The sequence below is a fragment of the Exiguobacterium sp. s39 genome (assembly GCF_018618925.1).
Classification (GTDB): Bacteria; Bacillota; Bacilli; order Exiguobacteriales; family Exiguobacteriaceae; genus Exiguobacterium_A; species Exiguobacterium_A abrahamii.
Window position 1 is genome coordinate 1,203,432 of record NZ_JACSNA010000001.1, and the last position, 115,343, is coordinate 1,318,774.

Sequence of the window (115,343 nt, forward strand, 5' to 3'; positions counted from 1 at the left end):
TGTCTGCAATCAGTTGTTCGGCTGCTTCTAATGATTTCCCTTGGACTTTGAATCCTTCAAGGACACCAACGGATTGTGGTGTTAATCCGAGATGCGCGACGCAAGGCATCCCAGCGTCCGTCAAACGACGAATCGTCTTTAAGATCTCCCCTGCCCCTTCCAGCTTCAAGGCATCTGCCTGCGATTCTTGGAAGATACGCGCCGCTGATTCAAGCGTGCGATCAAATGAACCATGATAACTTGCGAACGGCATATCGACGATCATGAACGTCTGTGGTGCGCCGCGGCGTACCGCGCGCGCATGATGAACCATGTCGTCGACCGTGACAGCAATCGTTGAATCATAGCCGAGGATGACGTTCCCGAGGGAATCGCCGACGAGCAACATATCGACTCCTGCTGCTTCCGATAGTTTTGCTGAAGGATAATCATACGCCGTCAACATGACGAGCTTCTCTCCAGCTTGTTGTTTTTTGAGTAATGGACCCATTGTGTGCATCGTGTTCTCTCCTTACGTGTGTATGGAGGACAAAAGGAAAACGCCTTCTTCTCCAAAATAAATGCATGCGGAAAAGAAGGCGGAATAATTGAATATCGTCCTTCTGTCCCTGTCCGTTAAGATCAAGGCAGTTGAAACAGCTAAAACTGGCACCTGTCAATTCGGTATGGTTCCGGCAAGCGGATACCATCCGTGGCTTTATTATACATGAGGGGAAAAGCTCTCTGCAAACCGTCTGATTCAAACCTTTATTCTTTTTCCCAGTAAATCAGCTCTGCCGAATGGAAACGGGTCTCCCCCGTTTCCGTCTCAATCCGAATCGTACCCGTCTCGTCAATACCGAGCAATGTTCCGGAAGCGGTCATCTGACGTGTCCGTAGCGTCACTCGTTCATGTAAGCGATCTGCGAGTGTTTCCCACTCCGAGACGAAAGATCCGAATCCTAGCTCGAGCCACTGCGTGTATAGTCGTTCAAATCGATTCAAGAAAGTCGCGACGACCTCCGCACGTCGGAAAGTTCTTCCTGATTCTCGGACGAGCGAGGTAGCACGGTCCTCGATCCCTTCCGGAAACTGCTCGTGATGCACATTGATGCCGATGCCAATGATGACTGAACTGATCCGATCCGCCTCGGTCTGCATTTCCGTCAAAATGCCTGCCACCTTACGACCGTTGATCAAGATGTCGTTCGGCCATTTAATCGTAACTGGAACATCGAATGTCCGGAGAGACTGTGCAAGTGCAATACCTGCTACGAGCGTTAATTGACCTGCTTGGTGCATCGGTACATCTGGTCGGACGAGTAGACTCATCGCGATGCCCTCATTTTTCGCCTCATGCCACGTTCTCCCTAGCTGTCCGCGTCCATTCGTCTGGTGATCGCATACGACGAGTGTTCCTTCCTGCGCTTGCTGTTGCGCTTGCTCATGTGCAATCCGCTGCGTCGTGTCCAGTTCTTCGAAATGAAGGATGTGGCGACCAAGACGTTCTGTCGTTAACCATTGTTCAATCGCAATCGGTGTCAGCAAATCGCCTTCATCGACTAATTGATAGCCTTGTTTTTTATTCGAGATGATCTGGTATCCTTCTTCCTTCAAAGTTTGCATATGTTTCCAAATAGCGGTACGTGAAATATTTAACGTCTCTGCTAATTCCTGTCCGGAGTACCACGTCCGCTGACGAAGTGCGATCAAGATTTGTTCTCGGACTGAGTGCGCCATCGCTCTACCTCCTTCAATAATGTTACGCGGTCGTTTGGGCAAGCGCGGGTGACGACACTGTATTCCAAATGCAAAAGTGCTTCTTTGATCTGTTGTTTTTGGAGACCGAGGCGGATCATGTCTTTTCCGTCTACAGCGAGCTCTTTACGACTGCGAATCGGTAAGTCTGATCGCTCTGGATAATCCGTTCCTGTCATTTCCCGAAGGATCATCAGTTCTTCGTCCGACAATTGATAACGATCCCAGTCTTGTAACGGTCGGTGTAACAGAGGTATTAAACGCGTTGCGAGCTGCACTTGATGTTTCGATCGTTTCCAGCGTGTCAATTGATCTTTCGCGAGACCGGCATCGAGTACGAGTGTCCAGACAGCATCCTTTGAAACACCCTGAAACGACTGCTGCGCGAGTCCTGTGACGATTTCTGAAGTCATGCCGGGGAGGTAGCGTTCGATTCCAGTCCGGAGCATCGCCTGTAACGCCCGCTGTTTTCCAGGACCAAGTAAGAGTTTCTCGAACTCGATCGCAATCCGCTCAATCGCAACGGCCGCTAGGTGCGGAGCGAGTTCGACAATCGCTTGTTCAGTTGCCTCGTCAAGCGAGAAATCCAGTTGGCTCATGAAGCGGAACGCCCGCATCATTCGAAGCGCATCTTCATTAAAACGTTCGGCTGGTTCGCCGACCGTCCGGATGATCCGCTCTTCGATGTCACGCGCTCCTCCGAACAGATCGACACGACCGGTTGGTCTGAGTGCCATCGCGTTGATCGTAAAGTCACGTCGGGTCAAGTCCTCTTCCAAACTAACGCCAAGCGTCACCGCATCCGGTCGTCGGCGATCGCTGTACGTTGCTTCCGAGCGAAACGTCGTGATCTCGTACGGCACGTGGTTGAGAACGACCGTCACGGTTCCATGCTCGAGTCCTGTCGGAATGACGACAGGGAATAAGTCGATGATTTGTTCCGGTAACATCGAGCTCGCTAAATCATAGTCTCCTGGTGTCCGGTCGAGTAACATGTCGCGAACGGCGCCACCGACGATATAGGCTTCACCACCCGCTTGTTCGATCGTCTGAATGATATGATGTGCGCCTTCAAGCAAGTTCATGACGCGCACACACCCGTTCATAGACTTGTTCATAACGACGGACGATCTCATTCGAATCAAAACGACGACGCGTATCACGAATGCCCTCTTCTGCCATCCGTTCCCGTAACATCGGGTCATCCGCGAGTTCACCGATTCGTGCCGCAGCCATTTTGACGTCGTAAGTCGGAACGATATATCCGGTTAATCCGTCCTGGATGACTTCCGGTAAGCCACCTGCTGTCGAGACGACACTCGGGACACCAATTGCCATCGCCTCAAGGACGACGAGTCCGAACGCTTCTTTTTCAGACAATAGGACATGAATATCACTAATGGCGAGCAATTGCGCGACATGTTCCTGTTTACCTGCAAAGATCACTTTGTCGTAAATGCCGAGTTCCTTTGCGCGACGTCTCGTTTGTCCCATCTCTGGACCATCTCCGACGAGTAATAGACGCATCTTCCGGTCTTTCGCTGCAATGGCGAACGCCGCAAGCGTATCATCGATTCGTTTGACCGGTCGGAAGTTCGAGATATGAATGACGACGACTTCGTCCGCTTCGATGCCGTAATGCCGCTTCAAGCGTTCATCCCGCATCGGATAATAGACACTCTCATCAATCGAGTTCGCAATGACATCGATGTCATAGTGTGCGTTAAGCGTCGCATTCGTCTCAAGCGCTAGACTCTCGGAGACGGCCGTGACCGCGTCTGATCGTTCGATGCCGTACCGAATGGCCGGTTGCATCTCTAAGTCTTGCCCGATGACCGTGATGTCCGTCCCGTGCAACGTCGTCACGACGGCGACGCCTTTTTTCTTTGCCATGTTTCGTCCGAGATCAGCACAGACCGCGTGCGGAACGGCGTAATGGGCATGGATGACATCAAGATCGAATAAATCAATGATTTCTGCGACTTTTGACGCCAACGTAATGTCGTATGGTGGATATTTAAAAACGGAATACTGGTTGACTTCAACCAAGTGTACCGTGATGTTTGGCCGATATTCCGTCAGGCGAAACGGCATGCTCGACGTAATGAAGTGGACGTCATGTCCACGGTCCGCTAATTTCATACCGAGTTCCGTCGCGACGACCCCACTCCCGCCGACGGATGGATAACAAAGAATCCCAATTGCTTTTTTCATGATAAAACCACACTCTCTTTATGACTTCTATTCGTCTCTATTCTAAGCAATATCAATCGGAATGACCATACTGATCACTTTTCGACTGATTTTCATAGGAAAAGCTAGTCTTTTTCCGACCGTGCCGTTACCCTAGAGAAAGAGTCTTGATTTGAAAGGAGCATACGGAAATGGCACCTCCATTCCAATTTCCGATTCGGATTCAGAACATTTTCTGGATTTTGGTCGGGTCATTCATCTTTGCTTTTGGTATTTATCATTTTAACGTTCAAAATGAGTTAGCAGAAGGCGGTTTTACTGGGATTACCTTGATCTTAAAAGGACTGTTCGGATGGTCTCCATCGATCACGAACTTAGTATTGAATGTCCCACTTTTTTTCGTCAGTTATAAAATTCTTGGTCGGACGACCTTCGTCTACACGTTGGTCGGTACATTCAGTTTTTCCTTCTGGTATGGATTAATTGCCAAATATTCACCACTCGTCATCGACCTGCGCGACGATATGGTGCTTGCTGCGCTTTTTGCCGGTGTCTTCATCGGCGTTGGTCTTGGTATCATCTTCAACAATGGTGGTACGACAGGTGGCGTCGATATCATCGCGCGTTTGACGAAACGCTACTTCGGTTGGTCGATCGGTCGAACTTTCTTGATTTTCGATTTCTTCGTCATCGTCGCATCCTTGACGTATCTCGACTACAAACAAGCGATGTATACGTTACTTGCCGTTTACGTCGGCGCCCGCGTCATCGATTGGATGCAGGAGGGCACTTATGCTGGTAAAGCAGCGATGATCATCAGTGATCACCGGACGGAAATCGCCGACGGTATTCATGCGACGATGAATCGTGGCACGACCCGTCTGATCGCAAAAGGCGGTTACTCCGGACGGGATCTCGAAGTACTGTACGTCGTCGTCGCTCGCAATGAGATCAATCGCTTGAAGACGCTCGTTAAAAGTGTCGACCAGCACGCCTTCATCACGTTGCATGACGTCTATGAAGTAACAGGAGAAGGCTTCACGTTCGACGAAAATCGGGTCCCAATCAAAGAAACGTAAAAAAACACGGATCGCTCAAACGAGCAATCCGTGTTTTTCGTTTTAGTCATCACTTGACGGGTTGAAGACGAGCAGTGCGAGACGAAGGAACTCGGCAACAGCAACGAGTGTTGCTGCCACGTACGTCCAAGCCGCTGCGTTCAAGACACGACGTGAACCACGTTCTTCTTCGGCATCAATGATGCCATGCTCCGTCAACTGCGCCATCGCTCGATTTGAGGCATCAAACTCGACCGGTAACGTGACGAGTTGGAAGATGACGGCACCAAGCATCAAGACGACACCAAGCATCGCAAGACCACTGAAACCAGCGAACAGACCGATCAACAACAGTGGAAACGATAAGTTCGATGTGATCGACGCGACAGGTGCGATCCGGTGACGGACACGCATCATGTTGTAATCCGTCGCATCTTGAATGACGTGACCGATTTCGTGCGCTGCAATCGAAACGGCTGAGACCGTCGAACCGTAATAGACGTCTTCCGACAAACGAACGACTTTGTTCGTCGGGTCATAATGATCGGACATCGTTCCACCGATCGGCTCGAGACGGACGTTCGTGATTCCGTTCTGCTTCATGATGAAGTCTGCGACCTGCGCTCCCGTCACCCCACTCTGAATCGGAACATCTTGATATTTTTTATAGGTGCTCCGCACCCGCATCTGAGCCCAGATCGGGACGATGATGATGATCGCGAGATAGATCAAATAGTTTGCCACGAGACATCGTTCCTTTCTTTTTTTGATTATAGGTCTATTTTATGTTCAAGTGATCTTATTGTCAATTGAATCGCGCGCGACAAGCAGATATCCCATCAAAAGACATAATCCGGTCAACCAGAAGGAGCCGTAGCCGATCCACTGGATATGCTCCGCAAGCGCTGGGTAACGCGGCCATTGTCCGAGGACGTAATCGACGACATCGTTGTGAATGACCCAGATGGCGACGAGGACAAGCTCCTTGACGCGAAACGTCATCAGCGGACTGTATAATAACGCCTGGAACGCCATCGCTCCGTGCGACACCATCAACATCAGTGCCATTGCTGTTAAGATTGGATCCTCCGTTCCGAGTTGATTCAACATCAACGCATTCATGACGACTGCCCAGACCCCATATTTGATCAATGTCACGAACGCGAGCGCTTCAAATAGGCGGGAACGTCGTCTGAAAATCCAGAAAAAGACGATGATCGTAAAGAACAGGGATGCTGTCGGGCTATCCGGAATAAATGGGTAGTAATACCACTTCGATGTCGCAAGTTGTGGTTCATACCAGTAGTAACCGTATAATGTGCCTGCTAAGTTGATCAACCCGACAATCCAGAGTACGGCTTTATGTCGGAGTAATGTCAAAATACCTTGCAATCGTTTCACCTCATCATCGACAAAAGCCGGAGGATTGCTCCCCCGGCTTTTGGCTTATTTATTGTTTTCGCCGCCTTCACCGTATGAAGCGATGAATTTCGCGAGTTCTTTACGATCCGCATCTGATCCTTTGTACTGACCAGCAGGCATCGAACCGATCCCTTTATCTGCGATTTCATAAATCTCTTCTTCTGTCTTCTTCGTACCGACGAGTGCCGGAGCTGCTGCTCCACCCTCGAGGTTTTTACCATGACAGTTGACACATGACTGGTTCGAATAAATTTCGTATCCTTTTGCCGCTGTATCAATTTCTGGTCCTTCGTTCATCGTCAACTCACCTTGTTTATGGATTGTATCCCAGTGAGTCGTTTGAACAGATTCCCAAGTCAAGAAGACGATCGAGACGACTGCGAGGAGCATCATGCTGACTGCGATCGGACGTTTCGCAGGACGACGTTCAAGACCTTGGTCGAGCCATGGCGCGACGAGAAGTGCTGTGAACGCAAGACCTGGGAGAATGACCGTTCCCATCAAGATATATGGACCTGCAGCGAATTGGTATTTCAAGAGCTGATAGAGGAATAGGAAGTACCAGTCCGGAAGTGGAATGTACGACGTATTCGTCGGATCGGCAATGTTTTGAAGTGGTGCTGCTTCTACGATTGTCAGTGTCATGAAGCCGATCAAGAAGACCGCTCCAACCATCCATTCGCGAAGTAAGAAGTTTGGCCAGAACGCTTCCGTTCGACCTGGATATTCCGAGTAGTCTTTCGACTTGTTCGGCATCCGGTTGTTGATCGACACCCGTGAATCGGTGACGAATTTCATTCCTTTACCACGATGCATCGTGTTCTCCCCCTTTTTTGTTGTCTAGATGATAGTCGGTTTAAAGTGGTCCAGAGATCCCTTGTTTACGGATCATCATGAAGTGGGCCCCGAGCAAGACGAACAATGCTGCAGGAAGGAAGAAGACGTGAATCGCAAAGAATCGAGCGATTGTACTTGCGCCGACGATTTCTCCACCCGCAAGGAGGGTCTTCGCGATACCACCGATGACCGGAATACTTTCAGCAATCTGAATCGTAACTTTTGTCGCGAACAACGCTTTCATGTCCCAAGGCAATAGGTATCCTGTCAGACCGAGAGCTAAGACGACGAAGAACAAGAGAACTCCGACGACCCAGTTCAATTCACGTGGTTTCTTGTATGAACCAGTGAAGAAGACACGTAATGTATGTAGGAACAACATTACGATAACGACCGACGCACCCCAGTGGTGCATACCACGAACGATTTGTCCGTGTGCGACTTCATTTTGAAGATAGTAGACGGACGCGTGTGCGTTGATGATGTCCGGTACATAATACATCGTCAAGAACATCCCCGAAAGAATCTGGATGACGATCGTAAAGAACGTCAATCCGCCAAAACAATAAACGAAAGCTGAAAAGTTATGTGCCGGGTTGACGTGCTCCGGTACTTCATGGTCGGCGATATCTCGCCAGAGCGGCGTAATGTCAACGCGCTCATCGATCCAATCATAGATTTTTTGCATCATCGCTTACGCACCTCTTTCGACTGGTTTACCAAGGTAGAGGAAACCATCTTTCTGCTGCATTTCATAACCATCGAGTGGTTTCGTCGGAGGCGTTCCTGGAACGTTGACGCCATCTTTCGTGTACCGACCGAAGTGACATGGGCAATAGAATTGCTCCGGGTGCGTCGGATCTGAACCGAAGCTGACTTGGCAACCTAAGTGTTTACAAATTGGTGAAAGGGCTAAAATTTCTCCCTTATCATCTTTGAACACCCAAGCTGACAACGTTTCTTCGAACTCATACCATGCATCTTGCGTTTGTTTCTTGAAGTCGACCCGTTTTGGTTCTGTCGTGATATCCGACAACTTCATTACTTTTACTTTATCGCCTGCTCCTGATTTCTTCAGGACTGGATCAACTGCGAAGTTGACCATCGGCATGACCATCGTCGCCGCCATGAAACCGCCGACGCCTGTCAATGTATACGTCAAGAACTGACGACGTGTTACGTTAGACCCGTTTTGAGCCATCTCGATCCCCCCTTGTGATGTACGCTGTGCCCCAAGACGACAGTACTTCACACAAATTTCTCACATGGTAATAGTATCTTAATAAAATCATTGCGTCAACCGCTTCATAGCGCGGTCCAACGGTTTCCTAACTGTTCGAGAACTTGTCCTACAAAATTCCCGACCATCTGACCTTGTTGGTCACGACTCATCGTCTCAAGAGCTAGACGTGGCACGTAGATAATCTCTTCGGCGGCAGTCTCCTTCCACCTTAAATCAGCAGTGATGAAGGTGATGAAACGGAATTGCCCGGAAGCAGCCGCTTGACGCCATCCTTCCAACTGTTCGATCGACGGTGCATCGATATAGGTCAGAGCAGGAACGAGCAACGCCCGTCCGGATAGCTGGCGTTCGACTTCGGACGCCACCGTCAATGTCATGTCTGCGCATTCCGCGTAAGCATGCATCGCCTCATCGAAACCGACCGGAAGCAAAGGCACGATCAGCGTATCGATGTACGCTTGCTCGCTTCGTGTCCGCTGTACGTCGGATGGTTTGAAACGCAAGTCATTTCCCCCTTTCTTCGTACTTACAATTCGTCACATTTAATGTATCATATCCGCATTTCCTCCTACTCTCTTAATGTGAACGTTTTATGAAATTCCACTCTATTTTTCTTCATATTTTGCACAAATCTTCACATACGAAAGGACCCTACTACCTCTGCTGGGCAATAGAGTCCTTCTGTTAAGGAAGTTGACTTCGAACGAGCCGTAACTGTTCGGAAAGAGAGTGGAATCGATGTTGATCGCGTGCATCCAGCGCTTCATCAATCAAGCGGACTAAACGTTCTTCTTCCTGCCGATTAACCGTGACCGCGATGAAATGTGTCGCTTCATCTGCTAAGCGCGGTTCAACAGCAACTTCTGGGCGAAACGGATTTTCTTCTAGTAAAGACAAATACTCGTCATCCATCATCATACCTTGGAAATTCAACTCGATATAGACATCTTCCGAGGTCAGGCGGATGTCATGATACGCTTTTTCTGGATCTAACGTTGTGACATCCCCTTTTTTGAAGAGAAACGGTTCCGCATCGAATCCGTATGTCGTCATGATAATTGCCTTCGGAGCGAAGGTCGCATTTTGGACGAAGTGTACTTGCTCGAGTTTTGCCTCATTACGCAGCCAATAATCGATAATCCATTTCGCTTCCCGTCGCTTTAACGTGTAATAGGTCAAGATGCGGCGTAAGAATCGCTGCTTTCTCTCTATCATCTCAATCCTACTCCCTTCTCCCGTGAAGTCATCCATCCATTCGTTCAACATAGTCGACGAGTTCGTTATCTTCTGGTGTCAACTTAGCAGCGCGGCGGAGAAGACGTTGTCCCTCTTCACGCCGTCCTTCCTCGACGAGTGCGAATCCATACTCTTTCAAGAAGAGCGCATCTTCCGTGAATGCACCTTCGACTATCGCATAATTCTCCATCGCTTGTGTGTATTCCTCTAAGGCATACAAAGCGCGTGCACGGTACCATGTTAGAATCGGAGCCGTGACGTGTTCTTCGATGGCAGAGATCGTCTCGATCATCGCTTCGTGGTCCTCGTCTTCAGCAAGTAACGACAGCAAACGTTCCGCTGCGACGATCGATTCCGGATTCAAGGCAAGCGCCTCACGTAGCGCTTGGACGCTTCCAGCGCGATCGCCGAGTTTTAGAAGGAACAAGGCTTCCATCGTCCGCAACTCATCATTGTAATCGTCGCGCTCCATTCCTTGTTTGATGACGTTCAGTGCTTCTTTTGTCAAACCAAGTTCGGCTTGGCTTTCCGCATATGGTACGTACGCCGACGTATAGTCAGGATCCTGTGCAATCAATTGCTGGAATGTCTCGACCGCTTTTTGATGTTGACCGACACGGTGAGCCGTCATCGCAAGACCAAACAGCGTATGCAGGTCGGAACGTTCTGCGACAGCACGTTCGTACAGTGGAATCGCATCTTCAAATTGTCCTGTCATCGCGAGTGATTCCGCGTAAAGGGCATCGAGCGGCAATTCAGCACGTAACTCTGGTCGCTCCGCGATTTCGGCGAATAACGGTACCGCCTGATCAAACGCACCAAGCGTCATGTAGAGCTCAGCCAAACCGTATGCTAGTAACGGTTCGTCCGGTGCAAGGTTACGCGCTTCCTTCAGCTTCGCTAACGCTACTTCGTCAAGACCTTGCGACTGATAGAGGTCAGCGAGTAATACGAGAGAACGTGGACCATATTCCGTGTCCATTGTGTCGACCTGTTCGAGGACGGAGATCGCTTCTTCTTCGCGATCCAAATCGATATAACATTCTGCTAGTAACAAGGCTACTCCCGCGTTACCCGCATATTCGACGTAAAGCGGCGCCAAGAGATCGACCGCTCGGTCAGACAAACCGAGTTCGATATAGAGATCGGCAACAGCGAGGCGGTCCTCATCCGTTCCTGTCTTTTCGAGTTTTTCTAATGCTGCTAACGCTTCTGAGGTGTGACCATGTTCTAATTCTTCGATGATGCCATTCAATAGTTGTTCATTCAAGGCAAACGCCCCACTTTCTGTCATCCGCCTATTGCTTACTCAGATTGGTCGGATTGAAGTTTCTTTAAATCATCATAGAACGTTGGGTAGCTGACTTCAACTACTTCGCGTCCATGAACCATAATTTCTGGATTGATCGTCGCCGCGATCGTCAACATCATCGCGAGCCGGTGATCACCTGCACTGTCGACTTCCGCTGCTTGCAGAGGTGTCGGTCCTTCGATGATCATGCCGTCATCCGTTGCCTCGATGTTCGCTCCAAGACGCTGTAATGCCGTCACGACGGTCTCGATCCGATCCGTTTCCTTGACACGAAGCTCTTGTGCATCACGAATGATTGTTCGTCCTTCAGCTTGCGTCGCAAGCAAAGCGAGTAACGGAATCTCATCAATCAAGGATGGAATCTGATCACCTTCGACCGTGATTGCTTGTAACGATGTCGTCTCGACGGTCACATCTGCCGTCTCCTCTCCACCGTCTTCTGAACGATGATTGATTTCGACACTTGCACCCATCTGGCGTAACGTCTGTAAAAAACCAATCCGTGTCGGATTCATCAAGACGTGGGTCGTCGTGATGCGACTATCCTGCCCGATTGCTGCTGCCGTCCACCAAAACGCTGCTGACGATGGATCGCCTGGAATGTCGAGTGACGTTGCTTGTAAGCGTACAGGACCTTGAACACGAATGTGCCGACCATCCTCACGTTCATCGATCGCTACGTCAACACCGAACTGCGGCAACATCCGTTCCGTATGGTCGCGTGACAGGATCGGCTCGATGACTGTCGTCTCACCCGTCGCATGCAGACCTGCGAGCAACACGGCACTTTTCACTTGTGCACTTGCGACTGGCAACGTATACGTCGTTCCGACAAGCGGCGTTCCTGTGATGTGAAGCGGCGCCGTCTCACCTGTGATGTTCGCTCCGAATAAGGCAAGCGGTTCCGTGATCCGTTTCATCGGACGTCTACGCAAGGAAGCGTCGCCATCGAGTGCATACGTCGCTTGACCGCCTGCTAGGATACCGCTCAAGAGACGAATCGTCGTTCCCGAGTTTCCGCAATCGATCGTTGCTTCTTGGAATGTATCCGTTCCGGTGATCCGAATTTCCTCTGGTGTTCGATCGATCTGTGCACCGAGCGCCTGCATCGCTTCTAGTGAAGCAAGACAATCGGCCCCTTCAAGTGCGTTTCTGACACGTGTCGTTCCCTCGGCGATTCCGCCGAACAGGAAAGCACGGTGCGTCATTGATTTATCGCCAGGTACTTGTACTGTTCCTCTTAAGCCCATTCTAGACACCTCACTGTTTGATTGAATGCTTGACGCAATCGTTCTTCGCTGATCGCTTCTAAAATGAAGCGCCCTTCTTTTTCAAGGACGAATCGAATCGTTGCTTGGTGGTTCTTCTTGTCGCGACGCATCAGTTCAAGGTAGGTCTTAAACGATTGTCGATCCGGTAATTCCGTTCCAAGACGATGGAGCAATTGCCCAAGCTGCTTCGCCTGTTCGTCATTTCCTTCCAAGAACTTGACGAAGACGAGTCCGATCCCTACTGCCTCGCCATGCGCAAGACCAGGACTCGCATATTCAACGGCATGACCGAATGTATGTCCATAGTTCAAAAAGGCACGCATCCCTTGCTCCGTCTCATCTTGTTCGACGATATCCCGTTTCACATTGATCCCCCGTGCGAGCCAGTCTTCCAAATCGAGTCCTTTGACAGCATCCAGCGAAATATCGAGTAACGAATCCGCAAATGATGGTCGCGCAAGGAACCCATGCTTGACTAACTCAAAGAAGCCACTTCGCCATTCCCGGTCTGGTAATGTCTGAAGGAGCATTAAATCATACACGACACCACTTGGCTGATAAAATGCACCGACTAAGTTTTTACCGAGGGAGAGGTTGAGACCAACCTTTCCACCAACACTTGAATCGTGCGCTAACAGTGTCGTTGGAATTTGAATGAACGGGATGCCGCGCAAAAAGGTTGCCGCGACGAATCCCGCTAAATCACCAATCATTCCACCGCCAAACGCAAGGATCAGGCTATGACGTGTCATCCCATACCGAACCCCTTCTTCGAGTAGAGCGCCATAAACGGCAAGCGACTTACTGTGCTCCCCAGGCGCAACAGTGCTGATATGAACGTCGATCGACGGCGATGCATCCGCTAACGCATCCTGCAATCGATCCATCTGCAAGTGATGTACCGTTTCATCCGTGATGACCCAGATGCGGTCCGCCTCGTTCAGCGCTGAAAGATGCGATAACCGGGCTAATGCCCCATTTCCGATAAGTACTGGATATGACGTGTTCAACCGGATATCAAATTCGATCAAAACGTCCGAACCTCCTCTTTATAAGCGGCGACGGCAGCCTGAAGACGATCGAGTGTCGATGTCCCGAACATTTCAAGGATAGCGACCGCAATCTCAAATGCGACGACGGCTTCTAGAACAACCGATGCGGCTGGAACGGCACAGGCATCACTTCGCTCGATTTGTGCCGTGAATGCTTCCTTCGTCTCGATATCGACTGATTGCAGTGGACGATAGAGCGTCGGAATCGGCTTCATCGCAATTTGGACGCGAATCGGCATGCCTGTCGACATCCCGCCTTCGATTCCGCCTAGATGGTTCGTCCGCCGATGATAGCCGGATGTATCATGAACGATTTCATCTTGGACGGTACTCCCCTTGCGACGACCAAGTTCATATCCGTCACCAAAACCGACTGATTTCATCGCATTGACGCTAATGACAGCTTGTGCAATCCGGCTGTCGAGCTTTAGATCGTTTTGGGTGAAGGACCCGACGCCTGGCATCATGCCTGTCACGACGACTTCGATTTCACCGCCGAGTGTATCCCCTTCTTTTTTGGCCGCATCAATTTCCTCCATCATCCGTTGTCCCGCTTGTTCGTCAGCACATCGAACGGGTGAAGCGTCAATCGTTTCCTTATGTTCGACGGGATCCTTCCACGGTGCATCGATGCCACCGATCGACCGTACGTGCGAGAACACTTCAATCCCGAGTTCATTCAGTAATTGTTTAGCGAAGGCGCCGACGGCAACACGTGCTGCCGTCTCACGAGCGGAAGAACGTTCTAGTACATCGCGTAAATCGCGATGACCGTACTTCAATCCACCAACGAGATCCGCATGTCCAGGACGTGGACGCGTCAACGTCCGCGGGCGCTCCAACTGTTCTTCGAGCGGTTCCGCTTGCATGACTTGTGTCCAGTGCGTATGATCCTTATTCTCGATGAACAAACTGATTGGTGATCCCGTCGTATATCCATGACGAATCCCACCACGTGCATCAATTTGATCCTGTTCGATTTGCATGCGTCGTCCGCGTCCGTATCCGCCTTGGCGACGTGTCATTTCACGCTGGATGGCTTCGAAATCAATCGTGAGTCCTGCTGGCATCCCATCGATGATGACGGTCAACCCTTTTCCGTGTGATTCTCCTGCTGTCATGTAACGCATTCGCTTCATCCCTTCCTGTTTAACCGATTTTTTCGTAAAAGAAGCTCTGTTTCATCTTTAATCCAAACCGTTCGGGCTGGAAAATTTGTTCCGTTCCACCAACGAATAGGATTCCGCCTGGCTTTAAGGCCTCGACGAACGAACGATAGACGTGTGCTTTTGCTTCTTCTGTAAAATAAATCAGCACGTTGCGGCAGATGATTAAATCAAACCCTGTATCGTACCGGTCTCCTAACAGATTATGTTTACTGAAACGAACGAGTCGTTTGATTTCTGGAACGACTTCGAACGTTTGCTCTTGCTCGATGAAATATTTCTTTTTACGCGCTTCGACGACTTCATTTAATGCAGAAGCTCCATATCGACCAAGCTTGGCTTTTTCAAGAACGAGTTCATCCAAATCCGTTGCTTGAATCGTAAAGGCGGATGGATCGAGCCGTTCACTTAAAATCATCGCGAGAGAGTATGGTTCTTCTCCGGTCGAACAAGCTGCGCTCCACGTCCGGATTCGTCCATGTGCTCGCGACTCTAGGATCGGTAAAATATCTTGTTCCAATTGTTGCCAACGAATCGGATTACGGAAAAATTCACTGACATTGATCGTCATCCGGTCTAAAAACTCGTCGTATAACGATGTGTCCTTATCCATTGCCTGCATATAAGAAGCAAATGTACTATATCCTTTTTTGTCACGTAACGCCGTCAATCGCCGCTTCATCTGTGCTTCTTTATACTGACCGAGATCAATCCCTGATTTGGTCTTGAATCGTTGAATAAAAAGTTCATAATCTTCCAATTGGCACACCTCGCTCACTCTCGATATCGAATGGTCATTTCCATGACCGGTTCAACTTATTTTCTATAGTAGCATAAAGCTATAGGCATTCCAAAAAGCAATTAGACAATTGGGTCATTCCGTTTTACAAGAACACGACAAAAGGGATTCGATCAAATCGAATCCCTTCCCCGTTGTCTTTCTATTCATGTATTACGCGTTGACTGGTTGTCCTTGAAACCAGAGGGCAAGCTCACGCTCCGCACTCTCGACACTATCCGAACCATGGATGACGTTCTCGCTCATCGTGTTCGCGAAATCACCACGGATCGTTCCAGGTGCTGCTTCAAGTGGTTTTGTTTTCCCAATCATCAAACGCGAGACGGCGACGACGTCTGTACCCTCGACACGAAGTGCAACGACAGGACCCGATGTGAGGAAAGTGACCAACTCTCCAAAGAACGGTTTCTCCGCATGCTCTTCGTAATGTGCTTTTGCTAGCTCTTCTGTGACGTTCATCATTTTCATTTCACGAATGATGAATCCTTTGCGTTCGATCCGTCCAATGATTTCCCCAATCAATCCACGTTCTACGCCATCCGGTTTGACCATCAAAAATGTCTGTTCCATCTCTAGTTCCCCCTATGAAATGCTTTTAGAAAAGCGCTTACATAGTCAGTTTACTGGCTTTTGAGAAGAACAGCAAGAAATTTTTGACAATCTTTATCCTTTTCGTTTTCCAACGTAGCGTGCGACTTCTTCAAGCGATCGTTTAGCAGAAGATTTAGGTAATGGTTCGAGACGTTTGATGGCACGATGGATATAATGATCGACTGTTTGTTGCGTTCGTTCAAGAGCTCCCGAAGTTTGAAGAAACGATAATAAGGGTGCGACTTCTTCATGTGTTGGCATACTCTCGATTTTTGAAAGACGTTCATAAAAGACAGCATCTTCTGCACCATAAAAGACAGGTAACGTTTTGTGTCCATGACGCAAATCCTCTGCTACTGGCTTACCAAGTTCTGTGCGATTCGCTGTGAAATCAAGCAAATCGTCAGCAATTTGAAAAGCAAGTCCGATATCTCGTCCAAACAACCGTAACGCTTTCGTATCGGCTGCAGAACAGTTCGCAACAATTGCACCCAGGTGACAACTCGCTTCGATGAGAATAGCTGTTTTTCGTTCAATCCGTTTGATGTAGCGTTTAATTGACTGTTCCCAATCATATTGGTCATAGATTTGTTCAATCTCACCTTCGCAAATTTCACGCATCGTATGGACCATCACCTGGACAAGTTCCGGCTTTCCAACTTCACCAATCAATCGAATCGCCTCACCGAACAGATAATTCCCGGAATACAGCGCTACTTCTTCATCAAAGTATTGCATGACAGTCGGTTTCCCTCGTCGTAGTTCCGCGTCATCAATGACATCGTCATGAACGAGTGATGCCATATGGACGAGCTCAAGACTGGCCGCCACACGAATCAGCTCATCCCGATCTGCTTCACCGAATTTAGACGCTAACAATACGAATGCCGGTCGAATCCGTTTTCCACCAGCCTTCAACAGTTGCTTTCCAGCCGCATCGATCGTTGGTTCCTCAGAAGCGATATGACTGATCAGAAAACGATCGACTAAATTAACTTCCTTCGTGACATCACGGTATATGGAATGCAGTGACATCTCACCACTTCTTCCCAAGGTGCATCGCAGCAGCCCCACCCGCGAATGCCTTGACTTCCACTTGCATGAAGCCTGCCTGTTCGAAGAGTTGTTTCAGTTCGACGCGGTCGAGGAACACTTCCGTCGATTCTTGTAGCCAGTTGTATTGATCGTATGATTTCGCAAGCAATCGCCCGACTTGTGGCATGATTTTTCCGAAATACAATGAATATGCTTCGCGGAAAATCGGTGCCGTCGGTTGACTCGTCTCGAGACAGACGACCGTTCCACCTGGTTTTAAGACACGATGCATCTCTTTGATGACCTGTAGATAATCCGGTACGTTTCGTAGACCAAAACCAATCGTCACATAATCGAACGAGTTATCACCGAACGGTAGATCCATCGCATTTCCGTGAATCAATTCGATGTTTTTCATATCGAGCGCTTCTACCTTCTCCACGCCGACTCTTAGCATGTTTTCTGAAAAATCAAGTCCTTTGATGACACCTGTCGGACCAGCTGCTTTCGCTAGTTGAATCGTCCAGTCCGCTGTCCCACAACAAAGATCGAGACATTTAGCGCCCGGGAAGACTTGCATCCGGCGCATCGTCTCGCGTCTCCATAGTTTATGCAGTCGGAAGCTAATGACTGAATTCATTTGATCATAGTTCGTTGATATCGATTGAAACACTTCATATACTTTTTTTTCTTTATCTTTTGCCTGCACACCGCTCACCCTTTCCAAGATCTCATGCTACCGCCATCTGCTCGAGATGCGATAACAGTAATTTCTGTGCGACCAGATCCAATTGTTCTGCCTGTTGTTGAATGATCTGCCGCCCCTGTCGTGTCAGCCATTCTCGTTTCGTGATTGCCGCGAGTCCTTGCATTAATCCGAACTCTGCTGTTAACCATAAGAGAACCCGTTCTTCCGTCGATGCATAATTCATTTCGTGAAGGGCACACTTTGCCTCGTTGACCCGTTGAATCGTCCGTCCGAGTGAAACGAGAATCTCTTTTGGTAACCCAGCTAGCTGTTCGAAAAAGTAGCTCGAGAATAAATCCCCTGCTAATACAAGCAACTGTCGCTCCTTCGAACCGCGTAGCGTTTCATTGACACGCTCATGCAGACGTAGCGCTACTTGTGCGAAATGAATCGCTTTGACGAGTGCTTCCGTATCCAGCGTGTCATGTTGAGCGACATCAATCAACCAACTGATCTGTTCACGATCGATGGAAGGGAAATCCACATGTCGAGCCAATCGTGTCGTTTGTTTAGTGGTGAGTGCAGTGATGATTTCATCCACGCGCAGCTCATGTTGTTCCATGCTTTTACCCCCCGATCTCCAGTGCCATCTCGTTGATGGACGTTCTTCTTTTTTAATATACCATAATCGGCGGGCTTTCACGCTTCTGAATGTCCACAAAAAAGCCGCCCGAGAAAATCTCGGGCGACTATGTAGCCGGATTACTTCACAGCATCTTTCAATGCTTTACCTGGTTTGAAGGCAGGTACTTTGCTTGCTGGAATCTCGATATCTTCTTTCGTACGTGGGTTGCGACCTTTACGGGCTGCACGCTCACGGACTTCGAAGTTACCAAATCCAATCAATTGGACTTTCTCTCCAGACTGAAGTGTCTCAGTGATCGATTCGAATGTTGATTCAACAACTTTCGTCACGTCTTTTTTTGTAAGACCTGATTTTTCGACGACTGCTTGAATGAGTTCAGTTTTGTTCATTACTTTCACCCCCTCCCAATCACTTCTTCGAGGGTAATCATACCCCATAAACGTTGCTATTACAACATTTTCGTGTAAATAACGTTCAATTTTCAGATTCTTCGCTCGATTCCTCTGAAAACACAGGTTCGCCTTTTTCGTTTATCGTGTAGCTTTGAGAATAGGCAGGAACAAAAGGTTGATCTTCATAGAGCAAATACCGAATATCCTGACCGACTTTCGGCTTTTTCTTCGCAGTTTGAACAGCTTTCTTCAACTCAGGTAAATAGTTGATGAAGAGGCGTCCTTGACCATCGACATAGATCGACAACTTTTCATCTGAATACGGACTTGGGACAGTCGGTTCTTTTTTGATGAATAGTTTTTTATAGTCAAGCGTAAACTGGTTTTTTCCGAACGATCCTTTAAACGGATACTTTTCGTTCTTCTTCCGATACGCATCAATCCGAACTTGGAGCTTCTGTAACTCTTCTGCAACAAGTAAATCCATCAACTTAACAGTCGGTTTCGTGTCGACATCGACTAACAGATAGATGAATGTTCCTCCACCTTCAAAACTGTTCGATGGTGGATCACTCATATAACGCGGAATGAGCCGCCCTAATTCGATTTGATAACGCTCCATGAGCGGAGTATCTGCTTCCATCGTCTTGATGGGCAAAACACCCGTGTCTTTTTGATACGCATCGACAGCATCCTGTACGGTACGCAACTGTTGCGGATACGGTACGCGGTTCGACGGTTTCTGACTGTCTGGAAACAGACAACCCGATAACAACGTCACCGGAATGAGCATGAGGATCACGAACCACTTCTTCATGCGCTTGGCCCCGCCATGACAATGAATACCATGATGATCGACGCAACGATGAAACATACGAATGCCAAAGTCGATACGAGAACCTGCCATATCCCCTTCAACTTCGTCCGACTGACCGTGACCAGCAAGACACTGATCGCAAAGAGTCCAATGCCAGCGAACGAGATCCACATTTTTATTAATCCTGGACTCAAGGTTTCCACCCCACTCCGTTAATCTTTCGTCGTGAAGAGATGCTCGATCTCATTTTTCTGTGGTCGTTGCATCAACTTTTTGACTTCTTCTTCCGGTGTATGACCGTCAAAGAGAACATGGTAGAGGGCGGAAGTGATTGGGAGTTCACACTGTTTCGTCTCCGCCAAATCATATGCCGCTTGAGTCGCGCGAACACCTTCGACGACCATTCCCATGTTTTCTAGAACCGTCTCTAATTTTTCACCGCGACCGATGGCATTCCCCGCACGCCAATTTCGACTATGAACCGATGTACAAGTAACGATCAAGTCACCCATTCCTGTCAATCCAGTGAACGTCATCGGGTTAGCTCCAAGCATCGTACCGAGACGTGCGATTTCGACCATTCCACGCGTAATCAATGCTGCTTTGGCATTGTCCCCGTAACCGAGACCATCCGTCATACCTGCGGCAAGCGCAATGATATTTTTGAGAGCCCCACCGAGCTCAGCTCCAATGATATCCGCATTCAGATAGACGCGGAAGTTTTCATTCGTAAACAGCTCCTGCACACGACCAGCCTCTTCTAAATCATCCGATGCGATGGTCACTGTCGTTGGTTTACGTAACGCGACCTCTTCGGCATGCGATGGACCCGTCAAGACACAAACCGCTTTGCGTTTCGCAGGATCGACCTCTGCTTCGATTAATTCTGACAACCGAAGATGGGTCTTTGGCTCGATTCCTTTTGACGCATGAATCAGAACGACTGGTTCCGTCAACAATTCATTCAATTGTCGGGAAACCGAACGAATCGCAGAGGACGGTGTGACGATCAAGATATGTGTTGCGCCTTCAACCGCCACTTTAAGATCCGTCGTCGCCTTCAATGATTGTGGTAACATGACACCCGGCAAAAATTGCGCGTTTTCATGATGTTCATTGATGCGGTCGACAGTTGTTTGTTCACGACCGTAAAGCATGACTTCCTGATCATTATCGGCTAGGACGAGCGAGAGCGCCGTTCCCCAGCTTCCCGCTCCGATGACAGCGATTTTGGTCATACTGACTCACCCCATTATTGTTTTTGACGAGCTAAAATCCGGATTGGTGTACCTGTAAAATCAAATGCTTCCCGAATCCGATTCTCAAGATATCGTTTATAAGAGAAGTGCAGCAATTCTGGATCATTGACGAACAAGACGAACGTTGGCGGACGTGAGGCGACTTGAGTCGCGTAGTTGATCCGAAGACGAACGCCTTTATCCGTCGGCGCTGGGTTCATCGCGACAGCGTCAACGATGACATCGTTCAAGACGCTTGTCTGAATCCGTTGTGCATGGCTGTGCGCTGCTTGTTGAATGACCGGTAGCAACGTCTGCAAACGACGTTTTGTTTTCGCTGAGACGAAGACGATGGGTGCATAGTCAAGGAAACGGAATTCTTCCCGAATCTCTTCTTGCATCTTTTTCATCGTCTTATCATCTTTTTCGACAGCATCCCATTTATTGACGACAATGATGACCGCGCGACCTGCTTCGTGAGCATATCCCGCCACTTTTTTATCTTGCTCGATAATGCCTTCTTCGCCATCAAGCACGACACAGACGACATCTGCCCGTTCGATTGCTTTTTGAGCACGCATGACGCTGAAACGTTCTGTTGATTCATAGACTTTCCCGCGTTTTCGCATCCCGGCCGTATCGATGATGACGTATTCTTGCTCATCTCGCGTAAACGGTGTATCGATCGCATCGCGTGTAGTACCAGCGATGTTTGAAACGATGACACGTTCTTCACCGAGAATCGAGTTCGTCATACTTGATTTCCCGACGTTCGGACGACCAATCAAGGCAAACTTGATCGTGCTTTCGTCATATTCTAATTCTTCTTTATCTGGTGCGAGTTCAAGGACACGGTCGAGTAAGTCACCTAGACCAAGACCATGTGTACCAGAAATCGGGAACAAGTCTCCGAATCCAAGGGAGTAAAATTCATACATTAAATCACGCATTTCAAAGTTATCGACTTTGTTGACAGCTACGACGACTGGTTTGTTCGAACGGAATAACATGTTCGCGACTTCCTCATCCGCTGCTGTGATTCCTTCGCGTCCGTTCACCATGAAAATGATGACATCCGCTTCATCAATGGCGAGCTCCGCCTGATGACGCATCATTTGAAGTAGGGGCTCATCCCCGACTTCGATTCCACCTGTATCAATCAAATGAAAATGACGATTCAGCCATTCTCCAGTTCCGTAAATACGGTCGCGGGTAACGCCTGGCTTGTCTTCTACGATTGAAACCCGATCTCCAATCACCCGGTTAAAAATCGTCGACTTTCCGATATTTGGGCGACCTACGATCGCCACGACTGGAATTGCCATCCCAACACCTTCTTTCTCTTCTCTCGCTTCATAGCCGTTCTATTGTATCAAATCAAACTGTCATATACCATAACAAACCGCATATAAAAAGCGGACACGCTTGTGTCCGCTTTGTGTCATTGCTTATTCTTTCTTATCAGAATCGTCCTCAGTCAAGTCAGCGACCGAGAATCCTTCTGATTGATTCGTATAATCCGAATAATCGTCAGCGGATGATTCTTCCTCTTCAAGGACACGTGTTGATAGCGAAATCTTATGCTCATCAAGACGTACTTCAAGTACCTTTGCCTCGATTTCCTGTCCTTCTTCGAGTACTTCCGAAGGTGAACCGATGTGACGGTTCGCGATTTGCGAAATGTGCAAAAGTCCTTCTACTTGCGGCGCAAGTTCGATGAAAGCACCGAATTGGACGAGACGGCGTACACGTCCTTTGACGATATCGCCAGCTTCGATCTTCCCTTCCATCTGTTGCCATGGACCAGGTTGTGTTTCCTTGATCGATAACTTGACCTTTTCCGTATCACGGTCGACACCAAGTACTTTGACTTCGACTTTTTGACCTTCCGTGACGATATCCGAAGGACGTTCGACACGGTGGTGTGCCATCTCCGAAATATGAACGAGACCGTCAACGCCACCGATATCAACGAAAGCACCAAAGTCCGTTAAACGTTGAACTGTACCTTCGAGGATTTGACCTACTTCTAAATTTTCGAGTGTCTCTTTTTTCTTCGCGTTCAATTCGCCTTCAACGACGGCTTTGTGCGAGAGAATGACACGGTTCTTCTCTTGATCGAGTTCAACGACCTTGACTTCGATCGAACGACCAATGTAATCCGAGAAATCCTCGACATAATGCCGTTCGACGAGTGACGCCGGAATGAATCCGCGGACACCGATATCAACGACGAGTCCACCTTTGACGATGTCTTTGACGACAACTTCAAAGATCTCACCTGATTTATACTTCTCTTCTACTTGCTCCCACGCTTTGAGCGCGTCGATTTCTCGTTTCGAGACGACGACCTCTTCATCCGTGATTTTCTTGACCTTCACTTGTAGTTCATCTCCGACGTTCAGCACGCCGCGAATATCATCGAGATGAAGACTCGATACTTCGCTGATCGGTAAGATGGCTTCTGTTTTATATCCGATATCAATGAGTGCTTGCTTGTCTTCAATTTTCACGACCATTCCGGTAACTACCTGGTCCCGATGAATTTCAAAATCAGGCATATCTTTCATTTCTTCGACCATTCCAAAACAACCTCCTCACGATGAGTACAAGAAACGCCTGACATATGTCAATGCGTTTATCCTGCTTCTAACTTCTTACAATTCTGACTATTTGTCAAGGTATTAAGCGTGATTGAAGTAGACGGATTTGATTTCGTCCATGATTCGGTCAGAAATCGATTTCGCTGCGCCGCGTTGGTCACGTAAATCCGAAATATCAACCGGTTTTCCGATCGCAACGTGCATCCGTTTGAACGGACGGTATGATCCGATGATGGCAATCGGTAAAATCTGCGCATTCGATCGTAAGGCAAAGAACCCGACCCCTGGTTGTGCTGCTGTAAATTCACCTGGCGCAGATCGCGTTCCTTCTGGGAAAATACCGACCGTCTCATCTGAATTCAATAGTTCAATCGTCCGTTTCAAGGCTTGACGATCTCCTTGACCGCGACCGACAGGGTATGTTCCTGCCGCAATCATTAATTGTTTTAAGGCAGGAACTTTGAACAGTTCTTCTTTTGCCATGTAACGTACCGCACGTTTTGGCGGAATCGCACTGACGAGGAAGACCGGGTCCCAGTTCGAACTGTGATTGGCACAGACGAGTAAGGAACCGTCTTTTGGAATGTTCTCCTGCCCCGTTACCTTCACTCGAAAGACTGTTTTGGCAATGACCCAAACGACGAACCGCGCAATCCGGTAAACGGTATCTTGACGTTTCATTTTAAAACACCTTCCGTTAGTTCCATCAAACGGACGACGACATCATCAATCGTCATCTCTGTCGTATCGAGATAAAGCGCATCGTCAGCTTGGCGCAATGGTGAGACTTCACGCTCACTGTCTCGTTTATCACGTAACGCGATCTCTTCTTGAAGAATCGTGATGTCACTGTCCATCCCACGCGCGATATTTTCGCGGTGTCTTCGAGCTGCACGCTCTTCCACAGTTGCCGTCAAAAAGACTTTTAATTCTGCATCCGGCAATACGACTGTGCCGATATCACGTCCATCCATGACGATCCCACCGCGTTCAGCTAATTTCCGCTGTGCCGTGACGAGCGCAGCCCGAACTTCTTTTTGGCGAGCGACGAACGAGACATTATTCGTGATTTCGATCGAGCGAATCGCATCCGTCACTTCGCGATCACCAATAAAGACACGTTGCCCGTTTTCACCTGGTGTTAAACGAATATCAAGCGATTTCATCAATTCGCCGAGCACTTCACCATTGTTGAGGTCAAGCGATTGTTCTAGTGCTGCCAGTGTAACGGCCCGGTACATCGCTCCTGTATCGATATATACATAGTCAAGGCGCGCTGCCAATTGTTTTGCGATCGTACTTTTTCCAGCACCCGCTGGTCCATCTAAAGCGATTTGAATCTTTTTCATCATCCATCCAATCCTTCCATCTTCCCTATGATTGATAGGGATTCATTCTTCCGAACGTTATCATAGCAAAAAAATGCGGTTAGGTGAATGGATTCATGCCCCTTCTTGAACTTTTCATTTGCATTTGATAACAGTGACGCAATACAAGTTCACGACTTCTGTCGGGAATCATCGTAAATTGAAATGCTAATTCATATCGTTCTTCGCGCCGATCAACTCGGACGAGTTCAGCGATGACATCTAACGTACTCGATATGCCCTCACTTGTAGGCAAAATGAATGTCATTTCCACCTCTTCCTCTTTTTGAACCGGTAATTGATCCGACAAGATCATCATCCCTCCAGCCGATAGATCGAGCGTCACCGTTGTAAACGGCTCGAACTGCGTTTTATGAGGGTGTACAGCAACATCGAGTATTTGCGGTACTCGGACGAACTGACGTCGTTGGATGCGTTCGATTTGATCATCCTTCGGTCGTTTCAAAGCATATCGTTGACCGCGAAGTGGATCATTTTGTCGTTCAACGACGACCGTATCAAATCCAAATAATTTGCCCTTCTCCTTAAAGAAATAAAATGAAACTTCTTCTTGCTCTGACAAGATGAATGTTTTGAGTGTCGCGACCTCACTCGGTGCTTCAATCCAAATCAATCGATTCGTCACAGCCGTCACCTTTGAGCGACCTTGTCGATCCTCACTATTCGAAAGCATTACCAAATCCCCGATTTCCATCATACTACTTCGCTCCTACTCTCTATTCGATGCCATCTGAATGTTGTTTTTTTCGTTTAAATCGCCGATTTAAACGATTGGCACCTCGTACTTGAAATAATCCAATCGTCCATAGGATGACCATGAAGACGATCGGCAAAAAAGATATACCACCATTTTCCAATATTAACAAATTAAATAAGATATGCGCAAATACCGGAAGCGCAATCGAGAGCGACAACCAGCGATAAGGATGAGGCGAGAATTTCGCCATCCCCATGAAGAATCCCATGATGACCGCAAACAAAGCATGACCAGATACGGGTAAGAGTGCCCGAAACAGCATATGTTCGACTGTTCCATTCACCATCAGATATAAGATATTCTCAAGCGTTGCGAACCCAAGTGAACAGGCTACCGCATAGATGATCCCGTCGTAATAATCATTAAACCGTTGATGGATATAGACCGTATAAAAGACGACAAACCATTTGGCGAATTCTTCCGTAACAGCTGTTCGAATCAACTGCACCTCTTCACGCCCACCAAATTCGGTCTGGACGATATAGTCGATGAACATCAAGGGAAAGACGAGTAAAATACCGAAAATGAAACTTCGAAGGATATAGCCGACTGGCTCCGATTCATGTTCGTGACGTAGATAAAAATAAGTTAGGAGTGCGATGCCTGGGGCAACTCCGGAGAAAACGATTTGAACCACGCTTCCTCTCCCCCTTTCTTCCTCATTTATAAGAATAAAGGTTTCTTGGAAAAAAGAAAACGTCCTCGTTGTTTCAAGAGGGAAAAAGGTTACAATATGGGAGAACGAATCGAATCCGTCATAGAAAGTAGGTGAAGGTCTTCTGTCTGTAGACAAGGACCCTTTAGCATGAAATCATTATTACTCATTCATACGGGTGGAACGATCGCCATGGCACAGGATCATTCTGGTCATGTCTTACCAAACGATATCAATCCACTCGACGCTTCACTCCCGCGTGCAACAGATATTGCCAACATTACGACGCGTCACTTCGCAAACTTACCTTCTCCGCATATGACACCTGACATCATGTTGCGTCTAGCCCATTTCATCGAGAGTGAGCTCAAGAAGGAACATTACGACGGCGTCGTCATCACTCACGGAACGGACACACTGGAAGAGACGGCTTATTTCTTACATTTGACGCTTGGTGCACCTGTTCCGATCGTTTTGACAGGAGCCATGCGTTCTTCTAATGAGGTCGGATCCGATGGTGAGTTTAATCTGATTACGGCACTTCGTGTCGCTGTCAGTGAAGCTGCGCACGGAAAAGGTGTCCTCGTCGTCTTCAACGGGGAAATCCATTCGGCATTCAACGTCACAAAAACGCACACGTCATCCGTCGATACATTCAAATCCGTTCATTTCGGAAATCTTGGGATGGTAACGAAGGATCATGTCTACTTATTCAATACACCGCTCTTGAAACAAACACATATGGTGACTTCGCTCTCAAAACGGGTCGCCGTTCTTAAAGTCTATGCCGGTATGGAACCCGACCTATTACTTGCTGTGAAACAACTCGGTTATGATGGACTCGTCCTTGAAGTCCTCGGTCAAGGAAATGTACCACCAAGTATCGTGGATGCCATCGCTGAATTGATTACCGTCATGCCGATCGTCATCGTCAGCCGTTGCTTCAACGGAATCGTTCAAGACGTCTACGGATATACGGGTGGTGGACAACAATTAAAAGAACTCGGCGTCATTTTCTCGAATGGACTGAATTCACAAAAAGCGCGGCTTAAACTGATGGTCGAACTCGAAATCGATGCTTCACAACTAGAACTCGAAGAATCATTCCGCGTTGAATAAATGAAAAAAACCTCTTGATCCGGAAATTCATCTTCCAAATCAAGAGGTTTTGTTTAGGCTTGTATCGATGCACCACGTAGCCGTTCAACGAGATGGTCGGCAATGTTTGCACCGTGAAAACGTCCATTTTCAATAAATATTTTATTGGCATCATATCCTGCTGCGACGACACCTGCGATGTAGATGCCCGGGACATTCGATTCCATCGTCTCTTCGTCGTGACTTGGAATACCTGTTTTACGATCAATCGTAATGCCTGTGTCAGCGAACAATCCGACATCGGGTGTGTAACCTGTCATCGCAAAAACAAAATCAGCACGGACGGTCTGTTTATCTCCATCTATTTGATAAACCACCTCTTGCTCCGTAATTTCTTCGATTGACGCTCCAAAAATCATCTTGACCTTTTCCGAACGAACGAGAGATTCGAAGTTCGGCAACACCCATGGTTTGATGGATGGACTATACTCCGGTCCACGGTAAAGGACGGTCACACGTGCTCCCGCTTTTTCAAGTTCAATCGCTGCATCAACGCTCGAATTTTTCCCACCGATAACGACGACATCTTGATCAAAAAACGGATGTCCTTCCGTAAAGTAGTGCGAGACATGAGGTAATTCCTCTCCAGGAACATCCATTCGGTTCGGTAAACCATAATAACCTGTCGCAAGCACGACGGAGCGAGCTTCTCGGCTTCTTTTTTCCCCGGAACGCTCCGAGTGGATGATAAAATGATCCGCTTGACGTTCAATCCGCTCGACCGTCTCAAACGGACGAATCGTCAATTGTTTTCGTTTGACGACTTCTCGATAATAGACGAGCGCGTCGAGACGTCGCGGTTTTAATTCTTTATTGATGAACGGTACACCACCAATTTCTAACTTCTCACTACTTGAAAAGAACGTTTGATGCGTCGGATAACGATAAATCGCTTCGACGATATTTCCCTTTTCGAGCACTTCGACGTCTAGTCCCCGATCTTGCATTTCGATCGCTGCCGATAACCCACACGGTCCTGCACCGATTACGATACAATCTAACATTCGAATATCTCCTCTTCCGGTTGCTTTTTTTATATCTTAGCAAATCTCTACCATAGACGAAAGAAATTGCAATGCAAAACGCCCGCTCTTCGCAAAGAAGAAGCGGACGTTCATTATCATATTAGACCCAACCACGGAAACGAGATGCTTCCGCCATCTTCCGGACACCTACCATATAAGCGGCAAGTCGCATGTCGACATTACGCGTCTGCGCTGTCTGATAGACTTGGTTGAACGAGTTCACGAGTACTTTTTCAAGTTTCTCGTGTACTTCCTCTTCCGTCCAGTAATACCCTTGGTTGTTTTGGACCCATTCGAAGTAAGAAACCGTTACGCCACCACTCGAAGCAAGAACATCCGGAACGATCAGGATGTCACGTTCAGCGAGAATTTTCGTCGCCTCGTTCGTCGTCGGACCGTTAGCCGCTTCAACGACGATCGCTGCTTTGATATCGTGCGCATTGTCTTCTGTGATTTGATTCTCGATTGCTGCCGGAACAAGAATATCACATTCAAGTTCAAGCAATTCTTTATTCGAGATCGTATTTTTGAACAATGTCGTCACGGTACCGAACGAGTCACGACGGTCGAGTAGGTATGGAATATCGAGACCGTTTGGATCATGGAGTGCCCCGTACGCATCGCTGATCGCGATAACTTTTGCACCTAAATCATACATGAATTTCGATAAGAAACTTCCGGCGTTGCCGAATCCTTGAACGACGACACGTGCGCCTTCGAGCGAGATACCCTTTTTAGCAGCCGCTTCCCGAATCATGATTGCGACACCTTTCGCCGTCGCTGTCTCACGACCGTGTGAGCCACCGAGGACGAGCGGTTTCCCTGTAATGAAACCAGGTGAGTTGAATTCATCGATTCGACTGTATTCGTCCATCATCCATGCCATGATTTGCGAGTTCGTGAAGACGTCAGGTGCTGGAATATCCTTCGTCGGTCCAACGATTTGACTGATAGCACGGACATATCCACGGCTGAGACGTTCGATTTCACGGAAACTCATCTCACGTGGATCACAGATGATTCCGCCTTTACCGCCGCCGTATGGTAAGTCAACGATACCTGCCTTCAGACTCATCCAAACGGATAATGCTTTGACTTCAACTTCCGTCACGTTCGGGTGGAAGCGAATTCCACCTTTCGTTGGTCCAACGGCATCGTTATGTTGCGCACGATATCCTGTGAAGATTTTCGTCGAACCATCATCCATCCGTACCGGAATCCGGACTGTCAACATCCGGAGTGGTTCTTTAAGTAATTCGTACATCTCGTCTGGATAACCAAGTTTCCCTAGTGCCTCCTTGACGATTTCTTGTGTCGCTTCCAGTACGTTCTTGCGGTGATTCGCATGTTGTTGGTCAGTGATCATTCCAACGTTCCTCCCCATAAGTGGCATCCCCTATGCCGTTTCCTTGTTCGGATAAAGTATACTCTTTTCTCGAACGTAATGAAAGGGGTTACGCCTATATTTGTAAGCGCTTTCTCACTTCTTTTCCTAGGATATCATTGATTTGGTTGTTTTGTTTGACGATGTCGTTCGATCGCCAGTTCCATGAAATATTCGACCAATTCCGGATATTCGATTCCCACTGCTCGTGCACCGTCCGGGAATAAACTGGTCGAAGTCATACCAGGAAGTGTATTCGTCTCCAAGATGACTGGATTTCCGGATTCCGGTACTAGGAAATCAGATCGCGAGTATCCTGCACAGCCAAGGACTTGGTGCGCTTTAACAGCCCATTCTTGAAGTTTTTCTGTCGTTGTCTCATCCAGCTCAGCAGGACAAATATGCTCCGAACCTCCGATGGCATATTTGGATTCATAGTCATAAAAGGCGTTCTTCGGAATGATCTCGATGACCGGCAATGCTTTTTCTGCACCTTTATGACCGACGACCGGCACTGTCACTTCACGCCCTTTAATGAACTGTTCGACAAGCACTGCATCGTCCGCTTCAAAGGCTTTAGCGATTCCTTCACGTAACATCGTCTCATCTTGAGCAATCGTCAATCCGTTTGATGAGCCTTCTTGTGCTGGTTTGACGACACAAGGAAATTGACCATTCCACTCTACGATTTTTGCTTCGATATCATCTCCACGCTCTAACAGCACATCACGGGCGATCGTAATGCCTGCTTTATCAAAGTGAACTTTCGAACGTGCCTTATCCATCGCTAGCGCTGACGCTAACACACCTGAACCTGTATATGGAATGTCTGCCAGTTCAAGCAATGCTTGTACGCGTCCATCTTCACCAATTTTCCCGTGAAGAGCGATGACAGCCACATCTACATCCAGCTGGAAGAGTTCATGCGCTTGATCAGGGTGGAAATCAACAGCCGTGACCTCATGCCCTTTACTGTTTAATGCTTCCATGATCGACTTTCCACTGTTTAATGAAACCTCCCGTTCTCCTGAAGTCCCACCGTATAATACTGCCACTTTCATCCTACTTCACTCCTTCTTCTTACGTTCAATGATTATCATACCATCCTTCTGACGATGAAAAAATACAAAATGGTGCCACTTCCAGCAGAACACAAAAAGGTGCGGCATCCCCCTATGAGGGAATGTCGCACTTGATGTTTTACATATTAAACTGTTCAGCTATCGTTGCGACGGCATGTTCCGCCTGAATCGTTTTCCCATACTCCGCCATGACAAGTGGACTTTTCGGGCTCGGTTCACCGTATTCAGACAAAATCGTCGTCACCGTCTGCTCGAGCGCCTCATTCATTCGTTCTTGGAAATAGAGATAATAGCTTCCCTCGAAGAAGTAGAGGCTACCACCTGTCTCTGTACGAGGCATATGTCGCAATAATCCATGACTCGCTTGAATGACGTCTTCTAGCGATTGTAGAGCATATAAGACGTGATGGACGATATCAACTGTCATACGGATTTCGACTTGATCGAACTCCTCGTTCATCTCTTCTGGCAAATCGCCTTCACGACGTACATCAACGAGCATCCCGTCATTCGGAAAGAATGTAACGAAAAATTCGAGTGTTCCCGCTGCTTGAAAACCAAAATTCGATTCGGCTTCTTCTAATAGATTACGCAATAAAGCTTGTCCCTTCCCGACAGCCAACGTTTCTGGTCGAACGTCGTGAAGCGATAACTCCTGCTTTGTGATGAAGACACGAAGGTGTCCTTGTTTCATTTGTTCAAACCTCATATAGACTCCTCCAGTCAAAACCGGAAACCTGATGTCTCCGTTCGCTATGAATCATACTATACACCAGTTGTCGGAGTGAGTCGACTTAACCAACTTTTCCAAGATTGATCGTCTGCACCAAGTAAATGTGGACCATACCGTTCCGGCAGCTGATCGACCGCATAACCTCCAAGACCAATCTCAAGATCCGGAAAATCAGCCATCAAACGTGCCAGCGCTTCATCGAGCAACGGTAAATGATCCGATAACGTGCAGGAAAGAATAACGGCTTTCGGTTGCAGCTGGTGTGTGACCGTCACCAAATCCTGAACCGGTATACCGGAACCGAGGAAAATGACATCAAATCCAGATTGTCGTAAATAAAGTGTAAAGAAAAGTAGTCCGAGTTCGTGTTCTTCTTCCGGCGCACAGACACAGACGATTCGTGGTAAGAACGGATTGATCGGCATCTGTAACGACAATGTCGAAAGGCGAGCTCTCAGAAATGCCGTCGCAAAATGCTCGTGCGCAATCGTGATCTCACCCGACTCCCACTTCACTCCGATCTCATGCAAAAGTGGACCGACGATGTCCTGAATCACTTTATCGAAGCTAAACATCGAGAATGCTTTATTCATGATGTCATGCGCATGTCGTTCTTCAAAGTTCGTCAATGCCTGAAATAACTGATCTCGCAGTTCGACTCCGTAATCGTGCGGTACTTCAGCCCGATTGACAGGCATCTCATACAACTGGATTGCTTTAGAGACAGATAACCCCTCTTTTTGTTTATCGACGATCCAGCGTAATTTCGCGACATCGTTATCACTATAGATGCGATGTCCGGATTCACTTCGATCCGGATCAAGCACCTGATATCTCCGCTCCCAAGCACGAATGGTCGTCGGGTTGAGTCCCACTAACGCAGCGACTGCTTTGATATTATATTTCCCACGATCCATGCATCGTGCCTCCTTCCCCTTCCTTTCTAGTATACGCTGAAAGGAAAAAAATCTCCGTTCACAATGTGCCCTTACATCATGAAACCGATGGAGACGAAGGCGATGATGATCGTGATCATGAGCACCGTCAACGTGATTGCTAACGGATTTTTTCGAAATGGTTGTTTTAATCGCTCGTTTCGAACATGTTCGATACGCGAAGAACGCGGTGGAAGTGACTGATCCTCTTCGTTCTGATGCAACCGTCTCTGATCTTGTTTACTCAATGTTCATCACCTTTTCTTGAAAAATATAAGGATATTGTCTAGTTTACACCGAATCTAGTGATGAAAAAAAGACTTGTTCTAAACGCAATTTCCAATCTACCGGTTGATGCGTCCTTCTCTGCACTGGACTTTCCCACTCAATCGTTCCACATATATCACAACAACGTGGTTGTACGATTGCCTGCTCATCAAAATGATGCAACAACATCGAACGGCGACATTCGTTCCGGTGAATGTAGTCCATCATCTGGTTGATCTCTTGTCGTTTCAATTGTTTACGTTCTGTTTGCCACTGGATGATGCGTTCCTTCGACCACCCATTCTCGAGTTGTGATTTAAGTAAGCGGTATGCCGGATCTTCCGGATTAAAACGAAAACCACTTTCCATCTTGGCATAGGATTCGCCTTGATTCATTCCTTGTTGCAATTGATCGATCCACAAGACGGGCGCATATTGCGTGTCGATCAAGTACGTTTGTAGTTGTTCATCTTGAGCAGCGTAAAGTAAGATCGCAGTCGCCTCTTTACCGTCACGTCCGGCACGTCCGACTTCCTGCATGTAAGCTTCGATCGTCGCAGGCATCGTATAGTGAATGACCGTACGGACGTTACCTTTATCGACACCCATTCCGAACGCACTCGTACACACGAGACAATCAATCTCATCATGAAGAAACTGTTGTTGAACAAGCTGGCGATCTTCTATCGTCAACCCAGCATGATAATAGGTCGCGCCGTCAATGATTTCAGCAATTCGTTCCGCTTCTTTACGGGTCGTCGTATAGATGACGCATGGGCGAACGATGCGTTCCATCCACCGATTGACTGCCGCATCCTTTTCTTCTCGATCCACGCGATCGACAACGTATTGGATTTCTGGTCGGTTGACAGAACGACGGATGATTTGTGGCTCATTCATACGCAGTTGTGTTCGAATATCTTGCTCAACAGCACGCGTCGCTGTTGCCGTTAAGGCAAGACATGGTGGAAGGCCAAGTTCTTGTCGAATGTGACCAAGTCTTGCATACTCCGGTCGAAATTCGTGTCCCCATTGGGAGATACAATGCGCCTCATCGACGACGAAGAGCGCGATATTGATCTGTTTTAGCCGAGCCCGAATCTGCGGCAGCGCCAGTTGCTCCGGTGATAAGTAAAGATATCGTAGATGTTCGAGTACAGATAAGATCTGCTCCTTCTCTTCTCGTGTCTCGACAGAAGTTAATTTAGCGACAGATCGCTCCCCTCTGCGCTTAATTTGCATAACCTGGTCTTCAATCAACGAGAGTAACGGAGACAAAATCAACGTCAGTCCTTCATTTTGTACATAAGACGGAAATTGATAACAGACAGACTTTCCTCCACCAGTCGGCAAAATTGCTAGTGTATCTGTTCCGTTTAGGATGGAATCGATGATTTGGCGTTGTCCAGGTCGAAATGCTTCGTATCCAAAATGACGATGCAATAACGCTTCCATTAAATCCCCTCCCATTTACTACGTGCTAAAACCAATCGAATCTGAAAATAAGATATCTCGGATTGCATCTCACTCTTGATCCGCTTCAGCGCGTAAGTTCCGAGTCGCTGTGCAATCTGTCGAACCTCTTCTTGCTGAGATAACGTAACAAAATGATCCAGCGGAAACGAAGGAGCATACATTGCAATCTCAACGAGATGATCTTCCATCGTACTATTTTTTAATCGTCTTCGGATCGCAACCGCTTCAACGGTTAATCCCTGTTGTAATAACTCCCATGTCGTTTGCGCAGACTGGGTCATTTTTGACGTGTGTAGATCAACACCTATTTGCTTTAGAAATGGTGTTTTTTCTAAGTCATCGATGCACTTTCGCCAAGCGATCGTAAATTCGTATTGAACACTCTCCACATCCGTTTTCATCATTTGAGCTAATTGCGGATAAGACCATCCTGCCTGCACGCCAGACAAGCGGTAACTGATTAATGTCGCTTCTCGCTCTGGTAAGCGCTCAAGGAGAAATATCAACTCTTGGTGCATATGATGTAACCATTCTGCTCGATTCGAGATGGTCGGAAGAACACTTTTTACCCATTCACGGATGATGGTTTCCTGTTGCACAGGAATAAACGGCTGTTTCGCTTCCAAACAAACCATCGTTTGAACCAAAAGGCTGAGTCGTTTCCACATCATCTCAGCATAACCACGAAGTTCACCACCTAGTTGATCAATGGTCGCACGATCCGTTTGCTCTACTAGTCGCGCGCCTTCGTACGTCAGTCGCAGTGTCTCTTGCCGCTCAATCCAATTCTTCTGCGCAAGTTCAGCCAAGATTGTTTCGAATCGCTGTTTACTGACTAATACAGTACCGAATACCGACTCTAAATCATAAAAATGAGCATCTTGCAGAGAAGTCGCTGATTTCTTTCCTTGAAAAACATGATAAAGACTGCGGTCAGATCGTTCATTTCGAAGGCGCTGGATCGATTCCAGAAAAATACGCTCGAGTAAAGAAACTTCCATATGTCACGCTCCCTCCTGTTGTATGTCGTTTCCAAATCAAAGATGATATGCTATTCCTGTTTCATCGTTACGTTTTAGAGAGGCCGTTTGCGGGCATGTGATGATATATACATTTTCTGCTGTCACTTGTGCTTCGTCATTGAAATGCAACGATGAGTCCGATACAATGACATATAGATGAGAACAGCGTGTTTCAATAATGTTTTCGTATAGAGAGGAGACCGTTCAATGGCTAAATTTACGATTGTCGACAAAGATACTTGCATCGCTTGTGGTGCTTGTGGAGCAGCGGCACCAGATATCTATGATTATGATGATGAGGGTTTGGCGTATGTCATTCTTGATGATAACAATGGTACTGCCGAAATTCCAGAAGCATTATTCGACGATATGATTGATGCATTCGAAGGTTGCCCGACGGATTCAATCAAAGTAGCAGATGAATCGTTCGAAGGCGATGCGTTAAAATTCGAATAAGTGAATAAAAAAAGATGTTTCCTCGCGAAGCATCTTTTTTTATTGGACTTTTTCTCATTCAATCTATCGATCATCTAAAAAAAACGGATGTCACCAATTGGCAACATCCGGTCTATGATTAGTAAAAATTTAGCGTTTACCTTTGATATACGGTACACCGACAGCTTTTGGTGCATCCGCACGACCAACGACACCAGCAAGTGCTAAGATCGTCAATAAATACGGCGCAATCAACAGATACACTTGTGGAATTTGATCGAGTAACGGCAATTGCTGACCGATGATCGAAATCGCTTGAGCGAACCCGAAGAAGAGGGCTGCCCCCATGGCACCGAGTGGGTTCCATTTTCCGAAGATCATCGCCGCAATCGCGAGGAAGCCTTGACCGAGAATCGTCGTCACACTGAAGTTCAATGAAATCGACGTCGCGTAGACAGCACCAGCAAGACCGCCGAAACCACCAGAGATCATAACGCCGATGAAACGCATCTTCGTGACGTTGATTCCCATCGTGTCCGCTGCCATCGGGTGTTCCCCGACAGAACGTAAACGAAGACCAAATGGTGTCTTGAAGATGATGTACCATGCGACGAACGCGAGAACGATCGCGATATACGATGTGTAGTAGACGTTTGCGAAGAACATCTTCAAGACTGGAATATCAGACAAGAATGGTACATTTTCTTTCGAAATCCGGTTTGGAATCGAATCTGTCTGTCCTTTACTGTAAAGTGCACGGACAAGGAAGATCGCAAGACCAACCGCAAGCAAGTTGATCGCTACTCCAAGAACCGTTTGGTCTGCTCGGAAGAGGATTGCTGGAATCGCAAGGAACAGTGAGAAGACCGCTCCGACGACGATCGCGATGAGCATCGCAAGCCAAGGACTCGCAGCACCTAAGCCCATTTTCGATAAAGTCAATGCCGTGACGACACCTGTGAAGGCACCCATGACCATTAATCCTTCTAACGCGATATTGACGACGCCAGAACGCTCACTGAAAATGCCGCCAAGTGCTGCAATGATTAACGGAGCCGAATAGGCGAGTGCGATTGGCACGATGATATAAAGTACTTCAAGAAAGCCCATTATTGACCGGCTCCTTTCGCTTTTTTAGATTCTTTCTTAACCGTGAACTTCTCGATGACGAGACGAATCGCGTAACCCGAAGCCACGAAGATGATGATGAATGCGATGATGATTTTGATCAGTTCCGGTGGAATACCAATCTGTTGCATCGACAGACCACCGATGTTGAGTCCTGCAAACAGTAACGCCGCGAGAACGACACCGATCGGGTTATTCGCACCTAACAAGGCAACCGCGATTCCGTCGAATCCAACACCTGTGAAGGACGCGTTCAATGTCATGTTTTGGAACGTCCCAAGACCTTCCATCGCTCCAGCGAGACCTGCGAACACACCTGAGATGACGAACGATAAGATGATGTTTCGGTTAACGCCCATCCCTGCATACTCTGCAGCATTTTTATTGAATCCAACTGCTCGGAGTTCATAACCAAGCGTTGTTTTCCACAAAATGAACCAGAAGACGAGGGCAGCGATGACTGCGATGAAAATCCCGTTATGCAATCGTGAAAAATCCGTCATCTCTTGTAAGAACGGTGAAGCAAGGGATGCTGATTCCTTGACTGACTCCGTCCGCTCGTTCGTAATACCGATGACATGACGTAAAATATCATTCGTCACATACAATGCGATATAGTTCATCATGATTGACGTGATGACTTCATGCACATGAAACTTCGCTTTTAAGATACCAGGAATCGATGCCCAAAGTGCACCTGCTAAACCTGCTCCAATTAAAGCAAGCGGTAAATGAATCGCCATCGGTAGATCAAACTCAATCCCGATCCAAACTGCGACCATCCACCCGACGAGAACCTGACCTTCAACCCCGATGTTAAAGAGTCCAGTCCGGAAAGCAAACGCGACAGCAAGACCGGCAAAGATCAACGGAGCTGCTGCTCGCAATGTTTCACCGATGCTGTATGGTTCGCCAAAAATACCATAGAATAACTGATCAAAACCGGCAATCGGATCATACCCGCCGATGACCATGACGATCGCCCCGACGACCATTCCAAGGATGATGGAAAGAATCGGAATGAGGATGCCGTAAAAACGCTCTAACTTCATGAATGACCTACCTCCTCTTTCTTACCGCCGGCCATCAAGAAGCCAAGCTCGATCTCATTCGTTTCTTTTGGATCCAAGAAGGCAACTGTTTTTCCTTCATAAAGAACGGCAATCCGATCTGATACTTGAAGAATTTCTTCGAGTTCGAATGAAATCAACAAGACAGCGCGACCTTTTTCGCGTTCAAGAACCAACTGTTCATGAATGAACTCGATTGCTCCGACATCAAGACCACGTGTCGGCTGTGCTGCAATCAATAGGTCTGGTGAACGATCGACTTCACGCGCAATGATCGCTTTTTGCTGGTTACCACCTGACAAGGCACGAGCAAACGTCTCTGGACTTGGAGTTCGGACGTCGAACTTCTCGATGAGCGTTTTTGCTTTTTCCATGACTTGTTTATAGTTCATGATGCCTGCTTTTGAATACGGTTGTTTGTAATACGTTTGTAAGACCATGTTATGTCCGATTGAATAATCGAGGACAAGTCCATGTTTATGACGGTCTTGCGGAATGTGACCGACACCTGATTCCGTCACTTTACGTGGCTTCAAGTTTTTGATCGATTTATTGTTGAGGAAGATTTCTCCACTATCCGCTTTACGGAGACCAGTGATGGCTTCAATCAATTCCGTTTGCCCGTTCCCGTCGATTCCGGCAATTCCGACGATCTCTCCGGCACGAATGTCGAGATTTAAGCCATCGACGGCTTTGATGCCGCGACTGTCCTTGACGACTAGATCCTTGATGTCGAGAACGAGTTCTTGTGGAGTTGCCTTGGAATACTCCGCATTAAAGTTGACTTCACGACCTACCATCATTTCAGCAAGACGCGACTGTGTCATCGTCTCATCGATATCGACCGTTCCGATATACTTACCACGGCGAATCGTCGTACAGCGATCAGCTACTTCCATGATTTCCTTCAGTTTGTGCGTGATGAGGATGATCGACTTTCCTTCTGCGATCAAGCGATTCATGATCTGAATCAATTCTTTGATCTCTTGTGGTGTCAAGACAGCAGATGGTTCATCGAAGATCAAGATGTCTGCACCACGGTACAACGTCTTTAAAATTTCAACACGCTGTTGCATTCCGACTGAGATATCCTCGATTTTTGCATCAGGATCAACAGCAAGACCATACTGTTCAGAAATCTGGCGTACCTTCTCACGTGCAGTTGCACGGTCGATCTTAATTCCGGCACGTGGCTCTGCACCTAAAATGATGTTTTCAGTAACAGTGAAATTTTGAACGAGCATGAAGTGTTGGTGCACCATACCGATTCCAAGATCGTTCGCGACGTTCGGACTCGTAATATTGGCTTTTTCACCACGTACACGAATTTCTCCAGCCTCAGGCTGATACAAACCAAATAAGACGTTCATCAGCGTCGATTTTCCGGCACCGTTTTCACCAAGTAAAGCGTGAATCTCACCTTTCCGAAGCTGGAGCGTGATATTATCATTTGCGACGAAACTGCCAAACTCTTTTCTAATGTTCAGCATCTCAATGACGTATTCCAAGAAAATCCACTCCCATGTTTAGTTTAAAAGGGGGAGCCGCAATGCTAGCGACCCCCGCTTTCATTATTATTTCAGTGACGCTTCGTATTCTTTGTACTCGTCGTCTGTCGCTGGGACTTTAACGTCGCCATCGATGATTTGTTTTTTATACTCTTCGACTTTGTCGAGCGCTTCTTTCGAAACGTTGTCTTTCGAAGGTGCGATATCAACACCGCCGTCTTTTAGACCGAACTCAACAACTTTACCTGCTGGGAAGTTGCCGTCTTTCGTATCTTTTGAGACTTGCTCAACAGCTGTATCGACACGTTTGACCATTGACGTCAATGTGACGTTCTCTGGCATACCTTCTTCGACTTGGTCACGGTCTACACCGATAACCCAAACATCCTCACCGTTTTTCTTACGGTTTTTCGCTTCTGTGAATACCCCTTGTCCTGTACCACCAGCTGCATGATAGATGACGTCGACTTTTTTACCGTACATACCTGAAGCGATCGCTTGTCCTTTTTCAGCAGCGTTGAAGTCTTCTGCATATTGAACTTCGATGTCAGCGTCTGGGTTGACTGCTTTAACACCTGCTTTGAATCCACTTTCGAACTTCTTGATCAAGTCAGAGTTAACGCCGCCGACGAATCCGACTTTATCTGATTTCGTCGTCAAACCAGCAACGACACCAACGAGGAACGATCCTTCGTTTTCTTTGAAGACGATTGACGCGACGTTTGGCTTGTCAACGACCATATCGACGAGTGCGAAGTTGCTCTTTTTGAACTGATCCGCTACTTTACCGATATCTTCTCCCATCAAGAACCCGATACCGAGGATCAAGTCGTATTTAGCACGAGCTAATTGCTGAAGGTTTGGTTGGTAATCCGATTGTTTTGCAGATTGAAGATATTTGTAGCCAGTACCTTCTTTTAGGTCGTTGTCTTTTCCGAACTTCTGGATACCTTCCCAAGCAGATTGGTTGAATGATTTATCATCAACACCGCCTGTATCTGTAACCATACCTACTTTAAAGCCGTCTGATTTGCTGCCGCTACCTGAATCTTTTGAATCGTCGTTGCCACCACATGCTGCAAGGACCGAACTCATTGCTAAACCTGTTGCTGCTAATGCGAGAAGTGACTTCTTTTTCATCTGGAAAATCCCCTTTCGAATATGGTCATACAAAGTTCAAGACTACGTCTAGCACCCGAGGCTGGCGATGAGGAGCGTTACGTAGGTTATGACGGAAAGCGCTTTCAGTATTCATCCTAAAACAATGGCTCACACACGTTTACGGATGACGTGGAAATCAAACTTATCTGCTCGGAAATAGTTCGCTGAAAAAAGAACGGAACGGTCGAGCTCATCATAATGCGTTTGACGCAACGCGAGCAAAGGTTGGTCCGTATGTAATTGTTCAGCGATTTTCGGATCAATACGTGGCTCGATGTGCGTCACGGCATGCGTGACACGTCGTCCAAGTTCTTTTTCTAAAGCATCAAATAATGATGTCGAAGAGGTGAACTGCTCTTCATTTTTAATATAATGGCTTGGAATCTTATCGATACAATAGACGACAGGAACATCCCCTGCGAGTCGGATTCGTTCGATTCGATAAACCAATTCATCCGGACCAAGTTGAAAACGCTCTCGGTCGCGCTCAGTCGGTTGGACCATCTCGGATGATAACACTTCTGATGTCGGAACCATACCTGCGCGCGCAATCATTTCTGTTACGCTGTACAATTCTTCGATTCCAGAAGTAAACGGTGGTCTTGCATTGATAAACGTACCGACACCGTGTTTACGGATGACGATGTTCTCATCTTCAAGAATTCGTAATGCCTCTCGAAGAGTAGCTCGACTGACGCCAAGTTGCTTTGAAAGTTCAAACTCTGAAGGGAGCTTCTCGCCTTCCTTGTAAACGCCGTCATCGATGTCAGACTTGATCTTTTCAATCACACGTAAATAAAGCAAACGATGATCTAATTTAATCGACATGACGCATCTCCATCCTCTATCTAGTTGTAACCAGTGCTCAGACTTCTGACGTATGAGAACTCCAGCCAAGATAAGTATATGACGCCCAACACAATCCTGCAATCATTTTGTAACAGGTTAGAAGTCTGACTTCTGGCGCTTTTGTAACCCTTTTCATAACGCAATCAATAATGGAAGAAAATAGGGCATTCTACCTAAGAATGCCCCTTCTTTTTTCAACGCTTATTGCTCAGGTACTTCGATTTTTCCAGAAACGACATCTGATTTTGCTTTCTCAAGCGCAGTCAACGTCTTCTTCGAAATCTTTTCAGATGGTACGATATCAACTCCATCTTCTTTCAGACCATAACGAATCGTTTTGCCGCCCTCGAGTTTACCATCCTTCGCTGCGTTTGCTGTATCTTCGACTGCACGGTCGACACGTTTGATGACAGAAGTTAATGTAACGTCTTCCGGCATACCCTCTTCTTTTTGGTCTCGGTCGACACCGATGACTGAGACGTTTTCACCGTTTTTCTTGCGGTTTTTCGCCTCTGTGAAGACACCGTTTCCTGTACCACCTGCTGCTGGGAAGATGATATCTGCGCCTTTACCATACATTCCAGCTGCGATCGCTTGACCTTTTTCTGGAGCTGCGAAGTCTTCCGCATATTGGACATCGATTTTAATCTTCGGATTGACGGACTTAGCACCTGCTTCGAAACCGGCACGGAAACGCTCGATGACGTCCATCTTCATCCCACCAACGAAACCGATATGATCTTTTTTCGTCTCCATTGCAGCAACGATCCCTGCAAGATATGCTCCTTCATTTTCCTTGAATGTGATCGACGTGACGTTCTTTCCTTCAACGACGTTATCGATGATTGCGAATTGTGTGTCTTTGAATTGATCAGCAACTGTTTTGATATCCTCATTGAACGTGTTCCCGATTCCGAAAACTAAATCTTCTCCCCCACGAGCAAGACGCGATAGATTCGGTTGATAATCTTGTTGCGATTTAGATTGTAGATAAGAGAACCCTTCATTCTTTTGAAGTTTGTTGTCTTTACCGTATGCTTGCAGACCTTCCCAAGCGGATTGGTTGAACGATTTATCATCGATACCACCCTTATCGGCTACCATCGCAACAGAGAATTGATCTTTTTGATCGGCTTTCTCACCTGAACCACCACAAGCAGCAAGACCAACCGTCGCTACTGACATCATCGATACGATTACCTGTTTCTTCTTCATTTCATCCATCTCCTCTGCAATTATGAGAGCGCTTTCATTATCTATTTGTGAAAAAGCTGCTCCCAGCCCTCGTGTTGAAGGTCGGTCACTCATATGACTGAGTATGCCAAAAACACTACTGAAAATCAACAGACGTCTGACAACTATTTTCATGAAAGCGATTTTATTTTTGATGCATTCATTAATTTTTCCAGTCATTTCTATTTATACAAAATCATCATGTCTTTTTTTCATGTATCTCTTCTTTTTTCGAGACATCTGTTCTTATCTATACATTTTCCTAGAAAAGAAAAGGAAGCCTTGGAATATTCCACGACTTCCTTTCTACTCGATTAACGTCCCATGACGCGGCGTGGTTTAGATCCTTCAGATGGACCAATCAGACCGTTTTCTTCTAACGCATCAATAAGACGGGCAGCTCGGTTGTAACCGATGCGGTACTTTCGTTGAATCATCGACGTTGATGCCGTCTCTTGTGTCAGAATGAACTGGACGACCTCATCGTAAAGTGGATCGTCGACCTCTGTTTCGCCCTCTGGTACATCTTTTGGAATCATCGCTTCAACATACTGTGCCTTTTGCTGACTGATGACATGATTGACGACCTTCTCGACTTCTTCGTCCGATAAAAAGGCTCCTTGTACGCGGACCGGTTTGTTCATGCCGTTACCAAGTAACAACATATCTCCTCGTCCGAGCAATTTATCAGCGCCTCCCGTATCAAGAATCGTCCGCGAGTCAGTCGCACTCGATACACTGAATGCGATCCGCGACGGGATATTCGCCTTGATGACACCGGTGATGATGTCAACACTCGGACGCTGCGTCGCAATGACCATATGAATTCCTGCTGCTCGCGCCATTTGTGCAAGTCGCATGATCGCATCTTCGACTTCGTTTGACGCGACCATCATCAAGTCAGCTAACTCATCGACGATGACAACGATGTACGGTAATCGTTGATGCACTTTCTCCTCTGCGTTCATCTTATCAATCAGTGCATTGTAGCCTTCGATGTTGCGCGCTCCGTTTTGACTGAAGATCTCATAACGGCGTTCCATTTCCGAGACGACCTGTTTTAATGCCTGTGCCGCTTTTTTAGGATCGGTGACGACGGGCGCTAAGAGGTGCGGAATGCCGTTGTAGACATTCAATTCGACCATTTTCGGGTCAATCATCATCAAGCGGACTTCATCCGGTCGTGCCCGCATCAATATCGAGACAATCATCCCATTGATACAGACCGATTTACCGGAACCCGTCGAACCGGCAACTAAGACGTGTGGCATCTTATTCAACTTCGCTGTCACCGTCTCACCAGAAATGCTTCGTCCGAGTGCAACGAGCAAACGATCGCTGTCGGATTGGACGCTCTCCGCTCCTAGTACTTCTCGAAGTGATACCATGGCGACTTCACGGTTCGGCACCTCGATTCCAACAGCCGCTTTACCCGGAATCGGTGCTTCGATCCGGATATCTTTTGCGGCTAACGCTAGCGCTAAGTCATCGGCGAGTCCCGTGATTCGACTAAGCTTGATTCCTTGTTTTGGTTCAATCTCGTACTTCGTGACACTTGGTCCGAGATGAATCTTTAAGACTTTTGCTCCGATCCCGAACGACTTTAAGGTTGCAATCAATTTCGTGGCATTGTCCTTCAGTCGTTTGTTCTCGCCGGACAAATCTTTTGATGTCGGTTCTGCTAACAAATCAAGCGACGGCAATTGATAACCGTCTGGTGTCTCTGTCATCGTCAACGGCCCTTGTGTCTCCGCTGCTTGGGGTTCAACGTGATCCGTGAAACCGATGATCGGAACGTCTTGAATGTTGACGGACGGATCTTCTGCTTCTTGTTCCGTTTCGATTGGTTCCTCGACAGTTGCTGGTCGCAACGTCTTCGGTTTTTTCTCACGAACCGGTTTCGATTTCAACTCTTTTTCGACACGAGGACGTGGTGTTCGTTCACGATTGCGAAACTCTTCTGCACGTTCCCGGAGCCCAAGCCACAGCTCACCATAAAACGATGGGCGTAGGATATGAACGGCCGTTCCGATGAAGAACAGACCAATCAAGAAGGCACCCGCGCTCGAAATATAATAAGCTGCGTTTTGATAGAGCCATCCATTGAGAATGCCACGCGGTGCTCCGAGCAATAGATCAATCCAGACGACTGAACCCATCAGTAACATCGACCATGCCCATTTCTGAGCACGCGACGCATTCGAGAGGAGTAAAAGTAGCACAGCACCGATTCCACCATATAATAAGGAACCGAACTGACCAATTAACCGCTCTCCTCCATCGGCTAGCGTCAGTCCGACTTTCCCGAACTCCCCGAAAGCGAGAACGAAAGCTAGTAATGAGACGATTGCGATGATGGTCGCATATGTACGATACGCAATCGGCTGACGTTGTTTCTTCGCTGCCGGTCGTTTCCGTGGCGGCGTTTTTTTTCGTACAGGTTTTCGTTTCGTCGTCGCCATACGTCATCCCTCCTGATAAAAAAACGGCTCAGTGGACCAGGTATTGGTCAATCTGAGCCGCTCGTTTGTTAAATCTCCATGATGATCGGAAGAATCATCGGGCGGCGTTTCGTCTGTTCATAGAGATAAGCACTCAGTTTATCTCGAATCAACGACTTCATCTCCGTCCAATCCAATTCTCCGTTTAATTTACCTTGTAGTTGTTTCGCAACGATTCGGTTCGCTTCGTTGATCATATCCTCTGATTCACGCATGTAGACGAATCCGCGAGAGATGATTTCCGGTCCCGAGACGATCGTTTTGTTTTTCCGGCTGATCGTAATGACACAAAGGACGACACCGTCTTGCGATAACAAGCGACGATCACGAAGAACGATGTTTCCGACATCACCCACACCGATTCCGTCAATCAAGACGTTTCCAGCGTTCACTTTGCGTGACATCCGTGCTTTGCGCTTCTCGAACTCAACGACATCCCCATTCTCGATGATGAAGATGTTGTTCGCATTGACGCCAACCGTCTGTGCGAGACGACTGTGTGCCTTTTGCATCCGGAATTCTCCGTGAATCGGTAGGAAGAATTTCGGTTTGATCAAGTTGAGCATCAGCTTCAGATCTTCCGCATGACCGTGACCGGACACGTGTACTTTCCGTTGGTTGTAAATGACATTCGCACCAGCACGGAATAAGAGATCGATCGTTTTCGAAACCGACTTTTCGTTACCTGGAATCGGCGAAGCCGCAACGACGACCGTATCGTTCAAGCGAATATTGACTTGCTTATGTGCGTTACGCGCCATTCGTGTCAAGGCTGCCATCGGCTCACCTTGCGATCCTGTCGTCAAGATGACGACTTGGTTATCGTCGAGGCGGTTGATGTCAGATAGATCAATCAATGTTTTCTGTTTGAAGCGTAAGTAATTCAGACGCTGTGCCACTTCGACGTTATTGACCATGCTACGACCAACGACCGCTACTTTTCGATTGTTCGCTTCTGCTGCCGCAAACACTTGTTGTAGACGATGAATGTTCGAAGCGAATGAAGCGACGATGACACGACCTGGTGCCTCATAGATGACGTCGTTCAGTTCAGAACCGACGATCGATTCTGATCCAGACATCCCTGGTCGCTCTGCATTCGTTGAGTCAGACAGTAAGCAAAGCACTCCCCGTTGACCAATTGCTGCAATCTTCCCGAAATCCGCCTGTTTTCCATCAACTGGTGTGTAATCGAATTTGAAATCCCCTGTATGGACGATCGCACCTTGAGATGTTTGAATACATACCCCGACTGCATCCGGAATCGAGTGGTTGACCCGGAAGAACGTAATAAAATGACCTGCAACGGTTAATTTCGTCTTGGCATCAATTGGACGAAGATCTGCCTTTTTCAATAAACCGGCTTCTTTTAATTTGTGTTCAATCAAACCGAGCGTCAAACGTGTTCCGTAAACCGGTACTTTTAAGTCACGCAAGACGTAACTGAGTGCCCCGATATGATCCTCGTGACCATGGGTAATGAAAATCCCCTGAATCCGCTCTTTGTTTTCTTTTAAATAACTGATGTCTGGAATGACTTTATCGATTCCAAGCATCTCGTCTCCTGGGAACATTAATCCGGCATCGATGACGAAGATGTCCTCGTCGAGTTCGACGACGTACATGTTCTTCCCGATCTCACCGGCGCCACCAAGAGCAAAGACGCTTACTTTTTCCGTCTTCTTCTTTGACACAACATGACCTCCTATAATTCATATTCACTTTTCGTGAGCCGTCCACTTATCACTATCACTATTCTAGCCGAATTTTCACAATCTGCCAACAATCGGACTAGGAAATCTAAAAAAAACGTCATTCCTGCCACATTACTCCAGGAATGACGTTGATCACGTATTCAACAAATCTTCGACCTCTTCCGTTCGTTTCGCTTTTTCCGAACGGCTTGGACGTTCACCAGCCTTCAGTTCGTCGAGCGAATATCCGAACGTCATCTCAAAATGAGGATAGTCGACGAATCGTTTCCAATCGCCTCCCCATTCGAAACCGAGCGCTTTTCCGATATCCGCGACTTCGCGCCAATCACTTTTCCCTGACTGATTCCCGTCATACTCAAGATCATATGAAATCTGGCCATTCACGAGCTGAACGAAATCGACAGCGAGTCCATAATTATGCATCGATTCACCACCACGTGCATTCGTGACGACTTCACCTGCCTTAGAACGTCCTTGTTCATAAAGCGCATTCTGTTGCTGAATCGAGCGGTATCCTTGCGTAATCTTGATATCGATATTGTAGCAAGAATGCGCCACACGGATCAGATCCTTTGCCCCCGCTTCGACAGCTGGGTGGAGACGCTTCAGGTTCGTCTCGCTTGCATTGATTAAGCGATCTTCTCCCGCTACGTCTCGTGGACAACTATCAATCCCGAGCTCCGGTTGATCCATTAAAATCGTCGGCATCCGATTCATGGATGCCGCAAGAAACAATCCAATCGCAAACATCGTCAATAAAAATACGATCCAACCGAAGATTGTTCCCCGTTTCATCAGCGGCGAAGCTTCTTCCGAAGTTTTTGTAGAATCGGTAACCCAGTCTCAAGCAACAGATAGAGCGGACGATTGAGTACATAATCGAACTCACCGATTTTTTCAATCATCCGGCTGCCCCAACCAGATTTAAAGGCGTAGAGTCCCGCGTAATGATCATCCGGGTCTGTCGAACCACTAACTCCACCGAAGTCATAGGAGAGCGCACCATGTTCTTTCGCATATTGCATCATCGTCCATTGCATCAAGTGGTTCGGCATGAACTCCCGGTACTCGTTCGATGAAGCGCCGTATAAGTAATACGAGCGACGACCAGCAAGCGTCAAAAGACCACCAGACAGGATGATACCGTTTGGATGTTTAGCAGCAATCGTCATCAGTTCTGTCTTCGACTTCTCTGCTTTTTCGATTTGTGCTGTCGTCTGCTCCAAGCGATTGTTTAAGCTTTTTAGCTTCTTCTCGGCCGTCTCTTTCTCGAGCTGACGATGAATTTTCGAGAGTTCCTTGTCAGCTTGAAGTAATAAGGCTTCTGTATTCTCAAGCGCACGAACGACATCGAGTTTCGTCAAAAACAAGACTGCATCACCTTTTGGGTGAAGATGATCGTACAGATTTTCGAAATAATCCAGACCGCGGATTGAAAAACCATCCCTTTCGCCCGTCTCGACCATCAGCTTTGCGAATGTCTTTAGCCCTTCACGATCCGCTTGTTCGCATACGATCCCTTTGCGTTCAGCAAGGCGGACGTTGTAGCGGAACTTCGAATGGAAACCGTCGAAGATCTCTTTTTCTGTCCCTACAAGACTCGTCTCCATCGTAAAGCGTGGTTGCGCATAGTCAAAACCGCCACCGAAGCCGTTATGTTTGAATCCGAGTCCTTGCATCTCCTGCAACAGACCAGGATATTCTTCCCGCTCGACGTTTGGATCAAATTTAATCGCAATTGCCTTCTGTTGTTTTGCGACACGAATCGCTTCGTCACGAAGGGCGCGAAGTGCGTCCGTATCTGTATAATCGACGACGAAACCGCGCGGTGCATAACAAAGCGTGAACGGTAGCTTCGGTACTTTCTTGAACAAAAGAAGACCAACTCCGGCAATCTCACCGGAAGCCGTTCCGACCGCGATACGTTCATGTGTCCATCCTGTCGCGCTTTTGACTTCTCCCCATGCCGGAAGCTGGAGTAAATCACCTTTGGGATGTGTTTTTACGAATGTTTCAAATTGATCTATGGTTACAACGATTGGTTGATAAGTCACTTCTGTTCCTCCATTTGCCGTATCATCTCTTTGACGATGATTTCCTCATCGAGCGGGAATTTCTCATCCCCAATGATTTGATATTTTTCATGGCCCTTACCGGCTAAGATGACGATATTATCTGGTCGTGCGAGTCGTGCTGCGTAACGCACAGCCTCTTCTCGATCACCGATTTCAACGAACTGATCGTGGGTCATCCCTTTGGCGATACCGGATGTAATCGAATCATATGCTTCATATCGTGGATCATCCGTTGTGATGACAACGGTTCCTGCGTACGTCGAAGCGAGTTCGCCCATTTTTGGTCGTTTCGTCACATCGCGATTTCCACCTGTCCCGATCAGGAAGACGATCTTTTCCTTCGGTACGTCAACGAGTGCTTTCAGACACTGTTCGATGCCATCAGGCGTGTGCGCATAGTCGACATACACGTTATATCCTTCAATCGGCAAGCGTTGCATCCGACCTTTTGCCGGACGGATTGCTGAAATCGCGCCTGCGATCGTCGCTAGATCATATCCGCAAGACAAGAGGATCCCTGTCGCAAGCAACAGATTATAGACGTTGAAGCGACCGATGAAATTCGCCGTGACATCGACTTGTTCTTCCTTGTACAGCATCGTGAACGTCGTTTGTTGAAGCGACTGTTCAATCGCTGTTGCTCGGAGGTCAGCTGCGTTGTCGATGCCGTATGTCATGACACGAGCACCTGTCATCATCTCATACAGCTCACTCGTCGGATCATCCGCATTCAAGACCGCAACTTTCTCTGTCGACAGCCGTTGACCGAGTTGTGCGAACAACAATCCTTTGGCACGCGCATAGTTTTCAAATGTTTTGTGGAAATCAAGGTGATCATGCGTCAGATTTGTGAATCCCGCAACGTCGTAATCGACACCCGTTACCCGACCAAGCTCTAATCCATGTGAAGAAACTTCCATGATGACATCTTGGACATCTTCTTCATGCATCTGATGCAGAAATGCTTGTAACTCGGAGCTTTGTGGTGTCGTATTGCGACTTGGCACGACGCGGTCACCAATCTTGACTTCAACCGTACCGATGATACCCGTCTTCCGACCAAGATGCGCTAATATATCACGGACGATCGTCGTCGTCGTCGTTTTCCCATTCGTTCCCGTAATACCAATCATCCGCATCTTTTCAGAAGGATAATCATAGAATTTGCCAGCCAACTCGGCAATGGCACGTGATGTACTACGAACAAGAATGACAGGAATCGACACGTCGACCGGTTGTTCCGCGACGATTGCGACCGCTCCTTGTGCTTCCGCCTGTTTAGCATAGTCGTGTCCATCAACAGTATATCCTTTGATGGCGACGAACAATGTTCCCGGTTTAACATCCCGTGAATCGGTCGTAATGGACGTAACGTCCACTTCTACCATTCGTTCGATTTTTTGCGTCTGTATGACTTGAATCAATTCAGCTAAATTCAACGGTATTCCTTCTTTCTCGACATCGTCATTTCATATGTTTCATCTATTCCGTTCTGCTATCATGCTTCCTCTTCTTCGTCTGCCGGAAGAATATAGGCCTTTGCCGGTTCCTCCGAAAAGATGTGCTCAATCAGCCCTTCGATATCCGATGGACGAATCCGTTCGACATCCGCTAACACTTCTTCAAGTGATGGATGGCGATGTAGATGCAACTCATTTCGGGCATTTCGATTCATGTGACTCGATGTGCCTTCGTTGCCTAGAATCAGAGAACCTTTCAGCTGTTCAATCCCATCTTCGAGTTCCTTCGTCGATAATCCATCCCGCTTCAAGCGATCAATTTCAGCAGCGAGGACCTGTTTGACCTCTTCGACCGATTCCGGAGACGTGCCGACATAGATCGTGAACGTTCCATGATCGTCAAACGTCGTGTAATAGGAAAAGACTGAATAGGCAAGACCGCGTTCCTCTCGGATTGATTGGAACAAGCGACTCGACATCGTCGCACCGAATGCATTATTGAGTAAGGCGAGGGCAGGCAAACGTGGGTCAGCAGAAGGAATCGCACGGAAATTATAACAAATATGAGCCTGTTCCGTATCCTTTTCCTTGCGAATCACACCATTTTGTAACCTTGGCTCTATCGTCTCGCGTGTCTTCGATCGTGATTCGAGGATCGACATCCTCTCTTGAATCTGCGCAATCAACGCGTCTGAGACGTTTCCGGCAACAGAAATGACGATTTGATCCGGAGCATACGCTTCTTCGAGATACCGCCCGATCATCGCTCGATCAATCCGAAGCACACTCTCTTCCGTTCCAAGAATCGGACGAGCCATGACATCCTCTCCGTAAGCCGCAACAGCTAATAACTCATGGACGAGATCATCTGGTGTGTCATCGTACATTTTAATCTCTTCAATGACGACCTTTTTCTCTTTTTCCAGTTCATCCGCGTCAAACGTCGATTCGAGGAACATATCCGCCAACACGTGAAAGGCTTCTCCTGCATGTTCATCTAATGTCTTGACGTAATAACACGTTTGATCCTTACTCGTGAACGCATTAATATTTCCACCAAGTCGATCAAAATAAACCGCAATCTCTTTTGCCGTATGGCGTTTTGTTCCTTTAAACATCATATGCTCGATGAGATGACTGATCCCATGCTCCTCGATCTGTTCCGTCCGGCTTCCTGCTTGAATGAAGATTCCGGTCGCGACGCTGCGTGCTTCCGGCATTCGTTCAACGATCAGTCGAACTCCGTTGTCTAATTGTATCCGTTCGATCATAGTAATTCCTCCAAATATAGGAAACAAGGTGGCTCTCGTTGCATTCTCTGCACCGTCGAGCCACCTTGGATTCATTAGTTACGACGTGGTGGACGTTGTCCGTCACGTGGTGGGCGTGAACCCTGATCCCGGCGTGGCGGGCGGTTCTCACGCTCTGTCTTTTTCTTTTCTTCATACGCTGCACGATCTTCTTCGCTTAAGCCTTCGACGAGCAGGACTTTGTGCGAGGCGTTGACGCGTCCCTTGTCATCGATTTCTGTGACACGGACTTTTAGCTTATCTCCAAGTTTGACGACATCTTCCGTTTGACCGACACGGTTAAGTGCGAGTTCCGAAATGTGGACGAGTGCGTCTTTTCCTTTGAACAATTCGACGAATGCACCGAATTTCTCAACACGACGAACTGTTCCATCGAACTCTTCTCCGACGACGACTTCACGGACGATATCTTCGACCAATTGACGGGCACGATCGATGCCAGCTTGATCCGTCGATGCGATGAAGACTGTTCCGTCTTGATCGATGTCGATCTTGACGCCTGTCTCATCGATGATACCGTTGATGACTTTACCACCAGGTCCGATGACATCACGGATTTTATCTGGATTGATTTTGAGTGTGACGATTTTTGGTGCGTATTGTGACAATTCGACACGTGGTTCAGCGATGACCGTTTGCATATGCTCAAGAATGTGCAAACGACCAAGACGTGCTTGTTCGAGTGCTTCTTCGAGGATTTGACGCGTGATCCCGCCAATTTTCATATCCATTTGCAGAGCTGTGACACCTTCGTGAGTTCCAGCGACTTTGAAGTCCATATCTCCGAGATGATCTTCCATCCCTTGGATATCTGTCAAGATCGAGTAATTGTCGCCTTCCATGATCAAGCCCATCGCAATACCAGCGACAGGTGCTTTGAGTGGAACACCAGCATCCATCATGGCAAGGATCGAACCACAGATTGAAGCCTGTGATGAAGAACCGTTCGACTCAAGGACTTCCGACACGAGACGAATCGTGTACGGGAAATCGACTTCATTCGGAAGAACTGGTAAGAGTGCGCGTTCTCCAAGTGCCCCGTGACCGATTTCACGACGACCTGGTGCACGCATCGGACGTGCTTCTCCGACTGAGAATGGCGGGAAGTTATAGTGGTGCATGAAACGTTTCTCTTCCTTCAGACCAAGACCATCGATGATTTGAGCGTCACCCGCAACACCGAGTGTCGCAACAGACAAGACTTGCGTCTGACCGCGAGTGAACAAACCTGAACCGTGTGCACGTGGTAAGAGACCGACTTCTGAATCGAGTGGACGGATTTCAGCAAGACCACGACCATCTGGACGGACTTTGTCTTCCGTGATGAGACGACGGACTTCGTCTTTGACGAACTTGTTGAGAACGCCTGATACTTCTGCCAGTTGCTCTGCTGTGACTGACTCGTCAGCTGCATACAACTCGATGTATTTTGCGATGACTTCGTTGATGGCAACGTCACGTGCTTGTTTTTCTTCGACTTGAACTGCTTGTGTGACTTCTGCCAATGCTTCTGCTTTCAGGCGATTGACGATTGTCTCATCGAAGCTTGATACCGTGTAGTCGAACTTCTCTTTACCGACTTGTGCAACGATTTCTTCTTGGAACGCGATCATTTCCTTGATGACATCGTGTCCGAGCAAGATCGCTTCAAGCATTGCTTGCTCCGATACTTCCTTCGCACCTGCTTCAACCATGTTGACGGCATGTTTTGTCCCGGCAACTTGAAGGTCGATGTCGCTGACTTCCATTTGCGCTGAAGTCGGGTTCACGACGAACTCTCCGTCGACGCGACCGATCGTCACGCCTGCGATTGGACCGTCGAATGGAATATCCGAGATCGAAAGCGCAATCGAAGCTCCGATCATCGCAGCGACTTCTGGTGAATTGTCAGCATCTGACGAAAGAACCGTCGTCGCGACTTGAACGTCGTGACGGAAACCGTCCGGGAATAGTGGACGGATCGGACGGTCGATCAGACGCGAAGTCAAGATCGCGCTCTCTCCAGGGCGTCCTTCACGTTTGAGGAATCCACCTGGGATTTTCCCTGCCGCATATAATTTTTCTTCATAGTTCACTGTTAATGGGAAGAAATCTAAGTCCTTCGGTTGTTTTGATGCAACGACCGTAGCAAGAACGGCTGTATCGCCGTAACGAATCAATGCTGCTCCGTTCGCTTGTTTTGCTAATTGACCGATTTCAATCGTTAATGGACGTCCACCGAGTTCGGTCGAAAACGTCTGTTTTGTTTGTGACATGCACAAATCTCCTCTCACTGCTATCCGTTTTTTCATTCAAATCTAATTATGTAGGTTCTTGCGCAAAAAGTCCATGAATCGGCAAAAAAAAGAAACAGGAGACGATGCTCCTGCTTCCCTACCTCGTTCTCGTCGGGATTAGCGACGGAGACCAAGACGCTCGATCAACGAACGGTAACGTGCAACATCCTTGTTACGAAGGTATGTGAGCAAGTTACGGCGACGACCGACCATTTTCAAGAGACCACGACGTGAGTGGTGATCCTTTTTGTGTGTACGTAAGTGATCGTTCAAAGTTGTAATCTGTTCAGTTAAAACAGCAACTTGTACTTCCGGCGAACCAGTATCGCCTTGTTTCGTAGCATATGCTTCGATGATTTCGTTTTTACGTTCTTTTGTGAGTGCCATTGTCACTCCACCTCCATCTTATGAATGACCGTATTCCCGAGCATCGGATGGTGAGACCAGATGCCAAGCGAATCGGCTGTACGTGATCGTACTGACCTATCATAACGAACCCTGTCCGTACTGTCAAACGCTTAATCGTGCATTTGCCTCTTCACGGTCCCGCGCCAATTGTTCTTTCAATTGATCGATACCATTGAAGGCTTTTTCATCGCGTAAGTAAGCGATCCATTCAAGCGTCAATTCTTGACCGTAAAGATCCTCATCAAAGTCAAGAAGATGCGTCTCGATACTGACCTCTCCTGTCTCATAGAACGTCGGGCGTCTGCCGACGTTCGTCATCGCTTTGAAACGACGACCGTCCGCTAAGCGAACGAATGTCGCATACACACCAAGTTTCGGAATGACGTAAGAAAATTCCGGACGCATGTTGGCTGTCGGGAAGCCAATTTGTCGACCGCGTGCGTCACCGTGAATGATCGTGCCTTTGATTTGGTAAGGTTCTCCAAGCAAACGTGCAGCCGGTTCGACTTCTCCTGCAGCAAGTAAACGACGAATCCGGGTTGAGCTGATTTTTTCTGCTTCTTCTTGGAACTCTGCTACAACGGTGTGCGTGAACGTGCTCCGACTATGAAAATCAAGCGTCGTCATTTTTCCGGCTCCGAAGCGACCGTAGGAATAATCAAATCCAGCGACGACGTGCTCTGCTCCAGACGCAATCAGATATTCATCGACGAAAGCTTGTGGTGACAATTCCGAGAAAGGAATCGTGAACTCAATGACGTAAACACGAGCGACACCAAGACGTTCGATTTTCTCTAATTTTCGTTCAAGCGGCGTGATGTAGCGGACCGGTTCATCCCCTTTACCAAGTACTTGTTTCGGATGTGGATCAAAGGTCATGACAGCCAAAGGAAGGCGACGAGCCTCCGCTTCTTTCCGTGCTGCTGCGATGACTTGCTGATGTCCGAGATGTACACCGTCAAAAAAGCCGAGCGCGATGACAGCAGGGTCTTTTTGAGGCTGTTCCGGATATGTCAAATGTATGATGTCCATGATGCTCTCTCCGATCTTAATCGATTTGTAGCATGACCTCGACGCGTGCTACCTGTTCTTCTGGAAGACGTCGATATAACGCTAAAGGTACGTCTTCTTCATTATAGACAGTAAACAGCTCGAATTCGACTGGAATGCTCGTCAGCTTGGCTCCATTTAAGACACGCTGCGCTGTTGCTGCGTCAACCGTCAATCGTGGCCATTTTTGGATGACGTGTTCGATCGGAAGGACGTGTTGCATCCGTTCTTCGACTGTCTCATACGATTCGAGTGTCTCGAGTGTGACGATGTCCGTCTCAGCAATCGCACCAGAACCTGTCCGGCGTAAGTCGCTCATGTGTGCGGCATAACCGAGTCGTTCTCCGATTTCGACTGCTAGTGTCCGGATATAGGTCCCTTTTCCACATGCGATATCGAGGCGGAAGCGACAAAGACCATCTTCGAACACGAGGTCTGATGTCCGTTCCAATCGATCGATACGGACGATCCGTGTCGGTCGCTCGACTTCAATCCCTTTTCGTGCATATTCGTATAGTTTCTTCCCGTTCACTTTGACTGCTGAATAATACGGTGGCGTCTGTTCGATCTCTCCTGTCAAGGCGCTCAGAATATCAGCGATTGCCGTTTCAGTAATACTTTCGGGTTCGACCGGTGTTTCACGAACGATCTCTCCGTGTGCATCTTCTGTAGTCGTTGCAAAACCGATCGTCACTTCCGCCGCGTAACGTTTTCCTTCATCCGTGATGAAACGGGCAAGTTTCGTCGCTCGACCGAGACAAATCGGTAAGACACCTGTTACTTCCGGGTCAAGCGTCCCTGTATGTCCGACTTTTTTCGTCTGAAACAAGCGACGTAGACGAAAGACACAATCATGACTCGTCATGCCGGCTGGTTTATCTAGTGGTAATACTCCGATGGGTTCCACGTGATGTCCTCCTTGAAAAAAGGCAACCACACGCGTGGTTGCCTTAGGTGTTAATCTTTGTTCAAATTCCGAAGCAACTCATCAATGCGTGATCCGTATTCGACAGAAGAATCGACCTCGAACAATAGTTCAGGTGTTTTCCGCAGACGAATCCGCGATCCGATTTCCTTACGCATGAAGCCTTTTGATTTTTCAAGACCGATGCGCGCATCCTCACGTGCTTTTTCGTCACCGAGGACTGAATAGAAGATCGTCGCTTGTTGCAAGTCTCCTGTCACTTCGACACCTGTGACGGTAATCGGCTTGACGCGTGGATCCTTGACATCCTTGATGAGCAGTTGCGTAATTTCCTTACGCACCTGTTCGGCGACACGATTCGAGCGTAAACTCATGTTTGTTCCCTCCAGTTCGGAAGAATGGATTCCGTTCTGTTACTTCCGTTTGACTTCTTCCATGATGAACGCTTCGATGACATCATCGACTTTTACGTCATCATAACGTTCGATCTTAATACCACACTCGTAACCAGCAGCGACTTCTTTGACATCATCTTTGAAGCGGCGAAGTGTATCGAGTTTTCCTTCGTAGATGACAATGCTGTCACGAACGACACGGACACCTGCATCACGCGTTAACTTACCTTCCGTGACATATCCACCCGCGATCGTACCGACTTTCGATACTTTGATGACATCGCGGACTTCAGCTTGACCGATGATTTTCTCGACGAATTCAGGATCAAGGAGACCTTTCATCGCTTGCTCGATTTCTTCAATCGCGTTATAGATGATCCGGTGAAGACGAATTTCAACCTTCTCCTGATCCGCCATTGATTTCGCGTTACCATCCGGACGAACGTTGAATCCGATGATGATCGCATTTGCTGCCGAGGCGAGGATGACGTCACCTTCCGTGATCGCACCAACACCTGAGTGTACGATGTTAATTTTAACACCTTCGACATCAATTTTCTTCAATGAACCGGCTAAGGCTTCAACTGAACCTTGGACATCACCTTTGATGATGATGTTGAGGTCCTTGACTTCTCCTTCTTTGATGCGGTCGAAGAGATCTTCTAAGCTAACTTTCGCTGAATCGCGACGTTGTGCTTCGATTTCACGTTGGTAACGTGCTTCACCGATTTGGCGTGCTTTTTTCTCATCTTCGAATGCGAAGAATTGATCGCCCGCTTTCGGGACATCGTTTAGACCTGTGATTTCGATTGGCGTCGATGGTCCGACTTCTTTGACACGACGACCGATATCGTTGACCATTGCCCGGATACGACCGAACGTGTGACCGACAACGATCGGGTCACCAACGCGAAGTGTTCCGTGTTGAACGAGAAGTGTAGCGACTGGACCGCGTCCTTTATCGAGTTTCGCCTCGATGACTGTTCCGCGACCGTTCATGTCTGGTGTTGATTTGTATTCTTGAACTTCTGAGACGAGAAGGATCATCTCGAGCAATTCGTCGATGCCGTCTCCTTTAAGAGCTGAAACCGGTACGAAGATCGTATCGCCGCCCCAGTCCTCTGCAACGAGTTCGAACTCTGTCAATTCTTGTTTGACACGGTCAGGGTTCGCACCCTCTTTATCCATCTTGTTGACAGCGACGATGATTGGAACGCCAGCTGCTTTCGCGTGGCTGATCGCTTCTTCCGTCTGCGGCATGACACCGTCATCGGCTGCAACGACGATGATCGCGATATCCGTAACATCTGCTCCACGTGCACGCATCGTCGTGAACGCCGCGTGACCTGGTGTATCAAGGAACGTGATCTTCTTGCCGTCGATCTCAACTTGGTAAGCACCGATGTGCTGCGTGATCCCGCCGGCTTCGCCTGCAGTGACCTTCGTGTTACGGATCGAATCGAGCAATGTCGTTTTACCGTGGTCGACGTGTCCCATGATCGTAACGACCGGTGGACGCTCAGACAATTCGTACTGGTCAAGGTTCAATTCGTATTGATCAAAGTCCGTCTCATCGACTTGGACAGTCTTTTCGACTTCAAAACCAAACTCTGTCGCGAGCAGTTCGACTGTCTCGTCATCAAGATCTTGGTTGATCGTCGCCATGACACCGAGACCCATCAATTTCATGATCAGTTCATTCGGTTTTTTCGCCATTTTTTCAGCGAGTTCACCGACTGTCAAGTTGTCAGAGTATTGAACGACGTTTGCCATCGCCTCTTCTTGCGCTCGGCGAGCTGCTTTCCGTTGACTCGACTTCGAGTTCGGATCCGCTACTTCAAGTTTGCGTGGTTCTGCTTTCTTTTGGTTCGGACGACGTTTGCCGCCACGGTTGTTACGGTTGCCGAATTCTGGGCGTCCGCCTTTGCTGTTACGTGATTGGTTACCTGCTGGTTTGTTTGTACTTCCTGGTCGGTTCGGTTTATTATCTGATTTCACTTGTTTTGGAGCCTCCGTCTTTTGAGCCCGATATTTTTCGGGATTAAATACTTGATCGAGTTGCTGTACTGTCTGTTCATCTAATACTGCCATATGATTCTTGACTGGTTTCTCCAGCTTTTCGAGCTGGGTGATGACCTGCTTACTTGTTACGTTTTGTTCCTTGGCGAATTCGTATACACGTTTACCCAAAGGATCCACCTCCAATTAGTCGTTCGAGAGGAGTTCAGTTAGCTTTTTCGCAAATCCGGCTTCATTGACTGACACGACAACACGCGCATCCTTTCCTAATGCTTGACCGAGAATCGTCCGGTCGGCGACTTCTAGGTAAGGAACCTGATAACTCGTACATTTATCTGTGACTTTCTTACGCGTGGCAGCCCCCGCATCTGCTGCTAAAAGAACAAGCTTCGCTTGTCCTCCTCGTACTTCTTTCAGTACGAGTTCTTCTCCCGTCGTCACTTTTCTAGCTCGATTCGCGAGACCGAGAAGGGATTCCCATTTACTCATTTGTACCTCCCGCGATTTCAAGCAATTCATCGTATAAGGCATCTGTCGTCTTGACCTTCAAATGATGATCAAGCGTCCGTTTTTTCTTCGCCGTCGCAATGACTGCCGCATCTTTCGATAAATAGGCACCTCGCCCATTCATCTTACCATTTAAATCGATGACGACCTCTTGTTCAGGTGTCCGGACGACACGAATTAATTCTTTTTTCGGTTTCATTTCTTGTGTGATGACACACTTACGTAATGGTACCTTTTTTTGCACGAATTATTCCTCGCCTTCGACTTGGACCGCTTCTACTACCGGCTCTTCCGTCGCGAAGACATCTTCGAGATCCATCGCTTCCGCTTCAGACTCGCTCTTGATGTCGATTTTCCATCCTGTCAATTTCGCTGCGAGACGCGCGTTTTGACCACGTTTCCCGATTGCAAGCGACAATTGGAAATCCGGAACGACGACGATTGTCGCTTTCGCTGGTTCGTTGACATAGACCGCAACGACTTGAGCTGGGCTAAGCGCGTTCGCGACATATTCTTTCGGATCATCCGAGTAACGGACGATATCGATTTTTTCCCCGTTTAAATCATTGACGATGCGTTGAACACGCGCCCCTTTTTGTCCGACACATGCACCGACTGGATCGATGTCATCCGCCGCGACTGCGATTTTCGAACGGTCGCCCGCTTCACGCGCCACAGACTTGACTTCGACTTCGCCACTTGAAATCTCTGGTACTTCGATTTCAAAGAGACGTTTTAAGAGACCTGGATGTGTCCGTGATACAAGAATCGATGCCCCTGATCCTTTGACCATTGGATCAACTTTCGTGACGTACACCTTGATGCGATCACGAATCCCGAAACGCTCGTTCGGCATTTGCTCGTGTGTCGTCAAGACAGCTTCGATACCTTCTAGGTTGACGTACAAGTTGCGTGCATCTTGACGCTCGACGATACCTGTCATGATCTCGTCTTCACGATCCGCGAAATGATTGTAGATGCGTTCGCGTTCTGCTTCACGCATTTTTTGTGTGACGATCTGTTTCGCCGTTTGTGCTGCAACACGACCGAAGTCGCCTGGCGTCACTTCGACTTTATGGAAATCGCCGAGTTCATATGTCGGATCGATCTCGTGCGCTTCTTCAAGCGAAAGTTGCTCTTCTGGTTGTGTCAATCGTTCGACGACTTCCTTAAGCGCGAAGACACGGATGTCTCCTGTCTGCTGGTCGAATTCGACCTTTACAGCCTCCGATTCTTTTCCGAAGTTGCGTCGGTACGCTGAAATCAATGCCTGTTCGAGCGCATCGATGATGATGTTCTTGTCAATTTCCTTCTCTTTCGCGATTTGATTGATCGCCTCGAGTAACTGTGGTCCCATCGTTCTCTTCCTTTCCGTCAGAACATTACCGCAAGTCGCGCAAGTGAAATCTTGTCGACCGGTATCTCAATTTTCAATTTTCTTGTTTTGACACGCACTTCGATTTCAAGCATCTCAGGTGTGTACGCGAGCAACGTTCCTTCGAATTCAACCGCATTCTTTACTGGATCGTGCGTTTTGATGTACACATGTTTCCCAATCGCCTTTTCGAAGTCCTCGTCTTTCTTCAGTGGACGTTCCGCTCCTGGACTAGCGACGTCGAGGTAATACGGCTCGTCGATCGGATCATTGTCATTCAATGCTTCCGATAACTGTTCATTGATTTTGACGCAGTCTTCAAGATCTACGCCACCCTCTTTGTCGATGGAGACACGTAGGAACCAATCCGCCCCTTCTTTGACGAATTCAACGTCGACTAGCTCCATCCCCTCTCGTTCGACGATTGGTTTTGCGAGCGCTTCGACCTTTTCCGTTACGTTCGTCATCTTCATCCTCCTTCAAAAAACAAACAAGAAAGGAGCAGGTCCCCCTACTCCTTCCAAGTCGTAGTATAAAAAACATTTCCTCACTCAATATAGCATAGGAAAGCGCTCAAAGCAAGTGTTCCTAAGGGCTTACAAGTCGAACAAGGAGAGCTGATTCTCGTCTGGTAACCCTTCGAGACAGCCTAGGTTATCGAGCGTCTCGATGATCGATTTCGACAATTTAGCGCGTTTTTGGAGGTCTTCCTTCGAGAGGAATTCGCCGCCTTTACGTGCTTCGACGATTTGCTTCGCAGCATTCGTCCCGAGACCTGTCACGGCATTAAACGGTGGTAACAACGTATCCCCGTCAATGAGGAATTCCGTTGCACTCGAGCGATAGAGATCGACCTTTTGGAACGTAAAGCCGCGTTCGATCATCTCAAGCGCGATTTCAAGAACCGTGTACAATCCCTTATCCTTCGCCGTCGCTTCGAAACCTTTGTCCTTGATGTCTTGCAAGACTTTCCGAACGGCAGCAGATCCCTTATTCATCGCGCCGATATCAAAGTCACCCGCACGTACCGTAAAGTACGAAGCGTAGTAATACATCGGATGATGGACTTTATAATAGGCAATCCGGACAGCCATCAAGACGTAGGCAGCAGCATGGGCTTTCGGGAACATGTACTTGATTTTCTTACAAGAATCGATATACCAGAGTGGCACATCGTTCTCGATCATCGCCTCTTCCATGTCAATCGAGAGTCCTTTCCCTTTACGGACCGACTCCATGATTTTAAAGGCAAGTGACGGTTCAAGACCGGCGTAGATCAAGTAGACCATGATGTCATCTCGACAACCGATGACATCTTTTAGTTCACACGTTCCGTTGTAGATCAATTCGCTGGCGTTTCCAAGCCAGACATCCGTTCCGTGCGAGAGTCCTGAAATCTGAACGAGCTCTGAGAACGTCGTCGGTTTCGTCTCCTCTAACATTTGGCGAACGAACTTTGTCCCGAACTCCGGAATGCCGAGCGTCCCTGTTTTTGAATCAATCTGTTCCGGCGTTACACCGATCGATTCCGTCGAACTGAAGATTTTCATGACTTCCGGGTCATCGACCGGAATCGTCTTCGGATCTCGTCCTGACAGATCTTGTAGCATCCGGATCATTGTCGGGTCATCGTGACCGAGGATATCGAGTTTGAGTAAGTTATCGTGAATCGAGTGAAAGTCAAAGTGTGTCGTCTTCCATTCAGAACCCATATCGTCTGCCGGATACTGAATCGGACTAATATCGTAAATATCCATATAGTCCGGTACGACGATGATCCCACCCGGGTGTTGTCCGGTCGTCCGTTTGACACCGGTGACACCACTGACGAGACGATCGACTTCCGCATTCCGATACGTCAACTCATTCTCCGACTGATACCCTTTGACGTAGCCATACGCTGTCTTCTCAGCGATCGTTCCGATCGTTCCGGCACGATAGACGTAATCGTCACCGAACAGGACTTTCGTATAGGCGTGTGCTTGTGGCTGGTATTCTCCACTGAAGTTCAAATCGATATCCGGTACTTTATCCCCTTTAAATCCGAGGAACGTCTCGAAAGGAATATCATGACCATCCTTGAACAATGGGACATCACATTTCGAACAGGACTTATCCGGTAAATCGAATCCCGAACCAACGGAACCGTCATCGAAGAACTCCGATTCCTTACAATTCGGACAGACGTAATGCGGGGGCAATGGATTGACTTCCGTGATCTCGGTCATCGTCGCAACGAGACTTGATCCGACCGATCCCCGTGAACCGACCAAATAGCCGTCGTCGAGTGATTTTTTAACGAGTTTATGGGAAATCAGATAGATAACGGCGAATCCATGACCGATGATCGACTTCAACTCTTTTTCGAGGCGGGCTTCGACGATCTCTGGTAACGTGTCGCCGTAAATCCGGTGCGCCATATCGTACGACAAGTTTCGGACTTCTTCATCTGCCCCTTCGATCTTCGGTGTATAGAGATCCTTTGGAATGATGTCGATGTTCTCGAATTGCTCCGCGACAGCTTGACTGTTCGTGATGACGAGACGTTCCGACACATCCGGTCCGAGGAACTTGAAGTCGTCCATCATTTCCTTCGTCGTCCGGAAGTGTGCCGGTGGCAATTGTTTTCGCATATTCAGCATGTTTGCTCCACCTTGCGTCCGAATCAAAATCTCCCGGTACGTCGCGTCATGTTGATCGAGGTAATGCACGTTTCCTGTCGCGACTGGTAAAATATCATGTTCTTCCGCAACGCGGATGATCTTTTTGATCAGTTCGCGCAGTTCGAGTTCATTCTGAACGATTTCCCGTTCGATCAAATGACCATACATCGCGGGTGGCTGAATCTCGATGAAATCATAGAACTGCATCACTTTTGCTAAATCTTCGTCCGACTTGTTCAAGGCGGCATCAAACACTTCGCCATTATCGCAAGCTGATCCGATGATCAATCCATCTCGGTGCGCGACGAGTTGCGAGCGTGGTGTACGGACGACACGGTGCACGTGTTTCGTATGAGCAATCGAAATCAATTGGTACAAATTCTTCAAGCCCGTCCGATTCTTCGCATAGACCGTCGCGTGGTATGGTCGTGCCCGCGAGATATCTTTCCCCATCTCACGGTTGAGTGAAGCGTGTGTCTTCATGTCGAACATCTCATCCGCCATTTGCAGCAACTTGACCATCAAGTAGCCTGTCGCTTCCGCGTCATAAATGGCACGGTGATGCTGCGTCAATTCGATGTCAAATCGTTTCGCGAGTGTGTTCAATCGGTGGTTTTTTAGCGTCGGCATCAAGACACGGGCTAGCTCAAGCGTATCAATGACTGGCAAGACCGATTCATCGTGTCCACCGGATCGTAGTGTTGCATTCAAGAATCCGATATCGAATGAGGCATTATGGGCAACGAGAATCGAATCGCCGACCCAGTCCATGAATTCCTTGACGACTTGTTCCGGGTCTGGTTTTCCCCGGACCATATCATCGGTGATTCCTGTCAAATCAATCGTCGTCGCCGACAATAGATGCTTCGGATCCGCGAACGCTTCGAACTTATCGATGATATCACCGTCGTGGATCTTGACGGCTGCAAGTTCGATGATCTTGTTGTACATCGCCGATAAACCCGTCGTCTCGACGTCAAAGACAACGAATGTCGCGTCATCTAAGTTACGGTCCACGGGATGATAGGCGACTTGCACCCCGTCATCGACGACATTCGCTTCGATTCCATACAATACCTTGATATCGTTTTTCTTTCCGGCATAGTAGGCATCCGGGAAACTTTGGGCACCCGCGTGATCCGTGATCGCAACAGCAGGATGACCCCATTTCGCCGCGCGTTCGACGTATTTCGTCACGTTCATGACCGCGTCCATCTGGCTCATTTGCGAGTGCGCGTGTAACTCGACACGCTTCTCGCCTGCCCAAGGGTCAGCAGGGGCTTCCATCTTCACTTCTGACAGTTGGGCAATCATCATACAAAGATCGCGCAGGAATGTATCGAACTCAACGCGGCCTGCCGCCTGGATCCACATCCCTTTTTTGATCGCAGAGAGAATCTTGACGTCTGTTTCGTCACGCGCAAACATCTTGACGACAAGGGAGTCCGTATAATCCGTCATCTTAAACGTAAAGATTGTCTTTCCGCTTCGTAATTCACGACTTTCAGCTGAGAAAACGAGACCTCGGATCGCGATCCGTCGTTCCTCGTCTTGGATCGTCTTGATTGGGACAATCTCATCTTGAATTGGTTTCCCGATCCGGATCTCAACCGGTCCTTCATCGTCATCCCGCGATTGTTCCCGTTTGAATTGCAACTCGAGCATCCGCTTTGCTTCTTCCATGTCTTCCTGTTTCACCTGATTGCGCAACGCTTCTTGTTTCGATTCGTTAATTTGAACAATCGGTTCACAGTTGAATTTCGGGAATCCGTAAGCACTATAAAGTAACTGCAATTCCCCACATAAGCTACTTTTTAAGAATCCTGCTTCCGGTTCACTCCGGACTGGAATGAATAATTTCTGTTCTTTGAACTCCGGTAAGACCCGTCCAAGTTGTGTCCGCATCGCCGATGAAACGTCGGCGAGATCTTGCACGACATATGGCCAGTAATCATGATATAGGCGTTCGTCTGGTCGACCATCCGCGTATAGGATGACTTTGACTTCGGCGAATTGCTGATACCGACTTATCAAACGACTCGTAAAGAGTTGATAGACGTTTTGGGGCAAAACGTGTGGCAAGCGGATCTCAAATGTCCAGGTTGCTTTTGCTTTATTGACGCGAAGCTTCTCAAGAACTGCTTCGTTAAAGTATTCTTCAATGATACCGTTCGGTAATTCCAAGTCACTCAGCAACAGTGACATGCGTTGTTGTGTATCCACTCGCAATTGTGCTGTCTGATCGCTTCACACCGTGACAGCAACTCCTCCTCCTCTTGCGGATTGCCCAAGGGGCGAATGGGTGTGAGACAAGAAAACAGTCACTTTATGAAAAGTGACCGTCTCCATTCTTTATTCTAAACCTTCATAGAGTGAACGAACAGCCTCAACGACTTGTTCTTGTCCAATTTCTTCTGCATCGCCACCGCGACGGGCTTTTAATTCGACGATTCCTTCTGCCGCTTTTTTGCCGACGTTCAAGCGAACCGGTAGACCGATCAAATCTGCATCGGCGAATTTGACGCCTGCTCGTTCTTTTCGGTCGTCAAGCAGGACGCTGAAACCTGCAGCTGTCAACTCTCGGTATAGTGTTTCTCCGAGTTCAAGCTGTTCTGCATTTTTACCATTGACGACAATCAAATGGACATCATATGGTGCGATCGCTTTTGGCCAAATGATCCCGCGCTCATCGTAATGCTGTTCGACGACTGCCGACAATGTCCGCGAGACACCGATGCCGTAACATCCCATGATGAGTGGTTGTGCTTTACCGCCTTCATCGAGGAACGTCGCTCCCATTCCTTCAGAGTAACGTGTTCCGAGTTTGAAGACTTGACCGACTTCGATGCCACGTGCGAATTTAACGTTTCCGTTGCCGTCTGGTGACGCGTCACCTTCTTCGACGAAGCGCAAGTCTGTATAGTCTGCTTCGAAATCACGACTTGGGTCGACATGGATATAATGCGTTTCCGCTTTGTTTGCACCACAGACAGCGTTCGTCAAGGCACGAATCGCGTAATCGGCGACGATCTTCATGTCTGCCCCAATCGGTCCGAGTGTTCCAGGCGTTGAGTGAAGCGCTGCTTCAATCTCTTCGTCGCTCGCCATCGTGATGTCGAGTGCTCCCAGATAGTTTTTCAACTTGATATCGTTGACTTCGTGATCGCCCCGGACGAGTGCCATGACAAGCCCTTGCTCCGTCTTGAAGATGACGGTCTTGATTGATTCGTTTGCTGGTAAATTCAGATGTGCGCTGACCGCTTCGATCGTCTTCGCATCTGCCGTATGCACTTCTTCAAGTGCTTCTGGTGCTTTGTCTTGCTTCGGATAGGCATCGATGGACTCTGCCATCTCTAAGTTCGCTGCATAATCCGATTGGTCCGAGTAGACGATCGTATCTTCACCGATTGCTGCTAACGCATGGAACTCATGTGTTCCACTACCACCGATTGCACCTGAGTCAGCGACGACTGGACGGAACTCTAGACCAACACGTGTGAAAATCCGCGAATACGTATCAAACATGTTTTGATACTCTTCGTCTAAGCTCTCTTGTGACGAATGGAACGAGTATGCATCTTTCATGATGAACTCACGACCACGTAATAAACCGAAACGTGGCCGACGTTCGTCACGGTATTTCATTTGAATCTGGAAGAGATTGACCGGTAACTTTTTGTACGAGTTCAATTCATCACGAACGATTGAAGTGATCAGTTCCTCGTGCGTCGCTCCGAGCGCGAACCGGCGATCATGACGATCCGTCAAGCGCATTAATTCAGGTCCATAGATATCCCAGCGTCCTGTTTCTTCCCATAGTTCAGCTGGTTGAATTGCTGGCATCAGTAATTCTTGCGCACCCGCTGCCTCTAATTCCTCGCGAATAATTGTCTCGATGTTTGCGAGAACCCGTTTTGCGAGTGGGAGATACGAATAGATTCCAGCGGCATTTTGACGCATGAATCCTGCACGAAGCAAGAGTTGGTGACTGATGGCTTCTGCATCAGATGGTACTTCACGCAACGTTGGCATGAATAGTTTTGATTGTTTCATAATGAGTCACGAACTCCTTTGACTGAGTGATTAATTAAAAGAATTTTTGAATGTCGTTCCAAGTAACGACGAGCATGAGTAACATCAAAAGCGCAAAACCGACGAAGTGAACCAATCCTTCTTTTTGAGGATCGACCGGTTTACCGCGTAAGGCTTCAAGGAAGAGGAACAGCAAGCGTCCTCCGTCAAGTGCTGGAAGTGGCAATAGGTTGAAGACTGCTAAGTTAACGGACAACAGTGCAGTCCATGTCAAGAGCATCGAGAACCCACTATCTGCGACCTGATCGGTCATTTTGACGATCCCGACTGGTCCTGATAATTGATCGACGCCAACGACACCAGTTACGAGATCTCCAACAGCTCCGACGATAAGCGTCGACATCCGCCATGTTTCTGAAACGCCCGTTTGTAGTGCTGTTCCGAATGATTTTTCTGTCTCATTCGTGACACCGATGATGCCAACCTTCTGTTCCCCTTGCTGTTGCACTTTTGGCGTGATCTCAGTTGTCGTCTCTTTTCCATCACGCTCATATTTTACTTCTGTCGCTTTCCCAGCACGATCTTGGAATCCAGCACGTAAATCTGTCCATTTTGCTGTATCCTGTCCGTTGACCGAGATAATCCGGTCACCTTCAACAAGTCCTGCTTGATCGGCAGGTGAACCTTTTTGTACTGTTCCGATGACGCTTTCCCCTGTCGGAGAGCCATTATATAAGGCAAGACCGAATAAAATGACGAACGCGAGGACAAAGTTCATGAACGGTCCTGCAGCAATCGCAAGGACGCGTTTCCAAACGGATTTCGAACCAAATGTGCGATCATACGGCGCAATTTGTGTCCGTGTCTGACCTTCGACAAGAAATGCTGTCGGTGAGACAGGATATCGAACCGATGTCTCGTCTTGTAACCCAACGAGTTCGAGTTGACGCAACAAGTCAATCCGCTCGACAGTAACGACTTGATCGACTTGTGGCTGATCTGCATCGAAATAAATCGTCTCGATGACACCGTCCTTTAACTGTAATCCGACGGTTTGACCTGATTTGATCTCTACGAGTTCAGGTTCTTCACCCGCCATCTTGACGTAACCGCCAATCGGCAACAGGCGCACCGTGTACAACGTCTCATTCTTAAACACTGAAAAGATCTTCGGTCCAAATCCAATCGCGAATTCCCGACAGAGAATACCTGCCCGCTTCGCCATTACGAGATGACCCCATTCATGGACGGCGACGAGTACACCGAACATCAGCACGATTGAAATAAAGGTCGTCATTACTTATCCCATCCTTAGTTAGCGAATGTAAGAGACGATACGAACTCACGCGCCCATCGATCAGCTTCAAGGATTTGATCCAAGGAAGGCTCCTCGATAAGCTCATGAGCTTGAAGCGCCGCCTCGACGCTCGCTTCGATTTCTAAAAAGCGAATGTCCCCTTTTAAGAAACGGTCCACCGCTTGTTCGTTCGCAGCATTGAGTACTGATGGCATCGATCCACCGGCTTGACCCGCTTCAAAAGCAAGTCGTAACAACGGATAACGATCAAATGATGCATCAGCAAAGTGTAAGCGTCCGATTTCCTTTAAGTTTAACCGTTCTCCCCCTTGGATTTCAAGGCGGGACGGATATGTAAGAGCGTACTGAATCGGTTCTCGCATGTCGGGCATACCAAGCTGAGCCATGATAGCTCCATCGTTAAATTCGACCATCGAGTGAATGATGGATTCACGGTGAATGACGACATCGATATCCGCATAGTCGACATCAAATAACCAGTGCGCTTCAATGACTTCGAACCCTTTGTTCATCATCGTCGCCGAATCAATCGTGATTTTTGCTCCCATCGACCAGTTCGGATGCGCGAGTGCTTGTTCGACCGTCACGTCTGCCAGTTCTTCACGTGATTGATCACGGAAGCTTCCGCCTGATGCTGTCAAGATGATTTGACGCACATCTTCTCGCCGCTCCCCGTTCAAGCATTGGAAAATCGCCGCATGTTCACTATCAACGGGTAAAATCGTCACGTTTTTTTCACGTGCAAGCTTCATGACAAGGTGCCCTGCCGTAACGAGTGTTTCTTTGTTCGCAAGACCAATCGTTTTACCCGCCTCAATCGCGGCAAGCGTTGGACGTAAACCAACAGCTCCTACGACCGCTGTAATGACCGTATCGACTTCAGGATGCGTTACGACATCAAGCAATCCTTCTTCACCGATGACGATCGTCGGCTGATAGTTTAACTGTTGCTCGAGTTCTTGACGTGTTGCCTCATCTTGGACTCCGACAAGCATCGGTTGCAAACGATTCAACCACGGTACAGCAACCGTCGTGTTGCGACCAAATGCAAAACTCGTCAATTCAAAAAGATCTGGATTAGCCGCAATGACATCAAGCGTCTGCGTACCAATCGATCCCGTTCCACCGATGATACTGATTTTCTTCATAATGAAGCGCCTCCTCAAGCAAAGATATCGAGTACGACGAGGACCGTAAAGACGATCATCATGCTGTCGAACCGATCAAGAATACCACCATGACCCGGTAGTAACGTTCCAGAATCCTTCACACCATAATGGCGTTTGTAAGCGGACTGGACCAAGTCACCAAGTTGCCCAACGACGGCAACGATGATGGCAAGGACAATGACTTTCCCAAAACCGACTGTCGGTTCGATACTTTCGAACACGACACCGAGTAAGATGGCAAGTAACACGCCACCGACTGCCCCTTCAATCGTCTTGTTCGGGCTGATTGACGGCCACAGTTTATTCTTACCAAATCGCTTCCCGACGAAGTACGCCCCTGAATCCGTAAACCAGATCAAGAGAATGATCAAGAGCGACCACGTTAATCCATGTTCGAGTAAACGGATGTAGGCGAACGATGCAAAACCGACACCAACATAAACCGCAGTCAGCAGTAAAAAGGCGACATCATCGAACGTAAAGACATTTTTCGAAAACACGTTCCAAAAGAGACCGATCAATAAAATGATCATTGCCCAAGCGATTGGTGAAAGTCCGATTGGGAGTGTCCGATCGACTGCCTCTTCATAGATACCGACGAATGGTAATAATGTGCCGATCCCGAATAAAATCCGTGGAATGCGCGAGCCGCTCCATTGTCGCATCCGGACAAGCTCGGTATAACCGAGAATCGTTAGTACTGCCATAAACGCTAAAAAGGGAAGTCCACCGATGTACAAAAGCGCCAAAAAGATGGCGCCTGCCCATATCCCTGTGATAATCCGAGTTTTCATAAGCTAGTTCCTCATTTAATCAGACGCCGCCAAATCGGCGTGTCCGTTGATTGTAATCTTCAATTGCTGCCAAGAAAGCATCCCGACGAAACTCTGGCCACAAGACATCTGTAAAATAAAACTCTGCGTACGCCGCTTGCCAAAGTAAGAAGTTCGATAACCGTTGTTCGCCACTCGTTCGAATCACGAAATCGACATCGGTTACGGATCCTGTCATTAGCTCGCGCTCGATCGTCTCCGGTGTAATCGTCTCCGGTGACAATGTTCCTGCCTGAACCTGTGCGCCCAGTTTTTGCATGACTTGTACGAGCTCATCGCGTCCTCCATAATTCAGAGCGAAAATCAGACGAAGTCCTGTATTGTGTTGCGTATCCAGTTTCGCTTGTTCCACTGCCTCACGTGTGAAATGAGGGAGGCGTGACACTTCTCCTGCTACCTCGACTTTGACATTTTGCGCGTCTAACTCTTTTAAATCCGACTCTAAAAATTGTGCCGGTAGCTTCATGAGAAAACTCACTTCTTCTTCCGGACGCGTCCAATTCTCCGTCGAGAAGGCGTATAATGTCAGACTCTTAACGCCGAGTTCATTTGCAACCCGAACGACTTCACGAATCGATTTCATGCCTTCGCGATGTCCCATGATACGCGGAAGTCCGCGTTTTTGTGCCCATCTACCGTTTCCATCCATGATGATAGCGACGTGCTCAGGCACCCGGTCATAGGTTTCGGTTTCTTTCGTCTGATTCAACCATTGAAACATCCGTACTTCCTCCTCTCTCAATTATGAAGAAAGGGACTCTTCGTGTGACAAAGAGTCCCCCCCATGACGATCCGTCGCGTCATACTTCCATGATTTCTTGTTCTTTTTCCGTTGCTGTCTGATCAAGTTGTTTAACGAACTTGTCTGTCAACGTTTGAACATCTTCTGTGTATCCACGCAAATCATCTTCTGTCAATGCACCATCTTTTTCTTGTTTCTTTAACTGCTCGTTCGTATCACGACGAATGTTACGGAGGGCAACCTTACCTTCTTCCGTATACTTCTTGACGAGTTTGACGAGTTCCTTCCGGCGCTCTTCCGTTAGTGGTGGAATCGCAAGACGGATGACCGTACCATCAGATGATGGCGCAAGACCAAGATCAGCACGTTGAATCGCTTTTTCAATCTCGCTGACCATTGATTTATCCCATGGAGTGATCAAGATCAGACGTGCTTCTGGTGTGTTGACGTTCGCTACTTGATTGAGCGGTGTCGGTGCACCGTAGTATTCGACTTGAACGGGATCTAAAATCGCAACGTTCGCACGACCAGCTCGGAGTGTCGCAAGTTCTTTCTTAAGTGAAAGATGTGCTTTTTCCATCCGTTCTTCGGCTTGTTTTAAAATTTCTTTTGACATATTATTTCCCCCTTACGATTGTCCCGATTTCGTCACCGATGACGACACGTTTGATGTTACCTTCTTCCATCAACGAGAAGACGATGAGCGGGATGTCATTGTCCATACAAAGTGAAGTTGCTGTAGAATCCATGACTTGAAGTCCATCCTTTAAGACATCCAAGTAAGAGAGCGTCTCGAATTTCTTCGCTTCTGGATCAACATTCGGGTCAGCTGAGTAGACACCATCGACGTTGTTTTTCGCCATCAAGATGACCTCTGCTTCAATTTCAGCTGCACGAAGAGCAGCTGTCGTATCTGTTGAGAAGTACGGGTTCCCTGTACCTGCTGCAAAGATGACGACGCGTCCTTTTTCGAGGTGACGCATCGCACGGCGTCGAATGTACGGTTCTGCTACTTGGCGCATCTCGATTGATGTTTGAACACGTGTTTCAACACCTACATCTTCTAAGCTGTCTTGAAGCGCAAGCGAGTTCATGACTGTCGCTAACATCCCCATATAATCGGCGTTGGCCCGGTCCATCCCAAGTTCTGCACCTGTTTTGCCACGCCAAATGTTTCCAGCTCCGACAACGACCGCTACTTCGACGTTCAATTCAACTAATTCGCGAATCTGTTCCGAGATAGATTTGACGATGACAGGATTGATCCCAAACCCTTGATCTCCTGCGAGCGCTTCTCCGCTCAATTTTAACACAATCCGGTTATATTTCGGTTGCATGACTATGTCCCCCTTGCTAAATTCCGTAAAAAAGGAACACGAACCACTTCCACACGAAAGTGGATTGAAGCATACGTGTTCCTTCTCTTGTCATCAGGATGATCCCGATTCTTATTTTTTAAGTTGGTTCATAACTTCTTCAGCGAAGTTCTCTTCGCGTTTTTCCATACCTTCTCCAACTTCGAAGCGTACGAATGACACGACTTTACCGCCTTTAGATTCTACATATTTACCAACTTTGAAGTCTGGATCCTTGACGAACGTTTGATCGACGAGGCAGATTTCCTCGAAGAACTTGTTCATACGACCAACGATCATTTTTTCAACGATGTTAGCTGGTTTTCCTTCGTTCAATGCTTGCTCAGTGAGGACTTTTTCTTCACGTGCTTTTTCTTCTTCTGTGACAGAAGTACGGTCAACGTAAAGTGGACGTGCTGCTGCAATGTGCATTGCAACGTCTTTTGCAACTGTTTCGTCTGTCGTACCTTCGATGACGACGACTGAACCGATGCGTCCACCCATGTGGAGGTAAGAACCGAAGACTGCATCATCTGCTTTTGTGAAGAGCGCTACGCGACGGAGTGAGATTTTCTCTCCGATTGTTGAAGCTTCTTCTGAGATGTATGTGTCGATTGTTTTACCTGCTTCGTATTCAGAAGCAAGAGCAGCTTCTGCTGTCTCAGAACCGTTACGGAGAACAGCGTCTGCGATGTTTTGAACGAGTGTTTGGAAACGTTCGTTTTTCGCAACGAAGTCTGTTTCTGAGTTGATTTCGACGAGTGCCGCTTTGTTGCCGTCAACTGCAACTGCAGTCAACCCTTCAGCTGCAATACGATCGCCTTTTGCTGCTGCTTTAGCGATCCCTTTTTCACGCAAGAAATCTACTGCTGCGTTCATGTCACCGTCAGTTTCAACGAGTGCTTTTTTGCAGTCGAGCATACCTGCACCTGTTTTTTCACGAAGTTCTTTAACCATTGCTGCTGTAATAGCCATTCGATATTCCTCCTTATAACATCCTTAGTTTCAAAAAAAAGGTGATAAAAGGTCGATTCCCTTTATCACCTGGCATCACGAATTACTCAGCGTCTGCTACTACTTCTTCAGTAGTTTCAGGTGCTACGTTATCTTCGCCTTGTTTAACTTCGAGGATTGCGTCAGCCATTTTACCAGTGAGCAATTTGACTGCACGGATCGCATCGTCGTTCGCTGGGATGACGTAGTCGATTTCGTCTGGATCACAGTTAGTATCAACAATCGCAACGATTGGGATGTTGAGTTTGTGTGCTTCTGCAATCGCGATACGCTCTTTGCGTGGGTCAACGATGAAGAGTGCATCCGGAACGCCTGGCATATCTTTGATACCGCCGAGGAATTTCTCAAGACGAGTCATTTCTTTTTTAAGAATGATGACTTCTTTTTTAGGAAGAACTTCGAATGTACCGTTCTCTTCCATTTTTTCGAGTTGTTTCAAACGGTTGATACGTTTTTTGATTGTAGAGAAGTTCGTGAGAGTTCCACCCAACCAACGTTCGTTGATGAAGTATTGACCTGCACGGATCGCTTCTTCTTTCACAGTGTCTTGAGCTTGTTTTTTCGTACCAACGAAAAGAACGTTTCCGCCTTCTGACGCTACTTCACGGATGAAGTTGTATGCTTCGTCTACTTTTTTGACCGTTTTTTGAAGGTCGATGATGTAGATTCCGTTCCGTTCTGTGAAGATGTATTTTGCCATTTTTGGGTTCCAACGGCGTGTTTGGTGACCGAAGTGTACACCAGCTTCTAACAATTGTTTCATCGAGATTACTGCCATGATGAATTCCTCCTTTTGGGTTTTGGATGTCCTCCGCGATGATCGTCTATCCAGCTAACCTATTAAAGGCACCGCAGCTGGCGATACATGCGTGCGTAATTAACACCGTAGACTAATATAGCATAAAGATTACCGAGGGGCAACCTTCGTTTGATGAGAAAGTTTAGCAATCAAAGCAACCTCGCCCGTCCCCCGATTCAAAGACCGTGCAAGCGTCTCAAGATCCGCTCCTTCTCGTAGCGCCTGCTTGACATCCGTTAACGGTGGTTCTTGTGAAATGGATTGTTCAATTTCGACGGTTTCCGATTTCTCGTAAGTAGCCGCCTCCACCATATGTGGAGACGCATCCGGTACTTGATCAACCTGTTCGTTCGCTACATTTACGGATGTCTCCGTCATGGCGTTGACGTTCTCCATGAAATGTAATAAAACTTGTTCCGTCTCATTCTTTTCACGTTCCAACCGTGTAATTCGGTCTTTGAGCGCTGCCTGCTGGCGAAATAACACCAGCAGCGCATAACAAACTAAAGCAGCTAATAAAATATAAACGACAGTCATAATTCTTCCTTTCACATGGCGACACGATCTGCTAAGTAGGCACTTCCGAGCGCATTCTTCAACTTACGAAGCGCTTTTGAATGGATTTGTGAAATACGGGAAGTCGAGAGCCCGAGGACTTCACCAATTTCCGTAAGCGTCAATTCTTCATAATAGAATAACGAGACGACAAGTTGTTCTTTTTCGGATAACCCTTCGACTTCCTCTGCCAGTTTAGCGATCAACTCCCGCATTAATAACATATCTTCCGGTGTAGCAGTATCTGGATCTAAATAGGAGACGGTCATCGCCTTCCCCTCATCCTGTAGCGTGACTGCTTCATCGATCGATAATACATTCGCAAAATAGCTTTCTGCTAAAGCACCCTTGACCTCGTCAGGTGTCATGTCGACGATGGAAGAGACTTCGTCTAACGTCGGCGTCCGTTGCAAAGATTGTTCAAGGATCTCGACGGCTGCCTCGACCCGTTTTGCTTTTTCCCGTAAGGAACGTGGTAACCAATCGATTTTACGAAGCCCATCTAAAATAGCTCCTCGAATCCGAAAGGCGGCATACGTGTCGAATTTATTATTATGATTTTGATCGAATTTTTGAAGCGCATCGTACAATCCCATCATACCTAAACTTTTCAACTCGTCTCGATCGACACTTTTAGGCAACGTCGCACTTAAACGCTGAACGTGGTATTGAACAAGTGGTTCATAATTGTGAAGTAACAGATCTGCCACCGCAATATCGCGTGTGGTCAGCCATCGATCCCAAAGTTGTTGTAATTCCTCACGCATGACCATTCCTCCTCTAGATTTCCAGCGTCCCGACATTCACCGTCCGGATGACGAGACGCCCTGATTGTGAGTGGAACTCGATCGTTCGTCCATTCGTGCCGCCAACATCTTCGGCAACGAGTGGAATTTTGACTTGTTGAAGCATTGCTTTGACCGCAGCGATGTTTCGCTCACCGATCCGCATTGATTCATGTTCATACTTAAATTGAAACATCTGAGCCCCTCCCGCAATCTTCGCACGTAATCGGATGGCTCCACTTGCTCGTAATTCGCGGGCTACCTCTAGAATTGCCGTATCCGCGAACTTTCCGACTTCAAGCTCCCGATTCCGACTGATCGCTGAATCAGGCAACATGACATGCGCCATACTCGATAACCCTCGTTCCTGGTCATAGATGACGACGCCTACACACGATCCAAGACCCGCCGTCCGTAAAATGACGGGGCGTTTACAGATGGCGTACTCCGCAATCCCAATCCGTACGATTTCATCCATTCAAGTCCACACCCAATCGTTCGAAGACCGTCTGAAAGGCGTTCGCTTCAGGCAACAAAAGTAAATGTCCGGTCAAATCGTTTCCTGCACTAGACAAGTGCGTGTCGATATAGACAGCCATATTGCCTGGAGTCGTAGATTCAAGTAAGGCTACTTCAAGTAACGCACCAACCATATCAAACGCTGATGCAGGAACACTGACATGTAACGATAAATCAAGCCAATCGGAGATAGCCCGAGCATATGCTCCTATTAAAATATTCCCAATTTCTTCCCAAGCAGAAACCCCCATTTCGTGAGAATCGGAAAAAAAGTGGAATTCCGTCTGCATCAATTGGCTCACGAGCTTCTCTGCATCACGAAGTGGCATCAAAAAAAGTAACGTTGCTTGAATATCGCCAGAAAAACGTAACAATGCACCAGCGGTATACGTTTCCGCTCCTCCACTTCGCTCGATGATCGTCGTGAAATCCTCAAGTTCAGCGGAAGGTACCTCGATCTCAATCGGTTGTCCAAGTAAGGTCGAAAGTGCTGTCGCTGCGTGACCAGCTCCAATGTTGCCGACTTCCCGTAAAATGTCCCGTTCGTTTGGATTAAGCATGAACGATGTCCTCAAATAAGCGATTCGGTTCAATCAACGAAAACAATTGCTGATCGCCTTTTGCGACTGCAGTCAAATACGAGGCATCCTCCTGCTTTTGTTCACTGAGCGGTTCAATCCGAACATCCGTTGATTCGACGACTTCGTTTGCCCGGTCGACGATGAATCCAGCGTCCCCATGCTCCAAAGTGGCGATGATGATGCGTGTTTCTTCCGTTTCTTCCATTAATTCGAATCCAAGGCGGGCACGCAGGTCAATCACGGGAGTGACGACACCTCGCAAATTGATGACTCCTTTGACATAGGATGCAGCGTTCGGAATCCGTGTGATTGGGATGAGCCGTTCGATTGAACGAACAGACTGTACATCAATACCGTATGCATTATCTTCTAATTGAAAAACAACCCATTTTTGTTCCATCTTCGTTCCCCTCACTTCCGTAATAGTGCATTGCTGTCAATGATCAATGCGACTTGTCCGTCTCCAAGAATCGTCGCGCCAGAAATGGCACGGATGCCTTCTAGATAACTACCGAGTGGCTTCATGACGATCTCCTGTTGACCAATCAATTCGGATACGATCAACCCTGCTAATTTTTCGCCACTCCGGACGACGACGACCGAATAGGCTTCTGCCTCATGTTGTGGCAATCCGTAAACTTCATTCAGCGAAATAAGTGGAACCAATTGTCCACGGAAATCAAATACTTTTTCCCGGTGCGCTTGCAGGATCGCCGATTTACGTAAAGATGTCGTCTCGATGATGGCAGTCAGTGGAATTGCATACGTTTCTTGTCCGAGCTCAACGAGCATGGCTGAGATGATCGAGAGCGTCAATGGTAAACTGATACGGAAAATCGTTCCTTCTCCGCGGCGTGTCTCAACGAACACTTCTCCACCCAATGATTCGATCTTCGATTTGACGACGTCGAGACCAACACCACGACCAGACAAGTCCGTGACTTCTTCTGCCGTCGAGAAACCAGGTGCGAATAACAGCATCGAAGCCTCCTCGATCGTTAATTGCATCGCTTCTTCTTCCGTGATCAATCCTTTTTCAATCGCAATCCGTGTGACACGTTCGTGATTGATACCTGCTCCATCATCTTCAATCTCGATGAAGACTCGGTTTCCTGAATGGTAGGCACGAAGCGAAAGATTTCCTTCGACCGGCTTATTCGCTAAAATCCGTTCCGCTTTGTTTTCAATTCCATGATCGATCGCATTACGGATCAAGTGGACGAGTGGATCACCAATCTCATCGATGACTGTGCGATCAAGCTCCGTCTCAGCACCCGTAATGTGTAGTTTGATATGTTTTCCGACATCCTTCGAAACGGAACGCACCATTCGTGGGAATCGGTTGAATACTTGTTCGATCGGCATCATTCGTAACGTTAAAACGAGTGATTGCAATTCGTTCGTACCTCGTTTGATCCGTTCGACCGTATCTGTCAATTCCGGTGAGCTGACTTCTGCTGCAATACGCTCCAATCGTCCGCGGTCGATGATGAACTCTTCGAACAGATTCATCAAACGATCAATCCGCTCGAGATTGACACGAATCGTTTTCGAAGCGACAGGCACAGATAGATCTGTCTGTTCTGGTGATTCCGGTGAAGCTGTTGGTGCAGGTACTGATGTCGCAACCGGCACTTCCTGTGGAAGGGTGGATGTCGCCACCTCTGCTTCTGGTGTTGCTTCAAACACGTCCATCTTTACTGTTGCGACTTCAGAAACCGATGCAACCGCCTCTTGAATGACCGATTGCTCTTGTTGCGTCACGAATAAAACAGAGAATGACGTCTCAAAATGTTCTTGCTCCAGTTCATCAGATGTCGGATTCGACAAAATGACATCTCCGAGCTGTTGTAAACGATCAAAGACCATGTAAACACGTGCCGCTTTTAAGATGACGTCTGCTGAAAGTTCGACTTGGACGATATAGGCTTGATAACCGGACGCAATCGATTGTTTGACGACCGCTTCCGAATAGACATCACATTCGAATGTTGATGGTGCAGTTGATGGTGCAGTTGATGGCGTAACCGAAATGATCTCTTCTTGTTCGGGACGAATGAACTGCTGTAATCGTCTCACTGTTTCCGTAACGTCAAGTTTCCCTTTTCCACCGCGACTGATGTCTTCTACCATCGTTTCCAGTTGCTCAGCAGCAACGAATAGGACATCGATCAATTCAGCTGTAGCGGGTTGTTTCTTTGATCTGACTAAATCAAGGGCGCTCTCCATCTCATGCGTCAAATCAGCGATCGCATCATATCCCATCGTTCCTGCCATCCCTTTTAGCGTATGGGCAGAACGGAAAATTTGATCGATGACCGCTTCATCGTCTAATCGTTCTTCAAAAACCAATAAGCTTGTGTTAATAGCTTGTAAATGCTCCATCGACTCATCGAGGAACAACCCCACATATTCATTTAAGTCCATGACTGATACCCTCCTTTAATCTTAACGGACATGATCTTTTCGTTTTTTCAGACGATGTAACAATCGATCTAAAAACTTCCGTTCTTTGACTTGTACACCTGTTAGAGACGTCGTGATATGATCGAGTCGCCAACTGACGTCACTCGTTCGATCCATCAAGTAAAATGGCATCTGTGCCTTGACTGCTTTGACGACTGTCGGATCTTCCGGCAAAAAACCGGTAAAGCGCAGTGGTTTTTGTAAAAATTGTTGGCTGACGAGCGCCAGTCGATCAAACGTTTCAAGTGCTTCTCCACCATTCGTCGCCCGATTGACGACTACGGAAATCGGAAGATCCGTCGCATGATGGTGTGCCAGTTTGACGAACGCATAACCGTCCATGATTGAAGTCGGCTCTGGCGTGACGATCAACCAGGCTTCGTCTGCACTACTGATAAAATCAAACGTCTGATGGTTGGCGCCGGCTCCTAAATCGAGCAACACAAAATCATACTCATAGAAAAATTGGAACTCCCGCAGTAGGAACACGACATCCTCCTTCGTCAGATTCGTCAGTTCTGCAAATCCACTCCCGCCATGAATGAAATGAAGGGATGGCGACTGTTCAACGATTGCGTGCTGGAGTGATTCTCGTCGTTTGACGCATTCCATCAAGGATGACTTCGATGATTTACCGAATAGAATACCAATGTTCGCCATCCCGATATCAAGATCAATCAAGAGTACTCGTTTTTCTTGTAACGATAATGCCACGCCAAGATTCACCGCGACATTCGTTTTTCCAACGCCACCTTTTCCACTCACGATGGCAATCGTCTTCGTTTCCTTGACAGTCACTTTTGATCGTAAGACACGTGCTTGATCTTCTCGCATCATCTCATCCCTCTCTCGACGATCATTCGGGATAACTCATCCGCCGTAGCGAACGTGATGTCTTCTGGCACTTCTTGCCCCGTTGTCACGCAATAGATTGGTAACTTCGTCTCTGTCATAAGCCCAAACATCGACCACAGTTCACTTGTTTCATCTGCTTTCGAAAAAACGATCCCTGATAAGGGAATCTTGCTGAAACGATCGTGGATCTGTAATAAATCTCGGTATTTCGATGTCAAACTAAGAACTAAAAACACATCCGTATCTTCAAAGTCATGACGACTTCGTAATTGCTCTACATATGCTTCATCAAGGAAATTTCGTCCCGCTGTATCGACAAGTACGATATCGCATGAAGCTAGCGCCTGCTTCGCTCGTTCAAAATCTTCCAGGTCGTATGCAACATGAATCGGAATGCCTAATATGTCGGCATATGTCTTCAGTTGCTCAATCGCTGAGATCCGGTATGTATCGGTTGTGATGAGACCAACTCGTTGATTTTTAATGAGCGTATGATGTGCAGCGAGTTTAGCGATGGTCGTCGTCTTACCGACACCAGTTGGTCCCGTTAACATGACATAACGTGCAGTCGATGTTGTTACACGTAATGCCGTTTTTACTTCTTCAGTTAAAAGATCGGTTAACTCCGTTTGCTGCGTTTGATAGTACGCAGTTAGTAATCGCTCATGCAATCGTTCAGACACTTGTTGTAACGCTGGTTCTGCCAACAGCGGCGCATAATGTCGCAATTCTTTTGGCAATGGTCGTTCGCCGACCGTAACGATCGTCGGACGCACGGGGATCGGTTGGATGGTTTCCACAATGTCCTTCCGACTCGTTGCTTGCTTCGAGACGATCGGTTCGTTCGACACATGTTCATCCACCGATGCAACCAGTTCCACTTTTTTCTTCGCAAATAAGCCAAAGAATCCGCCCACTTTGATATGCCGAGTATTTAATATGATGGCATCGTTACCGAGTTCGCGTTTGATGCGTTCCATGGCTTCGCTAACGGAATCCGCCGTGACTTTTTTGACTATCATCGCTTAAATCACCCCAATACTCTTAACTTCAATCGTCGGCATTAATTCGTTATAAGACAAAATCGGAATATCTGGAAAATACCGTTCTGTCAATTGACGGACGAACATCCGGATACTTGGAGAAGTCAGGATGATCGGATGCGCCCCGTACCGTTCGAATTCCGCTGCCCTCTCTTGCAATGTCTCGATGAAACGTGTCGCTTTTTCGGGATCAAGCGCTAAATAATTTCCGAACTCCGTCTTTTGGATGGCCGACTGGATATCCAGTTCCATCTCACTCGAGACCGTCACGACATGCAAGACATCTCCTTGCATGACTTGTTCCGTAATTTGCCGCGATAAGGATTGACGGACATATTCAGCAAGTAGTTCGCTGTCTTTCGTCACAGCTGCATAGTCCGCGAGCGTTTCGAAAATCAATGGTAGATTTCGAATCGAGACTTTTTCTTTTAATAATTGAACGAATACTTTTTGAAGTTCCCCGATTGATAACAGTTGTGGTGTTACTTCCTCGACCAAAATCGGATGCGATTCCTTCAAATGATCAACCAACTGTTTCGTCTCTTCCCGACCGAGTAATTCAGCGGCATGCTTCTTCAAGAGCTCCGTTAAATGTGTCGCAACGACGGATGGTGGATCAACAACCGTATACCCTGACATCTCTGCTCGACTGCGTGTCTGTTCATCAATCCAGAGTGCCGGCATACCGAATGCTGGTTCAACCGTATCGATCCCTCGAATTTCTGGATCATCGACACCCGGGCTCATCGCTAAATAATGATCGAGTAACAGTTCACCACTTGCCATCTCACTTCCGCGAATCTTGATTCGATAATGGTTCGGTGATAACTGCAGATGATCACGAATCCGAACGGTCGGTAGGACAAAACCAAGTTCGAGTGCTAGCTGCCGACGAATCATGACGACACGATCGAGTAAATCGCCACCTTGCGCTTCATCAGCGAGTGGAATCAAACCGTAACCGAATTCAAATTCAATCGTATCGACATTCAGTAAGGAAATGACCGATTCACTCGAACGCAAGTTTTCGCTCGGCGCTTCCTCAACAGCGACCTCTTCTTGCATCGTCTTCGTCGTCTGCTTCATTCGCCAAGCGAAGAAGCCAAATAACGCTGCAATCGGCATCGTGACGTAATCGGGAATCGCTGTGAATAGTCCGAGTAAGAAGATTGCTCCAGCCGCGATTCCGACAAGTAATGGCGTCCGTGTCAATTGACCGATGACATCCTCACCAAGGTTTCCGTCGGATGTCGAGCGCGTGACGATGATCCCGGTCGCAACCGAAATCAAAAGTGCTGGAATCTGACTGACGAGACCGTCCCCAACTGTTAACAACGTATACAATTTGACTGACTCCGCCATCGGTAAGCCTTGCTGAACGACACCGATGATCATTCCGAAGATCAAGTTAATGATGACGATGATGATACCAGCGATCGCATCTCCTTTAACGAACTTCGAGGCCCCGTCCATCGCCCCATAAAAGTCTGCTTCCGATTGAATTTTTTGGCGGCGGGTCCGGGCTTGCACTTCGTCAATCATGCCGGAGTTCAGGTCGGCGTCGATTGCCATCTGTTTTCCGGGCATCGCGTCAAGCGTAAAACGTGCCGACACTTCCGAGACTCGTTCCGAACCTTTCGTGATGACGAGAAACTGGATCAAGACGAGTATCAAGAAGACGACGAAACCGACGAGCGCATTTCCGCCGACGACAAAATCACCAAATGCTTCAATGACTTCGCCACCGTTTCCGTTTGATAGGATCGCCCGTGTCGTCGAGACGTTAAGCGCCAGACGAAATAGAGTGACGATCAGCAACAGCGTTGGAAATACAGAAAACTCAAGTGCCTCTTTGGCATTCATCGCAACGAGTAATACCATCAAAGCAATTAAGATATTGATGATGATTAAAAAATCGAGCATGATAGCGGGCAGTGGGATGACGAGCATGAAGACGATCATGATGACGCCTAGCAGAACCGTTAAATCTCGTGTTGATATACTCATGATGCTTCATCCTTTCATTTTGCTTGTTTCAGTTGATAGACAAAGGCGAGTGTTTCAGCGAGCGCCTGATAGAACGTTTCATCCACTGCCATACCAATCTCTGTTTGAGCGAACAACGCCCGTGCCAGCGGACGATTTTCAACAATCGGGACATCAGCTGCTGTCGCCTTCTCCCGAATCCGGAACGCGACAGCATCTACGCCTTTTGCAACGACGATCGGTGCCATATGTTTTCCGTCATCGTATTGAATCGCTACCGCATAATGGGTCGGGTTCGTGATGACGACGTCGGCATTCGGTATTTCTTGCATCATCCGCCGCATCGCCATCTCCCGTTGTTGTTGTTTAATCTTTCCTTTGATTTGAGGGTCGCCTTCCGTGTTCTTATGCTCATCCTTTAAATCCTGTTTACTCATTCGAATCGACTTTTCAAAATCAAATTTTTGATAAGCGAAGTCCAGAATGGCTAACGCGATCAAGGCGATACTGACCGACAAACCGAGCAAAAATGTTAAATGACCAATGATAGCTAACGCATCGCCGATTGGTTCCGAGGTCAGCCTCGAAATCTCGACCTTGTTATTCCACAGAACAGTGCCACTCGTGACACCGATGACTAACAGTTTAAAAACGGATTTCAAAAACTCGACGAGTGCTTTAACGCTAACGATCCGTTTGACGCCTTGAAGCGGATTGATCCGGTCCAGCTTCGGCTGAATCGCCTCACCACTTAAGAGCACACCAATCTGAACGAAGTTTCCAAGGATCCCGATGACGACCGCTGTTAAAAAGAAGGGGGCGACTAAAATCCCCATTTGTATCAGCATCTCGACTAAAATCTGTTCAATTCGTCCCTCTTCGACGGCTTGCAGAACTTGACTTGCACTGAGACCATCTTGTAGGACGAGTACGAATCGCCGTCCTAGAAATGGACCGAAAAAATAGAGAACAAGAAACATCGCGAATAACATAAAACTGCTCGTTAAATCTGCTGATTTTGCGACCTGTCCCTTTTTACGCGAGTCATCCCGCTTTCGAGGTGTCGCTTTTTCCGTCTTCTCACCAGCGAAGTACTGAAGATCAAGGCGTAATCGATATGAATGCATGTCCTTAACCTCCTAGTAATCGAATGGCGTCTGCAAGTACATCTTGCAACAATGGAACGAATCGACCGATTCCTGTGATCGTCGCTCCTGCTAATAAAAACAGAATCGCGTATCCCATTAACAGTTTGACGGAAAAACCAATCGCAAAAATGTTGAACTGGGGTGCCGTTTTCGCTAAGAAACCGAGTGCGAGATCCACTAAAAAGAGTGAAACAACAAGTGGCATCGCCATTTGTAAGGCAGTCAACATCGCAAGTCCGACGACACGGATGACCAAACTCATTCCTGCGTCGCCTGATACCGCAATCAGACTGCCCGGCGGAAAGATCTGAAAGCTCGTATAGATGCCGTCCAGTAAAATGAGATGCATATCAGAAGCGAGCAGGACGAGTAACGTCAGCATGTAATAAAATCGTCCGACGATTGGTGACTGTCCGCCAAACATCGGATCATAAGCGGAAGCCATCGCAAGACCCATCTGTAAATCAATGATCGAACCCGCAATTTGTGGGGCGTATAATAAAAAACTGGCAAGTAAGCCAAGAGCTAGCCCCACTAAGACTTCCGTTCCCATCCGAAAGAAAAAATCGAAGTCTTCTACACGAACGTCCGTCTTCACGGCGTAACTCGCAAAGTAAGCAAGACCCGCCGCAAGTGCTAATTTATGTTGCGCTGGTAATTGTCTTGATGAAAACAAAGGCGCCGCAACGAGAAAACCGACGATCCGTCCAAAGACGAGCAGAAAAACACTCAGGAAAGAAAGTAATGTCATTTTCGGGAAACCTCAGCGATTTGTTTGAATAGATCAATCGTAAAGGTCTGTAACTCCTGCATAATCCAAGGTCCAAAGAAGACGAGTGCTAAAAACACGGCAACAATCTTTGGAACAAACGATAACGTCTGTTCCTGAATCTGCGTCGTCGCCTGCAAAATACTGACGAGCAGACCAACGACGAGCGAGACGAGTAACAAGGGGGCCGATACTTTGAGTAATGTCCAGACAGCAGAACTCGCCAACTGAATAATCATTTCTTGAGTCATCTTTTCTCCCCCTAACGCATACTGACGAGCAGTGATTCAACAATCAGGTGCCAGCCATCGACTAAAATAAATAACAGCAATTTAAACGGTAACGCAATCATGACTGGCGGTAACATCATCATTCCCATCGACATCAAAACACTCGAGACGACCATGTCGATGACAAGGAAAGGAATGAAGATCATGAAGCCGATTTGGAAGGCTGTCTTCAATTCACTAATCGCATATGCTGGAACGAGTGCGACGAGTGGAATATCTTCAATCTTTTCCGGTTTTTCATAATTACCGTATTTTAAGAATAGTTCTAAATCATTCGTTCGCGTGTGCTTCGACATGAAGCGTTTCATCGTATCTCCTGCTTTATCAAACGCTTCATCTTGACTAATTTTATCAGCCATGTATGGTTTTAAAGCCGTCGTGTTTAATTCCGATATGACGGGCGACATGACGAAAAGCGTAATGAATAAGGCCAGTCCGACGAGTAGCTGGTTCGGCGGCGTCTGTTGTGTTCCGAGAGCCGAACGGACGAACGACAACACGACGACGACACGCGTGAAACAAGTCATTAAGATTAGTAACGAGGGCGCCAGTGATAACAACGTCAGTAATACGAGCAGTTTAATCGATGTTGCTGTTCCTGACGGAGTATCGAGTGAGATCAGGTTTTCAATCGTATTCATGAGCGCCCTCGATTCTTCTGCAGTTGCTCGAGTTGTTGTTTGAACGTCTCAAGAAATGGTGAAGGTGCTGATTTCGAAGATGACTCTTCAAGATCCGTCGGTTCGTATCCCTCTAAATCGTCCAGCGTGTCTAAGAGTTGTACGTTCTCCCCAACACCGACGACATAAATCTTATCCTGCACTTTCACTAACTGAACCGATCGATCCTTACCAAGTGGTACACCACCTAGATGGGTCAAACGTCCGGAATGTCTGACGCCTCGCGTCCGCTCGTGAATAAAACGTGTCACGAGGATGAATCCGCCGATCAAGACGACGAGAACGACGACTCCTTTAAAGATGGTCAATGCCATGGAAGGACTCTCATCGACTTGCTGAGTCGTCGGTGCATCGTTCTTGGTTGGATTTAATTTTTCTTCGACCGTTTCAGCCTGTACAGGAAATGTCAGCAGAAACAGAAGACAAATCAGCAAAGTCACTTTTTTCATGACGAGACAGTTTTCGAGACCGCTTCAAGCACACGATCGGCTTGGAACGGTTTGACGATGAAATCTTTTGCACCTGCTTGAATCGCGTCGATGACCATCGACTGTTGCCCCATCGCTGAACACATGATGACTTTAGCGGCAGGATTGAATGCTTTGATTTCTTTAAGCGCAGAGATTCCGTCCATCTCAGGCATCGTAATGTCTAGCGTGACGAGGTCTGGTGTCAATTCCTTATACTTCGTGACCGCTTCGCGTCCGTTTTCTGCTTCACCGACGACATCATAGCCGTTCTTCGATAGAATTTCCTTGATCATCATCCGCATGAAAGCGGCGTCGTCTACGATTAATACTTTTGCACTCATATTAGTTCCTCCTTAGAACATCCGAAGACGTTCTTTTGTATTTACGATTTCCGTAATGCGTACACCGAAGTTCTCTTCGATGACGACCACTTCACCCGTTGCGATCAATGTATTGTTGACAAGAACGTCAACTGGTTCCCCTGCCAGTTTATCCAGCTCGATGACAGAACCTTGTGTTAATTCCAATATGTCACGAACGGAGCGGCGTGTCCGTCCTAACTCAACCGTGACGTTCAACGGAACATCATATAACATTCCGATATTCCCTGGCGTGCCCTCTACTTCCATCTCACCTAACTGACTAAATTGAACTGGACTGACACCGACTGGCGTTGCTTTCGGTTCAGGTGGTGGGACGACCGTTCGTTGTTCCATCGCTGGTGCCGGTGTCGGTTGCGCTTGTGGTTGTGGTTGTTCTGGTTGCGCTTGTGCCGTTGCTTGTGGTGCAGGTTCTGCTTGTTGGGTCGTACTCGCGCTAAAGAGTTTTTGAATCAATTGTTTCGAGAAATCCAGTGGTGCTAATTGAACGATTTTTGAATCAATCATCGTGCCAATCTTCAAATCAAACTCGATGATGACCATGTTCTCCCAAAGAGAAAAGCTATCGACGATGCTCTTATCTTGTGAAAAATCAAAAATTTCAACAGCAGGTGGTGAGATATCGATTCGCATGGAGAACACTGTCGACATCGAAGTCGCAGCAGCTCCCATCATCTGATTCATCGCTTCCTGTACAGCAGATAGAGCAATCGGATCCATCTCAAGCGATTCATCAATGACACCATCGCCTCCCATCATCAGGTTCGCGATGACAGAAGCATCTCGCTGTGTCAGGATCAGGACATTTTCTCCTTTAAATCCTTCTGTATAGCCGACACGCAACGCGACGTGCGGAATCGGATAACGACTTCGTAATTCTTCCATCGAAATCATCCGAACATGTGGTGTCGTGATTTCTACTTTTTGATTCAACAATGCCGATAAGGCCGTTGCTGAATTCCCAAGTGAGATGTTTCCGACTTCCCCTAGCGCATCGATTTCCATATCATCTAATATTTCCTCTGCGTCCGAATCTTGCGGTTCATCGTTTGATGGCGTTCCGCGTAACAACGCATCGATTTCATCTTGCGAAAGCATATCGCTCATGTTATTCCTCCTCAATTCGTTGTAAGACTTGCAAAGCGAGGTGTTTCCCGTTTAGTCCCGGTCGGGCTTTGAACATCTTCCGGTCATCGACGAATACATCGACGGCATCCGAGGCTCGCGTCTTCAGGGATAAACAATCGCCTACTTCGAGGTGTAACAATTCACCAAACGATAGCTCTGTTTGGCCGAGCACTGCTTTTAAATCGACGACGGAACTCATCAACTGCGTTTGCATGTGTTCAGACTCTTGATTATCTGCTGTCGTTCGCTTTTCTTGTTGCATCCAATAATGACTTGATAATTTCGGAAGAACGGATTCAAGGGTCACGAACGGCAAACAGACATTCAACGTACCGCTCACTTCTCCAACCGTTACGTAAATCGATACGAGGATGACCGTCTCATTCGGAGAAACGAGCTGTAGAAACTGCGGATTGATTTCTAAATCGTCGTACTCCGCCTCGACTTCCGTCACCGACTCCCAAGCGGCGCCATATTGGACGAAGGCACGTTTGAACAATTGTGTCAGAATACGCGTCTCGATTTCCGTCAAATTTTCAATCTTGTTCATCCCTTCACCCGGTCCTCCAAGTAATCGATCGAGCATCGCATAAGCAATGTTCGGATTGACTTCGAACAAGACTTTTCCATCAAGCGGATGAAGGTTCACAAGATTGATCAATGTCATGTTCGGAATAGAATGAATGAATTCATCGTACGGGAGTTGCTCGACTGTATTGACCGTGAACTGGACGTACGTCCGAAGTTGTGCAGAAAAATGCGTCGTCAACACTCGGGCGAACTGTTCATGGATACGCGTCAAATTCCGTAATTGATCTTTTGAGAAGCGAAGCGCTCGTTTAAAGTCATAGACTTTGACACGGCGCTGCTCCTCTTGGCTTCGGATTTCCTCGACTTCCATATCTCCGCTTGAAATGGCTGATAGCAAGGCATCGATTTCATGTTGGGATAATACTTCGCTCATGCTGCCACCTCACTGGATGATTTTTTTCGTCGTATAGACACGCTGTACATCACCTTCTTGGATGAGCTTCTTGAACTGCATCCGTAACCGTTCTTCGAGCTTCTCCATATCCGCTTTTGAGTCTAAGTCCGACTTTTTCATCGCAGATAAATCACCTAAGATGATGTTATTAATTTGAAACTTTCGTAATTCTAAATCATCACGCGTTGCTTGATCGTCCGTAACGATCGTGAATTGGACATTCAAGAACCGTTCGTCTGCGATGTTCGTCGTCAAGTCGTCTGTCTGAAGACTTCGTGCATCAAGTTCTTCACCCGTCGGCTGTTCGACTTTTGCTTCTGTCGTATCATTAGCTAAAAAGTAATTCATGATCATATAACCTGCCCCAACCATCAGTGCTGCGACAATGATCATGATTAAAGGGATTTTTAGTTTACTCTTCTTCTTTTCCTCGGCCATCTTCGAGCCTCCTTACACTGTTCAAGCCCGCTAATCCGATTTGTTGATAAAAAGCGATTGCGATTGCCTTGACCTCTTCTATTGATTCCTTCACGACATAAATCTGTCCGCCAACAAGTTGAATCGTCGTATCCGGAGTGGAACGGACAGATTCAATCAGAATAGCGTTTAGTACGAGTGGTGCATTACGTAATGTCGTTAGCGTAATCATCGTTTCAGGTTGACCAATTCCTCAAGAACTTGGTCAGAAGTCGTAATGATTCGCGTATTCGCTTGGAAACCACGTTGGGCAATGATCATCTCCGTGAATTCTTCTGATAAATCGACGTTTGACATTTCGAGCGTTCCAGATGTCAATTGACCCATTCCGTTCAAGCTCGGTGTTCCAAGTACTGGCTCACCTGAGTTTTGCGACGCTGCGAACACGTTGACACCTGATTTTTCTAAACCACCTGGGTTAGCAAAGTTCGCGATCGTGATATAACCGACGTTTTGTAATGCTCCTGTCGTATCGACGTAAGTGACGAGACCGTCTTTACCGATTGATAAGTTACGTGCATCCGTTGGTACTTTTAGTTTTTGGAATCCTGCGCCACCTGCTTCCGGAAGGGGTACCGGTGGTGTCTCGCCATCTGCAATTGCTTGAGAGTCACTACCAATCAAATAGTTTCCGTCGCCGGTAACCAAGTTTCCTTCAAGATCGGTATAGAAGTTACCTGAACGGGTATAACGAATCCCTTCCGCCGTGACGACTTGGAAAAATCCTTCCCCAGAAATCCCGACATCGAGGACGCGACCCGTATTTTGAAGCGCACCTTGGTTATACACATTATCGACTGTTGACATCGATGCTCCGAGACCGACCTGTTTTGGGTTCGTTCCACCGACATTGCCACCAGCACCGGATGATGAACCAACCGATTGGCTGACGAGATCCTTAAACGTCACCCGTCCTTTTTTATAACCGAACGTGTTGACGTTCGCGATGTTATTCCCGACGACATCCAGTTTCGTCTGGAAGTTCTTAAGCCCACTGATTCCTGAATACATTGAACGTAACATTATTTTTCCTCCTTTGATTGAATCTGCGTCAACTCGTATACACTAATCTGTTTTCCGTTCGATAGTTCGGCCATGATATCCAGCCCATCCCGTTTTACACTAACGACACTGGCTGTCTCTTCGACGGTCGTCGTCTGTTCTGCTCCAGAAGCATCGGTCGTCTTTGACTCGGCTTCATAACTGACGTTCTTACCAATCAGATTGCTGTAGGATAATAACGCCGTCGCATGTTGGTTCAAGACCATCGTGTCCATCGTCTTCCCGATTGCTTGCATCTGTTCAAGTGAAGAAAACTGCGCCATCTGAGCAATGAAATCCTTATCTTCCATCGGTGCCGTCGGGTCCTGATTCGACAGTTGGGCAATCAGAATTTTCATGAACATATCTTTATCCATTGCTTTATTCGTCGGTACTTGTGACTTTTCAGGAAGCTGGTATGAAGTACCCTCTGTTTTGATTGCATCAGTCATCGTCTTCCTCCTCTTCTTCCTCTACTGGAGCGGGTGTTTCTTGATAAGGGGACTCATGCTCCTGCTGATCTCGTGTGAAGGACTGTTGAAACTCCCGTGCACTAGATGCGATCATCCCCGTCTCGATCTTCACGACCGGCGTCTGCTGGTGTAAAGCTGTCTGCAATTTTCCGAGTTGTTGCTCGATCGATTGTTTCGCTTGTTCAGTACTCGCAAACAGTTTGATGGTCAATGCCCCCTCCTTACGATCGAGTTGAACGACGACCTCTCCAAGCTGCTCTGGATAAAGACGAATCGACAATCGAGTTGACCCGTCAGCACCTTTTAAGAACGGTGCCTGTTGAAGTGCAGCTTCAATCCGTTGTTGAATCTGTTCTGGTACGGGTAGCGGCACTGGACGAATCGTTTGCAACGGGGTACCCTTGTAAATCGGCATGCTCATTGGAGTCAGCGCGGCTTTTCCTTCTGGATCAACGGGCATGGTCGCTTTTCGCATGAGTGAAGCGAATGCCAACGGAAGCGGTGTCTTTCCTTTTGCCTGCTCAGCTACAGCTACAGTGTCCGACTTGAGCGCTTCGACAATAGGACCAGTTTGCGGGAGCGTCTGTTTCACAGGCAACGCGGAAATGTCTCCTTCAATCGTAGTAAGTAATGGTTGTTTTAAGTTGTTCGTATGATGATCTTTCATTTTGATCGTATCGTTCGTTACTGTCTGCAAGACGACTTGCTGAAGCAATGGTGGCAATTGATCGAACTGATTTTTCGCCTGCTCGACATTTCCCTCAAGCAATTGTTTGACGAACGCTAGTAATTGTTCCATTTTCTTCGGTTCTTGTTTTAACGCCTCTACTTCCGGTTGTTTCAGTAAAGAGAGAAGATCGTCCGGTTGATCTACGAGTTCTTGTATCCAATCCGGTAATAGTGGTGTCTCCACTTTCGTCTCGAGTGCTGTCAAATCAGCTGAGACCGGTGACGATGACGTTGTTGGTAACTTTGTCAGATAATCCAGTAACGAAGCAAATTGACCACCAACCGTGGTCATCTCTCCTTTTTTCCCTGTTCCAGTATTCAAGTTCGGGGAGGATGATTGTATTACTTCCGTCATGTTCATCTGGCTTCCCTCCTTACTTCGTCGCGAGTAGCTGTGTTAAGGCCGCCGCTTTTTTAGCATCCATCTTGGCAATGATCGCCGCCTGTTGTTCCGCATCGATGTCCTCGATGATCGGTACGACTTCTGTCGGACTGAGTTCGTTTAAGATGAGCGCAGCATCCTTTGGTGCCATTTCAGCATAGACATCTGTCACAGATGCTGCTTTTTTCTTCGTCGCCTTCGTTTGATCCGTCGTCGCGGGCGTCGGTGTTTGTTTTAAACGATCCCGTTCTGCAATCAAACGTTCGACTTCCTGTTCTTTAGCTTTTAAACTATCCGATTGTTCTTTGCTTTGATTGCGTAGTTTCTTGATTTCTTGATTCGCTACTTTCAGACGACGTTCGAGTTCTGCTGACGGATTTGCTTGATTCGTAGTCGTTTTTTCCGTTGCGAACGGTAAGGATAGCAATGGACGTCCATTCGCATAATTTAATACGAAATAAGCTGTCAGCAAGATTAAAATCAAAGGGATGATCAATAAAGGTAAGATCCATCCTTTTGACGTTTTATTTTCACTCATATCATCCGTCCTCTTCCAAACTGTAACAATGCCAGTTCATCTAATTGATTTTGTTCCGTCAATGCCTCGATTCGTTTCGTTTCAACCGTATGATTCTCTTGCAGACGACTAAACTTCTTCTCCTCGATCAACGCTCGTTCGAGTGCTTCCTGCGCGCGTTCATAGCGATTTTTCGATTGTGTCACGTACAGTTGTTGCCGTTCGATTTCTTGCTTCACGACATCTCGAGCCCGCTCTCGATATTGCGAAGACGTTAATTCGACGATGCCAATCTCATCTTGCGCTTTCAGAAAGGATTCATAACGGACGAGCAGATGGTATAGTTTTTCGACTTCGATCTCATATTGTTTTTTATGAAGGCTCAATTCTTTTGCGACGCGATCTTTCTCTGCTTCAGCCAAAGGAATGATTCGTTCATAAATCGTCTTCATCTTCCGCCCTCCTTACTGAATCGTTGCCATGAGTTGCTGACAAGCTTTCTCGAAGTCACTGTCTTCATGGATTTGTTGTTTTAAGAAACGGATCAGCTCCGGATATTTATCGACGGCACGATCAATTTCCGGATTCGTCCCTTTTTTGTAGGCGCCGATATTGATTAAGTCTTCCGAATCAAGATACGTCGATAACAGCTGTCGAAATGCGACGGCAGCTGTCTTTTGTTCAGCAGTCGTGATTTGATTCATGACACGACTGATGGATCGTAAGACATGAATCGCTGGAAACTGTCCTTTGTTCGCAAGATTACGATCAAGAACGAAATGACCGTCTAAGATCCCTCGTACAGCGTCAGCAATCGGTTCATTCATATCGTCTCCATCGACGAGTACGGTATAAAAAGCCGTGATCGAGCCGTCTTGTGTCTTCCCGCTACGTTCAAGCAATTGAGGAAGAAGAGCAAATACACTTGGCGTATATCCTTTTGATGCAGGCGGTTCACCTGTCGCAAGACCGATTTCTCGCTGCGCCATCGCAAAACGTGTGACGGAATCCATCATCAAGACCACATTCTTACCCTGATCCCGAAAGTATTCAGCGATGGCTGTTGCCGTATAGGCGCCTTTTAAACGAACAAGTGGCGGTTGATCACTCGTCGCTACGACCAAGATGGAGCGTTTCATCCCCTCTTCGCCAAGTTCTGCCTCCACGAATTCCTTGACTTCACGTCCTCGTTCACCAATCAAGGCAATGACGTTGATGTCTGCTGTCGATCGTTTTGCAATCATCCCGAGTAGTGTCGACTTCCCAACTCCTGATCCTGCAAACAAACCAACGCGTTGTCCTTGACCGACCGTTAGTAGCCCATCGATGGCACGGATGCCCGTCGAGAGAACATCACTGATACGAGGTCGCTCCAATGGACTCGGTGGTTTACGAACGATTGATGTCGTACGGAAATTTTCTAATGCCTCTCCGTCCAGTGGTCTCCCTAGACCATCAAGCACTTTACCAATCAGTTCATCGCCTACAGGGACGTGGAGTGGTTTTCCTGTCGCAAGAACGATCGAGCCTGGAGCAATCGATGTCGTTTCACCATACGGCATGAGTAGGACGTGACCTTCTCTAAAACCGACGACTTCCGCTTCAATCGTCTGCCGTTGTTGAATTTGGATCAAACAACGCTCGCCGATTGCGACAGCCGTTGGTCCACGTGATTCAATCATCAATCCAATCACTTGTACGACCTTTCCGGAATGCTGAACGAGTTCTTCCGGACGAATTTCTCGAACTGCGGCTTGAATCGCATTTACGTTAAACATGATGTAAAACCTCTTTGATTTTGGTTTGTAGGGCTTCAAAGCCACTTGTCAAACCACCTGTGATTGCTCCATTCTCCGAGTCGATCCGATAATCGCGTGCTTTAAGCGCTGGATCAAATCGTAATTGAATCGTCGCATTGGCACCTAGAACATCTTGGAGCTGCTCTTCAAGCAAAACGACCCGTTCAAAATCCGCTGGTGAAGCGTAGATAATGATCTTTTCACGATCTCGGAACTGAATGATCAACTGATGTAATAATTGGTATAATGCCTCTTCTTCTTCATCATGTAACTGCTCTAGAAACTGATGCGTCACCTGGAGTCCAAGCACACACAATTCATGTTCCAATCGCATCAATCGCTCTTGATTTTGCTCTTCGATTCGTGCAGTAAACGTATTTGTCGTTGCGATTTGCTCTTCGAACGTTGCTTGTCCTTCCGCACGTCCTGTTTCAAATCCAGCCTGGTGTCCTTCTTCATATCCTCGTTGACGTGCTTCCTCTAATGCCTGAAGACGTTCTTGTTCAAACTCACGCTGACGCTGTTCAAACTCTAGAACCATCACCTGGCGAAGACGTTCTAGTTCAGCGTGACCTTCTGCCATCTGCTCTTCATAGAACGTATCTGGAACGATTGCCGATTCTTCCTGAGCATTTCGGACTTGAACGAGTGTTCGTTCCTGTCGTTCAATCACAGCTTGTCTTTTGATGACGTTAGACAACAATATCATCTCCTCCACCACGAGCCACGACGATCTCACCCATGTCTTCTAAGCGGCGGATGATTCCGACGATTCGACTTTGTGCTTCTTCGACGTCTCGGAGACGAACAGGACCCATGAATTCCATATCCTCTTTGAACGATTCGACCATCCGTTGTGACATGTTGCGGTAGACCATATCCTTGACGTCGTCTGACGATACTTTGAGTGCCAACAGTAGATCTTCGTTCGATACTTCGCGGATGATGCGCTGAATCGCCCGTGCATCGAGCGTGACGATATCTTCGAAGACAAACATCCGTTTTTTGATTTCTTCTGCGAGTTCCGGATCCTGAATCTCGAGCGTATCGAGAATCGTTCGTTCCGTTGTCCGGTCGACACCGTTCAATACTTGAACGACTGCCTCGATACCGCCAGACTGCGCAAAATCTTGCATGCCTGCTTGTGACAGATTCCGTTCGAGAATTTGCTCTACTTCGCTAATGATCTCCGGGTTCATTCTGTCCATCGTCGCAATCCGCCGTGCTACATCGGATTGTGCTTCTGCCGGTAGCTCCGAGAGAATCTGTCCTGATTTGGCAGGATCAAGATGGGCAAGAACAAGCGCGATTGTTTGCGGATGTTCATTTTGAATGAAGTTCAATAGCTGTTTCGGGTCTGCCTTTCGTGCAAACTCAAACGGTCGGACTTGTAACGTCGATGTCAGGCGATAGATGAGTTCCATCGCCTTTTCTTCACCAAGCGCCTTCTCAAGAACCGATTTAGCAAACCCAATTCCACCTTGAGTGATGTAGTTTTGCGCCGTCGCTAGTTCATGAAACTCATCGAGAACGACTAACTTATCTTCTGGATCGACTCGTTTCATACTTGAGATTTGAAGGGTCAACCATTCCATCTCTTCTTCCGATAAATGTTTATATACACTGGCAGCGACTTCAGGACCTAACGAAATCATGAGAATCGCAGCCTTTTCCCGACTGTTCATTTCTAGCTTCTTCATCTCATCAATCCTCCGCTAACCAAGTACGTAATAATTTCGCAAACTCATCCGGATTGGATTCAGCGAGTTTTTCAAGCTGTTTGCGTTTGACTGCACCATCGCTCGTATCTTCTGTTGATAATTCCGGAATTTCCGTCTCAATCGGTGTCCATTCCTCAAGTTCTTCAATTTCATTCGCTCTCCGTCGACGCATGAGGAGGATGACTGCTCCAATGACGAGGATTGCCGCTCCACCAAGGGCGAACCAAACCCACATCGGTGTTGCCGTCGTCGTTTTCGTCGCTGCCGTCGTTTCCGCGAATGGTCGAGACATGACAACGACCTTATTGGCAAGTTCTGCATCCGTCAGCGTTGCTTTCGCATCTGTCTTCGTTAATGATGTCCGGATGATCGAGTACATCATCGTCTGTAAGTCAGTTTGTAGTTGTGGATCGATCTGATTCTGACCTTTTGGTGGCTCGACGATGATTTGAATTCCTAAATCACGAATCTCGTAAGGAGCTCCTGTGATTTGTTTTGTGATTCGATTGACTTCATAGTTGATGATATCGTGTGTTTTCTCACTCGTATCACCCGTCGTTCCAGTACCCGCCGGGAAATTCGTCGTCTCATTTTGCCCCGTACCTGCTGTACCAGCATTTGCAGAGCCTGTGTACGCTTCTGCTACTTTTTCAGCAGACGTGACGATCCCTTCGATTTTATCGGGATCTACTGGCTCAACAAGCTTTTGTTCTTCCTGACGTTTCGTGACATCGACATCTGCCGTGACTGAAACGAGTGCTTTTTGTGGACCGAGAACGACAGATAGCATCTGCTGAATCTGCTTGCGTAAATCGTTTTCCGTCGTTTTCTTCAGCGCCATCGGATCGGTTCCGCCCGCTGTTTGCGTAGCAGATCCTGGCTCGTAATACGTAAAATACTGATCCATGATCGTAATGTTTTCTTCTTTAAGGTTCGGAATACTCTTTGCAATCAAATGATACAACCCTTGAACCGTTTGATTGTTAAGATTACTACCCGCGCTAGAAGTCAAGACGACAGAAACCGTTGAAGATTCCTTTTCATCAGATAGAAAAACACTCTTCTCCGGGAGAGTGATCATGACTTTTGCTGACTCGATCCCGTTAACTTGTGTGATCAAGTTTTCAAGTTCCGTCTGCATCGTATCGCGTTCGAGAATGTTCATCTCCTTATCCGTCGTTCCGAATCCAGCATTTTCACTAAAGAAGGAATAATCGATTTGACCGGATTTTGGTATACCAGCCGTCGCTAATTCGACTTTTAAGTTTTCGACATTTGCTTCTGGAACAAGAATCGTCACACCATTCGCTTCAGTAACGACTTCCGATGCGATTCCATCTTCATTTAGCTTTTCCGTCACTTGCCCTGCTTCTTGAGGGGATAGCTTCGAATAAAGAGGTGTCATCGTTGGTTTAGATAACCAGACGATGGCGACAATCAACGCTGCTAAAACGACAACGATGATTCCTAAAATCGTCGCCTTCTTCGCAAGTGACCATTCTTTCCATGTCGTATTCATAGCTCCCAATCGAGCTTTTAAACGTTCGTTCATTCAACATCTCCCACGCTTTCCTTAACAGTCACAGTTGCATACGCATCATTTCTTGGTATGCTTCGATGCCTTTGTTACGGACTTCAAGGGCGAGTTGCATAGAAAGCGATGCCTCTTCTGTTTTAATCATGATGTTATGTAGATCCGTCGTCTTTCCTGTCGCGAGATCGACGCGCGCTTGAGATGAGGCATGTTGCGTTGCATTCAGTCCGTTCATGGCTTCACTGAGCACCTCACTAAAATCACTTGGTGTCGTCTTAGCGACTGTCTGCGTGGGTAGTACCATCTGCATGTTTTGAATTGGTTGAATTGCCATCTCTTCATCTCCTCTACTTATTTACCAATCTCCATCGCTTTGACGAGCATCGCTTTTGTCGCGTTCAAAGCCGTTACGTTCGCTTCGTAAGAGCGTGTCGCGCCCATCATGTCGACCATTTCTTTTAAGATATCGACATTAGGCATCTTGACGTACCCGAGTTCATCCGCATCTGGATGCGTCGGATTATATTCTAATTTGAATGGTTCAGGATCCTTCTTCAATTCACTGACCGTGACACCATTGGCGGTCTCTTTTAACACAGCGAGTTTTCTCGCATACGGTTGCCACTGTCCATTGACGAGCTCACCTCGTGTCGTTTGAGCATTCGCGATGTTTGCCGAGACTGTATCGAGACGCAAACGTTGGGCAGTTAAACCGGACGCAGACGTATGAAATCCGTTGAACATACTCATGGATTATTTTCCTCCTCGGATAACAGACTGAATGCCAGAGAATTTGCGATTCAACTGTTCTACCAACGCCTCGTACTCAATTTGATTGCGTGATAATTCAGACATCTCAAGATCGATATCGACACCATTTCCATCGTTACGCATTGTATTTGGTCGATCGACGATGCTACCAGAAGTTCCGATTGTTGCATGTCGCTTTAAACTCATTTTCATTTCTGAATCGAGCACATCTCCAAACGTGACACGCTTTGCCTTATACCCAGGCGTATCGACATTCGCGATGTTCTTAGCGATGACCTCCTGTGCCATGACCGTTCGATTGACGGCTTGTGTCATTACGTTATAGTCAGACCCTAACCAATTCATCTTCTTTCCTCCACTCATGGGAACTATATTCAAATTCACGACAAAAAGTAAGTCGTTAGTAACATATCTGAAATAATTGAAACAAATAGGTCAATGTTTGAAAAGAAGTTTTTTGAAAAATAGGGTAATGAGATGTTAATATTCTGTTTTTTATTCCCTTTTCTTATAAAAATGATAAATAATACCTAGTCAAACAAAAAAGACCTAGTACTTAACTAGGTCTTCTCTCTATTAGAAGCGACTCCCTATTTTAGTTCGATTTAATTCGTTCTAATTCATATAGGAAATTATCGTTTAAGATTTTAATGTATGTTCCCTTCATTCCAAGCGAACGTGACTCGATGACTCCTGCACTTTCGAGCTTACGAAGCGCATTGACGATAACGGAACGCGTGATACCGACGCGATCGGCAATCTTTGAAGCAACGAGTAGTCCTTCATTTCCTTCAAGCTCTTCGAAGATATGCTCAATCGCTTCAAGTTCTGAATAAGACAACGAATTGATCGCCATCTGAACGACTGCTTTCTTGCGTGCTTTATCTTCCGCCTCATGTGCCTTCTCACGAAGGATCTCCATCCCGACGACTGTCGCACCATACTCCGCAAGCACGAGGTCTTCTTCGTTGAAGTCTTCTACCATACGACCGAGAACAAGTGTACCAAGGCGTTCTCCACCACCGATGATTGGTACGATCGTCGTTTTCGACGTTTCGAACGTATCACGGTTGTCGACTGGGAATGCCGTGTGTTCACTATCGATGGCAATGTTTGCTGTCGTTTCCGTGACGTTAAATAATTTTTTCGTGTAATCTTCCGGGAATTGACGTTCTTCTAAGAAACCACGGACCCGGTCATTTTCGATTTGTTGCTTGATTGCGATACCTAGTAACTTACCGCGCCGACTTACGATGAATGTGTTCGATTCCATGACTTCGCTGAGTCGATCAGCCATGACCTTGAAATCAACATGTGTGCTCGCTTCTTGTTGTAACATCGTATTCAGCTTCCGCGTTTTCGCCAATAAATTCATTTTTTCTTCCTCCACTTTATAAGATGAACTGACTTAAGTCTCGATCATCTGCTACTTTTCCAACTCGATCCGTCACGTATTGTGGCGTGATCGTTACATCCGTCTCCGGCATGTCTGCTGCTTCGAAGGATAATTCTTCAAGGACGCGCTCCATGATCGTATACAAGCGTCGTGCTCCAATATTATCCGTCTCATCGTTTACCTGTGCAGCAATCCGTGCGATTTCACGAATGGCTTCTTCTGTAAAGGTGACATGAACGTGCTCTGCCCCTAATAATGCTTTATATTGTTTGAGTAATGCTTGGTTCGGTTCAGTTAAAATTTTAACAAAGTCATCTTCCGTCAAACTGTCGAGTTCGACACGGATCGGAAAACGACCTTGGAGCTCAGGAATCAGATCAGATGGTTTCGCCATATGGAATGCACCCGCAGCGATGAACAAGATGTGATCCGTCTTGACTGGACCATATTTCGTAACGATCGTCGATCCTTCAACGATCGGTAAGATGTCTCGTTGAACACCCTCTCGTGAAACACCAGCTGAATCATGTCCTTTTGTCGCGATCTTATCGATCTCATCGACGAAGATGATACCCATCTGTTCTGCGCGACGAACCGCTTCGTCATGGACTTCGTTCAAGTCGAGCAACCGTTCCGCTTCTTCCGCTGTCAAAATCGGACGCGCTTCCTTGACTGTGAGCTGACGCTTCTTCGTTTTCTTCGGCATGACTTGTCCGAGCATATCCTGAAGATTCGCAAGCCCCTCCATACCTTGTTGCCCAGAGAATAAATCCACTTGACGTTCTTCAACATCGACCTCAATCATTCGATCCTCGAGTTGCCCTGTCAGTAATTGCTGACGAAGTAACGAACGGTCGGCTGTCGCTTCCGATGTATCCGGCTCTTGTTGCTTTTGGTTACCACCGAACAACATCTCAAACGGATTCGTTCCACCACTGAGACCAGATGATGCTTTTTTACCAGATAACGCATCGACGATTCGTTCGTTTGCCACTGCTTCCGCTCGATCCTTGAGCGCTTCCTTTTTCTCATCTTTGACAAGACGTAGAGACGCTTCGACGAGATCCCGCACCATTGACTCCACATCACGACCGACGTACCCTACTTCCGTGAACTTCGTCGCTTCGATTTTGACGAACGGCGCACGGACGAGTTTCGCGAGGCGTCGCGCAATTTCAGTCTTTCCGACTCCGGTCGGTCCGATCATCAGGATATTCTTCGGTGTGACTTCATCCCGCATCGATGCATCGAGTAATTGTCGACGGTACCGATTACGTAAAGCAATCGCCACCGCACGTTTAGCATCCGCTTGTCCGATGACATGTTCATTTAACTTCTCGACGATTTGTCTTGGTGTCAATTCATGCATGGTCATTGCCTCCGATCGTTTCTAGGATGATTTGATCGTTCGTAAAGACACAGAGTTCACCAGCCGTCTCAAGCGCTGCGCGGGCGATCTCCTCTGCTGTGAGATGACTTGCGTGTCGAGCTAACGCGCGACCTGCTGCAAGCGCATAATTACCACCTGAACCGATTGCGAGAATGCCATCATCCGGTTCAATGACTTCCCCGTTTCCGGATACAAGTAAGAGATGTGTTCCATCCATGACGAGTAAGAGTGCTTCTAGTTGACGCAGCATCTTATCGCCTCGCCATTCCTTCGCTAGCTCAACTGCTGCCCGTTGTAAGTTCCCGTTATACATTTCAAGCTTCGCTTCGAATTTTTCAAAGAGTGTAAACGCGTCCGCGACACTTCCAGCAAATCCGGCAATGACTTTGCCACCATAGAGGCGCCGTACTTTTTTCGCACTTTTCTTCATGATGACTTGGTTTCCAAAAGTCACCTGTCCGTCTCCGCTCATCGCGGATTGTCCGTTATGTTGAATCGCAAAAATCGTCGTTGCATGAAACATCAATGTTTCCTCCCTTAGGCACGAGGATGTGCTTGTTGATAAACATGTCGTAATCGTTCCGTCGTTACGTGTGTATACTGACCAGTCGTCGACAGCGATGCGTGTCCAAGTAACTCCTGGACCGCTCGCAAATCGGCGCCTCTTTCCAGTAAATCTGTCGCGAAACTATGACGAAGCGCATGTGGTGTCACATGTTTCCCAACGAGTTGTTCCCCTTTTTTCATGATTTTCCGAATCGCATCCGTCGTCAATCGACGCCCTGAATGAGACAAGAACAACGCTTGCTCATGACCTGCGACTGGATCTCGTGATGGTAAGTACAGTTCTAATGCATCTTTAGCAAAGGTTCCAATCGGTGCGATGCGTTCCTTCCCACCTTTTCCATACACATGGACGTAGGAGTGATCAGTCGCGAGATCACGAAGATCTAGTTGAACGACCTCGCTGACCCGCATACCCGTCGCATATAAAAGTTCTACTAACGCCACATTCCGGTTACCAAGCGTATCACTCGATCGAAAGGCATCGAGGAAACGTTCATATTCCGTTGGGACGAGGAATGTCGGAAGTCCTTGTTGTCGTTTTGGTGCTTTTAATCCATCGAATGGATTAGGCTCATCGGTGTCACGTGTCAAAAAACGACCAAATTGTTTGAGGCAGGAAACTTTTTGTGCAATCGTCGCCCGCGCCAGCTCCTGATCGTAAAGAGCATACAAATAACGCCGTGCACTTGCCAATTCAATCGATCGTAACTGATGATCGCGGCAAAAAGCGGCGTATTGTCGAAGTGTTTGATCATAAGAGCGACCTGTATTCGGAGATAATTGACGTTCAATATGAACATACCGCATGAAATCTTCTAGCAGTCGCTCAAAAGCAGTGTCTATCCCCATGAATGCGCCCCCTTCTGACCATTTCATTCTCGAATCGCCCTTAGCATAGCACAGACCAAGTAGTCTGACAATAGACCAAAAACCGAAAAATTAACGAAATTATCACGCTTTTATGACAAATTAAGAAATGGGGAGAAAGAGCGCTGAATCACGCCTTTCTCCCCATCAACAATCACATATCCGTGAAATCTTTGATTGCTTCAAGTGCTCGCTCTGCGTAGAGCGCATACTTCTCAGGTTTTTTCATCCGAACCGGATGACCGACGAGTGCTGGTACCAATCCGAAGTTGGCATTCATTGGCTGGAAGTTCTTCCCTTCCGTCGTCGTGATATAGTGCGACATCGCACCCATCATCGTTTCCTGCGGGAACGTAACCGGTTCCGCCTCATTGACGAGACGTGCCGCGTTGATTCCTGCCGTTAAGCCGGACGCTGCTGACTCGACGTACCCTTCGACACCTGTCATTTGACCAGCAAAGAACAAGTCGTCACGTGTACGTGTCTGATACGTTGGCTTTAACAAATTCGGTGAGTTGACGAACGTGTTACGGTGCATGACACCATAACGGACGATTTCTGCATTCTCAAGACCAGGAATCAAGCGAATGATCCGCTTTTGTTCGCCCCATTTCAAATGTGTCTGGAAGCCGACAAGGTTGAACAATGTTCCAGCTGAGTTATCCTGACGCAATTGAACGACAGCATATGGTCGTTTGCCTGTCTTCGGATCTTCAAGTCCGACTGGCTTCATTGGTCCGAACAAGAGTGTTTTCGGTCCGCGAGAAGCGAGAACTTCAAATGGCATACAGCCCTCGAAGTAAATCTCTTTTTCAAATTCCTTCAGTGGAACGACTTCCGCATTGATCAGCTCATCATAGAAGAGCTGGAATTCTTCTTCCGTCATTGGACAATTCAAGTAGGCAGCTTCACCTTTATCATATCGTGATTTCAGGTAAACCTTCTCACGATCGATCGTGTCTCCATCGAGAATCGGTGCCGCTGCATCGAAGAAGTATAGGTAATCTTCACCTGTGAATTGTTTAAGTGATTCCGATAATGCCGCACTCGTCAACGGACCCGTCGCGACGATCGTCGGACCATCTGGAATCGCTTCGATTTCTTCATGATGGACTGTAACGTTCGGGTGGTTTTTCAACGTTTCCGTCACATATCCTGCGAAGTCATGCCGATCGACAGCAAGTGCTCCACCTGCTGGAACGCTCGCTAAGTCTGCTGCTTTCATGATCAAGGAATCGAGCTGACGCATCTCTTCCTTTAAGACACCAACTGCGTTCGTTAACTGGTTCGCTCGAAGTGAGTTCGAACAGACGAGTTCAGCGAATTGGTCTGTATGGTGCGCGGGTGTCTGTTTGACAGGCCGCATTTCATATAAATCTACTTGTACGCCGCGTTTTGCAAGTTGCCATGCTGCTTCAGAACCTGCAAGTCCCGCGCCGATTACCGTTACACGTTTCAACGGTCATTCCTCCTCTTGCTCCTGATCGATGCGTGTTTCATGATGTCCACAAGATGTACATTCTACTTTCACACCGTTCTTGATTTTCTTTTGTACCATCATACTACTACATACCGGACATGGTTCTTCGACCGGTTTATCCCATGAGACGAACTCACACTCCGGATAGTTCGAACAACCGTAGAACAAACGTCCTTTTTTACTACGACGTTCGACGATGTCGCCCGTTCCACATGTCGGACACTTCACACCGATCTCGACTTGGATCGGTTTCGTGTTACGACACTCTGGGAAGTTCGAGCACGCCATGAACTTGCCATAACGCCCCATCTTGATGACCATCGGATGACCACAGACTTCACAATCTTCTCCAGCCGGTTCATCTTTGATTTCAATCTTCTCGATTTCTGCTTCTGCTCGTGTCAGACGTTTTGCAAAGGACTTATAGATTGGATCGACGACTTCCGTCCACTGCATGTCACCTTTTTCGATCGCATCGAGTAAAGCTTCCATGTCTGCCGTGAACTGGACAGTGATGAACTCTTGGAAATAGTCGCTGATCATATCGATGACGAGTTCACCGAGTTCCGTTGGTAAGAATTTCTTCTCTTCAAGCGTCACGTAACCCCGTTTTTGAATCGTATCGAGCGTCGGCGCATACGTCGACGGACGACCGATACCGAGCTCTTCCATCGCCCGGACAAGACGTGCTTCCGTATAACGTGGCGGTGGTTGTGTGAAGTGTTGTTTCGGTTCGATTGCTGATTGTTTCAACTCTTCCCCTTCATCGAGTGGAGGAAGTAGTCCTTCCTTGACGTCTGAAACCGCCTCATCGTCCGTATCTTCGATGTAGACCTTCATGAAGCCCGGGAATTTAACGGTCGACCCGTTCGCACGGAACGTGACGTCGTTCGAGACGAGATCGATTTTGACAGTATCGAGAATCGCTGGCGCCATCTGGCTTGCGACGAACCGTTCCCAAATTAGTTTATATAAGCGGAACTGATCACGCGATAAATACGATTTGACGAGTTGTGGCTCGCGCATCGTCGAAGTCGGACGAACCGCTTCGTGTGCATCTTGTGAGTTCGCTGATTTCTTTTCTTTACGTTTCTCGCTTGCGATGTATTCTTTTCCGTACGCCTGCTCAATGAACCCGTGTGCTTCGAGATTCGCCGAATCTGACGTCCGTGTCGAATCGGTACGCATATACGTAATCAAACCGACTGTACCTTCTTTTCCAATTTCGATTCCTTCGTATAGCTGTTGTGCGATCATCATCGTCTTCTTCGCTCGGAAGTTCAGCTTACGTGCTGCCTCCTGTTGCAAAGAACTCGTCGTAAACGGTAACGCCGGATTCCGTTTCCGCTCTTTTTTCGTGACGGAATCAACTGTAAAGTCTTCTGAGAGTTGATTCAAGATTTGATCGACTTCTTCTTGCGAATGAAGTTCACGCTTCTTGCCATCGACTCCGTAGAAGTTCGCTTCGAGCTTTTCACCGTTTGCATCGAGTTCGAGTTTGATCGTCCAGTATTCTTCAGGCATGAACGCATTGATTTCTTGTTCACGATCGATGATCATCTTGACGGCAACGGATTGAACGCGTCCCGCAGATAACCCTTTTTTAATCTTCTTCCATAATAACGGACTCATGCTGTAACCAACAAGGCGGTCCAAGATACGACGGGCTTGCTGCGCATCGACAAGATCATAGTTGAGCTTGCGTGGTCGCTTGAACGAATCCTTGATGGCATCTTTCGTGATTTCATTGAAGACGACGCGGCACTCCGTTGATTCATCAACACCTAATGCTTTAGCTAAATGCCATGCGATCGCTTCCCCTTCACGGTCGGGGTCGGCTGCGAGATAGATTTTTTGTGCTTTTTTCGCAGCTGTCTTGAGTTCTTTTAAGACCGGACCTTTACCACGGATCGTGATATATTTCGGTTCATAGTCATGTTCGACGTCGACTCCCATTTGGCTTTTCGGCAAGTCAATGACGTGCCCCATCGACGCTTTCACGGTATAGTTGGATCCGAGATAACGTTTAATGGTTTTTGCCTTAGCGGGTGACTCGACGATTACTAGATATTTTGCCATTGCAATCGCTCCCTATTAGAGGCGTACTCGTATTTTAATCTCACTTATCATAGTAGTCTCGATTCCCATTTGTCAACGTTCAGCCGAATACTTTTTGAAACTTCTTCCGGATCAAGGAGTGGAATCGCTCCTTCTGCGATCAATTGATTCGTTCCGGTAAAGAACGATTCCGTGGGACAACCCGGCAAACAATAGACATCTTTTCCTTGGTCAAGCGCATGACTGGCAGTATTCATCGTACCGCTTCGTTTCGCCGCTTCGACGATGATCAATGATGAAGATAATCCAGCAATGATCCGGTTCCGTTCTAGAAATTGAAATTTTTGAATAGGAGTTCCAGGTGGATATTCAGAGAGAAGAAGACCGTTCGAGAGGATGCGTTCAAAAAGAGAAGCATGGGAATTAGGATATAGACGATCAAGTCCTCCTGCGAGAACCGCAATCGTTGTCTGCTGATGTTTTAAGGACAAGCGATGGACGAGGGCATCGATACCATAGGCACCTCCGGAAACGGTGGCGAGATCTGGATGAAAGAAGGGTTGCAAGAAACGCATGCGGGAAAGATGGTGCGGTGAGGGGGTTCGACTACCGATGATACTGACGCGTGGAAGTGTTAGGCGGGACGGATCACCGCGGTAAAAGAGGGCATAGACCGGTTGAGGGATCGTCAGTAACACAGTCGGAAACAGTGGATCTCCTTTGACTAGAATCGACTCTTCGATCCAATCAAGCTGTAATGCTTGTTCATACCGTTTTCGAAGACGCGTCGAAACGGGTAATTCATGACTTGGAACGATTCCAAATTGCTCAATCAATCGGACGATCGTGTAGGGTACCTGACACATGGCGAAGCGGATATACAGTTCTCGTTTCATGAGATCAGCGCTCCTTATTTAAGCTTCTTATTTATATAGAAGAAAGCCGTCCTGATTTGATCAGGACAGCTCCTTTTTTTGATTTATTTGACTGTGCTGTTCGTCACGCACTCGTCATAGATCCCTGCTTCTTTGATGACACGGATTAACGTCTCACCAATGACAGCTGGTGTTTCTGCCACTTCGATTCCGTTTGCACGGAGTGTCTTGATTTTTTCAGCAGCTGTTCCTTTACCGCCAGAGATGATCGCACCTGCGTGACCCATCCGTTTGCCGGCAGGAGCTGTTTGACCACCGATGAAACCAATGACTGGTTTCGTCATGTTCGCTTTGACCCACTCAGCCGCTTCTTCTTCAGCTGTTCCACCGATTTCCCCTAACATGATAACGGCTTTTGTTTCTGGATCTTCGTTGAATGCTTTGAGCGTATCGATGAAGTCCGTTCCGTTGACCGGGTCGCCCCCGATACCAACAGCTGTCGATTGACCGATACCAGCAGTCGTCAATTGATGGACAGCTTCATATGTCAAAGTCCCAGAACGTGAGACGATACCGACATGACCTGGTGTATGGATATATCCTGGCATGATACCAAGTTTCGCGACACCTGGAGTGATGACGCCCGGGCAGTTCGGTCCGATGAGACGAACTGGTTTGCCTTCGAGGTAACGTTTTACTTTGACCATATCAAGAACTGGAATACCTTCCGTGATACAGATGATCAGCGCGATGTTCGCATCTGCTGCTTCCATGATTGCATCCGCTGCGAATGCTGGTGGTACGTAGATGATCGATGCGTTCGCACCCGTTTTTTCGACCGCTTGTGCGACCGTATCAAAGACAGGAACACCACCGAGTACTTCCGTACCGCCTTTTCCTGGTGTGACACCGCCTACGAGGTTTGTGCCGTAGTCGATCATCTGTTCACCGTGGAACATCCCTTGGTTACCAGTAATCCCTTGAATAATGACTTTCGTCGATTCGTTCACCCAAATACTCATCTTTAGCTCCCCCTTACTTCACGAGCGCAGCGATTTTTTCTGCGCCGTCTGCCATTGATGTAGCTGCTGTAATCGCTAGACCTGAATCTTTGAGAATTTGTTTCCCTGCATCAACGTTCGTCCCTTCAAGACGAACGACGAGTGGCAATTCGAGACCGACTTCTTTTGTCGCCGCAACGATACCTTCTGCGATGACGTCACATTTCATGATTCCACCGAAGATGTTGACGAAAATCCCTTTGACGTTCTCATCCGACAAGATCAGTTTAAAGGCTTCTGTTACTTTTTCCTTCGTCGCACCACCACCGACATCGAGGAAGTTCGCAGGATCACCACTGAAGTGTTTGATGATATCCATCGTTGCCATGGCAAGACCAGCACCATTGACGAGGCAACCGATGTTTCCATCGAGCGCGATATAGTTCAAATCACTCTTTGATGCTTCGACTTCGCGTGGATCTTCTTCTGTTTCATCACGTAACGCCACGATGTCCGCATGACGATACAATGCATTTGAGTCGAAGTTCAACTTCGCATCCAGTGCGAGGACTTCGCCATCCTTCGTCGTAACGAGTGGGTTGATTTCTGCGATCGAACAATCCTTGTCGACGAAGAAGTTATAGAGTTTCGTGACCATACCGACGAACTTGTTGACGAGCTTCACAGGAACACCCATTGCAAACGCAAGTTTACGCGCTTGGAATCCTTGAAGACCAACTGCAGGATCGACGACTTCTTTGATGATTTTTTCTGGTGTCGCTTCCGCCACCTCTTCGATGTCCATACCACCTTCACTTGATCCCATGATGACGACACGTCCTGTCACACGATCAAGTACGATTCCAAGATAGTATTCTTTGTCAATCGCACACCCTTCTTCGACGAGAAGACGTTGAACGACTTTTCCTTCTGGACCTGTTTGGTGCGTGACGAGCGTTTTGCCGAGTAACTCCGTCGCATATTCCTTCACTTCTTCTTGCGATTTCGCAAGCTTGACGCCACCTGCTTTACCGCGTCCCCCCGCGTGAATTTGAGCTTTGACGACTTTGATCGGGCCTGACAATTGTTCTGATGCATCGACCGCCTCTTCGACGGTGAAGGCTGCGATTCCGTTTGGTACGGGTACACCGTACGAACGAAGTAATTCTTTTGCCTGATACTCATGTACATTCATGAAAAAATCCCCCTTAACCCCTTTAGTTTCGGCTCTTTCATTGTAGTTAAAATTGGAAGCGCTGTCTATCGTTATCGACCGAAAGCTTTATTTTTTCAGAAGTTCATCTTGATCGAGACGATATAAAAAGGCGAATAACTCAGCGATGACACCGTATAATTCTTCCGGAATCTGTTCTGATACTTGAACAGCATCTAGTAACGTCATCAATGTTTCGTCCTGCCGGATCGGAATATCATGTTTTAATGCCTCTTCTAAAATCCGTTCTGCGATGTGTTCCGATCCCTTAGCAACGACTTTTGGGGCATGCATCTGTTCTTCGTATGATAGAGCTATTGCTTTTTTCATATATGAAGATCCACCCTTCCGTTACGCGTTGAGATATCATGCGGTACGCGCTCTTTCGTCTGTTCGACCCAATCGAATCGCGTCAATGCATAGCCTTGTTCCTCAAGACGAGTCTGAATTTGCGGTGTGTAGGCTTGCATGAACGTATTGACGTGCGCATTTGGATGAAAGACGGAAATCGAAACATTCCGGTCTACGATCAAGACGTCGACAGCGACCTCACCGAGCGTCGGTAATTGAAGATATAGGACGACGCGGGCATGATTTGGATCAAACGTCCGTTCGAACGGTGCTTCCATCATGAGATCAACATCTTCGAATGGTCCAAATTGAGGTAATTGAAATAAATAGACTCCTTTCCCTGCTTCGTTCGTTGCTTGGACGAGTTGTTGCGCTAAAATCTGATCACTCGTCTTTCGATCAAGCGTTCGACCTGTCTCGTCACCCTTTGCCAGTTGAACGAGTTCGGTAAGGGCGTGTTTTAACTGCTTCGCTTCTCCTTCCGTCACCGGTTGACCAATTTGCCTTAGGAGTTCCCGTGTTTCCGCAGTCGGTACCGTCTGGCGTTGTAAAAAGGAGTCGAGTAACTGGGGGAGAGCCGACTTTTGCGGAACAGACTCGGTCGAGATGATTTTTAAAACCGGTTGTCCCTCTGCTGAAACGACTTGAAAGCGATACATGTTCCCTTCTTTTAATTCAGCCGTCGTCCCTGCCGTCAAGACGCGTTGACCGACTTGGAGTTCCATTAATCCGTCCGGCAACAGCTTCAATACTTTACCGACGATGTTTGCTCCTTCCCGTAACGGTAGGTTCGCATGATCGATGATTTTAAATGGAAGTAAGGCACGATGTTCGATTTGCATGCTCGATTCCTCCTAAAGACGTTCTTTGACAGGACGGAATGTTTTCCGGTGAATCGGTGTGACGCCCAGTGTATCGAGCGCTTGTAAATGTATCGGTGTTCCGTAACCTGCGTGTGTTTCAAATCCATATCCCGGATACTCGATTGCGTATTGTTCCATCATCGCATCTCGTGTCTCTTTCGCAACGACACTTGCAGCAGCAATGGAGACACTTCGCGCATCTCCTTTGATAAGAGAGAGTTGTGGTGTATCGTCGTCGAGTGTCATCGCATCGACAAGTAAGGCATCCGGTCGTAATTGGTGTACTGCGTCTTGCATCGCCCGTTTCGACGCCTGATAGATATTGATTTCGTCGATTTCAACCGGTTCGATGATGCCGATCGCAATCTCAGCAACTTCTTGCAGATGCTTAAGTGCCGCTTGCCGCTGTACTTTACTCATCTGTTTTGAATCCGTTAGTCCTGGATGATAGAATCCGTCTGGTAAGATGACCGCTGCTGCGACGACCGGACCAGCTAGTGGACCTCGCCCGACTTCGTCCACTCCTGCAATTCGAACGTATCCTTGCTGACGATACTCGTCTTCAAATGCGAGTCGTTCCTTGAAATCGATCCGTTGCTGCTCTTCGTGCGCAAATCGTCGTTCTATCTGACGAAACAGTGTATGCACCCCTTTTCGCGTATCTGACGCCAGTTCCTGCTTTAACTGAATAAATTCTTCTAATGTTGCTTTTTGCAATCGTTCTTTTAATTCTGCTATCTTCATACATCCTGCTCCTTTGAAAAAAACTTGGACATCAAAAGATGTCCAAGTCCGTTATGCATGCGTTTCCCACTCTTCAACCGTTTCAAGCGTCACTCGACCTAGCTTTTCCGTTCGTAGTTCATGCAGGAGCATTTCGCTCGTCCGCTCGAAATCGACATAGCCACCTGAGACGAAACCACGTTTTTTACCGATTGCTTCGAGTACATCAACCGCTTCTCCCGATACTTCGTCGAGACGATAGCGCTCACGCAATTGCTCCGGATACCTTGTCTTTAGCTCACGAAGGGCAAATAGCGCGATATCGTCGATGTTTAAGATATCATCCTTGATCGCTCCTGTCGCTGCTAACCGATACCCGACGACTTGATCGTCGAACTTCGGCCAGAGGATACCTGGTGTATCGAGTAATTCCATCTCACCTGTCTTCATTTTGATCCATTGCTGGCGTTTCGTCACACCCGGACGGTCACCGGTGATTGCGATGTTCCGACCAGCGAGACGATTGATGAGCGTCGATTTCCCAACGTTTGGAATACCGATGATCAAGGCACGGATTGCACTCGGATTCCGACCTTTTTCTCGCATCCGTGCATGCTTTTCTTTCATTAAACGTAACGCACCTTCATGGATTTGATTCAATCCTTTGTTATGCTTCGCGTCAACCGCGACGACATCGACACCATCTGCTCGTAATGCGTTCATCCATTGTTCTGTCAATCGTTTATCCGCCATGTCTGCCTTATTGAGGACGATCAGTCGCGGCTTACCTGCCGTAATCTGTTCGACCATCGGGTTACGGCTCGACATCGGAAGACGTGCATCGACGAGTTCGATCACCACATCGATCAACTTTAATTTTTCTGTGACTTCCCGACGTGCTTTGGCCATGTGACCGGGGAACCATTGAATCGTCATATCCTTCACCTCGTTCATATATTCCTGGACTTCTTGCTGATCATACGATACATGAAAAAACATCCACTCCCTAGTATACGCAACTTAAGACAAGAAAAGAAGATGAGCTGCTTACTTTTAACGGCAAGCGTCTCATCTTCTTTCGTTTTAATCGACAGAGCGTACATCATTGAATGGATAGAAGACGAAGTTCGTCGTTCCGACGATTTGTTCTTCATCCACGAAACCGATATCACGACTATCTTTTGAATTTTGACGATTGTCTCCCATGACGAATACTTTCCCTTTTGGAACAGTCGTCTCTCCTGTTCGCTCTTCAAGCGTGAAGTCTTCCGTCAATGGCACACCACTCATCTGGGCTTTGTATTCTTTCAGATACGGTTCGGCGACCTTCTTATCGTTGACATACAACGTATCGTCTTTGTAATACATCGTATCTCCCGGAACAGCGATGACCCGTTTGATGTAGTCTCGCGTTTCCGTTGCATGGAAGACGACGATATCGCCTCTTTCTGGTTCATTAAAATAGTACGGGACCTTATTGACGATCATTCGATCCGCATTGTGTAAGGTCGGCATCATCGATTCCCCATCAACGATGACGGGTACGAACAGGAACGTTCGAATGATGAACGCGATGACGAGCGCTACGACGAGCGCCTTTACCCAACTGAATAACTCCTTCACGAATTCCACTCCCTTGATTAACGCAATTTCTTCCTAAGGACTAGTATACGCATAAACTGCAAAAAAAAGAAGCTTGTCCGGAGACAAGCCACTTTTTCACATGATTAACGACGAATTTCTTTAATACGCGCCGCTTTACCGCGAAGGTTACGGAGGTAGTAAAGTTTCGCACGACGGACTTTACCGTAGCGAACGACTTCGATTTGTGCAACACGTGGTGAGTGGAGCGGGAAAGCACGCTCAACGCCAACTCCGTAAGAAATTTTACGGACTGTGAATGTTTCACTGATGCCGCCACCGTGACGTTTGATGACTACGCCTTCGAAGAGCTGAATACGCTCACGCGTACCCTCGACGACTTTAACGTGTACACGGACTGTATCCCCAGGACGGAACGCAGGGACGTCTGACTTGATTTGTTCTTGTGTAAGTTCACGGAACAATTGTTGTGTGTTCATGAATGATTTCTCCTTTTTTCACCAATGTTCTTATCTTCATTTGCTTCAAGCATCCGACAGCGGAACATCGTTAATGGGTGGCTTTTGCCACATGTTTTAACTTATCATAGATTCAGTCGTTTGACAATCCTGAAATCGAGTCTAAATAACGTTGATCTTCATCCGTTAACGATGCATCCACGAGAAGATCAGGGCGCCGCTCATATGTCCGCTTCAGCGACTGTTCCCGTCGCCATTTTTCAATTCGGGCATGGTTGCCTGATAACAAGACATCGGGTACTCGATACCCTTTATATTCTGCCGGACGCGTATAGTGCGGGTATTCGAGAAGTCCCGTCGAGAAGGAATCATCTTCGTGACTCGCAGAAGCACCGAGGACGTCCGGTAAGAGGCGAACGACGGCGTCGATCATCGTCATCGCAGCGAGTTCTCCTCCCGTCAAGACGAAGTCTCCGAGCGAGACCTCATCCGTCACCAACTGATCATGGATTCGCTGATCAAACCCCTCATAGTGGCCACATAAGAAGACAAGTTCTTCTTCGTTTGCCCATTCTTCCGCCATTCGTTGCGAAAACCGTTTACCGGTCGGTGTCATGACGATGATTCGTCGTTTTCGTTCCGGTAGACTTGCCATCGCATCGAAGACGGGTTGAGGTGTCAACAGCATGCCGGCTCCTCCGCCATACGGATAATCATCGACCTTACCATGTCGATTCGTTGAAAAGTCTCGAAAATTGATTGTTTCGAGTATTACGTGTTGATCGTCTTGCGCTCGCTTGACGATCGAATGATCAAGCGCTGAAAACATCTCTGGAAACAGCGTCAATACACGGATGTTCATTCCTCGATCAGTCCCGGAAGCGGCGTGATCTGAATGCGTTTCTGTTCGACGTCGACGGAAGCGACGACCTGCTCGATATACGGGATCAGGACATCTTTTTTTCCGTCGCGTTTGATCGTCCAGACGTCATTTGCGCCCGTTTCGAGAATGTCGGATACGACTCCGATTTTCGTCTCACCGTCATAAACCGTACAACCGATGATCTCATGATAGTAAAATTCATGCTCGTCTAAGTCCTGTAAGTCTTCTGCATGGACATAGAGTTTCAATCCTTTGTACTTCTCGACGTCATTGATATGATGCATCCCTTTGAACGTCACCATGATGAATTGTTTATGCTTTCGGTAGCCACTGATCGTTACCGGTGTATACGTGCCTTCAGAGCCGAGAAAGACTTCTTTTCCGACCTTAAAGCGTTCTTCCGGAAAATCCGTGCTTGCGAGTAACTTCAATTCCCCTTTTAGACCGTGCGTGTTGGCGATTTTCGCAATTTCCAACCATTCCATTCGTTTCACTTCCTTTCTTGAATTAAAAAAAGGAGGTAAGCTTTCGCTCACCTCCTAACGTCTTACTTCGCGAGTTTCGCGTTGTGGAATTTCTCCATGATACCAGCTTGTGAGAAGAGGTTACGAACTGTGTCCGAAGGTTTAGCACCTTCAGAGAGCCATTTAAGAGCTAGCTCTTCGTTGATTTTAACTTCTGCTTCTGGTTTAGCAACTGGATTGTAGTATCCGATTTGCTCGATGAAACGACCATCACGTGGTGCACGTGAGTCTGCTACTACCACACGGTAGAAAGGTGATTTTTTTGCGCCCATGCGCTTAAGACGAATTTTAACTGCCATTCGTAAGTCCCTCCAAATAATAAATGATTTTTTCGTTTAGTCAAATTGACAACTTCATTAGTATACAACGTTACAGCAAAAGAGAAAAGACTTTTAAAAGAATGGAAGGCCAAAGCCTTTCTTTTTCCCTTTGCCCATCTGTCCGGAAAATTGTTTCATCATTTTC

Annotated in this window: 123 protein-coding genes (2 of these 123 cut by a window edge); 3 read left to right on the top strand and 120 right to left on the bottom strand. The window is 47.4% G+C overall.

Features of this window, described 5'->3' with window-relative positions; genetic code table 11:
• The 4 genes from panB to bshA all read right to left on the bottom strand — a co-directional run.
• A protein-coding gene (gene panB, locus KNQ11_RS06435; RefSeq protein WP_050677432.1) for a 3-methyl-2-oxobutanoate hydroxymethyltransferase crosses the window boundary here: on the bottom strand, positions 1-499 show its 5' portion. It extends 341 nt beyond the left edge of the window; 499 of the gene's 840 nt are visible here — the first part of the coding sequence; the start codon lies at positions 497-499; its stop codon lies off the left edge, out of view.
• A gap of 248 nt (positions 500-747) precedes the next feature.
• Positions 748-1,719, bottom strand: a complete 972-nt coding sequence (locus KNQ11_RS06440; RefSeq protein ID WP_149427577.1) for a biotin--[acetyl-CoA-carboxylase] ligase — start codon at positions 1,717-1,719, stop codon at positions 748-750.
• Positions 1,689-2,822, bottom strand: a complete 1,134-nt coding sequence (locus KNQ11_RS06445) for a CCA tRNA nucleotidyltransferase (protein ID WP_251139638.1) — start codon at positions 2,820-2,822, stop codon at positions 1,689-1,691. Before KNQ11_RS06445 ends, KNQ11_RS06440 begins: the two co-directional genes overlap by 31 nt.
• Entirely contained in the window at positions 2,809-3,951 is a 1,143-nt protein-coding gene (gene bshA, locus KNQ11_RS06450; RefSeq protein ID WP_050677434.1) for an N-acetyl-alpha-D-glucosaminyl L-malate synthase BshA, read from the bottom strand. Before bshA ends, KNQ11_RS06445 begins: the two co-directional genes overlap by 14 nt.
• A gap of 170 nt (positions 3,952-4,121) precedes the next feature.
• On the opposite strand from bshA, the gene KNQ11_RS06455 reads away from it, so the two are divergent.
• Positions 4,122-5,009 (top strand): YitT family protein, encoded by an 888-nt coding sequence (locus KNQ11_RS06455; protein WP_214770643.1) that lies wholly within the window; start codon positions 4,122-4,124, stop codon positions 5,007-5,009.
• Between the two features lie 42 nt (positions 5,010-5,051).
• Here the strand turns inward: KNQ11_RS06455 and KNQ11_RS06460 are convergent, their stop codons facing one another.
• The 26 genes from KNQ11_RS06460 to prsW form a co-directional block, all read right to left on the bottom strand.
• The gene (locus KNQ11_RS06460) at positions 5,052-5,732 is read right to left on the bottom strand and encodes a zinc metallopeptidase (RefSeq protein ID WP_023468628.1); all 681 of its coding nucleotides are present in this window, start codon (positions 5,730-5,732) and stop codon (positions 5,052-5,054) included.
• Between the two features lie 45 nt (positions 5,733-5,777).
• Entirely contained in the window at positions 5,778-6,389 is a 612-nt protein-coding gene (locus KNQ11_RS06465; protein ID WP_353049815.1) for a DUF1405 domain-containing protein, read from the bottom strand.
• Positions 6,390-6,434: 45 nt separating this feature from the next.
• Entirely contained in the window at positions 6,435-7,226 is a 792-nt protein-coding gene (locus tag KNQ11_RS06470) for a menaquinol-cytochrome c reductase cytochrome b/c subunit (protein WP_058704896.1), read from the bottom strand.
• A gap of 40 nt (positions 7,227-7,266) precedes the next feature.
• Positions 7,267-7,938, bottom strand: coding sequence for a menaquinol-cytochrome c reductase cytochrome b subunit (qcrB, locus tag KNQ11_RS06475; RefSeq protein WP_012370658.1), 672 nt, complete (start codon positions 7,936-7,938; stop codon positions 7,267-7,269).
• 3 nt (positions 7,939-7,941) lie between these two features.
• Complete coding sequence (locus tag KNQ11_RS06480) at positions 7,942-8,448, bottom strand: ubiquinol-cytochrome c reductase iron-sulfur subunit (protein ID WP_023468631.1); 507 nt, start codon at positions 8,446-8,448, stop codon at positions 7,942-7,944.
• Positions 8,449-8,552: 104 nt separating this feature from the next.
• Complete coding sequence (locus KNQ11_RS06485) at positions 8,553-8,993, bottom strand: DUF2487 family protein (RefSeq protein ID WP_023468632.1); 441 nt, start codon at positions 8,991-8,993, stop codon at positions 8,553-8,555.
• Between the two features lie 181 nt (positions 8,994-9,174).
• On the bottom strand, positions 9,175-9,705 hold the full coding sequence (locus tag KNQ11_RS06490) for a ReoY family proteolytic degradation factor (protein ID WP_214723550.1): 531 nt from the start codon (positions 9,703-9,705) through the stop codon (positions 9,175-9,177).
• Positions 9,706-9,733: 28 nt separating this feature from the next.
• Positions 9,734-11,020 carry a tetratricopeptide repeat protein gene (locus KNQ11_RS06495; RefSeq protein ID WP_251138270.1) on the bottom strand — a complete coding sequence of 429 codons (1,287 nt, stop codon included), beginning with the start codon at positions 11,018-11,020 and terminating at the stop codon, positions 9,734-9,736.
• An 11-nt stretch (positions 11,021-11,031) separates the two neighbouring features.
• Positions 11,032-12,288: a 3-phosphoshikimate 1-carboxyvinyltransferase gene (gene aroA, locus KNQ11_RS06500; protein ID WP_214723554.1), complete on the bottom strand. Its 1,257-nt coding sequence runs from the start codon at positions 12,286-12,288 to the stop codon at positions 11,032-11,034.
• Entirely contained in the window at positions 12,279-13,340 is a 1,062-nt protein-coding gene (aroB, locus tag KNQ11_RS06505; RefSeq protein ID WP_214770646.1) for a 3-dehydroquinate synthase, read from the bottom strand. Before aroB ends, aroA begins: the two co-directional genes overlap by 10 nt.
• Positions 13,337-14,491 (bottom strand): chorismate synthase, encoded by a 1,155-nt coding sequence (gene aroC / locus KNQ11_RS06510; protein ID WP_214723558.1) that lies wholly within the window; start codon positions 14,489-14,491, stop codon positions 13,337-13,339. Before aroC ends, aroB begins: the two co-directional genes overlap by 4 nt.
• Before the next feature lie 19 nt (positions 14,492-14,510).
• Positions 14,511-15,287, bottom strand: coding sequence for a CheR family methyltransferase (locus tag KNQ11_RS06515; RefSeq protein ID WP_023468638.1), 777 nt, complete (start codon positions 15,285-15,287; stop codon positions 14,511-14,513).
• Positions 15,288-15,479: 192 nt separating this feature from the next.
• The gene (gene ndk, locus KNQ11_RS06520; RefSeq protein WP_058704890.1) at positions 15,480-15,896 is read right to left on the bottom strand and encodes a nucleoside-diphosphate kinase; all 417 of its coding nucleotides are present in this window, start codon (positions 15,894-15,896) and stop codon (positions 15,480-15,482) included.
• A 93-nt stretch (positions 15,897-15,989) separates the two neighbouring features.
• The gene (locus tag KNQ11_RS06525; RefSeq protein ID WP_023468640.1) at positions 15,990-16,952 is read right to left on the bottom strand and encodes a polyprenyl synthetase family protein; all 963 of its coding nucleotides are present in this window, start codon (positions 16,950-16,952) and stop codon (positions 15,990-15,992) included.
• 1 nt (position 16,953) lies between these two features.
• Complete coding sequence (locus KNQ11_RS06530) at positions 16,954-17,661, bottom strand: demethylmenaquinone methyltransferase (RefSeq protein WP_023468641.1); 708 nt, start codon at positions 17,659-17,661, stop codon at positions 16,954-16,956.
• A 22-nt stretch (positions 17,662-17,683) separates the two neighbouring features.
• On the bottom strand, positions 17,684-18,262 hold the full coding sequence (locus KNQ11_RS06535) for a heptaprenyl diphosphate synthase component 1 (RefSeq protein WP_023468642.1): 579 nt from the start codon (positions 18,260-18,262) through the stop codon (positions 17,684-17,686).
• A 140-nt stretch (positions 18,263-18,402) separates the two neighbouring features.
• A complete protein-coding gene (locus KNQ11_RS06540) occupies positions 18,403-18,675 on the bottom strand; it encodes an HU family DNA-binding protein (protein WP_012370671.1) in 273 nt (90 codons plus the stop codon).
• Between the two features lie 85 nt (positions 18,676-18,760).
• On the bottom strand, positions 18,761-19,495 hold the full coding sequence (locus KNQ11_RS06545) for a hypothetical protein (protein WP_029342012.1): 735 nt from the start codon (positions 19,493-19,495) through the stop codon (positions 18,761-18,763).
• A complete protein-coding gene (locus KNQ11_RS06550; protein WP_034786022.1) occupies positions 19,492-19,668 on the bottom strand; it encodes a DUF2768 domain-containing protein in 177 nt (58 codons plus the stop codon). Before KNQ11_RS06550 ends, KNQ11_RS06545 begins: the two co-directional genes overlap by 4 nt.
• A gap of 39 nt (positions 19,669-19,707) precedes the next feature.
• On the bottom strand, positions 19,708-20,733 hold the full coding sequence (locus KNQ11_RS06555) for an NAD(P)H-dependent glycerol-3-phosphate dehydrogenase (protein ID WP_058704888.1): 1,026 nt from the start codon (positions 20,731-20,733) through the stop codon (positions 19,708-19,710).
• 14 nt (positions 20,734-20,747) lie between these two features.
• Complete coding sequence (der, locus tag KNQ11_RS06560; protein ID WP_029342014.1) at positions 20,748-22,058, bottom strand: ribosome biogenesis GTPase Der; 1,311 nt, start codon at positions 22,056-22,058, stop codon at positions 20,748-20,750.
• A 123-nt stretch (positions 22,059-22,181) separates the two neighbouring features.
• A complete protein-coding gene (rpsA, locus tag KNQ11_RS06565; protein ID WP_050677442.1) occupies positions 22,182-23,315 on the bottom strand; it encodes a 30S ribosomal protein S1 in 1,134 nt (377 codons plus the stop codon).
• Positions 23,316-23,417: 102 nt separating this feature from the next.
• Positions 23,418-24,017 carry a lysophospholipid acyltransferase family protein gene (locus tag KNQ11_RS06570; RefSeq protein WP_214723560.1) on the bottom strand — a complete coding sequence of 200 codons (600 nt, stop codon included), beginning with the start codon at positions 24,015-24,017 and terminating at the stop codon, positions 23,418-23,420.
• On the bottom strand, positions 24,014-24,688 hold the full coding sequence (gene cmk / locus KNQ11_RS06575; protein WP_214723562.1) for a (d)CMP kinase: 675 nt from the start codon (positions 24,686-24,688) through the stop codon (positions 24,014-24,016). Before cmk ends, KNQ11_RS06570 begins: the two co-directional genes overlap by 4 nt.
• Positions 24,689-24,764: 76 nt before the next feature.
• Complete coding sequence (locus KNQ11_RS06580) at positions 24,765-25,421, bottom strand: flagellar brake protein (RefSeq protein WP_214723564.1); 657 nt, start codon at positions 25,419-25,421, stop codon at positions 24,765-24,767.
• Positions 25,422-25,440: 19 nt separating this feature from the next.
• Positions 25,441-26,118: a glutamic-type intramembrane protease PrsW gene (gene prsW / locus KNQ11_RS06585; protein ID WP_023468651.1), complete on the bottom strand. Its 678-nt coding sequence runs from the start codon at positions 26,116-26,118 to the stop codon at positions 25,441-25,443.
• Between the two features lie 168 nt (positions 26,119-26,286).
• Between prsW and KNQ11_RS06590 the strand changes: the two genes are divergently transcribed.
• Positions 26,287-27,255, top strand: coding sequence for an asparaginase (locus KNQ11_RS06590; RefSeq protein ID WP_214723566.1), 969 nt, complete (start codon positions 26,287-26,289; stop codon positions 27,253-27,255).
• 53 nt (positions 27,256-27,308) lie between these two features.
• Here KNQ11_RS06590 and KNQ11_RS06595 read toward each other — a convergent pair whose 3' ends face one another.
• The 8 genes from KNQ11_RS06595 to KNQ11_RS06630 form a co-directional block, all read right to left on the bottom strand.
• A complete protein-coding gene (locus KNQ11_RS06595) occupies positions 27,309-28,298 on the bottom strand; it encodes a YpdA family putative bacillithiol disulfide reductase (RefSeq protein WP_214770659.1) in 990 nt (329 codons plus the stop codon).
• A gap of 121 nt (positions 28,299-28,419) precedes the next feature.
• Positions 28,420-29,685, bottom strand: a complete 1,266-nt coding sequence (locus KNQ11_RS06600; protein ID WP_023468654.1) for a Glu/Leu/Phe/Val family dehydrogenase — start codon at positions 29,683-29,685, stop codon at positions 28,420-28,422.
• Positions 29,686-29,819: 134 nt separating this feature from the next.
• On the bottom strand, positions 29,820-30,764 hold the full coding sequence (locus KNQ11_RS06605) for a D-alanine--D-alanine ligase (protein WP_214723570.1): 945 nt from the start codon (positions 30,762-30,764) through the stop codon (positions 29,820-29,822).
• Between the two features lie 139 nt (positions 30,765-30,903).
• Complete coding sequence (locus tag KNQ11_RS06610) at positions 30,904-31,494, bottom strand: adaptor protein MecA (RefSeq protein ID WP_195864803.1); 591 nt, start codon at positions 31,492-31,494, stop codon at positions 30,904-30,906.
• A 56-nt stretch (positions 31,495-31,550) separates the two neighbouring features.
• Positions 31,551-32,435 (bottom strand): MerR family transcriptional regulator, encoded by an 885-nt coding sequence (locus KNQ11_RS06615; RefSeq protein ID WP_195864802.1) that lies wholly within the window; start codon positions 32,433-32,435, stop codon positions 31,551-31,553.
• A gap of 71 nt (positions 32,436-32,506) precedes the next feature.
• Complete coding sequence (locus tag KNQ11_RS06620; RefSeq protein WP_023468658.1) at positions 32,507-32,701, bottom strand: hypothetical protein; 195 nt, start codon at positions 32,699-32,701, stop codon at positions 32,507-32,509.
• Between the two features lie 43 nt (positions 32,702-32,744).
• Positions 32,745-34,175 (bottom strand): RecQ family ATP-dependent DNA helicase, encoded by a 1,431-nt coding sequence (locus KNQ11_RS06625; protein ID WP_251139639.1) that lies wholly within the window; start codon positions 34,173-34,175, stop codon positions 32,745-32,747.
• Positions 34,175-35,197, bottom strand: a complete 1,023-nt coding sequence (locus tag KNQ11_RS06630) for a YpbB family protein (protein ID WP_214770667.1) — start codon at positions 35,195-35,197, stop codon at positions 34,175-34,177. Before KNQ11_RS06630 ends, KNQ11_RS06625 begins: the two co-directional genes overlap by 1 nt.
• A gap of 228 nt (positions 35,198-35,425) precedes the next feature.
• Here KNQ11_RS06630 and KNQ11_RS06635 point away from each other — a divergent pair, with 228 nt between their 5' ends.
• Complete coding sequence (locus KNQ11_RS06635; protein ID WP_029342027.1) at positions 35,426-35,674, top strand: ferredoxin; 249 nt, start codon at positions 35,426-35,428, stop codon at positions 35,672-35,674.
• 129 nt (positions 35,675-35,803) lie between these two features.
• Here the strand turns inward: KNQ11_RS06635 and KNQ11_RS06640 are convergent, their stop codons facing one another.
• The 82 genes from KNQ11_RS06640 to ffh all read right to left on the bottom strand — a co-directional run.
• On the bottom strand, positions 35,804-36,763 hold the full coding sequence (locus KNQ11_RS06640; RefSeq protein ID WP_023468662.1) for an ABC transporter permease: 960 nt from the start codon (positions 36,761-36,763) through the stop codon (positions 35,804-35,806).
• On the bottom strand, positions 36,763-37,833 hold the full coding sequence (locus tag KNQ11_RS06645; RefSeq protein WP_029342028.1) for an ABC transporter permease: 1,071 nt from the start codon (positions 37,831-37,833) through the stop codon (positions 36,763-36,765). The genes KNQ11_RS06640 and KNQ11_RS06645 overlap by 1 nt, the downstream gene beginning before the upstream one ends.
• Positions 37,830-39,359 (bottom strand): ABC transporter ATP-binding protein, encoded by a 1,530-nt coding sequence (locus tag KNQ11_RS06650; RefSeq protein ID WP_029342029.1) that lies wholly within the window; start codon positions 39,357-39,359, stop codon positions 37,830-37,832. The genes KNQ11_RS06645 and KNQ11_RS06650 overlap by 4 nt, the downstream gene beginning before the upstream one ends.
• A gap of 66 nt (positions 39,360-39,425) precedes the next feature.
• Positions 39,426-40,499: a BMP family lipoprotein gene (locus KNQ11_RS06655; RefSeq protein ID WP_029342030.1), complete on the bottom strand. Its 1,074-nt coding sequence runs from the start codon at positions 40,497-40,499 to the stop codon at positions 39,426-39,428.
• A gap of 129 nt (positions 40,500-40,628) precedes the next feature.
• Entirely contained in the window at positions 40,629-41,348 is a 720-nt protein-coding gene (locus KNQ11_RS06660; protein WP_023468666.1) for a GntR family transcriptional regulator, read from the bottom strand.
• 222 nt (positions 41,349-41,570) lie between these two features.
• Positions 41,571-42,584 (bottom strand): BMP family lipoprotein, encoded by a 1,014-nt coding sequence (locus KNQ11_RS06665; RefSeq protein WP_214723578.1) that lies wholly within the window; start codon positions 42,582-42,584, stop codon positions 41,571-41,573.
• Positions 42,585-42,916: 332 nt separating this feature from the next.
• Positions 42,917-45,064, bottom strand: a complete 2,148-nt coding sequence (locus KNQ11_RS06670) for a DNA translocase FtsK (protein WP_214770669.1) — start codon at positions 45,062-45,064, stop codon at positions 42,917-42,919.
• Positions 45,065-45,132: 68 nt separating this feature from the next.
• The gene (locus KNQ11_RS06675) at positions 45,133-46,797 is read right to left on the bottom strand and encodes a ribonuclease J (RefSeq protein WP_023468670.1); all 1,665 of its coding nucleotides are present in this window, start codon (positions 46,795-46,797) and stop codon (positions 45,133-45,135) included.
• Between the two features lie 153 nt (positions 46,798-46,950).
• Complete coding sequence (locus KNQ11_RS06680; RefSeq protein ID WP_251133473.1) at positions 46,951-47,613, bottom strand: M15 family metallopeptidase; 663 nt, start codon at positions 47,611-47,613, stop codon at positions 46,951-46,953.
• Positions 47,613-48,872 (bottom strand): lipid II:glycine glycyltransferase FemX, encoded by a 1,260-nt coding sequence (locus KNQ11_RS06685; RefSeq protein WP_214770670.1) that lies wholly within the window; start codon positions 48,870-48,872, stop codon positions 47,613-47,615. The genes KNQ11_RS06680 and KNQ11_RS06685 overlap by 1 nt, the downstream gene beginning before the upstream one ends.
• Positions 48,869-50,317: a UDP-N-acetylmuramoyl-L-alanyl-D-glutamate--2,6-diaminopimelate ligase gene (locus KNQ11_RS06690; protein ID WP_483299296.1), complete on the bottom strand. Its 1,449-nt coding sequence runs from the start codon at positions 50,315-50,317 to the stop codon at positions 48,869-48,871. The genes KNQ11_RS06685 and KNQ11_RS06690 overlap by 4 nt, the downstream gene beginning before the upstream one ends.
• 74 nt (positions 50,318-50,391) lie before the next feature.
• The gene (locus tag KNQ11_RS06695) at positions 50,392-51,624 is read right to left on the bottom strand and encodes a M16 family metallopeptidase (RefSeq protein WP_214770672.1); all 1,233 of its coding nucleotides are present in this window, start codon (positions 51,622-51,624) and stop codon (positions 50,392-50,394) included.
• Positions 51,625-51,698: 74 nt separating this feature from the next.
• Positions 51,699-53,918, bottom strand: a complete 2,220-nt coding sequence (pnp, locus tag KNQ11_RS06700; protein WP_023468675.1) for a polyribonucleotide nucleotidyltransferase — start codon at positions 53,916-53,918, stop codon at positions 51,699-51,701.
• Between the two features lie 138 nt (positions 53,919-54,056).
• Positions 54,057-54,326 (bottom strand): 30S ribosomal protein S15, encoded by a 270-nt coding sequence (gene rpsO, locus KNQ11_RS06705; RefSeq protein WP_023468676.1) that lies wholly within the window; start codon positions 54,324-54,326, stop codon positions 54,057-54,059.
• 123 nt (positions 54,327-54,449) lie between these two features.
• A complete protein-coding gene (locus tag KNQ11_RS06710; protein ID WP_214770674.1) occupies positions 54,450-55,379 on the bottom strand; it encodes a bifunctional riboflavin kinase/FAD synthetase in 930 nt (309 codons plus the stop codon).
• Positions 55,380-55,395: 16 nt separating this feature from the next.
• On the bottom strand, positions 55,396-56,304 hold the full coding sequence (gene truB / locus KNQ11_RS06715; RefSeq protein ID WP_214770677.1) for a tRNA pseudouridine(55) synthase TruB: 909 nt from the start codon (positions 56,302-56,304) through the stop codon (positions 55,396-55,398).
• A gap of 50 nt (positions 56,305-56,354) precedes the next feature.
• Positions 56,355-56,696 (bottom strand): 30S ribosome-binding factor RbfA, encoded by a 342-nt coding sequence (gene rbfA, locus KNQ11_RS06720; protein WP_023468679.1) that lies wholly within the window; start codon positions 56,694-56,696, stop codon positions 56,355-56,357.
• A gap of 39 nt (positions 56,697-56,735) precedes the next feature.
• Positions 56,736-58,907, bottom strand: a complete 2,172-nt coding sequence (infB, locus tag KNQ11_RS06725) for a translation initiation factor IF-2 (RefSeq protein ID WP_023468680.1) — start codon at positions 58,905-58,907, stop codon at positions 56,736-56,738.
• A gap of 15 nt (positions 58,908-58,922) precedes the next feature.
• A complete protein-coding gene (locus tag KNQ11_RS06735) occupies positions 58,923-59,225 on the bottom strand; it encodes a YlxQ family RNA-binding protein (protein WP_023468681.1) in 303 nt (100 codons plus the stop codon).
• Positions 59,218-59,487, bottom strand: coding sequence for an RNase P modulator RnpM (rnpM, locus tag KNQ11_RS06740; protein WP_023468682.1), 270 nt, complete (start codon positions 59,485-59,487; stop codon positions 59,218-59,220). The genes KNQ11_RS06735 and rnpM overlap by 8 nt, the downstream gene beginning before the upstream one ends.
• Positions 59,488-59,490: 3 nt before the next feature.
• Positions 59,491-60,600: a transcription termination factor NusA gene (gene nusA, locus KNQ11_RS06745; RefSeq protein WP_058713731.1), complete on the bottom strand. Its 1,110-nt coding sequence runs from the start codon at positions 60,598-60,600 to the stop codon at positions 59,491-59,493.
• A 17-nt stretch (positions 60,601-60,617) separates the two neighbouring features.
• Entirely contained in the window at positions 60,618-61,085 is a 468-nt protein-coding gene (gene rimP / locus KNQ11_RS06750) for a ribosome maturation factor RimP (RefSeq protein WP_023468684.1), read from the bottom strand.
• A 129-nt stretch (positions 61,086-61,214) separates the two neighbouring features.
• Positions 61,215-65,486, bottom strand: coding sequence for a PolC-type DNA polymerase III (locus KNQ11_RS06755; RefSeq protein WP_200934663.1), 4,272 nt, complete (start codon positions 65,484-65,486; stop codon positions 61,215-61,217).
• 147 nt (positions 65,487-65,633) lie between these two features.
• A complete protein-coding gene (locus KNQ11_RS06760; RefSeq protein ID WP_047393839.1) occupies positions 65,634-67,334 on the bottom strand; it encodes a proline--tRNA ligase in 1,701 nt (566 codons plus the stop codon).
• A 34-nt stretch (positions 67,335-67,368) separates the two neighbouring features.
• Positions 67,369-68,610 (bottom strand): RIP metalloprotease RseP, encoded by a 1,242-nt coding sequence (rseP, locus tag KNQ11_RS06765; RefSeq protein WP_023468687.1) that lies wholly within the window; start codon positions 68,608-68,610, stop codon positions 67,369-67,371.
• A 14-nt stretch (positions 68,611-68,624) separates the two neighbouring features.
• Complete coding sequence (locus KNQ11_RS06770; RefSeq protein WP_214770679.1) at positions 68,625-69,779, bottom strand: 1-deoxy-D-xylulose-5-phosphate reductoisomerase; 1,155 nt, start codon at positions 69,777-69,779, stop codon at positions 68,625-68,627.
• Between the two features lie 14 nt (positions 69,780-69,793).
• Positions 69,794-70,594 (bottom strand): phosphatidate cytidylyltransferase, encoded by an 801-nt coding sequence (locus KNQ11_RS06775; RefSeq protein ID WP_023468689.1) that lies wholly within the window; start codon positions 70,592-70,594, stop codon positions 69,794-69,796.
• 19 nt (positions 70,595-70,613) lie between these two features.
• Positions 70,614-71,354: an undecaprenyl pyrophosphate synthase gene (locus KNQ11_RS06780; RefSeq protein WP_214770681.1), complete on the bottom strand. Its 741-nt coding sequence runs from the start codon at positions 71,352-71,354 to the stop codon at positions 70,614-70,616.
• A 79-nt stretch (positions 71,355-71,433) separates the two neighbouring features.
• Positions 71,434-71,991 carry a ribosome recycling factor gene (gene frr / locus KNQ11_RS06785; RefSeq protein WP_058704863.1) on the bottom strand — a complete coding sequence of 186 codons (558 nt, stop codon included), beginning with the start codon at positions 71,989-71,991 and terminating at the stop codon, positions 71,434-71,436.
• Position 71,992: 1 nt separating this feature from the next.
• Positions 71,993-72,712 carry a UMP kinase gene (gene pyrH, locus KNQ11_RS06790; RefSeq protein WP_029342047.1) on the bottom strand — a complete coding sequence of 240 codons (720 nt, stop codon included), beginning with the start codon at positions 72,710-72,712 and terminating at the stop codon, positions 71,993-71,995.
• A 111-nt stretch (positions 72,713-72,823) separates the two neighbouring features.
• Positions 72,824-73,705 (bottom strand): translation elongation factor Ts, encoded by an 882-nt coding sequence (gene tsf, locus KNQ11_RS06795; protein ID WP_023468693.1) that lies wholly within the window; start codon positions 73,703-73,705, stop codon positions 72,824-72,826.
• Positions 73,706-73,787: 82 nt separating this feature from the next.
• Positions 73,788-74,522, bottom strand: coding sequence for a 30S ribosomal protein S2 (gene rpsB / locus KNQ11_RS06800; protein WP_012370721.1), 735 nt, complete (start codon positions 74,520-74,522; stop codon positions 73,788-73,790).
• 129 nt (positions 74,523-74,651) lie between these two features.
• A complete protein-coding gene (locus tag KNQ11_RS06805; RefSeq protein WP_214770683.1) occupies positions 74,652-75,080 on the bottom strand; it encodes a hypothetical protein in 429 nt (142 codons plus the stop codon).
• Between the two features lie 11 nt (positions 75,081-75,091).
• Positions 75,092-75,865, bottom strand: a complete 774-nt coding sequence (locus tag KNQ11_RS06810; protein WP_047393832.1) for a FliA/WhiG family RNA polymerase sigma factor — start codon at positions 75,863-75,865, stop codon at positions 75,092-75,094.
• Between the two features lie 13 nt (positions 75,866-75,878).
• A complete protein-coding gene (locus tag KNQ11_RS06815) occupies positions 75,879-76,361 on the bottom strand; it encodes a chemotaxis protein CheD (protein ID WP_214770686.1) in 483 nt (160 codons plus the stop codon).
• Complete coding sequence (locus KNQ11_RS06820; protein WP_029342053.1) at positions 76,354-76,962, bottom strand: chemotaxis protein CheC; 609 nt, start codon at positions 76,960-76,962, stop codon at positions 76,354-76,356. Before KNQ11_RS06820 ends, KNQ11_RS06815 begins: the two co-directional genes overlap by 8 nt.
• Complete coding sequence (locus KNQ11_RS06825) at positions 76,955-77,383, bottom strand: chemotaxis protein CheW (RefSeq protein WP_029342054.1); 429 nt, start codon at positions 77,381-77,383, stop codon at positions 76,955-76,957. Before KNQ11_RS06825 ends, KNQ11_RS06820 begins: the two co-directional genes overlap by 8 nt.
• 11 nt (positions 77,384-77,394) lie before the next feature.
• A complete protein-coding gene (locus tag KNQ11_RS06830) occupies positions 77,395-79,410 on the bottom strand; it encodes a chemotaxis protein CheA (protein ID WP_214770689.1) in 2,016 nt (671 codons plus the stop codon).
• A 21-nt stretch (positions 79,411-79,431) separates the two neighbouring features.
• Positions 79,432-80,286, bottom strand: coding sequence for a MinD/ParA family protein (locus KNQ11_RS06835; RefSeq protein WP_050677468.1), 855 nt, complete (start codon positions 80,284-80,286; stop codon positions 79,432-79,434).
• Positions 80,283-81,326, bottom strand: a complete 1,044-nt coding sequence (locus tag KNQ11_RS06840) for a flagellar biosynthesis protein FlhF (protein ID WP_214770692.1) — start codon at positions 81,324-81,326, stop codon at positions 80,283-80,285. Before KNQ11_RS06840 ends, KNQ11_RS06835 begins: the two co-directional genes overlap by 4 nt.
• Before the next feature lie 3 nt (positions 81,327-81,329).
• The gene (gene flhA, locus KNQ11_RS06845) at positions 81,330-83,354 is read right to left on the bottom strand and encodes a flagellar biosynthesis protein FlhA (RefSeq protein WP_214770707.1); all 2,025 of its coding nucleotides are present in this window, start codon (positions 83,352-83,354) and stop codon (positions 81,330-81,332) included.
• Between the two features lie 14 nt (positions 83,355-83,368).
• A complete protein-coding gene (gene flhB / locus KNQ11_RS06850) occupies positions 83,369-84,460 on the bottom strand; it encodes a flagellar biosynthesis protein FlhB (RefSeq protein ID WP_029342059.1) in 1,092 nt (363 codons plus the stop codon).
• Positions 84,461-84,464: 4 nt separating this feature from the next.
• The gene (gene fliR / locus KNQ11_RS06855) at positions 84,465-85,232 is read right to left on the bottom strand and encodes a flagellar biosynthetic protein FliR (RefSeq protein WP_029342060.1); all 768 of its coding nucleotides are present in this window, start codon (positions 85,230-85,232) and stop codon (positions 84,465-84,467) included.
• Positions 85,229-85,501: a flagellar biosynthesis protein FliQ gene (gene fliQ, locus KNQ11_RS06860; protein WP_023468705.1), complete on the bottom strand. Its 273-nt coding sequence runs from the start codon at positions 85,499-85,501 to the stop codon at positions 85,229-85,231. Before fliQ ends, fliR begins: the two co-directional genes overlap by 4 nt.
• A gap of 11 nt (positions 85,502-85,512) precedes the next feature.
• A complete protein-coding gene (gene fliP, locus KNQ11_RS06865) occupies positions 85,513-86,181 on the bottom strand; it encodes a flagellar type III secretion system pore protein FliP (protein WP_029342061.1) in 669 nt (222 codons plus the stop codon).
• The gene (locus KNQ11_RS06870) at positions 86,178-86,669 is read right to left on the bottom strand and encodes a flagellar biosynthetic protein FliO (RefSeq protein WP_050677472.1); all 492 of its coding nucleotides are present in this window, start codon (positions 86,667-86,669) and stop codon (positions 86,178-86,180) included. Before KNQ11_RS06870 ends, fliP begins: the two co-directional genes overlap by 4 nt.
• On the bottom strand, positions 86,666-87,031 hold the full coding sequence (locus KNQ11_RS06875; protein WP_029342063.1) for a response regulator: 366 nt from the start codon (positions 87,029-87,031) through the stop codon (positions 86,666-86,668). The genes KNQ11_RS06870 and KNQ11_RS06875 overlap by 4 nt, the downstream gene beginning before the upstream one ends.
• A 12-nt stretch (positions 87,032-87,043) precedes the next feature.
• Entirely contained in the window at positions 87,044-88,177 is a 1,134-nt protein-coding gene (gene fliY, locus KNQ11_RS06880; protein WP_050677473.1) for a flagellar motor switch phosphatase FliY, read from the bottom strand.
• Position 88,178: 1 nt separating this feature from the next.
• Positions 88,179-89,162, bottom strand: a complete 984-nt coding sequence (gene fliM, locus KNQ11_RS06885; RefSeq protein WP_029342065.1) for a flagellar motor switch protein FliM — start codon at positions 89,160-89,162, stop codon at positions 88,179-88,181.
• Positions 89,163-89,171: 9 nt separating this feature from the next.
• Positions 89,172-89,576, bottom strand: a complete 405-nt coding sequence (locus tag KNQ11_RS06890; protein ID WP_231681733.1) for a flagellar basal body-associated FliL family protein — start codon at positions 89,574-89,576, stop codon at positions 89,172-89,174.
• Between the two features lie 19 nt (positions 89,577-89,595).
• Positions 89,596-89,832 (bottom strand): flagellar FlbD family protein, encoded by a 237-nt coding sequence (locus KNQ11_RS06895; RefSeq protein ID WP_029342067.1) that lies wholly within the window; start codon positions 89,830-89,832, stop codon positions 89,596-89,598.
• Positions 89,829-90,683 carry a flagellar basal body rod protein FlgG gene (gene flgG, locus KNQ11_RS06900; RefSeq protein WP_029342068.1) on the bottom strand — a complete coding sequence of 285 codons (855 nt, stop codon included), beginning with the start codon at positions 90,681-90,683 and terminating at the stop codon, positions 89,829-89,831. The genes KNQ11_RS06895 and flgG overlap by 4 nt, the downstream gene beginning before the upstream one ends.
• Positions 90,683-91,153: a flagellar hook capping FlgD N-terminal domain-containing protein gene (locus tag KNQ11_RS06905; protein WP_047393808.1), complete on the bottom strand. Its 471-nt coding sequence runs from the start codon at positions 91,151-91,153 to the stop codon at positions 90,683-90,685. Before KNQ11_RS06905 ends, flgG begins: the two co-directional genes overlap by 1 nt.
• Positions 91,146-92,264, bottom strand: a complete 1,119-nt coding sequence (locus KNQ11_RS06910; protein WP_133207504.1) for a flagellar hook-length control protein FliK — start codon at positions 92,262-92,264, stop codon at positions 91,146-91,148. The genes KNQ11_RS06905 and KNQ11_RS06910 overlap by 8 nt, the downstream gene beginning before the upstream one ends.
• A 13-nt stretch (positions 92,265-92,277) precedes the next feature.
• Positions 92,278-92,823, bottom strand: a complete 546-nt coding sequence (locus KNQ11_RS06915) for a MotE family protein (protein WP_214770710.1) — start codon at positions 92,821-92,823, stop codon at positions 92,278-92,280.
• Positions 92,820-93,254: a flagellar export protein FliJ gene (locus KNQ11_RS06920; RefSeq protein ID WP_029342072.1), complete on the bottom strand. Its 435-nt coding sequence runs from the start codon at positions 93,252-93,254 to the stop codon at positions 92,820-92,822. The genes KNQ11_RS06915 and KNQ11_RS06920 overlap by 4 nt, the downstream gene beginning before the upstream one ends.
• A gap of 12 nt (positions 93,255-93,266) precedes the next feature.
• Positions 93,267-94,580, bottom strand: coding sequence for a flagellar protein export ATPase FliI (fliI, locus tag KNQ11_RS06925; protein ID WP_214723607.1), 1,314 nt, complete (start codon positions 94,578-94,580; stop codon positions 93,267-93,269).
• On the bottom strand, positions 94,573-95,310 hold the full coding sequence (locus KNQ11_RS06930; protein ID WP_214770714.1) for a FliH/SctL family protein: 738 nt from the start codon (positions 95,308-95,310) through the stop codon (positions 94,573-94,575). The genes fliI and KNQ11_RS06930 overlap by 8 nt, the downstream gene beginning before the upstream one ends.
• The gene (gene fliG / locus KNQ11_RS06935; RefSeq protein ID WP_214770716.1) at positions 95,294-96,301 is read right to left on the bottom strand and encodes a flagellar motor switch protein FliG; all 1,008 of its coding nucleotides are present in this window, start codon (positions 96,299-96,301) and stop codon (positions 95,294-95,296) included. The genes KNQ11_RS06930 and fliG overlap by 17 nt, the downstream gene beginning before the upstream one ends.
• Before the next feature lie 4 nt (positions 96,302-96,305).
• Complete coding sequence (gene fliF / locus KNQ11_RS06940) at positions 96,306-97,841, bottom strand: flagellar basal-body MS-ring/collar protein FliF (protein ID WP_251139640.1); 1,536 nt, start codon at positions 97,839-97,841, stop codon at positions 96,306-96,308.
• Between the two features lie 61 nt (positions 97,842-97,902).
• Positions 97,903-98,190, bottom strand: coding sequence for a flagellar hook-basal body complex protein FliE (gene fliE / locus KNQ11_RS06945; RefSeq protein WP_029342077.1), 288 nt, complete (start codon positions 98,188-98,190; stop codon positions 97,903-97,905).
• Positions 98,191-98,207: 17 nt separating this feature from the next.
• Positions 98,208-98,606: a flagellar basal body rod protein FlgC gene (flgC, locus tag KNQ11_RS06950; RefSeq protein WP_029342078.1), complete on the bottom strand. Its 399-nt coding sequence runs from the start codon at positions 98,604-98,606 to the stop codon at positions 98,208-98,210.
• Positions 98,607-98,609: 3 nt separating this feature from the next.
• Positions 98,610-98,972 (bottom strand): flagellar basal body rod protein FlgB, encoded by a 363-nt coding sequence (gene flgB, locus KNQ11_RS06955; protein ID WP_058704849.1) that lies wholly within the window; start codon positions 98,970-98,972, stop codon positions 98,610-98,612.
• 250 nt (positions 98,973-99,222) lie between these two features.
• Entirely contained in the window at positions 99,223-100,002 is a 780-nt protein-coding gene (codY, locus tag KNQ11_RS06960) for a GTP-sensing pleiotropic transcriptional regulator CodY (RefSeq protein ID WP_023468725.1), read from the bottom strand.
• Positions 100,003-100,018: 16 nt separating this feature from the next.
• On the bottom strand, positions 100,019-101,392 hold the full coding sequence (hslU, locus tag KNQ11_RS06965) for an ATP-dependent protease ATPase subunit HslU (protein WP_214770722.1): 1,374 nt from the start codon (positions 101,390-101,392) through the stop codon (positions 100,019-100,021).
• Positions 101,385-101,936 (bottom strand): ATP-dependent protease subunit HslV, encoded by a 552-nt coding sequence (gene hslV, locus KNQ11_RS06970; protein WP_023468727.1) that lies wholly within the window; start codon positions 101,934-101,936, stop codon positions 101,385-101,387. Before hslV ends, hslU begins: the two co-directional genes overlap by 8 nt.
• A gap of 14 nt (positions 101,937-101,950) precedes the next feature.
• Positions 101,951-102,829, bottom strand: a complete 879-nt coding sequence (locus tag KNQ11_RS06975; RefSeq protein ID WP_023468728.1) for a tyrosine recombinase XerC — start codon at positions 102,827-102,829, stop codon at positions 101,951-101,953.
• Between the two features lie 172 nt (positions 102,830-103,001).
• Positions 103,002-104,306, bottom strand: a complete 1,305-nt coding sequence (gene trmFO, locus KNQ11_RS06980; RefSeq protein WP_023468729.1) for an FADH(2)-oxidizing methylenetetrahydrofolate--tRNA-(uracil(54)-C(5))-methyltransferase TrmFO — start codon at positions 104,304-104,306, stop codon at positions 103,002-103,004.
• Positions 104,307-104,309: 3 nt separating this feature from the next.
• The gene (gene topA / locus KNQ11_RS06985; RefSeq protein ID WP_029342082.1) at positions 104,310-106,406 is read right to left on the bottom strand and encodes a type I DNA topoisomerase; all 2,097 of its coding nucleotides are present in this window, start codon (positions 106,404-106,406) and stop codon (positions 104,310-104,312) included.
• Positions 106,407-106,453: 47 nt separating this feature from the next.
• Entirely contained in the window at positions 106,454-107,281 is an 828-nt protein-coding gene (gene dprA / locus KNQ11_RS06990; RefSeq protein ID WP_214770738.1) for a DNA-processing protein DprA, read from the bottom strand.
• An 83-nt stretch (positions 107,282-107,364) separates the two neighbouring features.
• A complete protein-coding gene (gene sucD / locus KNQ11_RS06995) occupies positions 107,365-108,282 on the bottom strand; it encodes a succinate--CoA ligase subunit alpha (protein ID WP_023468731.1) in 918 nt (305 codons plus the stop codon).
• A 13-nt stretch (positions 108,283-108,295) separates the two neighbouring features.
• A complete protein-coding gene (sucC, locus tag KNQ11_RS07000; protein WP_023468732.1) occupies positions 108,296-109,456 on the bottom strand; it encodes an ADP-forming succinate--CoA ligase subunit beta in 1,161 nt (386 codons plus the stop codon).
• 87 nt (positions 109,457-109,543) lie between these two features.
• Positions 109,544-109,804, bottom strand: coding sequence for an EscU/YscU/HrcU family type III secretion system export apparatus switch protein (locus KNQ11_RS07005; protein WP_214723618.1), 261 nt, complete (start codon positions 109,802-109,804; stop codon positions 109,544-109,546).
• Positions 109,801-110,667 carry a flagellar hook-length control protein FliK gene (locus KNQ11_RS07010; protein ID WP_214723619.1) on the bottom strand — a complete coding sequence of 289 codons (867 nt, stop codon included), beginning with the start codon at positions 110,665-110,667 and terminating at the stop codon, positions 109,801-109,803. The genes KNQ11_RS07005 and KNQ11_RS07010 overlap by 4 nt, the downstream gene beginning before the upstream one ends.
• Positions 110,668-110,679: 12 nt before the next feature.
• Positions 110,680-111,432, bottom strand: a complete 753-nt coding sequence (locus tag KNQ11_RS07015) for a ribonuclease HII (RefSeq protein ID WP_214770741.1) — start codon at positions 111,430-111,432, stop codon at positions 110,680-110,682.
• Between the two features lie 51 nt (positions 111,433-111,483).
• A complete protein-coding gene (ylqF, locus tag KNQ11_RS07020; RefSeq protein WP_214723623.1) occupies positions 111,484-112,347 on the bottom strand; it encodes a ribosome biogenesis GTPase YlqF in 864 nt (287 codons plus the stop codon).
• A gap of 147 nt (positions 112,348-112,494) precedes the next feature.
• Positions 112,495-113,034: a signal peptidase I gene (gene lepB / locus KNQ11_RS07025; protein ID WP_034786034.1), complete on the bottom strand. Its 540-nt coding sequence runs from the start codon at positions 113,032-113,034 to the stop codon at positions 112,495-112,497.
• A gap of 104 nt (positions 113,035-113,138) precedes the next feature.
• The gene (rplS, locus tag KNQ11_RS07030) at positions 113,139-113,492 is read right to left on the bottom strand and encodes a 50S ribosomal protein L19 (RefSeq protein WP_023468738.1); all 354 of its coding nucleotides are present in this window, start codon (positions 113,490-113,492) and stop codon (positions 113,139-113,141) included.
• A 112-nt stretch (positions 113,493-113,604) separates the two neighbouring features.
• Positions 113,605-114,333, bottom strand: coding sequence for a tRNA (guanosine(37)-N1)-methyltransferase TrmD (gene trmD, locus KNQ11_RS07035; RefSeq protein ID WP_023468739.1), 729 nt, complete (start codon positions 114,331-114,333; stop codon positions 113,605-113,607).
• Positions 114,330-114,839 (bottom strand): ribosome maturation factor RimM, encoded by a 510-nt coding sequence (gene rimM, locus KNQ11_RS07040; protein WP_023468740.1) that lies wholly within the window; start codon positions 114,837-114,839, stop codon positions 114,330-114,332. Before rimM ends, trmD begins: the two co-directional genes overlap by 4 nt.
• Positions 114,840-114,901: 62 nt before the next feature.
• A complete protein-coding gene (gene rpsP / locus KNQ11_RS07045) occupies positions 114,902-115,177 on the bottom strand; it encodes a 30S ribosomal protein S16 (RefSeq protein ID WP_023468741.1) in 276 nt (91 codons plus the stop codon).
• A 93-nt stretch (positions 115,178-115,270) separates the two neighbouring features.
• Positions 115,271-115,343, bottom strand: the 3' portion of a protein-coding gene (gene ffh, locus KNQ11_RS07050; protein ID WP_023468742.1) for a signal recognition particle protein. It continues 1,277 nt past the right edge of the window; 73 of the gene's 1,350 nt are visible here — the last part of the coding sequence; the start codon falls outside the window, past its right edge; it ends in the stop codon at positions 115,271-115,273.

Bases quoted from the DNA above. Each gene is read 5' to 3' on its own strand.
- KNQ11_RS06830 (WP_214770689.1), bottom strand. From the start codon at position 79,410: ATGGACTTAAATGAATATGTGGGGTTGTTCCTCGATGAGTCGATGGAG.
- fliI (WP_214723607.1), bottom strand. From the start codon at position 94,580: ATGTTTAACGTAAATGCGATTCAAGCCGCAGTTCGAGAAATTCGTCCG.
- KNQ11_RS06635 (WP_029342027.1), top strand. From the start codon at position 35,426: ATGGCTAAATTTACGATTGTCGACAAAGATACTTGCATCGCTTGTGGT.
- dprA (WP_214770738.1), bottom strand. From the start codon at position 107,281: ATGAAACGAGAACTGTATATCCGCTTCGCCATGTGTCAGGTACCCTAC.
- rpsA (WP_050677442.1), bottom strand. From the start codon at position 23,315: ATGGTCGAAGAAATGAAAGATATGCCTGATTTTGAAATTCATCGGGAC.
- KNQ11_RS06630 (WP_214770667.1), bottom strand. From the start codon at position 35,197: ATGGAAGTTTCTTTACTCGAGCGTATTTTTCTGGAATCGATCCAGCGC.
- ndk (WP_058704890.1), bottom strand. From the start codon at position 15,896: ATGGAACAGACATTTTTGATGGTCAAACCGGATGGCGTAGAACGTGGA.
- flhA (WP_214770707.1), bottom strand. From the start codon at position 83,354: ATGAGTATATCAACACGAGATTTAACGGTTCTGCTAGGCGTCATCATG.
- cmk (WP_214723562.1), bottom strand. From the start codon at position 24,688: ATGATGAAAAAGATTCAAATCGCTTTAGATGGACCAGCGGGTGCTGGA.
- KNQ11_RS06495 (WP_251138270.1), bottom strand. From the start codon at position 11,020: ATGACAGAAAGTGGGGCGTTTGCCTTGAATGAACAACTATTGAATGGC.
- flgB (WP_058704849.1), bottom strand. From the start codon at position 98,972: ATGAATTGGTTAGGGTCTGACTATAACGTAATGACACAAGCCGTCAAT.
- rpsO (WP_023468676.1), bottom strand. From the start codon at position 54,326: ATGGCACTCACAAAAGAACGTAAAAACGAAATCATCGAAGCATATGCT.
- KNQ11_RS06535 (WP_023468642.1), bottom strand. From the start codon at position 18,262: ATGGAACAACATGAGCTGCGCGTGGATGAAATCATCACTGCACTCACC.
- KNQ11_RS06820 (WP_029342053.1), bottom strand. From the start codon at position 76,962: ATGCTTAATCCAAACGAACGGGACATTTTACGGGAAGTCGGCAACATT.
- frr (WP_058704863.1), bottom strand. From the start codon at position 71,991: ATGTCAAAAGAAATTTTAAAACAAGCCGAAGAACGGATGGAAAAAGCA.
- sucD (WP_023468731.1), bottom strand. From the start codon at position 108,282: ATGAGTATTTGGGTGAACGAATCGACGAAAGTCATTATTCAAGGGATT.
- KNQ11_RS07015 (WP_214770741.1), bottom strand. From the start codon at position 111,432: ATGAAGATAGCAGAATTAAAAGAACGATTGCAAAAAGCAACATTAGAA.
- pyrH (WP_029342047.1), bottom strand. From the start codon at position 72,712: ATGCAACCGAAATATAACCGGATTGTGTTAAAATTGAGCGGAGAAGCG.
- KNQ11_RS06455 (WP_214770643.1), top strand. From the start codon at position 4,122: ATGGCACCTCCATTCCAATTTCCGATTCGGATTCAGAACATTTTCTGG.
- KNQ11_RS06815 (WP_214770686.1), bottom strand. From the start codon at position 76,361: ATGGATGAAATCGTACGGATTGGGATTGCGGAGTACGCCATCTGTAAA.
- rpsP (WP_023468741.1), bottom strand. From the start codon at position 115,177: ATGGCAGTTAAAATTCGTCTTAAGCGCATGGGCGCAAAAAAATCACCT.
- fliQ (WP_023468705.1), bottom strand. From the start codon at position 85,501: ATGACTCAAGAAATGATTATTCAGTTGGCGAGTTCTGCTGTCTGGACA.
- KNQ11_RS06835 (WP_050677468.1), bottom strand. From the start codon at position 80,286: ATGATGCGAGAAGATCAAGCACGTGTCTTACGATCAAAAGTGACTGTC.
- KNQ11_RS06445 (WP_251139638.1), bottom strand. From the start codon at position 2,822: ATGAACTTGCTTGAAGGCGCACATCATATCATTCAGACGATCGAACAA.
- aroA (WP_214723554.1), bottom strand. From the start codon at position 12,288: ATGGGCTTAAGAGGAACAGTACAAGTACCTGGCGATAAATCAATGACG.
- KNQ11_RS06470 (WP_058704896.1), bottom strand. From the start codon at position 7,226: ATGCATCGTGGTAAAGGAATGAAATTCGTCACCGATTCACGGGTGTCG.
- KNQ11_RS06605 (WP_214723570.1), bottom strand. From the start codon at position 30,764: ATGAAAGTGGCAGTATTATACGGTGGGACTTCAGGAGAACGGGAGGTT.
- fliM (WP_029342065.1), bottom strand. From the start codon at position 89,162: ATGAGCGAAGTATTATCCCAACATGAAATCGATGCCTTGCTATCAGCC.
- KNQ11_RS06550 (WP_034786022.1), bottom strand. From the start codon at position 19,668: ATGTGGATCTCGTTCGCTGGCATTGGACTCTTTGCGATCAGTGTCTTG.
- flhB (WP_029342059.1), bottom strand. From the start codon at position 84,460: ATGCATTCATATCGATTACGCCTTGATCTTCAGTACTTCGCTGGTGAG.
- KNQ11_RS06895 (WP_029342067.1), bottom strand. From the start codon at position 89,832: ATGATTACGCTAACGACATTACGTAATGCACCACTCGTACTAAACGCT.
- KNQ11_RS06915 (WP_214770710.1), bottom strand. From the start codon at position 92,823: ATGAGTGAAAATAAAACGTCAAAAGGATGGATCTTACCTTTATTGATC.
- KNQ11_RS06975 (WP_023468728.1), bottom strand. From the start codon at position 102,829: ATGGGGATAGACACTGCTTTTGAGCGACTGCTAGAAGATTTCATGCGG.
- bshA (WP_050677434.1), bottom strand. From the start codon at position 3,951: ATGAAAAAAGCAATTGGGATTCTTTGTTATCCATCCGTCGGCGGGAGT.
- hslV (WP_023468727.1), bottom strand. From the start codon at position 101,936: ATGTTTCATGCAACGACGATTTTTGCGATTCAACATAACGGACAATCC.
- KNQ11_RS06645 (WP_029342028.1), bottom strand. From the start codon at position 37,833: ATGAAGTTAGAGCGTTTTTACGGCATCCTCATTCCGATTCTTTCCATC.
- KNQ11_RS06625 (WP_251139639.1), bottom strand. From the start codon at position 34,175: ATGGAAGCGTTATTGCATCGTCATTTTGGATACGAAGCATTTCGACCT.
- KNQ11_RS06580 (WP_214723564.1), bottom strand. From the start codon at position 25,421: ATGATGGAAATCGGGGATTTGGTAATGCTTTCGAATAGTGAGGATCGA.
- KNQ11_RS06930 (WP_214770714.1), bottom strand. From the start codon at position 95,310: ATGATATTGTTGTCTAACGTCATCAAAAGACAAGCTGTGATTGAACGA.
- KNQ11_RS06640 (WP_023468662.1), bottom strand. From the start codon at position 36,763: ATGGGCTTTCTTGAAGTACTTTATATCATCGTGCCAATCGCACTCGCC.
- tsf (WP_023468693.1), bottom strand. From the start codon at position 73,705: ATGGCTATTACAGCAGCAATGGTTAAAGAACTTCGTGAAAAAACAGGT.
- rplS (WP_023468738.1), bottom strand. From the start codon at position 113,492: ATGAACACACAACAATTGTTCCGTGAACTTACACAAGAACAAATCAAG.
- pnp (WP_023468675.1), bottom strand. From the start codon at position 53,918: ATGTCACAAACAAAACAGACGTTTTCGACCGAACTCGGTGGACGTCCA.
- KNQ11_RS06775 (WP_023468689.1), bottom strand. From the start codon at position 70,594: ATGAAAACTCGGATTATCACAGGGATATGGGCAGGCGCCATCTTTTTG.
- qcrB (WP_012370658.1), bottom strand. From the start codon at position 7,938: ATGATGCAAAAAATCTATGATTGGATCGATGAGCGCGTTGACATTACG.
- fliY (WP_050677473.1), bottom strand. From the start codon at position 88,177: ATGAGCGATATGCTTTCGCAAGATGAAATCGATGCGTTGTTACGCGGA.
- KNQ11_RS06610 (WP_195864803.1), bottom strand. From the start codon at position 31,494: ATGAGGTTTGAACAAATGAAACAAGGACACCTTCGTGTCTTCATCACA.
- trmD (WP_023468739.1), bottom strand. From the start codon at position 114,333: ATGAACATCCGTGTATTGACGCTGTTTCCAGAGATGTTTTCAGCGCTT.
- hslU (WP_214770722.1), bottom strand. From the start codon at position 101,392: ATGCATGAATTGACACCAAGACAAATCGTCGAGAAGTTAAATGAACAT.
- KNQ11_RS06875 (WP_029342063.1), bottom strand. From the start codon at position 87,031: ATGAGTGCAAAAGTATTAATCGTAGACGACGCCGCTTTCATGCGGATG.
- nusA (WP_058713731.1), bottom strand. From the start codon at position 60,600: ATGGGACCACAGTTACTCGAGGCGATCAATCAAATCGCGAAAGAGAAG.
- KNQ11_RS07010 (WP_214723619.1), bottom strand. From the start codon at position 110,667: ATGCAAATCGAACATCGTGCCTTACTTCCATTTAAAATCATCGATCAT.
- KNQ11_RS06600 (WP_023468654.1), bottom strand. From the start codon at position 29,685: ATGATCACTGACCAACAACATGCGAATCACCGCAAGAACGTACTGGAA.
- KNQ11_RS06680 (WP_251133473.1), bottom strand. From the start codon at position 47,613: ATGAAACGGGGAACAATCTTCGGTTGGATCGTATTTTTATTGACGATG.
- aroC (WP_214723558.1), bottom strand. From the start codon at position 14,491: ATGCGTTACATGACAGCAGGAGAATCACACGGAAAAGGGTTGACCGTC.
- fliE (WP_029342077.1), bottom strand. From the start codon at position 98,190: ATGGCAATTCAACCAATTCAAAACATGCAGATGGTACTACCCACGCAG.
- fliR (WP_029342060.1), bottom strand. From the start codon at position 85,232: ATGACATTACTTTCTTTCCTGAGTGTTTTTCTGCTCGTCTTTGGACGG.
- rbfA (WP_023468679.1), bottom strand. From the start codon at position 56,696: ATGAGTTTACGCTCGAATCGTGTCGCCGAACAGGTGCGTAAGGAAATT.
- KNQ11_RS06480 (WP_023468631.1), bottom strand. From the start codon at position 8,448: ATGGCTCAAAACGGGTCTAACGTAACACGTCGTCAGTTCTTGACGTAT.
- KNQ11_RS06490 (WP_214723550.1), bottom strand. From the start codon at position 9,705: ATGATAGAGAGAAAGCAGCGATTCTTACGCCGCATCTTGACCTATTAC.
- rimP (WP_023468684.1), bottom strand. From the start codon at position 61,085: ATGACGAACGTAACGGAAAAGGTCGAAGCGCTCGCAAAACCAATCGTC.
- flgG (WP_029342068.1), bottom strand. From the start codon at position 90,683: ATGTTACGTTCAATGTATTCAGGAATCAGTGGGCTTAAGAACTTCCAG.
- rseP (WP_023468687.1), bottom strand. From the start codon at position 68,610: ATGACGACCTTTATTTCAATCGTGCTGATGTTCGGTGTACTCGTCGCC.
- sucC (WP_023468732.1), bottom strand. From the start codon at position 109,456: ATGAATGTACATGAGTATCAGGCAAAAGAATTACTTCGTTCGTACGGT.
- KNQ11_RS06770 (WP_214770679.1), bottom strand. From the start codon at position 69,779: ATGAAGAAAATCAGTATCATCGGTGGAACGGGATCGATTGGTACGCAG.
- fliF (WP_251139640.1), bottom strand. From the start codon at position 97,841: ATGAATACGACATGGAAAGAATGGTCACTTGCGAAGAAGGCGACGATT.
- fliP (WP_029342061.1), bottom strand. From the start codon at position 86,181: ATGAATACGATTGAAAACCTGATCTCACTCGATACTCCGTCAGGAACA.
- KNQ11_RS06670 (WP_214770669.1), bottom strand. From the start codon at position 45,064: ATGGCGACGACGAAACGAAAACCTGTACGAAAAAAAACGCCGCCACGG.
- KNQ11_RS06825 (WP_029342054.1), bottom strand. From the start codon at position 77,383: ATGGAACAAAAATGGGTTGTTTTTCAATTAGAAGATAATGCATACGGT.
- KNQ11_RS06525 (WP_023468640.1), bottom strand. From the start codon at position 16,952: ATGTCACTGCATTCCATATACCGTGATGTCACGAAGGAAGTTAATTTA.
- KNQ11_RS06615 (WP_195864802.1), bottom strand. From the start codon at position 32,435: ATGGATCGTGGGAAATATAATATCAAAGCAGTCGCTGCGTTAGTGGGA.
- KNQ11_RS07005 (WP_214723618.1), bottom strand. From the start codon at position 109,804: ATGAAAAAAGCAATAGCTCTATCATACGAAGAACAGATGCATGCCCCA.
- KNQ11_RS06780 (WP_214770681.1), bottom strand. From the start codon at position 71,354: ATGTTTCAATGGTTGAATCAGACGAAAGAAACCGAAACCTATGACCGG.
- KNQ11_RS06570 (WP_214723560.1), bottom strand. From the start codon at position 24,017: ATGAAACGTCAAGATACCGTTTACCGGATTGCGCGGTTCGTCGTTTGG.
- KNQ11_RS06695 (WP_214770672.1), bottom strand. From the start codon at position 51,624: ATGATCGAACGGATACAATTAGACAACGGAGTTCGACTGATCGTTGAA.
- rimM (WP_023468740.1), bottom strand. From the start codon at position 114,839: ATGGAATGGTTGGAAATTGCGAAAATCGCCAACACGCACGGTCTAAAA.
- codY (WP_023468725.1), bottom strand. From the start codon at position 100,002: ATGAATTTATTGGCGAAAACGCGGAAGCTGAATACGATGTTACAACAA.
- rpsB (WP_012370721.1), bottom strand. From the start codon at position 74,522: ATGGCAGTAATCTCGATGAAACAATTGTTAGAAGCTGGTGTACACTTC.
- KNQ11_RS06905 (WP_047393808.1), bottom strand. From the start codon at position 91,153: ATGACTGATGCAATCAAAACAGAGGGTACTTCATACCAGCTTCCTGAA.
- ylqF (WP_214723623.1), bottom strand. From the start codon at position 112,347: ATGACGATTCAATGGTTCCCCGGTCACATGGCCAAAGCACGTCGGGAA.
- KNQ11_RS06870 (WP_050677472.1), bottom strand. From the start codon at position 86,669: ATGAAAAAAGTGACTTTGCTGATTTGTCTTCTGTTTCTGCTGACATTT.
- flgC (WP_029342078.1), bottom strand. From the start codon at position 98,606: ATGAGTATGTTCAACGGATTTCATACGTCTGCGTCCGGTTTAACTGCC.
- KNQ11_RS06760 (WP_047393839.1), bottom strand. From the start codon at position 67,334: ATGAAACAATCAAAACTATTCATGCCAACGTTGCGTGAAGTACCATCT.
- KNQ11_RS06595 (WP_214770659.1), bottom strand. From the start codon at position 28,298: ATGTTAGATTGTATCGTAATCGGTGCAGGACCGTGTGGGTTATCGGCA.
- KNQ11_RS06735 (WP_023468681.1), bottom strand. From the start codon at position 59,225: ATGAGTAAATGGGAATCCCTTCTCGGTCTCGCGAATCGAGCTAGAAAA.
- KNQ11_RS06545 (WP_029342012.1), bottom strand. From the start codon at position 19,495: ATGAAGAAGTGGTTCGTGATCCTCATGCTCATTCCGGTGACGTTGTTA.
- KNQ11_RS06920 (WP_029342072.1), bottom strand. From the start codon at position 93,254: ATGAAGACGATTTATGAACGAATCATTCCTTTGGCTGAAGCAGAGAAA.
- KNQ11_RS06555 (WP_058704888.1), bottom strand. From the start codon at position 20,733: ATGACCAAAATCGCTGTCATCGGAGCGGGAAGCTGGGGAACGGCGCTC.
- KNQ11_RS06755 (WP_200934663.1), bottom strand. From the start codon at position 65,486: ATGTCACTGTTGCTGAGTGACTTGGAATTACCGAACGGTATCATTGAA.
- topA (WP_029342082.1), bottom strand. From the start codon at position 106,406: ATGGCAAAATATCTAGTAATCGTCGAGTCACCCGCTAAGGCAAAAACC.
- der (WP_029342014.1), bottom strand. From the start codon at position 22,058: ATGGCAATTCCAGTCGTGGCGATCGTAGGTCGCCCAAATATCGGAAAG.
- KNQ11_RS06655 (WP_029342030.1), bottom strand. From the start codon at position 40,499: ATGAAAAAGAAGTCACTTCTCGCATTAGCAGCAACAGGTTTAGCAATG.
- KNQ11_RS06590 (WP_214723566.1), top strand. From the start codon at position 26,287: ATGAAATCATTATTACTCATTCATACGGGTGGAACGATCGCCATGGCA.
- KNQ11_RS06440 (WP_149427577.1), bottom strand. From the start codon at position 1,719: ATGGCGCACTCAGTCCGAGAACAAATCTTGATCGCACTTCGTCAGCGG.
- KNQ11_RS06890 (WP_231681733.1), bottom strand. From the start codon at position 89,576: ATGATCATTGTCGCAGCACTGATGGTTGGGGCAGGTTATATGATCATG.
- KNQ11_RS06710 (WP_214770674.1), bottom strand. From the start codon at position 55,379: ATGGACATCATACATTTGACATATCCGGAACAGCCTCAAAAAGACCCT.
- fliG (WP_214770716.1), bottom strand. From the start codon at position 96,301: ATGAAGAAGCTAGAAATGAACAGTCGGGAAAAGGCTGCGATTCTCATG.
- KNQ11_RS06540 (WP_012370671.1), bottom strand. From the start codon at position 18,675: ATGAACAAAACTGAACTCATTCAAGCAGTCGTCGAAAAATCAGGTCTT.
- KNQ11_RS06840 (WP_214770692.1), bottom strand. From the start codon at position 81,326: ATGATAGTCAAAAAAGTCACGGCGGATTCCGTTAGCGAAGCCATGGAA.
- KNQ11_RS06910 (WP_133207504.1), bottom strand. From the start codon at position 92,264: ATGAACATGACGGAAGTAATACAATCATCCTCCCCGAACTTGAATACT.
- KNQ11_RS06660 (WP_023468666.1), bottom strand. From the start codon at position 41,348: ATGTCGATTAAATTAGATCATCGTTTGCTTTATTTACGTGTGATTGAA.
- KNQ11_RS06665 (WP_214723578.1), bottom strand. From the start codon at position 42,584: ATGAAGAAGAAACAGGTAATCGTATCGATGATGTCAGTAGCGACGGTT.
- KNQ11_RS06805 (WP_214770683.1), bottom strand. From the start codon at position 75,080: ATGACTGTCGTTTATATTTTATTAGCTGCTTTAGTTTGTTATGCGCTG.
- KNQ11_RS06810 (WP_047393832.1), bottom strand. From the start codon at position 75,865: ATGCGTGAGGAATTACAACAACTTTGGGATCGATGGCTGACCACACGC.